This is a genomic window from Archangium sp. Cb G35 (assembly GCF_001896145.1).
Classification (GTDB): domain Bacteria; phylum Myxococcota; class Myxococcia; order Myxococcales; family Myxococcaceae; genus Archangium; species Archangium violaceum.
Window position 1 is genome coordinate 124053 of record NZ_MPOI01000017.1, and the last position, 115343, is coordinate 239395.

Consider the following 115343-nt stretch of genomic DNA (forward strand, 5'->3'; position numbering starts at 1 on the left):
TCTTCTTCATCCTTCGCGGCACCATCCTGCCGCGCGTCCTGCCGCAGGTGCTCGGCGTCGCGGCGCTCTCCTGCGTCGTGGTGTGGGCGTCGCGACGGAGCGAACTGCACCTGCCCTCCCCGTCCGCCGCGCCGCTGTCACTGCTCGCCATTGCCCTCTCCATCTTCCTCGGCTTCCGGAACAACGCCTGTTACGACCGCTGGTGGGAGGCGCGAAAAGTGTGGGGAGCGCTCATCATCGAGCTGCGCACGCTCGCGCGCGACGCCATCTCGCTGCTGGATGACGGTGGCTCGGACGAGCCGGGCGCCGGCCGGCAGGTGGCCCGGCGGCTGGTGCACCGGAACATCGCCTTCGCCTACGCGCTCGTGGGCCATCTGCGGGGGCAGGACCTCGGTGAAACCATCTCGCGCTTCGTCGAGGAGCCGGAACGGGGGCGCGTGCTGACCAGCCGCAACCGGCCCGACGCATTGCTGCGTGAGTCCGCCCGTGAGCTGGCTTCCTTCCGCCGCGACGGCAGGGTCACCGACATCCCCTGGCAGGCCCTCAGTGAGCGCCTGCATGCGATCTCGGGCGTACTCGCGGCGTGCGAGCGCATCCGCTTCACTCCCCTGCCCTTTTCCTACACCATCCTGCTCCACCGCACGGCCTACCTGTTCTGTCTGCTGCTGCCCTTCGGCCTCGTGGACGTCCTCGGATGGATGACTCCGGTCCTGGCGGCGGCCGTCGCCTACACCTTCTTCGGACTCGATGCGCTCGGGGACGAACTGGAGGACCCATTCGGCGAGGCGCCCAATGACCTGCCCCTCCTGGCGCTCGCGCGCACCGCCGAAATCAGCCTGATGGAGGCGCTCGGCGAGCCACTCCCGGAGCCGCTGCGCCCTCACGATTTCATCCTGCCGTGACCGCCGATTCATCCCCCGCGGCCATTGGACAGGCGAAGGGAGAGCACCCAGCGCACCAGGGGGCTCGTGTCCTCCCGGAGCGGAGCGAGAAGCTCCTCCGGCACCTCCGCGGCGAACAGGAGCGCCCAGCTCCGGATGACGGCGGAGCGCTCACGAAGGACTGGAGCAAGCTCCGCGACCGGGAGCTCTCTCACTCCGAGTGACCAGAGTGCTCGCGCGGCGGCCAGACGGGTCAGGACGCTCTCCCTCGTATCGAGGAAGACCTGTTGCAGCAGGACGCGGGCGGGAGCGGTGGGTCCACGGGCGATGCGGCCCAGGGCCTCCACCCAGACCATTCGCTCGAAGGGCCCCGTGTTCCGGTCGGCGAGGAGCCGCTGAATGGCAACGAGCAGTCCTTCGCACTCGGGCCCCGCCACGCGAAACATGAGGGAAGTGAGGTAATGACGCCCGCGTGCTCCCGCCGCGTAGGACATGAGCCATGAGCGCCAGCGGGGCAAGGCGAGGAGTTCCTTCAACCAGCGCTCCTCGACGTTGGCGGCGCAGGCGCCATCTGTCTCTTCCAGGAGGGCGGCGAGCAGCTCCGCGGGCGCTGGAAGCTCGGGGAAGAGCGTGCTCCGTTGTACTGGTTCCAGCTCGAACAAGAGCCGGATGAATCCCATGCGCTCCTCGGTCGTGTGGACCTCTTGGGCCAATCGCTGGCACCGAGCGCGGAGCGCTTCGGACCCGTGCATCCCCCGAGCCGCCCGGAACTCGATGAGAAAGCCGAGCGCGTCCAGCCGCCTCCCGGTGGGTCCTGTGTCCGTCCACCGCTCCAGTTGCGGAACGACCTCATGGCAAGCGCCTCCCATCCGTCCGAGCATCCCGAGCAGTGGCAGCGCCGTGTCGTGGGTCTCCGCTCGTGAGATGCGTTCGAGGAGCAGGGCACGCAGTTCCGCGGTCTCGGCCTGCTCACCCAGGGATGCGATGAAGCGCCACACCCGCTGTTGCTGGTGTGGACGGAGGGAAGAGAGGGCCTCGCGCAGCAGGGGCACGAACTCCCGGGTGAGCCCCAGCGCGACGATGGCCACGGCCGTCACATCCATCGGCCAGGGCTCGCTGGTGAAGAGCAGCCGCCTCACGAGGGCCTCGAGCTCCGCCTCGCCGCGCTCCGCGAACGCCGCGCCGAGCCGCTGCTCCACCGCGAGGAGCGTCTTCGGATCGGGCTCGGGCCCATTCCGGGTGCGGACAATGCGGAGGACCGCCAGTGCCGCCCGCACGTGCGACAGCTCGCCGCCGCGAAGGACCGGGATGCTCCAGGCGAGCACCTCCGGGAGTGGCGGCTGGAGGTGGTGCAGCACCTGGAGCGCATCCTCGGCCAGGTCCGCGTCGGGGTGCAGGGCCGCTTCGAGAAGGGCCGGAGCCGCGGATTGGGAAGCGGGGACCAGCTCGCCCCACCCGCGCAACAGCTCCCGCTGATGGAGCGCCTCCCGGGCGACGTCCCCCACCCGCCCACGGTAGTAGTCCGCCGCCACCGCGAGACGCCGCTCCCACTCGGGTGTCCAACGGAACTCCCGTATCGCGCTGCCCCACGACATGAAGGCGTCGGCGCATCCCAGCCTCCGCGAGAGGTCGTGCGTGAAGACCTCCCGCCGGAAGCGAGCGCGATTCCAGTCATCGAGCGCCGCGTCGATCTCCGGGAGGGTGTCCTCGGTGGCGCACGCGATCAACTCCACCCCGTTGGCGAAGCCGGGATACGCGTCGTCCTCCGAGGGGAGATACGAGCGCCAGTCGTCCAGGGGCTTCAGGTCTCGGGGAAAGATCTGGTCGGGCTCCAGCGTGGCCCCGCACTCACGGCACCGCCGCCCCGAGGCCCGCCCACAGTCACCGCACACGTTCCGCGCGCATCCCGGGCAGCCATACCAATGCCCCGAGACGAGATCCGGGACGAGCGTTTCCTTCCGCTGGAAGGAGAGGAAGACCCGGCACTCCGGGCAGGAATGAACCATGGGGCCACGAGTCTACCGAGGCAGAAGGACCACCGCCGCCAGCGCGCCCGCGAGCCCGATGCACAGCGGCATGTAGAGCCGGTCGTCCATCTGGGCGAACCGGGTCCCCCGATGGCGCTTGAACAAGCCGACGTAGCGAAAATCTCCCACCACGCGCAGGAAGAACGCGGCGGAGAGCAGCCCTGTTCCGGCACGTACCCACTCGAAAGGCAGCGGCAGGACGCGCACTCCCGCAGCGGTCAGCGCCACACCGGCCGCGCCGAGCAGAAGGACCCCCACCACACTCGTGGCCATCGGCGTGGGCATGAACGCCGCCTTGCCGTCGAGCTCGGGGATGACCACGGAGCCACCCCAGCGCCCTCCGGAGGCCCAGAAAAAGTGGAGCCCCGCCAGGGCTCCCAGCACGGCGGCGGCGGCGACACCCAGAATCATCGTCATGGCAGGGACCCTCCAGACTCCATACGGATGCGTATGGAGCATTCACCGTGGACCTGGACCCTGTCAATACGGTGGCGTATGGTGCCAGGGGTGAAGAAGGCTCGGGCCAGACGCAAGGTGGCGGACAAGCTGGGGCCAGAGCACTGGGTGCGCGCGGGGTTCGACGCTCTGGTCCGTGGTGGGGTGGAGGCGGTACGGGTGGAGCCCCTGGCGGCCGACCTTGGAGTCACCAAGGGAAGCTTCTACTGGCACTTCGTGGACCGTGGAGACCTGCTTCGGCGGATGCTCGCGCGCTGGGAGGCCGAAGGGACGCACCAGATCATCGAGCGGCTGCGAGGCAGTGGTGCGCCGGCACGCGAGCAACTCACCCTGCTCATGGCCATCTGCCAGGAGCACGGAAATGGAAGCATCGAAGGAGCGGTGCGCGCTTGGGGAGCCACCAGCTCCGAGGCTGGAGAAGTCGTGGCCCGGGTTGATCACACACGTGAGGGCTTCGTCGAGGGACTCCTGCGAGAGATGGGACTGTCCGCGGACTCCGCGCGGCACCGCACGCGCGCGCTCTACCTCGCGCTGCTGGGAGAATTCACCCGCACGGCCAGCGGCGCCGAGCCGACCTCCCCCGCGGTCTGGAAGGAATTGCTGACGCTCCTGACCTCGCGGTGAGACCGCTCACGGTAGGGCGGCCCCCATGAATCCCAGGTATGCTTGCACCCAGACCCGGGCAGCCACCCGGGTACGAGGAGAACGACATGGCAGACCTTCCCCCGGGCCGCAGACCCACCCAGCGCGTCACCCGCCCCCTGCTGCTCGCCACCGCGGGCATCGCGGTCGTGAAGATGGCCAGTGGGTGCCTCACCTCCGGCAACCTCGTCGCGCCACCCCCGTGCGATGACAACCCGGCCAATGACCCCTACTGCGAGCCGGTCGCTGACGCGGGCACGGATGGTGGAATCCCGGATGGCGGCACCGGGGATGGCGGCACCGCGGACGGCGGTCGATGACGAGCACGTTGGTCCTGCCCCACGTTCCCGGCGAGGAGCTGTTCGAGCTGGGGATGCTCGGAGGCAACGTCGAGCGCCGGTACCGCAAGCTCCGGCCCGAGGTGGAGGCACTCCCGTGGGGGACGCTCCGCCCGGAGGCGTTTCCCGAGCACCTCGTCCTCGCGGCGCGGAGGGCCTGGACCGAGGCCGCCTTCCAGGAGCACCGCACCGCCGCCGCGTGCACCGCGACGCTGCAGGGGCTCATCGCCGCGCGGGCGCCGTTGGATCTCATCGCCATGGCCTGCCGCTTCCCACTCGACGAGATGGTCCACGTCGAGCTGTGCGCGCGATTGGCGAGCGAGCTGGGCGGGGGCATCCCCCTCCTGCATGATCCGCTGGGGATGATTCCACCGCCCCGGCCGGGACGTGCGCTCGCGCAGGCCGCGGAGCTCGTCGTCCGCTACTTCTGCGTGGGCGAGGCCATCTCCATCCCCCTGCTCCGAGGTACGTGGCACGCCGCGACGCACCCACTGGTGAAGGCGGTGCTGGGGCGAATCGTGAAGGACGAGGCCGCGCACGGGCAGTTCGGGTGGATGTTCCTGGACTGGGCACTGCCCATGCTGGAGGAGGACGAGCGGGAGGTGCTCCGCGAGGCGGCGGGGAAGACGATCGCCGTGATCCGGGAGAACCAGGCACGCATCGCCGCCCAGGGAGAGGGAGAGCCCTCCGCGATCCACGCACTCGGGTGGATGAGGTCGCGGGCCTACCTGGAGCTCGCGCGCAAGTCGATGGAGACCGAGGTGCTCGCGCCATTGAGGGCACGCGGGCTCGAACCGCGCTGACGCGCCATGCGCGGGTACCTCACGGGCAGCGCGATCGATCTGGCGGTGTTCCGCATCACCGTCTTCAGCGTCGTGCTGCTCTCGCGTGACGTGTACGAGGCGCCCGTGTGGGCCGCGACCTCCTCGGCCATGCGAGCCGCCCCCGGGGGCCTCGCGTGGCTCGCGCCCCACCTCCCGATGTCTCCCGCCTGGGCCTGGGCGGCGCTCGGCATCCTCGTCCCCTCGGCCCTGCTCTCCGTGCTGGGGCTGTTCACGCGGGTGGCGACAGTGCTCGCGGCGAGCTCATTGGCCTATGTGCTGGCGGTCCCGCAGTTCTCCGGGACGGTCATCCACACCCACCACCTCTTGTGGTTCGCGCTGTTGCTCGCGGCGAGCCCCTGCGGAGACGCGCTCTCGGTGGACGCATGGCTTCGCGCGAGGAAGCACAGCCCCCAGGGCGCTCCGGACGAAGCCGTGGCATACGGGCTCCCCATCCGTGCCGCCTGGGTCCTCGTCGGGCTCATCTTCCTCTTCCCCGGGTTGTGGAAGTGGAGCGCGGGGCTCGACTGGGCGCTGAGCGGAACGCTGCGGGGCCAGCTCTACTGGAAGTGGGCCGAGCATGGGGGGTGGCGTCCCTGGCTCCGCATCGACGAGTGGCCAGGGGTGCTCGAGGCCGGTGGCGTCGCCGTGATGGTGTTCGAGCCGCTCGTGCTCGCCGGTGTCCTCGTGCCGCGCCTGCGGCCCTGGACGGTGGGCGCGGCGCTCCTCTTCCACGCGGCAACGGCCCTCGTGTTCCGGATCGACTTCTCCTCGCTGTGGGCCTGCTACACCGTCTTCGCGCCCTGGAGCCGGGTGTTCGCGCGCCACGGGCCCGGTGTGGCCAGCACGGGGACGGGGAGGGCCCGGGACGAGCGCGGGTGGATACCGGCCGCGGTGGCCAGCGGAGTGCTCGTGCTCGGTGCCACGGTGTCGGGTGCGATGGGCCTGCGGTACGGCTTCCCGTTCGCGTGCTACCCCACGTTCCACACGAAGGCTCCGGCGGAAATTCCCGCGCTGGAGCTCGAAACGGAGGTCGGCGGCCATCTCGTCCGATGGGATCTCGCCGAGGGGGCCTCGCAGCGGGAGTGGGGCACATTGTGGCATCTGGCGCTGCGCCCGGAACCGTCCCGGATAGCCCGATGGACGGAGGTGCTCCGCGCCCGTCATCCACGGCTCGCGACAGCCGGACGCATCCGCGTGTTTCGCACCTGGCGCGCGGCGGACCCTCACGCATCCGCCAGCGTCCTCCGCCGCGAGCTCATCTGGGAGTAACGTCCCGGCAGCACTTACGGAACGGGCCGGTAGCCCTGGGTGATGGCCGCGTCCACGGGCGTGAAGGCATCCGCGGGCGTTCCCGTCCAGGAGCTCGAAGGCGCGCGCAGCACCACCGGCGTGCCCGCCGCGCCGTCGCAGACCCGGCTGTTGACGAACTCCAGCGTGGTGCCGCCCTCCTTCGAGGCCGCCGCGCCACACGTTCCGGCATCCGAGACGATGGAGCCGGTGATCTTCACGCGCGCCGCGGGCGTGGCGTTGTTCTCCAGGATGATCTCACTGCCCGTGTTGCCGAAGAACGTGGAGTTGTAGACCTCCACGTAGCCCTGGGACCACAGGCCGGCGGTCGAGTAGTTGTCGTGCTTCTGGGCATATGCGCTCAGCACGTTGTTCAACGTGGTGGGCTGGGTGCTGTCGTTCCACAGCCGGAAGTTGCGCTTGTTTCGCAGCGCCACGCAGTTCTCGTAATAGGCCGCCTGCGACTTGTCGTCCCATCCGCCATCCGTGTTGTCCAACGCCGCCGAGTTCAGGAACGAGATGCGGTACGCCGAGCGCTCCAGGCTGAACCCATCTCCGTTCTGGTAATCCCCCGTGGACGCGCTCTGGTACGTGTTGTTCCTCGCCGTCACCCGGTTGAACACCACGTCGTGCGAGCCCTTCGCCGGATCCTCGGGGTTCTCCACCGAGACACCAAACGGGAAGGCCTCGGTGCTCCAGGCCGCGTCACCCTGGGTGGCGTCCGCCACGAAGTCCTCCACCCGCAGGTCCGACACGCCGCCGATCAACCGGATGCCGCGCTTGGTGTACCGGAGCACCTGTGACTGACTCAGCGTGGACGTCGCCACATCGCTGAGCGCCACGCCCTCGCGCACCCGGCGGAATTGCAGCCGGCTCAACTGGAGGTTGGACGAGCTGGCCGCCCGCACACCGTAGTAGTAGGCCTCGGCCTCGATGCCCTCCACCACCCAGTCATGCACGTTGGTGAAGCGCAAGAGCGCGTAGCTCTTGTTCGAGGAGCCGGGATCCGCGGGCGACCAGCGGCCCTTGAAGACAGGCAGACCCTGGCCCAGGTCCACGCCCACCACACGCTTCTTGAGCGCCTCCGTGCCGCTCGTCGTGGGGTAGAACGAGAACGGCGTCGAGCTATCATAGAGGCCACCCGCCACGAACAGTGTGTCGCCGGGCGTGAGGGATTGATCCAACACGTCCTGGAGCCGGGCCACCGGGAAGGCATTGCTCCAATCGGAGCCATCCTGCAGGCCCGCGCCCCAGCGGCTCAGGTAGAAGAACCGGCCAGGCAACCGGGCCGAGCTCAGGCGCCGCAGGTAGACGTCCCCCGCGTCGAAGGAGATACGCAGCACGTGGGTGCCCGCGGAGACCTCCAGGGGCGTGGCCGCGGTGACCGTCTGGAAGGTGCCGTGGCCCCCCGTGGCCGGCAGGGAGAAGGACAGCTCGTCCGCGCCGTCCCGTGACACGCGCATCCGGCCGGTGCCACTGGGAAGAGAGTAGTTGAGCGACAGTTGGTAGTTGCCGCCCTCGGGCACCTGGACGGTGTACTCGAGCCACTCGCCCGGCGAGCTCCGGACTTCGTAGGTCCCCGAGCCGCGCACGCCAATGTCCACGGCCTCGTCCAACCGGTAGAGCTGGTAGGAATTGACCGCGTCGGTGTCGTGGTAGGCGATGCCCTCGCCGCCCTGATCGAAGTCCTGCGCCTTGATGACGCCGGGAAACGCATTGGCCCCGAAGGGTACCTGCTCGGCGGCGCTCGCGGCCCCGGGAAGGCCCAGGCACAGCGACAGCAGGACGGCCGGATACCCACACCTCATGCGCTTCGACATGGAGACTCCCATCCAAGTTGGAGAATCTCCTGTATAACAGGTTAAACCGGCTTGTCCGTCTTATGCCGATTCACACTGTGAATGCCCTCGTCATGGAGGGCTTTTCTCACCGGCTCAGCATTTGTTGATGAGCTACCCTCACCCCAACCCTCTCCCATAGGGAGAGGGAGGGCGCTCAACACAAGGAGATGGAAGATGGATCCCCGTAGCTCCACGAAAATAGCGGTCATCGGTAGCGGCCTCATGGGAAGCGCACTGGCACGAGCCTTCGCGGCGGCGGGTCACGATGTCGCCGTCTGGAACAGGACGCCCAGCAAGGCCAGAGCCGTGGGCGGTGGCACCCTCGCGTTCGACAGCCTCGTCGAGGCCGTCTCGGGACGAGAGCTCGTCGTCGTCTCCGTGTCCAACTACGCCGCATGCGCCGAGCTGCTCTCCTCGGAGGGCGTTGCGCGGGCCCTCGCCGGAAAAACGCTCGTCCAGCTCACCAGCGGCTCACCCGCGGACGCTCGCTCGGGATTGGAGTGGGCGAACGCACACGGCGTGGACTACCTGGACGCCGCCATCCTCGCCTACCCGGGCTTCGTCGCCACCGATTACGCCACGGTCTTCTACGCCGGGTCGCGCGCCGTCTTCGACCGGCACCTCGCCACCCTCCAGGCCATCGCCAAGAACTCGGCCTACGTCGACGAGAAGATCGGTTCCGCCGCGACGCTCGACTGCGCGATTCTCGAGGCCTACTACGGCAGCTCCCTGGCGTTCCTGCACGCCGCGGCCATGTGCAAGGCGGAAGGACTCGATCCGAAGCTCTTCTTCTCCCACAAGAGCACCTTCCTCGGGCTGGTCTCCGTCACCGCCGACGCCGCGCAGGGCATGGTCGAGCGCAATGACTTCTCGGGCGACCAGTGCAGCCTCAATACCCACGTCGCCGCCATCGAGCACATCGTCCGGCTGAGCAAGGACGCCCGCATCAGCGCGCGCTTCCCACAGGAGTTGCTCGAGAACTACAAGCGCGCCCTCAGCGAGGGCCTGGGCCTCCAGGAATTGCCAGCCGTGTTCCGGACCCTGATGCGGGATTGAGCCTTGATTCGCTGGCTCGGGGCGCCTCCTCCCCCAAATAGGGGAGGACAGCGTCGCGAGGAGAAATTATACACCCGCGAGAAGAAAGAGAGGAACTCCATGATACGTCGTGCACTGCGCTCGCTCTCCGTGGTCGTCGGGTTGTCCTTCTCGTGGGCGCTCCCCGCGCTGGCGGCGGACCCAGCGGCCACCCTCGGGAGCCTCGAATGCGAAGGCATCCGTGAGCTGCAAGCATTGGTCAACAAGCAGCAGTCCATCCTGACACAGAACAATGCCTACGCGGCCAATCTGACGGAGTTGCTCGCAGCGGGATACATGCCCGCTGCGTGTCCGGATGGCTCGCGAGTGCGCGTGTCAGGGTCGAACCTCGTGGGAGGTTGTCACTTCACCTATGGACTGGTCTCCGTGGTGAACAATCCACGAACCGGTGACTTCGCTTTCGAAGCCGTGGCCCTGGGTGTCGCGGGGACGCCGTCCGCGGGACTCGAATTGTATATCACCCGGATCGTCAGCCGTTACCACGACTTCACCGAAGCCTATATGTATCGCAAGGGCGTATACAGCGATGTGGATTTGAATGCGTGCTCGCGGGCTGAGTAGTCCCGCGCCTGCCTCCACCCCACCCGCTCAGCGTATCGCCATACGGAGGGCCTTCCGTCATGAGTGTCCGGTCCACCAGGCCGCAGCCACCCCCCGCGGCGTTTCCACGACCGGGCACCACACCGGGAGGCCCTCCGCAGCAGTCCACCAAGAAGGAGTCCGCCAAGGCGGAATCCGGAAAGTCCTCCCCGCAGACAGGTGGCGCCTCGGGGAAGGCCGGGGCCAAGGGCAAGGGCGCGCCCACCGGCGGCACGCAAGGCCAGGAAGGGCTGGCCGCGGGTCGCTTCGATGGCCCGCGGGACAAGCATGAGCAGCAGGGCCGCCCCGGGCTCGAGCGCCTCCAAGGAGGCGGCACGCACGCCCCGCCTTACGGCCAGGAGCGTTCCGCCCAACAGGCACCGGCCCCCGTTGCGCCGGAGCTCCCCCAGCAGCGGAAGACGACGGAGCGCGAGAGCACGCCCTCGGAGCGTACGGCCGCGGGAGGCCGCGCGAAGCTCCGAGGTGTGGTGATGGAGCGGCTCCTGAACGAGATGAAGGACGCTCACGAGCGGCTGACCCACTTCGCGAAGAACCCAGGCCGGCTCGGGGTCGTCAACCTGAGCATGACGCTCGCGGAGAGCGCGGTCACCCACATCCTGTGGAAGGAGCCGAGCACCATTCCCGCGCGCCGGGTGAGCCTGCTCAACATCCTGGGCCTTCCTCCGTCCACGAGCGACGCGACGATGGTGCGCGAGCTGATGGGAGAGGTCCGCCAGGCATTCATGGACTTCCAGGCCAGCAAGCCGGGAATCGAGGCCTGGCATCGGTACGACGAGGTGCTTCAGCGCTACGAGTCCATGGGGGTGCAGCCGGTGGTGCCTGGGCACGACACCGGCCCCATGTTGGCCGAGCTCCAGCGGCTGAACCTCCCCCAGGAGCCGGACTTCACCCGCTCCATCCTGATGCACCCACTGCTGGTGGGAGTGGCGCTCTCTCCGGACGAGGGCGATGCCGATTTCGTCATGGTGGCCGGACTGAGCGTGGCGGACCTCGGCGCGCTCGTCGCCCACATGCGCCGGCTCAATCCCCGGCTCACCAACAAGCTCGTGCGCCAGCTGCTGTTCCTGGCGACCTCGGACAAGAAGCGAGGCGTCCGAAAGCAGCTGGGAGATCCCGACCTGAAGAATGTGCAGGAGCTGGCCAAACAGCTCCTGCGACTCCAGGTCACCCATCAGCTCTTCGTCTGAGCCTCAGTTGTTCGTATTGGCGAAGGCATTGAGCCAGGCTTCCTCCTCCGCCTGCTGCTGAGCCACCTGCTCGGGCGTGGGCGCCTGCGAGGGAGTGAAGCCCTCGTCATCGATCTTCAGCTCGCCGATCTGGTGCTGATCGTCGGTGGCCAGATCGATGATGCTCTTGATGACAAAGCCCCCGACGCCGATGGCCGCGCCGAGGACAGGCGCGCCCATGAGGGCCGCGCCGATGGCACCAGCACCCGCCACGATGTCCACGCCCCCCTTGGCGACCTGGCCCGTGAGGCCCATCTCGTTGCCCTGGCTGATGTTGGTGGCACCCTCCCAGATTCCGGCGAGTCCACCCACCACGGCACCGGCGGCGCCGAGCTGCTCGAACGCCTTCAACCCGTTCAGCGACTTCACCGCCGCGCTCCCCGCCGCGGTCATCTCCATGGCCGAGCCCACGAGCTGGGTGCTCGCCAGCGCCTGGGCGGCCTTGTCCTTGTCCTGGATGGCCTTGTTCAGCGAGATGCCCGCGCCCGCGATGCCCGCGGCGCCCACGAGCCCCTCGAACACCTTGGTGGCACCCTTGGCGGCATCGAGGGTGTTGGTGAGATTGTTCCCCAGCGCGGCCTGCGCGGTGGCGTACTTGTCGGCCAGCCCCGAAACGACCACGCCGCTCTCGGCCACGGCCTTCGAGGTCGCCGCGGCCGTCGACGCCAGCGTCTCCTCCTCCTCGCTCTGGAACTGAGAGGGGTCGGTGATGTCACGCGTCTCGCCTTGAGCGTTCTTGAAGGTGAGCCGGTCGCCGTTCTCGTTCACGTCGTGGATGGCGGTGCCCGCTGGACCCGTCACCTCGCTATGGATGCTGAGGTCCTTCGTCCCCTGCGCGGTCTGCAGGGAGACGTGATCCAGCTTCGAGGTGGTCTGGTTGTTGTCCTTGTCCCGGAACTGGCTGTTGGTGGACTCCGTGTACTTCGTGCCGTCCGCCGTGGTCTCGGCGGTGCGGGTGTAGTGGTGCTCCTGGCGCGAGCCGTCCCGGTCCACACGGCTGACATCCAGCTGGTCCAGCTTGCCATCCGTGCCGTACTTGCTGGTGGACTGGCCACTCACGTCGACCAGGTCCTTGCCATCAGGCGAGAAGGCCTTCCCGCCGTACGTCTCCGTCACCGTGTTGCCCTCGCGGTGGCGCAGGGTGCTGATCGAGGCGTTGGGCGCGCCCTCGACGAAGGTCTGCGAGGCGTAGGTGTTCTCGTCCTTCTTCATCTCCACCAGCCAGCGCTTGGGCGGCTGCTTGTTCTCGCCGACGTCGTTGTCGCCGTCGAACTGCTGCTCCCAGCCGCTGTCCTTGTGCGCCTGGCGCAAGGCGGCGAGGTCCGCGCGGTTGTGCGGCTGGTTGCCGATCGCCTTGTCGTACTCGGCGTACGTTCCCCCCGAGGTGAAGCCGGGCTCCACGTAGACGGGGGTGTCGGTGCTGCTCTCGTTGTGCATCTCCTTGTCCACGATGGACGTGGCCTGGGTGTCACCCTGGGAGAAGCGCTCGATCTTCTGGTACTGGGGGGTCGCCTGTTGGCCGTCCTTGGGCGCCTCGATGGAGTAGGTGCGCGTCGTGGCCCGGTCCACGGATTGGCCGCCCTTGAAGGCCCCCTGCAGTTGGCTGTCGATGTAATCCAGGCCCTGCTGCGAGGAGTAGGCCGTCTCGCTGCCCTTCACCGCGCCATTGGACTGCGCGTACTCCTCGACGGTGAGCTGGCCCTGCCCCGCGGCCACCCAGTTGCCGTTCGCATCCTTCTCGCCCACGCGGTTGTCGGTGAAGGCATACTTCGTGTCGCGAGACGCCTCGATGTCATCGAGGGACGGCTGGGTGTCCATCTCGCTCTGCTGGCTCTCCCACTGCGCGTTGCGCACGCGCGTGCCACCATCCGCGAGGACCTCGGTCCGGGTGCGGGTGTTGACCCCGTCCTTGTAGCCCTGGGACTCGAGGCTCACCGAGCCGTCCGCCCCGCGGGTGGCCCGGGTGCGCTCGAGGATGTTGCCCTGCGCATCCTTGCGCACCAGCTCCGCTTCGTTGTCGCTGATCCTGGTGACCGAGGCGCCGTCCCGCGGTTGCGCCGTGCCACTGATGAGATCGTTGGCCTGCTTGCTGGTCTCGTTCTTCAACGCCGTCTGCGTCTGCGCGACGTTGGCGCGATCCTCCGACACCGTCTGGACGTTCACGTCCGCCGCGGCGCGCTCCTCACCAGACATCGTCTGGGTGGCCTGGGTGGTGCTCGCGGCGCTGACCGGGGCCGCCGCGCTGGCCGTGCCGATGTCCACGAGGGACCCGGCCTTGGGGAGCGCATCCACCTCGGGGGTGCCGTTGGGCGTCGCCACGAGGCTCATCGGGCCGCGCTTCGCCGTGCCCTCGACTGAAAAGGTGTCCTTGAGCAGGTCCTTCTGGAGTTGAGTCTGCTGAGCAGGCGTCCCCGCCGTGACTCCGGTGGGAGGCGTCGCGGTCGTTGACGCCGTGGACGTGGGATTCCTGGCGTCTTCGGCTTGTTTCTGCCCGGTGCTCGATTGATTGACCTCCTTCTTCGGCGGGGGGGGGAGGCGGCGGAGGCGGACGAGGGGGCAGAGAGCGAATGGCCATGTGAGTCTTTGAGCTCCACGATGAAAGGGGGGGAGGCGTTGTGAAGACAACACTCTCGAACCCGGGAAGGCATCCCCTGAAAGAGGGAGCAATCGCTCACCACTAAGCGATTGCAAAGGCAGATGGCTTTTCCCTGCCTGTCGTTGGCATGAGTCCTCGCTGTTGCGAGGCCTCACCTCCGCACGATCTCGATGCCCGCGTGCGCGAGAGCCTGGAGGACCGCGTCCGGCGCGTCGCTGTCCGTCACCAGCCGGTCCACGATCGAAACCGGTCCGACGAGGTCTTGAATCGGCAGGATCGTGCCTGTTACTTCCGAATCATGCGCGAATCGGCACGAACAAGCACCTCGGATTCACGGTCCTACCCGTTCGCCGCCGTTCTGTTCGACCTGGACGGCGTCATCATCGACACGACCGCGCTGCACTACCGGGCCTGGGAGGAGTTCGGGCGTGCGCACGGCCATGTCCCCAGCCGGGACGAGCTGCTCGCCACCAACGGGCGCCGGGCCGGGGAGGTGCTGCGCGTCTGGTTCGGCGAGGGGCTGAGCGACGGAGAGGCCGCCGCCCTGGTGCTCGAGCGGGAGTCGCTGTTCAACCGTCTGCTCGCGACCGAGTCCGTGTCCGAGGTGCCCGGCGTACGGGAGTTCCTCGAGGCCCTGAGGCGGGCGGGGGTGCCCCGGGCGGTGGCGACGAGCGCGGTGCCCATGAACGCCGAGCTCTCCCTGTCGCGTCTGGGCCTGCGGGAGATGTTCGACGCGCGGCTGACGGCGGCGGATGTCGTCCGGGGCAAGCCGGACCCCGAGGTGTATCTCAAGGCGGCCTCGGCGCTGGGCGTGGCGTCCACCGCGTGCCTCGTGGTCGAAGACGCAGTGCTCGGAGTCCGTGCCGCCCTGGCCGCTGGCGCCCGGTGCCTCGCGTTGACTACCACGTTCCCGCGCGACGTCCTGCTCCAGGAAGCGCCGCATTGGCTGGCGGAGGACTTCCGCACGCTGCCCTCCCCCATCGCCCTCTAGCGCGAACCTTCACCCGCCTCGCGACGCGTCGAGCAGCGCCGCGCGGGCGGCATCCAGGGTGTCATGCAGGTGGGAGCGGGGAATGCCCGCGCCGAGCAGATGCCTGGTAGCGCTCTTGTTCACCCACCAGGCGGTGCGTCCCGGGCGGGTGTGGAAGCGCGCGAAGAGTGGGTATTGCGAGGTACCCATCCCCTCGAAGCTGGAGAGGTCCATGAGCAGGGGCTCGTCGGGGGACACGGATGCGAAGAGGGCCTCCAGCGCCTTCGCTTTCATGGACGAGAGGCTGCCGAAGAGGCGGATGCGCCGGGGAACCTCGTCGAAGTGCTTCACCGGCAGCCGCTCATCATTGTTGTTGAGGTACCCGAACATCTCCTCCAGGAAGCGACAGGTCGCGGGCTCCCGGGCGGCGTCCGCGGCGAGCTGGTAGACGGCCCAGACGAAGCCATGCTCCCGCGGGTAGTGCTTCGGATCGGGACTCCATGTGGAGAACTCGCGGCGGCCCTGACGCTCCTCCACCAGGCACGACAGGGAGATTCCATCCAGGCCAATCTGGTTCCCACCCGGGACTCCGAGCGGATCGATCGCCGCCAGTTCCTCGAGGAAGCGCAGGCCACGCTCGTCGGGAACGGGCACGGTCTCATGGTGCGCCCGGCTGGCGACGGACACGAGGCTCTCGCCGGGACCGAGAGTCACCAGGATGCAGCCCCCCTCATGGAAGGAGGGAAGGAAGGAGATCCAGTAACGAGCCGCCTCCGGGTGGGCTTCACTGTGCGCTTGCAGGAGTGAGCGGACATGCGCGACGGCGGGATCGTCCAGCCCGTCTTGCACGGCCTCCACCCGGAAGCCGCGTGCCTCCGCCTCTTGCTGGAGTCTTCGAGCATCCACGGCAAAGAGCATGCGCCACTCCTTCCAGGCGGTGCCAGCCAGCCATTCGCCGACCTCCGTGATGGACCTTCCCTTGAACTCGGGAATGAACTGCCGGAGGAGCGCGGCCTGCTTCGCCGTCGGGCCCTGGGTGCCCCAGAGCACCCGGAGGCGCCAGAGAAACTCCCATGACGACGCCTCCTCCAGACGCGAGGAGACCGTCAGCCACCAGGCCCAGCGCTTCGCTTTGAGCTCGTCGTCTTCAGTGTCTTCAGCCATGAGGTCCCTCCCCTCCCCCCTATACCAGCCGGCCCGCTTCAGCCCAGCGTATATGCCTTGACAGGCATATGCCTCCATCAGCATATAAGGCCCATGCTGAGCGCGTTCGAAGTCGTGGCGGAGCCGAACCGCCGCCGGATCCTGGACCTGTTGCGCGAGGGGCGCCGCCCCGTCGGGGAGCTGGTGGATCGGCTCGGGCTGACGCAGCCCACCGTGTCCAAGCACCTGCGCGTGCTCAAGGATGCTCGACTGGTCGACGTGGAGCAGGACGCCCAACGGCGGCTGTACCGCCTGCGTCCGGAGCCCCTCTTGGAGATGGACTCGTGGCTCGCGCCGTACCGCGAGCTGTGGTCCCGGCGGCTCGACGCGCTGGAGCGCCACCTGGACACCATGGCGGACGATGAGCCCGCCCCCACCCGCCGGAGCCCGGCCCCGAGGAGGAAGTCATGAAGCACGGTACCCTGACGACGAAAGGCAACAAGGTCGAGCTCCGGTTCGAGCGGCGCCTCGCCCACCCGCCCGAGAAGGTCTGGCGCGCACTGACGGACAGCAAGGAGCTGGCCCACTGGTTCCCCGCGCGCATCGAGGGAGCCCGGGAGGCTGGCGCCCAACTGCGCTTCTTCTTCGAGGAGGGCGATCCTGGCTCCGGGAAGATGCACGTGTTTGATCCGCCGCGCGTGCTCGAATACACGTGGGAGGGAGATCTGCTGCGCTGGGAATTGAAGCCCGAGGGCACGGGCTGCCTGCTGGTCTTCACCACCATCCCGGCGGACCGGGCGAACGTCTCGCGCGACGCCACGGGCTGGCACTTCTGCCTGGACAACCTGGAGGCGTCGGTGGACGGGAATCCCGCCGCCGGGTTCGACAAGGAGCGCTTCTCCGCGCTCAACGCGGACTATGCGGCGCGCTTCGGCCTGGGCAGCTTCCCGGCCTTCATGCTGGGCGCGGCCAACCGCGTCGCGGACGCCTCTCTGAGCATCCCTGGCGTCGAGGCCTACGTGTTCAACGGCGCCGATGGCACGCAGCTCACCCTCTGCCACGCGAAGAGCGACGCGGAGACCGGCGAGCAGTGGCGGGACGTGGACGAGTACGTCGTGGTCCTGGAAGGCAGCTACGTGGTGAGCATCAATGGCATGGACATGCACCTGGGTGCCGGACGGGAGTTCGTCATCCCCAGGAGCGCGCGCATCTCGGGACGGTACACCGCTGGCACCCGGACGATTCACGCCCGCGGAAGCAAGCCTCCCGAGGGGGCGAACACATAGGGAGAAGGAGCATTCGAGTCTCGGCTACGCGGCAGCTACAACGGGGGCAGCACGCCTGCCTCCTCTACGACGAGCAGGAGGATCCCCTCACGCTCGTGGAGCCCCTATGCCGCCCTCGCGTTCGAAGCCGGGGAGCGCTGTGTCTATGTCGTGGATTGGGCGTGCAGCAGACGTCAGGGGCGCTGCACGAACAGCCCTTCAGTGAAGATGTCCCATCCGATCGTGGCTCCATTGAAGCCATGCTGGCGCGCATCGAGGTAGGGGGGCGCGCCACTCGCTCCACCGAACAGAACGGATTTTCCCGGATTCATCGCGATGATGATGTCCGGAGAGTTGTACGCGGCAATGACCGAGTCGCACAGCTGCTCGAACCGCTCATTGTCCGTGACTCCCCGGAAGCTGTTCTGCTGAAAGCAGGCATGGGGGTGAGGCGCCACCGCGGGCGCCGGAGCATTGAAACCATGCTGCTGCTGCCATGCCCTCGTCTTGTGTTTCGCCATCAAGGTCAACAGCCTCGCGAGCTCCCGCGCGGCCGCCTCGATGCTCACCTGCATGATCTTCAAACGCATGGCCACATAGGCGCGCAAGAGCATCTTCCGGGGCGGCGGAGGTGCATACCCCTCCGACATGAAGTGGGGTCCTGGCTGGAGCCTCTTCGCTTCGTCATCGCGCTCGAGAACTTCTTGGGGAACATCGACGTGCCCGAACTCCGTGGCCGTCTGGACCTGCATCTGTGCGGGCCCCAGGGAGCCTTTTATGGCGCCCAGCCTTTCCTGCCACACATCCTGGAACTTGATATCCGCCAATTCATTCAGGATGCAGGCCGCGATGAGTTGGGCGGGGACGTTGTTCCGGCGCGAGCTCTCGAACAACTGTTCCTGATATGCGCAGAGCGTGGAGCAATACCACTTGACCCGCGCCGCCTTGGACCGCTTGAAGAATGCCTCCGCATCCATGGCCTCCACTGAAACCAGTGGAGCCTTCAGGATTGCCTTGCCCATCGCCTCTTGAGAGAGCGTGGGTTTCGCTTTGTGGCTCGCGCAGTGCCCCCCGGCGCCAGCCATTCGCATTTCATCCATGAGCTTTCCCCCCTCTTCTTGACGTCTGAAACGGACTCAATGGCAGCGGGGATCCCCATCTGGGTTCAGCCCCGCATCGAACACGTATACGACCCTGACTCGCGGCCCTTCCGCCTGAAATGCGTCCATCCATACGCGAGCCAGCAGGGCATCCTCGTACTCTGGCGCAGGTTGGAGTCCGCCAGCCCCTATCCGGATCTCGAGTGCGTATCCATCTGGCGAAGACACGGTCTGCTGGCGGTAGAACGCCTCCAGCACGGTCCGCTCCACATCTCCCCGGAGGGCCATCACCGAGAGGTAGTCACAATGATTACCGCCTCCCGAGAGCAGGCCAACGCGAGAGTACACCCCAAGCCGCTCCGTGCCTTCCGGAAGTGGGAGTCGCAGCAGTTCGTGCTCGATTCGAGCAAGCCGCTCGTCGTGCGCCCTCATGGACCGAAAGGGGGGCAGACCACAAACCATGAACAGGCCCACGCCCAGCGCGACCAGTCCAAGCACCACCAACGACTTCTTGGGTGCTCCACGAGGAGCATTGTTCGTAGTCAAGAGGCCAGGACGCTAGCACGAAAGCAAAAGGCCGCCCCCCGGTGCGAGGTGGCGGCCTTCATCCTTCCCGTGCCCGGGGCACGGCTAGCCCTTCAGCTTGATGTTCTTGAGCGCCGCCAACCGCGGGTCCACGAACGTCGTGTCGCAGCCGCACGCCTTGTCGTTGAGGTTCTGGCCGCACTTCATGCACAGACCCTTGCACTCCTCGCGGCACACCGTGTTCATCGGCAGCGCGAGCAGCACCTGCTCACGGACGATCGGCTCCAGGTCGATCACCTTCCCGTCGAACACCTCCGCATCCGCGTCATCCAGCGCGAACGAGCCACCGCTCTCTCCCGTGCCCTTGTCCTTCTCCTCCTCGTCCTCGTCCACCAGGCCCTCACCACGGGCGAGCGACTCGGGAACGAGGTTGAGGGTGAAGGACACCGGCAGCTCCAGCTTCGACTCCGTGAGGCAGCGCTTGCACTCGGCCACCACGCGCGAGGTGAACTTGCCCTCGAGCAGCACGCCCCCGCTCACCTTGCGCAGGCTCGCCGAGACGGCCAGGGGCTCGAGCGGCCGGAAACTGGACCCCTCGAGCGCGGCCTCGAGCGACTCCAGGCTCATCTCCTTCTTCACCTGGAGCCCTGTGTCGCGAATTTCTTCAATCTTTACGAGCATCTACCCAAGTACCTCCAAAAAGGGCGCGCATCATGGTGAGGCTCCCCCCCGCAGTCAACGCGTCCGAACCTCTATAGATGTCACGGGCCGTTCACCGTTGCGGGAGTCTCCTCGCGCTAGAGGGCTGTCTGGCCGTTTGCTAGGGTAGGTGCCAATGTCCGTCCGGCGGAATCGCGTGGTAGCCAGCATCGTGGTGGCGAGCCTGCTGTCCCCCGGTGCCTCGCTCGCCCGGCCCCTCTTCCCTCCCCCCCTGCTCTTCCAGGTGGCTCCCGCGCGCCCGGAGATCGCCCGCGCCCAGCAGCAGATCAGCGACGGCGACTTCGAGGAGGCCGTGAAGACGTTGGAGGCCGGCCTCGACGCCCCCGACGTCACCGATGATCAACTCGTGGAGCTCTACCGGCTGCTCGGGCTCACCTCCCTGTACCTCGGGGACGAGGCACGGGCCCGCGAGGCCTACGAGATGCTCCTCCAGGCCCGGCCGGACTACGAGCTTCCCCGTACCGCGCCGCCGAAGATCCGCACGCTCTACGCGCGCATCAAGGAGGACATCAAGAACCGCCGCGTCCGGCCCGTCACCCTCCAGGTGGACCCCATCCCGGATGCCGAGGGCGGCACGCCGGTGATGGCCGAGGCCACCATCCAGGAGATGGCGCTCGGAGCGCGGGCGCGGCTCTTCTACCGGCGGGCGGGCGCCCAGGCGTACAGCTCGGTGGACTTCACGCGCGACCGGGCCAACAAGGAGCGCTTCACCGCCACCATCCCCGCGTACGAACTGCCGGCCACGGCCTCGGCCTACGAGGTGGAGTACTACTTCGAGGTGGCGGACGCGGCACAGCGGCGGCTGGCGGGCCGGGGGGATGCCTTCAACCCGCTCGTCTTCCAGATAGCGCCCGAGCCCGGCACGGTGGCCACGTCCAGCGAGCGCCCCTGGTACAAGAGTCCGTGGCTCTGGGTGGCCGTAGGCGCGGTGGCCGTGGCGGGCACTGCCGGCGCCGTCGTCTACGCCACCTCCGAGGAGCGCGGCCTCGTCCCCATCACCATCCGGGTGAACCCATGAGCCCACGTCCCTTCCTCCTCCTGCTGGGCGCCACCCTCGCCGCTGGCTGTGGGGCGGAGTCACCCTCGTCCGGAAACAGCCTCGCCCTGGAGCTGAGCATCTCGCGCGCCGTCGCCGACGATCTGGGCGCCTTCCAGGTGGTGGTGCTCCCCGAGGGCAAGTCGCGCCGCTGTGCGGACATCCAACGCACCTGCCTCAACCAGCAGGTGCAACCGCAGGAAGCGCTCGTCCTCCAGGGGCCGGACGGCAAGAAGGGACGCGCCCTGCGCTTCCCCGCGGGGCTGCAGAGCGGGGCCCAGGAGCTGGCCGTGGACGTCCCCGTGGGCCGCGACTACGTCGTCGTCATCGAGGCGCTCTCGCGCACCAACCCGCCGCGCTTCCTGGGCAGCTCCTGCAACTACCTGGAGTCCGTGAGCGCCGCCCGCAACGAGCCGCTCATCGCCGCCGCCATCACCCTGACGGAAGTAGCGTGCGATCCCTCCTTCGCTCCCTGAGCGGAGGCCGGCGGGCGGACGCGCCGTGTCACACAGGCGTCACGTGCTCGTCATTCAACCGCCACCCCCAATCTGGTAGGCCACACGTGTTCAAGCGAGGGGCACGGAGGGACGATGGCGCGCATCCTGATCATCGAGGACGAGCAGGACCTGTCCGGACTGGTGGAGTACAACCTGCGGGCGGCGGGGTTCGAGGCGGAGGCGGCGGGCACGGGTGCGACCGGCCTGGCCCGGGCGCGCGCCAACGTGCCGGACCTGGTCCTGTTGGATCTGATGCTGCCGGACCTGGCGGGCAGCGAGGTGCTGCGCATGCTCAAGAGCGACCCCGAGCTGCGCAAGGTGCCCGTCATCATCGTCAGCGCCAAGGGCCAGGAGTCCGATCGCGTCCAGGGCCTGGAGCTGGGCGCGGATGACTACGTGGTGAAGCCCTTCTCCGTGCGCGAGCTGCTGCTGCGCGTGAGGGCGGTGCTGCGGCGCGCGGACGTGGACGAGGGCCCGGCCGCCCAGCTGTCCGCCGGGGAGATCCAGCTGGACACCTCGCGCCACCAGGTGCGCGTGAAGGGCCAGGAGGTGGTCCTCACCGCGCTGGAGTTCCGCCTGCTGCGCACCCTGCTGGAGCGCGCCGATCGCGTGCAGACGCGCGAGGTGCTCCTCTCCGACGTGTGGGGCATCCAGGCGGAGATCCACACCCGCACGGTGGACACGCACATCAAACGCCTGCGCGAGAAGCTCGGCCCCGCGGGCGACATCATCGAGACGGTGCGCGGCGTGGGCTACAAGCTCAGCCCTCCGCCGCGCTAGAAGCCCATGCCCCTGCGCCTCTTCCTGCTTCCCCTGCTCGCTCCCGCGATCGCGGCGCTCGTCCTCTTCCTGCTGCTGGGTTGGCGGCTGGATGCGCTCTTCGTGTCGCTCGCCACCCTCGCCGGCTCCCTGCTGACGCTGTGGGCGGCCCGGGACGCGCTCAAGCGGCAGCTCCTCTCCCTCGCCCGCCAGGTCCGCACCCGCGCCGAGGGCTCCCCCTCCACCGGCAGCAGCGAGGACGAGAGGGACCGGCTCGAGGAGGTGGCCAACCTCCAGGGCGCCATCGACTCGCTCCACCAGCAGTTGTCCGCGCGCAATGCCGGCCTCAACCAGGAGTCTCGCACCCTCACCGCCGTACTGGACGGCATGGCCGAGGGCATCTGGGTGACGGACGCCGAGGGCACGGTGGTGCGCCACAACGACGCCCTGCGCGACATGCTGCAAACCACGGGGAACATCAGCGGCCAGCGCCCCCTGGCGCTCCTGCGCAATGACGCGCTCAACGAGGCCGTCATCCGCGCCTGCCGCGAGGGCGCCTCCACCCGCCTCGAGCTGCCGCTCGAGGGCCTGTTCTCCCGCGTGCTCGCCATCCGGGTGACGCCCCTGGGCAAGGACCTGCCCGGCAGTGCCGCCGTCTTCCACGATGTCACCGAGCTGCGCCGGCTGGAGAAGGTGCGCAAGGACTTCGTCGCCAACGTCTCCCACGAGCTGCGCACCCCCATCACCGCCATCCGCGGCTACGCCGAGACGCTCCAGGGCGGCGCCCTCCAGGACGCCGTCATGGCCCCCAAGATGGTGGACATCATCCACCGCCAGTCCGAGCGCCTCTCGGAGCTGGTGGAGGATCTGCTCGAACTGTCCCGGTTGGAATCACGGGAAGTGAAGTTGCAGGTGACGGACGTGCCCCTGGCCGTCTCCGCCTCCCGGGCCGCCGAGGTGGTCCGGCACAAAGCCCAGGGCAAGAAGATTACGGTCGAGTTGAACGTCCCCCCGGGGCTGATCGGCCGGGGAGACGAGCGAGGGCTGGAGCAGGTGCTCCTCAACCTGCTGGACAACGCGGTGAAGTACACGCCCGAGGGAGGCCGGGTGCTGGTGACGGGCGCTCTAGAGGAGGGACGGTGCGTGGTGCACGTCCGGGACACCGGGGTGGGGATAGAGCCCAGGCACCTGGCCCGCATCTTCGAGCGCTTCTACCGGGTGGACAAGGGACGGAGCCGGGACATGGGGGGTACGGGCCTGGGCCTGTCCATCGTCAAGCACCTGATGAGCGCCATGGGGGGCGAGGTCCGGGTCGAGAGCCAACCAAACGAGGGCTCTACCTTCACGATTTTCCTTCCAGCGGCGGTGCCCTCGGCCACGGCGACGGGTTAGGATGGGGCCGACATGCGGGTCGCCATCCTCGCCGACATTCACGGGAACCTCCCCGCCTGCGAGGCCGTCCTCGAGGACATCGCCCGCGTTGCGCCCGATTACATCGTGGCCGCCGGGGACCTGGCCCTGCGGGGCGCGCACCCGCGCGAGACGGTGGAGTTGCTCTTCGATCGCTGCGATTCGATCCTCATGGGCAACACCGACTGCTACCTCGCCGGCCACTACCTGGGCGGGGCCTACCGCGAGCGCGACCACTGGAAGACGGAGCTGCTCCAGTGGACGAGGGATCAGCTCGGAGAGCCCTGGCTCAAGAAGCTGGGCGCCCTGCCCTTCTCCCAGCGCTACTCGCCGCGCAAGGGGCAGGACCTGTTCGTCTGCCACGCCAACCCGCGCAACCTCGAGGACTCGCTGGACCCCACGTTGGACGAGGCCACCGTCCGGCGCTACTTCCAGAACCTGGACGCGGCGGCGTGTGCCTTCGGCCACCTGCACTTCCCCTACCGGCGCCGCGTGGGCCGGCTGCTGATCGCCGACGTGGCCAGCGCCGGCATCCCGCGGGACGGCGACTTGCGCCCCGCCTACGGCGTCTTCACCTACACGCCCAAGGGCTGGCGCGTGCAGATCCGCCGCGTGCGCTACCCGGTGCGCAAGGCCACGCAGGCCCTCACCGCGAAGCGCGTGCCGGGTGGCCCGCTGCTCATCCACAAGCTCGTCGAGGCACGCTACCGCCACCACAAGGCGCTGATGGAGGCCGCGCGCCGCCACTCGGGACTGCCTCCGCCGGGCCCGGTGCTGCGCCCGCCTCCGGGGGCCAACATCCCCCACACGCCCACGCCGTTGGAGCTGCCGGTGGTGGCTCCGCCCATGCTGCTCAAGCAGGCCTCGGGCGACGAGGAGCGCCACCACGCCACCCCCGTCGAAGAAGAGCCGACGCAGATCTCCGGCGTGTTGGATCTGGACGGCTGACGCGGGAACGTTGCTTGCCTCGCTGTCCCCGGCGGCCTACGCACACGGCCCGCCATGTCCTCTCACCAGATGCCCCTGCTGCTCGTCCGCCATGCGGTGGCCGAGGACGTCCACCCCCTGGGTGACGAGGCCCGCGCCCTCACCGTCGAGGGCCGTGCCGCATTCCGCACCCACGCCCGCAAGCTGGCGCGCCTCACGCCCATGACGGGCATCGTCACCAGCCCCCTGGTGCGCGCGGTGCAGACCGCGGAGATCCTCGCCGAGGCCTTCGGACTGGGCCGCGTGGAGGTGCACCCCGCGCTGATTCCCCGCCACAGCGCCCCCAAGCGCATCCTCCACCTGGCGCGCGAGCTGGGCGCGGGGTGGATGCTGGTGGGCCACAACCCCTCCCTCACCCGCGCCGCCGCGCTCGCGCTCGACCTGGACGAGCTGCCTGGAAAATTGCGCAAGGGCACCGCGCTCGCGCTCCACCCCGAGGGGAAATATTTCACCCCCGCGTGGCTCGCGGCACCGGGCCGGTCCCTCGTGCGTTACAACGATTCCCACGCCAAGTAACAGATGTTACAGAGTTGTCGCAGGCACGACACCCCGGTGCAAACGCCAGGGTTCAGAGTGCGCCGCCGCCATGCCACACGTCCTCATCGTCGACGACGAGCGCGATCTCGCCGAGCTCATTGATTTCAATCTCCGCGCCGCCGGGTTCTCCACCCGCGTGGCGCCCACGGGCGAGTCGGCGCTGTCCGCCGCCCGGGAACAACGCACGGACGTCGTCCTCCTGGATGTGATGCTGCCGGACATGTCCGGCGTGGACGTCTGCCGCCAGCTGCGTGCCACCGCCAACACCCGTGACGTGCTCATCGTCATGCTCACCGCCAAGGGCGAGGAGTCCGACCGCGTGCGCGGCTTCGAGGTGGGCGCCGACGACTACGTCACCAAGCCCTTCAGCGTCCGCGAGCTCGTCCTGCGGCTCAAGGCCATCCTCCGCCGCAGCGCTCCCGCCCGGGACGAGTCCGCGCCCGTGAAGCTCGGTCCCCTCACGCTCGACACCTCCGCCCACCGCTTCTACGTGGACGGCAAGGAGGTGCCGCTCACCGCGCTCGAGTTCCGTCTGCTCGAGTACCTGATGACGCGCGTGGGCCGCGTGCAGTCGCGCGAGCAGTTGCTGGAAGAGGTGTGGGGCCTGTCGAGCAACCTGGAGACGCGCACCATCGACACGCACGTCATGCGCCTGCGCGACAAGCTGGGGCCCGCCCGCGCCTACCTGGAGACGGTGCGCGGCGTGGGCTACCGCATCGTCGAGCCCGGCATGGCGTGTTGAGTGTCGTTGCGCATTTGTCACGCTCCTTCCGTCAAACAGCCACAGACGGCGCATACAGGGTGCCTACCGTTGTTCCACAACGCGTGGAACAGACCGGGAGACATCCAAATGAAGACGTTCATCGCTTCGATCGCCGCCGTGCTGCTGCTGGCCCTCCCCGGCGCGGCGCGCGCGGGCACTGTCACCGTCAAGGGCTCGGACACCATGGTCCTCCTCGGCCAGCGCTGGGCCGAGGAGTTCATGAAGAAGAATTCCAACACCCGGCTGCAGGTGACGGGTGGCGGCTCGGGCACCGGCCTGGCGTCCCTCATCAACGGCACCACGGACATCGCCATGTCCAGCCGCCCCATGAAGAAGGCCGAGGACGACAAGCTGCGCTCCATCAAGGCCACCCCCGCGCAGATCTCCGTGGCCAAGGACGGCGTCACCTTCTACGTCCACGAGTCCAACCCGGTGGGCGCCCTCACCCAGGAGCAGCTCAAGGGCATCTACCTGGGAGACATCACCAACTGGAAGGAAGTGGGCGGCAAGGACGCTCCCATCGTCGTCTACTCGCGTGAGAACTCCTCGGGCACCTACGTGTTCGTGAAGGACAACGTGCTCGACGGCGAGGACTACGCCGCCAGCGCCCAGACGCTGCCCGGCACCGCCGCGGTGGTGAACGCCGTGGCCAAGGAGAAGAACGGCATCGGCTACGGCGGCGCCGCCTACGCCAAGGGCATCAAGGAGCTGAAGGTCAAGAAGGGCAACGAGGAGATCGAGCCCACCGAGGCCAACATCAAGAGCGGCAAGTACCCGCTCTCGCGCGACCTCTACTTCTACCTGCGCAACGCTCCGGCCGGCGAGGTGAAGGCCTTCATCGACTTCGCCCTGTCCCCCGAGGGCCAGGCCATCGTCACCAAGGTTGGCTACTTCCCGGTGAAGTAGTCCTCCAGGGTGAAGCGGCGTGCGCGTCACGAGATTGTCACACGGGGCTCGAGAACAATGATGGATAGACAGGTGACCATGCAGGGTCAGGGTCTCGTGGAAACGGTCACCGCGGCACCGCGGCTGTCCTCGGCCGCCCGGCGCCGGCAGATCCGCGAGAAGGTCATCGCCGGAATCATCACGGCGGCGGCCTTCACGGGAATCGCCGCGCTGGTGCTCATCCTCGTCTTCATCGCGAAGGAGGCCCTGGCGATCTTCCTGGACGCCCACGCCCGCGAGGAGGCGAGCCTGTCCAAGATGTTCCTGCCGCAGGTGGTGCGGGCCAACCGCCCGCCGGCCTTCGTGTGGCAGCCGGTATCCAACGTGCCGAAGGTGAGCATGATTCCGCTCTTCATCGGCACGCTGAAGACGACGCTGGTGTCCATGGTGGTGGCGGTGCCGGTGGGGGTGGCGGGCGCGCTGTACGCGGCCGAGTTCGCGCCCCGGCGGCTGCGCGAGGTGCTCAAGCCCACCATCGAGCTGCTGGCGGGCATTCCCTCGGTGGTGCTGGGCTTCTTCGCGCTGATGGTGCTCGCCACCTTCCTGCAGGACACCTTCGGGCTGCCCACGCGCCTCAACGCGGTGGTGGCGGGCCTGGGCCTGGCGCTGGCCATCGTCCCCGTCATCTTCACGGTGTCCGAGGACGCGCTCACCGCGGTGCCCCGCAGCTACCGCGAGGCCTCGCTCGCGCTGGGCGCCACGCCCTGGGAGACGGCCTGGAAGGTGGTGCTCCCAGCGGCGGCCCCCGGCATCCTCGCCGCGTGCGTGCTGGGCTTCGGCCGCGCCATCGGCGAGACGATGATCGTCCTGATGGCCTCGGGCAACGCGGCCATCGTGTCGTGGAACTTCACGGACTCGGTGCGCTCCATGTCCGCCACCATCGCCGCGGAGATGGGCGAGGTGGTGGTGGGCAGCCCGCACTACTCGCTCCTGTTCTTCATCGGCGTGGAGCTCTTCCTCTTCACCTTCGTCCTCAACATGGTCGCCTCCACCTGGACCCGGCGGGTCCTCAAGCGGCTGACGGGAGCGGGCGCGTGAAGCAGCACACCTTCCGCCGGGCCGTGGGCGGCGCGCTCACGTCCCTCACCGGCCTCGCCGCGCTGCTCATCGTGGCCATGCTGGCCATCATCCTCTTCGACGTGATCCGCGGCGGCATCGGCCACGTCTCCTGGACGTTCCTCAGCCAGCCGCCCTCCGACGGCATGATGGCGGGCGGCATCTTCCCCGCGCTCTACGGCACGGCGGCGCTCACCCTGCTGATGACGCTGGCGGTGATGCCGGTGGGCGTGCTGACGGCGGTGTACCTGCACGAGTACGCGCCCCCGGGCTCGCGGCTGGCGGCCGCGGTGCGCATCGCCGTGGTCAACCTCGCGGGCGTGCCCTCCATCGTCTTCGGCCTGTTCGGCCTGGGCTTCTTCATCCACTTCGTCGGCGGGAGCATGGACCGGCTGCTCGGCTACCAGGAGCTGAACTGGGGCCAGCCGGGCATCCTCTGGGCCTCGCTCACCCTGGCCGTGCTGACGCTGCCCGTGGTCATCGTCTCCACCGAGGAGGCGCTGCGCGCGGTCCCCATGGACCACCGCACCGCGAGCCTCGCGCTGGGCGCCACCCGCTCCCAGACGCTGGGCCGGGTGGTGCTGCCGGGCGCGCTGCCGGGCATCCTCACCGGCGCCGTGCTGGCTGTCTCCCGGGGCGCGGGCGAGGTGGCCCCCATCCTCTTCACCGGCGCCGCCTACTTCCTCCCGGACCTCCCCGACAAGCTGAACTCCCAGTTCATGCACCTGGGCTACCACACGTACGTGCTGGCCACGCAGTCCCCGGACGTGGAGGCCACCCGGCCCCTGCTGTACGCCACGGTGCTGGTCCTGCTCGCACTCACCTTCGTCCTCAACCTCGTCGCGGTGCTCATCCGCGCCCGCACCCGCCGGCGCACCTCCGCGTCCCACTGACACCGAGCCATGTCCCCCTCCCCCGTCCCCGCGCGCATCAAGATGGAGGCGCGCCAGCTCTCCCTCCTCTACGGCTCCAAGGTGGCCGTGAAGGAGGTGAGCCTCGCGCTGCCCGAGCACCGGGTCACCGCCCTCATCGGCCCCTCCGGCTGCGGCAAGTCCACCTTCCTGCGCTCGCTCAACCGGATGAATGATCTCATCCCGGGCGCCACCCACCAGGGCACCGTGCTGCTGGACGGCACCAGCATCCATGACCGCCACGTGGACGTGGTGGACCTGCGCCGCCGCGTGGGCATGGTCTTCCAGAAGTCCAACCCCTTCCCCAAAACCATCTTCGAGAACGTGGCCTATGGCCTGCGCGTGGGCGGGATGAAGGACAAGGCGGACATCGCCGCGCGCGTGGAGAAGTCCCTCAAGGGCGGCGCGCTCTGGGACGAGGTGAAGGACCGCCTCAACGACAGCGCCCTGAGCCTGTCCGGCGGCCAGCAGCAGCGCCTGTGCATCGCGCGCGCCCTGGCCGTGGAGCCCGAGGTGCTCCTCATGGACGAGCCCGCCAGCGCCCTGGATCCGATCGCCACGGCGAAGATCGAGGAGCTCATCCACGAGCTGAAGGAGCGCTACACCATCGCGATCGTCACCCACAACATGCAGCAGGCGGCGCGGGTGAGCGACCGCACCGCTTTCTTCTACATGGGCGAGCTGGTGGAATGCGGTCCCACCGAGCAGATCTTCACCAACCCGCGCGAGAAGCGCACCGAGGACTACGTCACCGGGAAGTTCGGGTAGGAGCGAGGGAGAGCGGGCACATGCCGTCGACACATACGGACAAGGCATTCGAGGCGGACCTCAGGGACCTGCGCGAGAAGCTGCTGGCCATGGGCGCCAAGGTGGAGGCACTCATCGCGGACAGCATGCGCGCGCTCACCGATCGCGACTCGCCCCTGGCCGAGCGCGTCATCCAGGCGGACAAGGAGGTCAACCGCCTGGAGGTGGAGATCGACGAGACGTGCCGCCGCATCCTCGCGCTGCGCCAGCCGGCCGCCAGCGATCTGCGCCTCATCACCACCGCGCTGAAGATCGTCACCGACCTGGAGCGCATTGGCGACCTGGCGGTGAACATCGCCGAGCGCGCCAAGGACCTCAACGAGGCCCCTCCCCTCAAGCCCTACGTGGACACGCCCCGGCTGGCCGAGCTGGCCCAGCAGCAGGTGAAGCGCGCCCTGGATGCCTTCGTCTCCTCGGACGTGGCCAAGGCCGAAGTCGTCCTCAAGGAGGACGAGCACCTGGATGTCCTCTACCTGAAGATCTTCAACGAGCTGCTCGGCTACATGATGGAGGACTCGAAGAACATCCGCCGCGCCACCGCGCTGATGTTCATCGCCAAGCACCTCGAGCGCATTGGCGACCACGCCACCAACGTGGCGGAGATGGTCGTCTACATGGTGCGCGGCACCGATATCCGCCACCCGCGCAGCCGCAACCTGACGACCGCTACCTGACACTCGCGTCTGACGCAGGAGGTCATGTCCCTGCGCTGTCACTGGAATTTCGCCCAGTTGGCGAGCAAGCGTCACACCGGGACTTTGGGCTTCGGGAACGCAGCGGGTAGGATGCGCGGCCGAAAGCGTCCCCCGCTTCAGGAGACAGCCCGCGCCCATGAACCATGCGCTCAGCCTCACCCTGCTCACCTTCGCCGGCATCGGAGCCTTCGCCCTCGCCGCCCAGCTCTTCTTCGTGCTGAGACGGCACTGGAGCCTGTCCCGGGCCCCCGCTCCGGTTTCCAGCGGCAGGCCTCCGGCGGGCATTTCCATCCTCAAGCCCCTGTGCGGCGTGGATGACGACCTGGAGGCCAACCTGGCGTGCTTCGCCACGCTCGGCTACCCGGCCTACGAGGTGATCCTCGGCGTGAAGGACACCCGGGATCCGGCCTATCAGGTAGCCCAGGCGGCCGTGGCGCGCTGGCCCAAGGTGATGCGCCTGGAGCTGCAGCACGGCGAGCCCGGCCTCAACCCCAAGGTGAATCAGCTCATCACCCTGGCGGGCGCGGCCCGGTACGACATCCTGCTCATCAGCGACTCCAACACGCGCGTGGAGCCGGACTACCTGCACGAGATCTCCCGCACCTTCGAGGACCCGGAGGTGGGCTGCATCTCCCACCCCGTGAGCGGCATTGGCGAGCAGTCGCTGGGCTCGCTGATGGACAACCTGTACCAGTGCACCACCACGGGCGCGGGGCAGATCGCCGCGAAGCAGGCCGCCAACCAGGACATCGTCGTGGGCAAGTCCATGGCGCTGCGCCGCGAGGTGCTGGAGGCGCTGGGCGGCTTCTACTCGGTGCGCAACGTGCTGGCCGAGGACTTCGTCATCGGCCGGTGGGTGACGCGCGGCCTGGGCAAGCGCGCCGTGGTGGCGCGGGCCCCCGTGTACAACGTGTCGCAGAAGAAGAGCGTCTCGGCCTTCTTCAAGCGCTACATCCGCTGGTGCATCATCCACCACTCCTGCATCCCCACGCCGGTGTACCTGTCGCAGTCGCTGCTCAACCCCATGCCGTGGGCCCTGCTGGGCGCCATCTTCGAGCCCTCGCTCCGGGCGCTCGCGGTGGTGACCGGGGTGACGGCGGCCAAGCTCATCCACGACGTGACCGTCTTCCGGGTGCTGCGGCCCGGGCAGCCCATGCCCGCCATGACGGTGCCGGCGGTGCTGCTCAAGGACGTGCTGCTCTTCGTGGCCTGGGTGAATGGGTTGTTCGCCCGCTCGGTGGATTGGCGCGGCAACAAGCTGCGCGTGATGGCCGGCTCCAAGCTGATTCCGCCCGCGGGCGCCCCGGTGCAGCCGCTGCCCACCCCCGAGGAGGTTGCCGGCGCCAAGCCCGAGGCCGACTCCGAGGCCGACTCCAAGGAACTGCTCGTCGGCTGACGGGTTCACCGCGAAGTCACCGGGCCCTCCCAGAAGGTTCACCGGAGGGCCATTCCGGTGTTTCAGCGCATGGGTACTTGAAGCGTACCCATGCTCATCCGGACACTGGCGCATCTGTCGGACCTGCATCTGGACCTCTCCCGCGAGAGCGACGCGACGGCCTCCGCGCTCGTGGAGACCCTCCTCGCCGAGCGCGTGGACCACGTGGTGGTGACGGGAGACCTGACCCACCAAGGCAGCCGGAGCGAGTACCGGCGCTTCCGGGAGCTCTTCGCTCCGCTGCTCGACGCCGGCCGGCTCACCTTCATCCCCGGTAACCATGACCGCACCGGCGAGGACGCCGGCGGCCAGTGGATGAACGGCCAGAAGGTGCGGGTGGAGCAGCACGAGGGCCTCTTCCTCGTCTGCGTGGACTCCACGGGCCCGCACAACCGAAACTACTTCGCCTGCCATGGCGAGCTGACCCGGGCCGTGCTGGACGAGGTAGACGCGGCCCTGAGCGCCGCTCCCACGGGTGCGCTCACCGCCGTGCTGCTGCACCACCACGTGCTGCCCCTGCCCGAGGAAAGCCTCCCAGAGCGCTTCGCCACGCGCATGGGCTGGCCCCACGCCTCGGAGCTGGCGCTGGGCGCCGAGCTCGTCCGCCGTGTCCAGGGCCGGTGCGATCTGATCCTCCACGGGCACCGGCACGTGCCCCGCGAGTTCGACCTGGGCCCCACCCGGGGCCGCGGGCTGCGCATCTACAACTCGGGCAGCTCCATCGAGCTCGGCCGCTTCCGTCTCTTCCAGCACGCGGCCGGCCGTCTGGTGGGCGAGCCCGTCTGGCAGGGCACGGCGCTGCCCCCGGTGCGCAAGCGCTCGGCCCCCAACGTCATGCCCGCCCTGCAATACCTGGCCAGCCAGCTGACGGTGTCCCTCCTCTGAACTACCTTTGAGACACCTTTGGAGCACCTTCGAGGCGCCGCTGCCTGGCCGCCTCCTCTCCTGCTCTCCGGCCGGCCTTCTTCCCTACGCGAATGCCACGTTGCCGCCGGCGGGTTGTCCTCACGTACCAGGAGGACGGAGGACACTTGGGCCGAAGGGCATCCGAAGACGACGGACGCAAGGTACTGGTCGTTGACGACGACGCGGACTGGCGGGAGTTCCTCCGGCTGTGTCTCGAGGATCTCGGCTACGAGGCCATCGAGGCCGCCAACGGACAGGAGGCACTCGACTCCCTGTCACAGCAGCGCTACGGCGTGATGCTCCTGGATCTGAACATGCCCGGCATGAACGGCTTCGAGGTGCTGGAGCGGATGCCTCGCAACGGCAGCCCGCCCCGGGTGGTGTTCCTCACCGCCGCGGCAGCCCATGAGGTGGGCGGCGCCCTCCGCACCGGGCCTCATTACTACCTTCCCAAGGGCGCCAGCCGGGATCAACTCTCCTTGCTGCTCCAATCTTTGGACGCCTGAGGCCGCCCCCTGCTGCTATAGCTCGATGCCCGGAGGTTGAACGGCCATCGCGCTCGAATTCGTCATCATCCTGGTGCTGATCCTCGCCAACGGCATCTTCGCCGGGGCGGAGCTCGCGTTGTTGTCGGTGCGCAAGACGCGCCTGAGCGAGCTGATCGAGGAGGGCAACCACGCCGCCCAGGCGGTGCAGGCCCTGCGGGACAACCCCGAGCGCTTCCTGGCCACGGTGCAGATCGGCATCACCGTGGTGGGCGCCACCGCGGCGGCCTTCGGTGGAGCCTCCATCGCCCAGCGGCTGGTGGAACCGCTCAAGCAACTGGGGTTGGCGGCGGAGACGGCCGAGAGCGTGGCCTTCGCGGGCGTGGTGGGGCTGGTGTCCTATCTGTCGCTCGTGCTGGGCGAGCTGGTGCCCAAATCGCTGGCCCTGCGCTTCGCGGAGGGTTACGCGCTGTTCATCGCCCGCCCCCTCCGGGGAATCTCCTGGCTGGTGCAGCCGCTGGTGTGGTTCCTCACCGCCAGCTCCAACCTCATCCTGCGCTTCTTCGGAGACAAGACCAACTTCACCGAGTCGCGCCTGTCTCCGGACGAGTTGCAGCAGCTGGTGGAGGAGGCGGCGAAGTCGGGCTCGTTGGATCCCCGGGCCGGGGAGATCGCCTCGCGGGCCTTCGATCTCGGCAACATCCCGCTGTCGGCGGTGATGGTGCCGCGCAGCCGCATGGTGGCACTGCGCCGGCACTCGAACGCGGAGGAGATCAAACAGGTGCTGCTGGAGCACGGGCACTCGCGGATGCCGGTGTACGAGGGCTCGCTCGACAACATCGTGGGCTACGTCATCGCGAAGGATCTGCTGGGGATCGCGTGGGAGGGCCCGCTCATCGTGCTCGAGGACGTGATGAGGCCGGCCTGGTTCGCCTTCGAGTCGATGCGGGCCATCGACGCGCTGAAGGAGCTGCAACAGCGGCGGATGCAGCTGGCCATCGTGGTGGACGAGCGCGGAGGGGTGGCGGGACTGGTGACGGTGGAGGACATGGTCGAGGAGCTGGTGGGAGAGATCGCCAGCGAGTTCGAGAAGCCCGAGGAGCTCATCAAGCGCGAGAGTCCCACCACGGTGGTGGTGCAGGGCACGGCGGCCATCCGGGACGTCAACCGGGCCCTGGGGCTCGAGCTGGAAGAGGGCCAGGGCTGGACCACGGTGGGAGGCCTGTGCTCGGCCGAGGCCGGAACCATCCCCGAGCCGGGAACGAAGCTGACGCTGGAGGACGGCACGGTGCTGGAGGTGCTGGACTCGAGCCCCCGCCGGGTGCGCTCGGTGCGCATCCACCTGCCACCCCCAGCGGCGTGAACCACCCCAGGCGAGTCCTCGGGCGAAGCCCCAGACCCCATTCGAGGAGCCATCCGGGCGCCATGCGACAGGAGGGCCCGGATGTTGTCCCACAGAGAGTCCTCCAAGGGGGGAGACCATTTCTGCTGGGAGCTGGCTGGAGATCGACGTCGAGCGGAATGGCGCTGAGCTGAGGGCCCGGGCCCTGGGCAGCCGCCAGGAGCAGCCCGGCCTGCACCCGCTCGGGCCCGAGCTCACGGCGGAGGCGCTGCATTCCCTCGCCGGGCGTGTGAAGGCGGCGGCGGCGAGAGGCAAGCGCCTCGATCCCCAGCTGGCACGGCAGGTCCAGGCGCTCCACCGGGCCCTCTTCCAGGGAGACATCCAGGGAGTGCTCGCGCGCCTGCGCGAGGCCAGCGGAGGGCCCGTCCTGCTCCGGCTCATGCTCCAGGAAACGGACCTCCAGAGCTTTCCGTGGGAGGCCCTCTGCGAGCCCGGAAAGGACTTCGAGTTCCTCGGGAACTCGGCGAGCCTCCTGCCGGTGCGCGGCGTGCGCTCGCCCGAGCCCTGGCAACCCCGTGAGGTGCCGGGCGCGGTGAAGCTCCTCGCCATCGCTCCGCAGCACCCGCAGGCCCTCTCGCGGTTGCAGGGGACGCTCCACGAGAGCCTCGCCTCGGGCGAAATCGAGTGGCTCGAGCCCCTCACCGGACCCCTGACCCGGAAGGCCCCCCTCTTCGAGCGCCTGCGGCGCCAGCCCGAGCCCCACATCATCCACATCATCAGCCATGCGGGCCTGCACGAGGGGTTGCCTGTCCTCCGGCTGGAGGACGAGGAGGACGAGGAGAGCTGGCTCCCGGTGGAGTTGCTGGCGCAGCAGCTCCACCGGGCCTGGGGCAAGGGACCGCTGCGTCTCATCGTCCTCGAGGCCTGTGAGGGGGCGAATCCGGGCCCCCTGGCGAGCGCGGCGGAGTTGCTGACGCGCACCGCGGCGGACGCCGTCGTCGCCTACCTCTGGCCGGTGAGGACAGACGTGGCCATGCAGTGCTCCCGGGCCTTCTACCGCGCGCTCACCCGGGCGGCCCAGCAGGAGGGAGACGTGGCGCTCAGCCTCAACGAGGCCCGGCGCAGCGTGCTGGCGGAGCTGGAGGGCAGTGCCGAGGCCTTCTCGCCCGTGCTGTACCTGCGCGGCCGGGACCCGGTCCTGTTCGACTTCAAGACGCGCAGGCTCCTCCCTCCGGCGCCCGCGGCCCCCCATCCGGGGACCACGCCCCCACCTCCAGCCCTGGAGCATCTCCTGACGCGGCCCTTCACGCTGCTCCTGGGAGACCGCTGGGAGGAGGAGGATTCCACCCTCCGCAACCTGCATGAACGGCTGCATGGCGAGCTCACCCAGAAGACGGGTACCGCGCCCCCCTCCCTTCCGTTGATCACCCTGGCGGAGCACTTCGCGCTGCGCATCGGGCACGAGGAATTGGACTACGAGTTCCAGGACGTGTTCGGCCAGACGGACTTCACGCCGCCGCTGTTGCGCCCACTGGCGCGTTGGCTCGGGGCCGGGGTTCACATCACGCTCCTGCGGTTGCCCTTGCTGGAGCATGCGCTCGCCGAGCAGCACCCGGATCTCACCCTCCATGTCATCCAACCCTCCTCCCGCGCGGACAGGCATGCCCTGGTGATGCAAAGACGGGCGGGCGGAAGCCGTTGGGAGCGGCTGCGCGAGATCCCCGCCTCCCTGGACACCGGGCGCGAGGTGGTGGTGCTCCGGCTCTGCTCCGGCTATCTGCCATCACGCCACTTCAGCCGGCCGCTGCTGACCGAGGATGATTACCTGCTGGGCATTCGCAGCCTGGCGAGTCTGCTGCCTTCCGAGCTCGCCGACCCCATCCAGAGCGTCCTGAGCCCGCGCCCGCTCCTGTTCATCGGGCTGTCCCAACTGAACTGGAGCCACCGGATGCTGCTCTACCAGCTCTTCGGCAGGCGCGCGTTGATGCGCGACAGCGTGGCGGTGCTCGATCCCAGGAGCCATGAGCGGGAGGTGTGGGAGGAAGGGAGGGGGCTGCCAGGACGTACGGGAGTGAGGGCGCTCGAAGCCACGGATGAAGAGCTGATGGCATGGCTCGAGGCGCTGGCGGACAGGAGGAAGCAATGACCGGCTCCGCCAATCCCTTCCTGGGACCCCAGCCCTACTGCGCGAGGGAACGAGACCGTTTCTTCGGCCGGGAGGAGTCCACGCGCAAGCTGGCGCAGAGCATCCTCGCCTGGCCGTGCGTCCTGCTCTTCGGCCCCTCGGGAGCCGGCAAGTCCTCGCTGATGCAGGCCGGGGTGATCCCCCTGTTGGAGGAGAAACACGGTTTCCGCGTGGTCCACGTGGGGGCCTGGCTGTCCAGCCACGCGCCCCTCGAGTCGCTCGTCCAGGCGATGTTCGAGGACCTGGAGCTTGGCCCGGTGCCCGAGGGAATGAATGCCCCCGAGGCGCTCGACGAAGCGGTGCGGCGGGCGGAGCGGCGTTCGGAGAGGCCGGTGCTGCTTCTATCTGGACCAGCTCGAGCAACTCCTCCTGCCAGGGCGTGCCCTGGCGCAAACGGGCGCGCTGCTCGAGGGACTGGTGCGGCTGGTGCGCAACCCCTTCCGGGGACTCCAGCTCGTGCTGCTGCTGCGTGAGGACTACCTGGGGCGGTTCCGGGCACGGTTGCACGGCTCGTTCGAGCTGCTGGAGCATGGCATCCGGCTCGGCCCGCTGACGGTGCGGGAAATGGAGGAAGTGGCACGCAGGCTGGCCGCCTCCGGCGTGCCCGCTCAAGACTGGCCCGAGCACGAGCTGAGAAAGCTGATGCTGCAGATGCGGATGCCGGGGCAGGACGCCACGGGCGAGGCGGAGGTACAAGCGGCCTTCGCGCAGATCGTCTGCCGTGCGCTCTGGGAAGAGCGCGCCACCGGGAGGGCGGTGGACGAGCGGGTGGAGGCCGAGCCCATCCTGCACCGCTACCTGGATGTCACCCTGGAGGAGCTGGGCCCCCTGGCGGCGGACGCCCGGCGGCTGCTGGAGGAGTACCTGGTGGCCAGCGATGGCAGCCGGACACTGCTGACGGAGCAGCAGGCCCGCGCCGCGCTCCCGCCGGGACAGGCGGACCGGGTGCTGACCACCCTGGAGGGCTCCGCGGTGCTGCGGGCTGGAGAGCACCAGGGCAGCCGTTACTTCGAGCTGGGCCACGACTGGCTGGCGAAGAAGGTCTTCGAGCTGAGGCGGGAGCGGTTGCGGCACGAGGAGGCACGGCGGCGGATTGAGTGGGAGCGCGCCCGCTGGCGCAGGTTGCGGCTCATCTCCGTGTTGGCCCTGACGGTGGCGGTGGCGATGGGGGGCCTGTTCTTGTGGGCGATGGCGCAGGCGGAGCGGGCCCGCGGCCAGTCCTTGATGTCGGGGGCGCGGGAGTTGCTGGAGCGCGGCCAATCCGCGATGGCGATGAAGCTGCTGCTCGAAATCCACCGGCCGGAGCGGATTCGAGGATGGAAGACACTCGCGTACGGAGCCATGGCCCGGAGCGCTCCGGAAGTGACGTTCCATGCCTCGGGAGCGGTCTACGCGGCCCGCTTCAGCCCGGATGGCCAGCACGTCGTCACCGCCAGCGAGGATGGGACGGCCCAGGTGTGGAGGACGGATGGGACGGGCCTCTCCGTGAGGTTGAAGGGGCACGAGGGGTTGCTCACCTCCGCGGCCTTCAGTCCGGACGGCCGGTTCATCGTCACCGCCTCCTGGGACGGGACAGCGCGGGTGTGGCGGGCCGATGGCACGGGCAGGTCCGTGGAGTTGAAGGGGCACACCGGGCCCGTCGTGTCCGCCACCTTCAGCCCGGATGGCCAGTCCGTCGTCACCGCCTCGTTCGATGGGACGGCGCGGGTGTGGCCGGTGGACGGGACGGGCTCCGCGGTGGTGCTCCGGGGGCACGCGGCCCGGGTGGAGTCCAGCGCCTTCAGCCCGGATGGCCAGTCCATCGTCACCGCCAGCTCCGACGGCACGGCACGCGTCTGGCGGACCGATGGAAAGGGCGCGCCCCGGGTGTTGAAGGGACACACGGGAGCGGTCATGTCCGCCGCCTTCAGCCCGGATGGACAGTCCATCGTCACCGCTTCGTGGGATGGCACGGCGCGCGTGTGGCGGGCCCATGGGCCGGGCGAGCCCCGGGTGTTGAAGGGACACACTGGACCCGTCGTGTCCGCCGCCTTCAGCCCGGATGGCCAGTCCATCGCCACTGCTTCCTGGGACGGCACGGCGCGCGTGTGGCGGGTAGATGGAAAGGGCGAGCCCCGGGTGCTGAAGGGGCACACGGCGCAGGTGCAGTCCGCCACCTTCAGCCCGGATGGCCAGTCCGTCGTCACCGCCTCGTGGGACGGCACGGCGCGCGTGTGGCGGGCCCATGGGCCGGGCCAGCCCGTGGAGCTGGAGGGTCACAAGGGGTTGCTCATGTCCGCCACCTTCAGCCCGGATGGCCAGCGCATCGTCACCGCCTCCTGGGACGGCACGGCGCGCGTGTGGCGGGCCGAGGGCTCGACGAAGCCCGTCGTGCTCCGGGGACACGCGGGGCCCGTCACGTCCGCCGCCTTCGGCCCGGACGGTCAGCGCATCGTCACCGCTTCGTGGGACGGCACGGCGCGCGTGTGGCGGGCCGATGGGACGGGCGAGCCCGTGGTGCTCCAGGGACACGCGGCGCAGGTGCAATCCGCCGCCCTCAGCCCGGATGGCCAGTCCGTCGTCACCGCCTCGTTCGACGGCACGGCGCGCGTGTGGCGGGCTGATGGAACAGGCCAACCCCTGGTGCTCCAGGGCCATGCGGGCGTGGTGACCTCCGCCGTCTTCAGCCCGGACGGTCAGCGCATCGTCACCGCCAGCTCCGATGGCACGGCGCGCGTGTGGCTGGCCGATGGGACGGGCGAGCCCGTGGTGCTCCGGGGACACGCGGCGCAGGTGCAATCCGCCGCCTTCAGCCCGGATGGCCAGTCCGTCGTCACCGCCTCCTGGGACGGCACGGCGCGCGTGTGGCGGGCCGATGGAACGGGCCAACCCCTGGTGCTCCAGGGTCATGCGGGCGTGGTGACCTCCGCCGTCTTCAGCCCGGATGGCCAGCGCATCGTCACCGCCAGCTCCGACGGTACGGCGCGCGTGTGGCGAGCCGATGGGACAGGCGAGCCCCTCGTGCTGCGGAGTCACACCGGTCCCGTCCGTTCCGCCGCCTTCAGCCCGGACGGCCAGCGCCTCGTCACCTCGGGAGATGACGAAACGGCCCAGGTGTGGCGGGCCGACGGGACAGGCGAGCCCCTCGTGCTGCAGGGGCACACCGGGCCGGTCCAATCCGCCGCCTTCAGTCCGGATGGCCAGCACCTCGTCACCGCCGGCAATGACGGGACGGCGAGGAGCTGGCCCCTGCTCTCCATCCCCGAGCTCCAGCGGCACCTGCGTGATGACAACAAGGACTGCCTGACACCGGACCTGCGCGAGACCTACCTCTACGAGAAGGAATCGCGAGCTCGCGGACATTACGCGGGCTGCGAGCGCACCCATGGCCGTTCCACTTGAACGCCCTCGGTGGATGCCGGACCGTCATCGCGTCCGGCCCGGCAGCGAATAGAAGAGATTCGCGGAGAAGGCCGTCTGCCCGGTGTAGTCGCCCGCGATGGACCAGTTCATGCCTCCGGCCACGGCCAGGCCCGTCCGCCCGATGGGAAGGCTGAGGCCCAGTTGGGCCTGCAGGTAGTTCCCGGGCCAGCTCGGAACGCTGAGGGGCCGCAACGGACTGGACTGACCGAGGTGGCCCCTCAGTCCGATGCTCGAATGCAGCCTCGGCATGCCATGGAGGAGCCTGGCCTTCACGCCCAGCGCGACAGCCAGCGTCCCGCCCAGGGCCCCCTCCCCGGACTGGAGCAGGTAGTCCGGGCCCAGCGAGGCCATGACCCCCACCCGCCATGGAGAACGGTTGTCCTTGATGAAGTCGTATGCCCCGGAGCCCAGGAGCGCCGCGTGAAAAGGCACGGAACTGGACCGGGTCGCCGGAACATCCAACTGCACCTGGAGCCCGCCATGTGACGAGTCGACCGCATCCTCGAAGCCGTCCAGGGCCTGTTGGAACCGGGAGCTCGCGGCCACCGCGGACTGGAGCCGGGCGGGAAGCTCCGGGGAGCAGGAGGCGGCGATCCCCTCGAGCGTGCTGTCGGGACCCAAGAGGGTGTCGAGACACCGCGTACGCTGCTCGGGGGTGAGCGTGTCGAGCGCACGCATCAAGTCCTCGCGAAAGCCGCCCCCCATGGAGAGTTGCTCGCGACTGGCCTGGAGGGCCGCGGCGGACAGGGTCTCGAACTCGCGGTGGGCCACCGCGGCGCCGACGAAGTCGATGTTGGACCTCAAGCCGAAGAACCCGTCCGGATGTTCACTCTGGAGGGGCGCGGGCAGCACGACGCTGACATCGAAGAGACGCGACAGCCGCGCATAGGCGCCCGGGCTCCTGCTCGAGATGGCGAGCGGGTTGGCCGAGAAGGTGAGGAGCGTGGAACGGCCGAAAGCGCTGGACACGACGCCCAGCGAAGCCCCCACGAGCCCCACCGGCTGGACCGACACCGTGGCATCGATCTGTCCGGGAGTACCGCCCACTCCCACCCCTACGACCGGCTGGACCGCATCGCGTTGGATGACCTCGACGGCCTCCTCCTCCCCGAGGAACTGCCCGAGGCGCGATTCATCCACCGCGAAGGTGCTGACCAGGAGCGAGCAGGCCTGCTGCTCGGTCGAAGGACAGCCCGTGCCCCCAGGACAGTGGGGATGAAGGGCCTGGTAGCGATCCAGACAGGGTCCTGGAGCCTGGGCCAGGACGAATACCAGGAAGGAAGCGAGCATGAAGAACCCCCCTCCGGAAGCTCTCCCCTGGAACAGGGAAAAGCCAGCTACCCGGAAGAACAGGTCCTTCGTCCGTTGGTGGCGGGACGTGGCACCCGCCGGGACACCTCGCCTATCGTGGGTCCCCGCCATGCTGCTCCAAGACGCCCTGCACCCCTCCCTGACGGATCCGATCCTGGACGTCATGAACTTCTTGAACGAGATCGCGCTCCGCTACCCGGAGGCCATCTCGTTCGCGCCCGGCAGGCCCCACGAGAAGTTCTATGACCCCCAGCAGCTCACGGCGTACCTCGACGCATACATCCGTCATCTCGGCCAGGAGCGGGGTTTCACCGAGGCGCAGATCCGCACCAACCTGTTCCAATACGGCCGGACCAACGGACACATCCACGGGCTGATCGCTCGGATGCTGGAGAAGGACGAGGGAATCCGCGTCGCCCCCGAGTCCATCGTCGTCACGGCCGGCTGCCAGGAGGGAATGTTCATCTCCTTGCGCGCGCTGTTCTCGAAGGACACCGATGTCCTGCTGGTGGGCATGCCTTGCTACATCGGCATCACCGGCGCGGCCAGACTCCTGGACATCGAGATCGTCCCGGTGGCCGAGCGCGAGGATGGGCTGGATCTGCACGAGCTAGAGCGGACGGTGGAAGCGCTCCAGGCGCAAGGGAAGCGGCCGCGGGCGCTCTACCTCGTGGCGGACTTCGCCAACCCGTCCGGACGAAGCCTCCCGGAGCCCTCGCGCAAGCGCCTGCTGGAGATCGCCGCGCGCGCCGGCATGCTCATCCTCGAGGACAACCCCTATGGGTTCTTCTACCGGGAGGGCCCCCGCAAACCCACCCTCAAGTCGATGGATGACCGGGGACAGGTCATCTACCTGGGCTCGTTCTCGAAATCCGCATTCCCGGGCCTGCGCGTGGGCTACGCCGTGGCGGATCAGCGGGTGCTCGGCAAGACGGGCGAGCACCACCTGCTGGCCGAGGAGTTCTCGAAGATCAAGAGCCTGCTGACCGTGAACACGTCGGCCATCTGCCAGGCCATCATCGGCGGCATGCTGGTGATGAACGGCTGCAGCCTCCTCGAGGCGAACCACGAGGCGATCCGCTTCTACAAGGAGAACATGGACGCGACGCTCCAGGCCCTGGAGCGCCACTTCCCGAGGAGCGAGGCCTGGGCACGCGACGTGACGTGGAACGTCCCGGACGGTGGCTTCTTCCTCGTGATGAAGCTCCCCATCGAGGCGGATGAGGCCCTGCTCGAGCAGTCCGCGAGGCACCACCAGGTCATCTGGACGCCGATGCGCTACTTCTACCTCGGCACCGGGGGCGAGCAGGAGCTCAGGCTCTCCGTCAGCTACCTCACGCCGGAGAGGATCGAGGAGGGCGTGTCCCGCCTGGCCAGGCTGATCAAGACGACGCTGGAGCAGCGCAGCGCGCGAGCGCTCCAGGCGGGCTGACCGGAACCGCCGGGCGGCGCGAGCTACCCGGCGTTCGCCTTCAGCTCCTTGCGCATCATCTCCTGCTCCACGGACTGGTAGAGCGCACGGATGTTGGCCGTGCCGAACCCCCGCGCCGACTTGCGCTGGATGACCTCGAAGAAGAGCGTGCGCCGGGGGTGGACCGAGCGGGTGAAGACCTGCAGCAGGTACCCCGCGTTGCCCTCGCGATCCACCAACACATGGTTCTCGCGCAGTTGCTCCAGATCCTCGGCCAGCGTGCCGACCCGCGCCGGGAGCGCCTCGTAGTAGCCGGAGGGGCTGTCCAGCAGGGGCATCTGGCGCTCGCGCAACACGCGGACGGCCTCGAGGATGTCCTCCGTGAGGAAGGCCATGTGCTGCACACCCGCCCCGCGGTGGCTGCTCAGGAAGTGGTCGATCTGCCCCGGGCGCTTGCCGAGCATCGGCTCCATCAGCGCGAAGCACACCCCGCCGCCGGAGGCATCCTGCACCACCTTGGAGTTCATGCCCCCGTACTGCGTTGCCACGTTCTCCTCGTGGCTCTGCTGCAGGCCGAACAGCCGCCCATAGGCGTCCACCGTTTCCTGGAGCGTGCCCGGGATCAGACAGAGGGCCAGATGGTCCAGCGAGGCCAGGAGATCGCGCTCCGAGGCGGGAGCCACCACCGGCTGGAAACGGCCCGGCCAGAAATCCCCCTCGGGCGACGCGCGCTCGATGAAGGAGTGCACCAGATCTCCCACCGGGGAGGCCACCGTCGCCCGCACCAGACGTCCGTGAGGACCCTCGTACACCCGCGGCTCGTGCACCGGAGTCGCGCCCCGCCGCACCGCCTCGTGGAAGGCCGCCGCCGCATCCTCCGTGCGGAACGCCACGTCCTTGACTCCGTCCCCGTGGACCGCGACGTAGTCAGCGGCCTCATCCGTGGCCACCAGGGGCTGGGTGAGAATCAGCCGGATGCGGCCCAGCTTGAGCAGGAGGCTGACGCGGCCCTGCTGCCCCGTCTCCGGCCCGGCCCTTCCCGTCACGCGGAAACCGAAGCCGGCGCAGTACACCTCCGCCGCCTCCTCCAGCTGGCCCACGTACAGCTCGAGATGATCGACCCCAGCGAAGTTCAAGTTCAGCTCTCTTCCTCGAGGCCGCCGCGACACGCGCCAACCCTCGACGCAACCGCACTGCGAGAGTAAAGGGGCTGCACTTTTTCACATCCAGGAAGAGAAGGGAATCCGATCAAGGACGGTAGACGAGGGACGCGTCGATGTCCTTCAAGGTGGGACGTCCCGCCAGGGCCATGGCCAGCTCCAGCTCCTCGCGCAGGAGGGAGAGGAGGTGGTGGACGCCCTGCTCACCCGCAGCCGCCAGGCCCCAGAAGACGGGACGGCCCACGAGCACGGCGCGAGCCCCCAGGGCCAAGGCCTTGAGCACATCCGTGCCCCGGCGGACGCCGCCGTCCATCAGCACCTCGCAGCGGCCTCCTACGGCTCGTACGACCTCGGGCAGTGCCTCCAGCGCGGAGATGGCGCCGTCCAGTTGCCGGCCCCCATGGTTGGAGACGATGACACCGTCCACGCCCAGCGAGGCGGCACGCGCAGCATCCTCCGCGGTGAGCACGCCCTTGAGCAGCAGGGGCAGGCGGGACACGGAGCGCACCCACTCCACCACCTCCCAGCTCATGGTGGTGTCGAAGGCCTCCTGCGCGTGGCGGGCGATGCCGGAGTGGCCCTGCTCCCGGGTGGAGAGGGTGGCGGTCAGCTCGTGGGCGAAGTTGGCGGCCTGCACGTGGGGAGGCAACCCGAAGCCATTGCGCAGATCGCGCTCGCGCCGGCCGATGCGGGGCGCATCCACGGTGAGCACCAGGGCCCGGTAGCCCGCGGCCTCGGCACGGCGCAGCAGCGAGGCGGTGACCTCGCGGCGGCGGAAGCAGTACACCTGCAACCAGAGCGGCCCCTGGGCGGCGGCGGCCACGTCCTCGAGGGTGCGGCTGGAGAAGGTGCTCACCACCAGGGGGACTCCCGCGGCCCCCGCTCCCCGCGCGGTCGCCACCTCGCCCTCCGGATCGGCCAGACGGTGGTAGGCCATGGGCGCCACCAGCAGGGGCAGGGCCATGGAGGTTCCCGCCACCTGGGTGGACAGCTCGCAGCGCGACACGTCCACCAGCACACGGGGCCGCAAGGCGAGCCGGGCGAACGCCTCGCGGTTGGCCCGCAGCGTCACCTCATCGTCACTGCCTCCCTGGAGGTAGTCCCACATGGAGGGATCCATGCGAGCACGCGCGAGGTCCTCGTAGTCCTGCACCCGCAGGGGCCTCGGCCCCGCCTCGTCCTGCGTCTCGACGGCTTGGGTTCTCATGTCTCGTGTGGCGCGAAGGGTGGACGAAACCTCAACGGTACCGGAATGCCCGAGGCGCGTACATCCGCGCTCCCCGGGGCATCTCCTGGCGTGCCCTACGCGATGCGGAGACCCTTCTAGCGGAAGTGGACACCCGCTCCTTCGCCCTGCGGCCCGCCTGGCGGCCGGGGATTCGACTTGCATCCGTCTGACAGGCGAAAAGGCGAAGGGCCTGGAATCATCGGGGATTTCCCCATGATTCCAGGCCCTTCAAGATGCGCGCGATGCAGGATTCGAACCTGCGGCCTTTGGCTCCGGAGGCCAACGCTCTATCCAGCTGAGCTAATCGCGCACGCGGCCACAGCGCGGCAGCGGGTGGGTAACTAACTGACTTCCCCCGTCGACGCAAGCACGCTTTCTTGGAACAGCGCCGGGCGGGAACATCGTCCCCGGAGAGCCCGGCTCCACTGTTGGATACCCACCTGACTGCCTGCCGTGGGAGCGGGAGCCCCACCCCGGTCACGAGAGACGGGCCTGGAGGGCCCGGGGCGGGGTATGCACCACCCGGAGCCTGGCGAGCGGAGTGCCAGCGCGGACGAAGAGCGAGCGATGCACGAGAACGAGGAGCTTCGAGGTTGGGGAGAGTCCACGGTGAGCCGCGGCCTCGTCCACCGGGTGGAGGGCACGGCGCAGCTGGCCGAGCTGATGGCGAGCGCGGGCGGACGCGGGGAGACGGTGGCCTTTCGCGGCGGCGGGCGGAGCTACGGTGACGCGGCCCTGAACACCGGGGGCTCCATCGTCGAGCTGGGCCGGCTCGATCGCATCCTGGAGTTCGACAGCACGGAGGGCATCGCGCGGGTGGAGCCCGGCGTGACGATCGCGGCGCTGTGGCGCATGAGCATCGCCCACGGCTTCTGGCCGTATGTGGTGCCCGGCACGATGCACGTCACCATCGGTGGCGCGCTGTCCATGAACATCCATGGGAAGAACCAGTACAAGGTCGGCTCGTTCGGCGAGTACGTCCGCTCCTTCCGACTGCTGACGCCCTCGGGTGAGGAGCTGCGCTGCAGCCGCACCGAGAACGCCGACCTGTTCCACGCCGCCATTGGAGGCATGGGACTGCTCGGGTGCATTCTCGAGGTCGAGCTCCAGCTCAAGCGCGTGTCCTCCGGGCGGCTGCTCGTCCACGCGCGCAGCACCCGGGATCTCGGCGAGGCGATGCAGGCGCTCGACACCTCCCAGGCCGACTCCGATTACATGGTGGGGTGGATCGACTGCTACGCACGTGGCGCCCGCCTCGGGCGCGGGCTCCTGCACCTGGCGCAGCATGTGCCCGCCCAGGAGAACCCGGATCCGTTCCTCTCCCCTGCCCGGCAGGATGTGCCCGGACGGGCGTTCGGCGTGGTTCCGTTGGCCTGGCTATGGCCGGGGCTGTGGCTGACGGTGCACGGCCGGGCGATGCGCTGGGTGAACATGGCGAAGTTCTACGCCGGCATCCGCGAGGCCAGCCGTCCGGCGTACCTGCAGACACATGGCGCGTTCCACTTCCTGCTCGACTACGTGCCGGGCTGGAAGAAGGCCCTGATGCCGGGTGGACTGCTGCAGTTCCAGCCGTTCGTGCCCAAGGAGCAGGCCCACGCCGTCTATACGCACATCATGGAGCGCTGCCAGCGCGAGGGGCTCATTCCGTACCTCGGGGTGCTCAAGCGCCACCGGCCTGCGCCGTTCCTGATGAGCTACTACGTGGATGGGTACTCGCTGGCGCTCGACTTCTCCGTGACGGGGTCCAACCGGGAGCGCCTGTGGAAGCTCTGCCGCGAAATGGCGGACCACGTGCTCGCCCATGGGGGGCGCTTCTATTACGCGAAGGATTCCGTCCTCACGCCGGAGCAGTTCCGCGCCAACCACGAGCCGGGAGCCATCGAACAGTTCCTGGCGCTCAAGGCGAGGGTGGATCCGAAGAACGTCCTCCAGACGGACCAGTGGCGGCGGCTGACGAGCCCCGTGCAGGGCTCGCCCCTGATCGCGCGGGCGGGTTGAGAGGAATGCACGAGCCGGGGATCGAACCCGGACGGCCCCTTCGGGCCAGCGGATTTTAAGTCCGCTGCGTCTGCCAGTTTCGCCACTCGTGCGTCAGCAAATTCAACAACTTACGGCCCCACGCCCCGCATTGCGCTTCCGCAGCGCCCGTGGCCCCCACCTGGTAGCTGGGCCGACGGCCGAACGTACCAGACCAAGGATGACCGCGCAGTATGGGTGATCCGGAAAATGGTGAAGGCGCACCTCATCAAGGACCGGACGCCCAAGTACCGGAAGGGCACCCGCTACTACCTTTCCGCATGGGCTGATGCGCTCCAGGGCCGCGACCTGCGCAAGGTCGAACCGCGCTATCTACTCGCCACACCTGCCGCCAACGCGCTTCCGTTGGAGCATCCGCCCCCGTCTCCGTTGCCCTTCTCTCGATTTCCTCTCTTGGGCGAGACCACCTCGAGCAACTCCTTGATGCTGGCAAGCGAGATCAGTGTCTCCCTTCCATGCTTCAGAAGCCGCCTGAGTGGCCCCTTCAACAGGAGCTCGTAAATCTTTGACTCTTTACACCTCAGCACCTCCGCAGCAGTTTTGATGGCAACACCGACAGCATCGCCAAGAATGGAGCGAACCCATATGCGCTCCACAACGTGCTCCACGACACGTGCGCGCACCGGACCATGTGGAATACCGATTCCGGGGCAAGTGGAACGCACCCTCTAGAGCACCTGGTGGCTGGCTTCTCTGTGCGTCTCTTGCTTTCGGGCGGAATGCACCCACGTACGGGTTTCACCGTAGGCCTGGTTGCGAGAGTGGGCGCGCTGGCTGCGGCATATCCGCCCGCCTCCTCCACCACCGCTCAAGGGGTCTGAGGGGTAGTGGAGCCACCCATCCAAGGAGGCTCTAGGACACCGTGAAGGGGCTTTCGGCCCCCCGGGTCCTGACTTCACCCAGAGTGCATGTCTGGGCATGACGGTTCGCTCCGTCGCCCCCTCGCCCATGCAATAAATTGTCTCCTTCTGAATACTTTGGTAGTAGTGGCGGCCGGGGGTTTGGGGGAGGGGGGAAACGCGCGTCATGACAATGGCTTTTTCTATCAACCGCTGGGTCGCGTGGGCTCCTGGCCTCACCGAGCAAGACGCCTGGACGAGGTGGTTCTCGGAGCCCCATTCCCTTCCGGCCGAGGGCACCCCTCCTCTGTCCGAGATGCCGGCGATGATGCGCCGCCGGGTGGAGCGCCTGGGCCGGTTCGCGCTGCAGGCAGCGTACGGATGCCAGGGGGATTCCCCGAGCGTCCCCGTCATCTTTGCCTCGCGCTTCGGAGACATCAGCCGCTCGGTGGACCTGTTGCGCCAGTTGGCGCACTCCGTCCCGCTCTCGCCCACGTCCTTCAGCCTGTCGGTGCACAACGCGATTGGCGCGCTCTACTCCATCGCCCGGGGGGACACCTCCGCCTATACCGCCATCGCGGCGGGCGAGGAGACGGTCGAGGCCGCCTTCACCGAAGCGAGCGCTCTGCTCGCGGATGGCGCCAGGGACGTACTGGTGGTGATCTACGACGAGCCACTCCCCGGCCCCCTGGGGCACGCCTCCGGACAGATGGACTTCCCGCGCGCCTGGGCCTGTTGGCTGCGCGCCGGGGACGAGGCTCCGGGCTACAGCCTGACCTGTCACCCCGCCAAGGACACGCGGGATGCCCCTTCCTCGGATGGGCTGCCGGAGGATCTCACCGTGCTGCGATTCCTGGTCTCCGGCGAGGCCCGGCTCGACCACAAGGTCGGCACTCGATGCTGGCGGTGGCAGCGCCATGCTTGAGGCGCTCGAGCGCGGGTGGCGCATCCTCGCGACCGGTATCTCCTTCACCACCTTCGGGCTGGGAGGGCTCGGGCTGCGGCTGCTCTACTTCCCGCTGTTGCAACTCCTCGTCCGGGACCAGGCGAGGCAGACCCGGCTGGCGCGCCTCGCGGTGCACCACTCCTTCAGGTTCTTCATCGAGTGGATGCGCGTCCTCGGGGTGCTGCGCTACCGCATCGAGGGCGTGGAGAAGCTGGCCCGGCCCGGCCTGCTCATCCTCGCCAACCACCCGACGCTGATCGACGTCGTCTTCCTCATCTCCCTGGTGCCCAACGCGGATTGCGTGGTGAAGGCGAGCCTGGCGCGCAACCCCTTCACCCGCGGGCCGGTCCGGGCGACCGGCTATCTGTGCAACGACTCCGGCCCCGCGCTCATCCAGGACTGCATCGCCTCCGTGAAGGCGGGCAATAACCTGATCATCTTCCCGGAGGGCACCCGCACCCGGGTCAATGGCCCGATGCAACTGCAGCGCGGCGCCGCCAACATCGCGGTGCGCGGCCCGTGCGACATCACCCCGGTCACCATCCGGTGTGAACCGCTCGGTCTCACCAAGGGGACGCCGTGGTGGAGGGTGCCGCCGAAACGGATGAACTTCACCATCCAGGTACACGACGACATCCCCGTTGCGCCACAGCTTGGAGAGGCCGGCGGCGAGGCGCGAGCGGCCCGGCAACTCACGGCGCAGCTGCACGACTATTTCTCCAGGGAAGGGCAGGGCCATGCTGCAGCTTGAACAGGAAATCAAGAAACTGGTCATCGAGACACTTCACCTCGAGGACATCACTCCGGACGACATCGATCCGGCTGCGCCGCTGTTCGTCGAGGGACTCGGGCTCGACTCGATCGACGCCCTCGAGCTGGGCCTGGCGCTGCAGAAATCCTATGGCGTGTCCCTCGCGAACGACTCGAAGGAAAACCGCCGCCATTTCGCCAGCGTGAGGGCACTCGCGGATTTCGTGAGCGCCCATCGCAAGGCCTGAACTCATCAGAAAAGGATTGGGAGTCACCATGACCAAGAATCAACTGTTCGAGCGGCTGAGCGCGATCCTGCAAGAGACCTTCGACATCGAGCCGGCGCGGATCACCCCCGAGGCCCGGCTCCATGACGACCTGGACATCGACAGCATCGATGCGATCGATCTGCTCGTGCAGCTCAAGCCGGTGGCCGGCAAGCGCGTGCCTCCGGAGGTCTTCAAGTCGGTGCGTACGCTGCAGGACGTGGTCGATGCCCTGCACGAGCTCCTCGACGAGTCCGCCGCGGCGTGAAGTTCCTTCGTCCGGCCCTGCTCGGCCTGCTGAGCCTCGCGTACCCGCCCCTGGTCTACCTGGGACTGGGCCACTTCGAGCCTCGCTGGATGGCCCTGCCGCTGGCGGGAATGGCCGTGGTGCGCGCGGTGGCGACGCGCGAGCGTGTCTGGCTGGCCGCGGCCGTGGGCGCCCTCGCGCTCGCGGCCTCCTGCATGCTTGGCAACCATGCCCTGCCGTTGAAGCTCTACCCGGTCCTGGTGAACACGGTCCTGCTCGCCGTCTTCGCCACCAGCCTCGCCTATCCCCCCAGCGTCATCGAGCGCCTGGCACGCCTGCGCGAGCCCGAGCTCCCCGCTTCGGGGGTGAGCTACACCCGCCGGGTGACGCAGGTGTGGTGCGGGTTCTTCGTGCTCAACGGAGGCATCGCGCTCTTCACGGCGATTGGGGCCAGTGATGAGACGTGGGCGCTGTACAACGGGCTCATCTCGTACGTGCTGATGGGCGTGCTCTTCGCCGTGGAGTGGGTGGTGAGGCAACGGGTGAGGGCAAGGCACGTCCATGGCTGAGCTCATCGGGCTCGAGCAGCTCATGAGCCGGGGGCGGCTCCCCGGGCATCCGGTCGCCCTCCGCGAGGGCGGGGCCGTGGGCTTCGCGTCCCTCGTGGTGCGGGCAGCGGGCTGGCGCGCGGCCTTCGAGCGCCACGGTGGCCGGCGCCAGGCGCTCTACTTCGACGACACCTTCGAGTTCTCCGCCGCCCTGCTCGGCGCGTGGCATGCGGGAGTGTGCGTCTACCTCCCCGCCGACGCCCAGCCCGCGACGCTGGCGAGGCTGCGCGACGAGGTGGATGGTTTCGCCGGGAAGATTCCAGCGGAGTACGCACCGCTGTCGCCCGGCGAGGGGCGCGAGGGGGGATGGACGCCGCTCTCCCCGGAGGCACGAGCCTTGGTGATCTACACCTCGGGCTCCAGCGGCGAGCCCACCGCCATTCCCAAGCGCCTCCGCCAGCTGACGCGCGAGGTGGCGACGCTGGCGGCCCTGTTCGAGGAGCGGCTCGGCGAGGCCCGCGTCGTCTCCACCGTCTCGCACCAGCACATCTACGGACTGCTCTTCCGGGTGCTCTGGCCGCTGACGGCGGGCCGGCCCTTCGCGGCCCACGGCCTCACCTACCCCGAGGACATCGTGGCCGCGCTGCGACAGGGCCCCGCCGGGCTGATCGCCAGTCCCGCCCACCTCAAGCGCCTGCCGGACATGCTGGACTGGGCCCAGGTCCGCGGAAACCTGCGCACGCTGTTCTCCTCGGGAGGCCCGCTGCCCCTCGAGGCGTTACAGGCCTGCCGCGCGCTTCTGGGCCAGGCGCCCGTCGAGGTCTACGGCAGCTCGGAGACTGGCGGCATCGCCTGGAGGCAGCGCACCGGGGACGACGCGCTCGCCTGGCGCGTGATGCCCGGCGTCGAGGTGGGCACCCGGGAGGAGATGCTGACCGTCCGCTCGCCGCACCTGGACCTGCCCGAGGGGGACTGGCTGCGGACCGAGGATCGCGTGCGGCTGTTGCCGGAGGGCTTCGAGCTGCTCGGGAGGGGCGATCGCCTCCTGAAGCTCGAGGAAAAGCGCGTGTCGCTGAGCGCCCTGGAGCGGACGCTGCTCGAGGGTGGGCTGCTGCGCGAGGCCCGGGTGCTGCCGCTCGAGGAAGGCCACCGGCTGACGCTGGCGGTGGTGGCGGTGCCCTCGGAGGCAGGCTGGAAGCTGCATGGGGAGGGAGGCAAGCGTGCCCTGAACCAGGCGCTCAGGCAGCAGCTCACTTCGCGCTTCGAGCCCAGTGCCTTCCCGCGCCGGTTCCGGTATCTGGAGGCCATGCCGGTCAACAGCCAGGGAAAGTCCACCGAAGCAGCACTGGCCGCCCTCTTCGATCCCCGCAGGCCCCGGGCGCGCGTGCTCGAGCAGTCCGCCGGCCGCGCCCTGCTGACCCTCGAGGCCTCGGCGGACTCGCCGTATTTCGAGGGCCACTTTCCCGGCACCCCCATCCTGCCCGGCGTCACCCAGGTGCACTGGGCCATCCACTTCGGCCGCGAGCTCTTCACGCTTCCCCCCGACTTCCTGCGGTTGGCGGCGTTGAAGTTCCAACGGGTCATCCAGCCCGGCACGAGCCTCACGCTGGAGCTCACCTGGAAGAAAGAGCGCGGAAGCCTCGATTTCAAGCTGACTTCCGACGCCGGTGTCCATGCCAGCGGTCGAATCGTCTTCGGCGGAGCCAATGTATGAAGGTCTGCGCGGTGATTCCGGTCTACAACCACGGCGAGGCGGTGGGCGCGGTGGTGGATGGTGTGCGGGCTCAGGGCCTGCCCTGCGTGCTGGTCGACGACGGGAGTGAGCCGGGCTGCGCGGCGGTGCTGGACGCGCTGGCCGAGGGAGATCGCTCCGGCATCGAGCTCGTCCGGCTACCCGAGAACCAGGGGAAGGGCGGCGCGATGATGGCCGGCCTGCGCGCGGCCAAGGAGCGGGGCTTCAGCCATGCGCTGCAGATCGACGCCGACGGCCAGCACGACACCTCCGACATCCCCCGCTTCCTGCACCTGGCGGAGCAGAGTCCCGAGAAGCTCATTTGCGGCACCCCGGTCTATGACGCCTCGGTGCCCAAGGGCCGCCTCTATGGCCGCTACGCCACCCACATCTGGGTGTGGATCAACACGCTGTCCTTCACCATCCGTGACTCCATGTGCGGCTTCCGCGTCTATCCGCTGGAGCCCACCGTCCAGCTCCTCGACACGGTGAAGCTGGGCAAGCGGATGGATTTCGACGTGGAGGTCCTGGTGCGGCTGTTCTGGCGAGGGATGGGCATCGTCAACAACCCCACCCCGGTCCGCTACCCGAGCGACGGCATCTCCCACTTCGATGTCCTCTGGGACAACGTGCGGATCTCCCGCATGCATGCCCGGCTCTTCTTCGGAATGCTGGTGCGCCTGCCGCTGCTCCTGTGGAGGAAGGTGACAGCGTGAGAACCCGGCATTGGGCCGAGATGGGCGAGAGCACCTTCGTCGCCGGAATCTGGCTGCTCTATTGGATTCACCGGCTGCTGGGGCGCTGGCCGTTCCGCCTCTGTCTCTATCCAGTGGTCACGGTGCACTGGCTGGCCCGGCCACTGGTGCGTCAGGCCTCCTTGCAGTACCTGGAGAGGATGGAGGCCTCCACCGGGGCACTCGGCAGGCGGCCCGGCTGGCGGGACAGCCTGCGCCACGTCGCGCTCTTCGCCGAGACGATGCTCGACAAGCTCCTGGCCGTCAGTGGCCGCTACCGCTTCGAGCAGGTGCGCACCGAGGGACGCGAGTCCTTCTACGAGGCGGCCAAGGCGGGCAAGGGTGGCGTCATCATCACCGCCCACCTGGGCTGTCTCGAGCTGTGCCGAGCCATGGCCGAACGGCGGGGTGAAGTGAAGCTCAACCTGCTGGTGCACACCCGGCACGCCGAGCAGTTCAACCGCCTGCTCAAGCGGCTCAACCCGGACAGCGACCTGCGCCTGATGGAGGTCAGCGAGCTGGGCCCGGCCACCGCCGTCGCGTTGAACGAGCGCGTGGCCGCGGGCGAGTTCGTGGTCATCGCGGGAGACCGGGTCCCGGTGAATTCCAACCAGACGGTGAGCGTCGGGTTCCTCGACCACCCCGCCCCCTTTCCCGTGGGCCCCTACGTGCTGGCGGCCCTGTTGAAGTGCCCGCTCTATCTGCTGGGCTGCATCCACGAGGGCCCCGGCTACACCATCCGCTTCGAGTGTCTGGCCGAGCGCGTCGAGCTTCCTCGCGGCAGGCGTGAGGCGGCGCTGAGCGGCTACGCCCAGCACTATGCCGAGCGGCTGACCGCGCTGCTGAAGCGCTCGCCCTTCGACTGGTTCAACTTCTTCCCCTTCTGGGACCAAGCCCATGTCTCTGTCTCTGCAAAGCCTCCAGCCTGAGCGCTCGGTGTACTTCGATGGAAGCCGGCTCACCCTCGAGGATGTGTGTGCGCTCTCGCGGCGTGAATGCAGTGCCGAGCTGAGTACCGCCCCTGAGTTCCTGCGCCGGATCACCCGGGGCGCGGAGTTCCTCGACCGGCTGCTGGCCGAGGACGGGGTCATCTACGGCGTGACCACCGGCTACGGCGACTCGTGCACCGTCACGATTCCGCCCAGCCTCGTGCCGGAGCTGCCGCATCATCTCTACACGTACCACGGCTGCGGGACGGGCCGGTTCCTCACGCCCGAGGAGACGCGCGCCGTGCTGGCGACGCGGCTGGCCTCGCTCGCCCAGGGCGTCTCCGGCGTGGGCATGGCACTCTTGAGGCAGCTCGAACTGCTGCTCAGACACGACATCCTGCCGCTGATTCCGGCCGAGGGCTCGGTGGGTGCCAGTGGGGACCTCACCCCGCTCTCCTACGTGGCGGCGGTGCTCTGCGGCGAGCGCGAGGTCTGGTACCGCGGGGCCCGGCGGCCGGCGGCGGAGGTCCTGGCCCAGCTCGGCATCAAGCCCCTGCGGCTGCGCCCCAAGGAGGGGCTGGCCATCATGAACGGCACGGCGGTGATGACCGCCCTGGCCTGTCTGGCGTGGGAGCGCGCAGAGTACCTGTGCCAACTGGCCACGCGCATCACTGCCTTCAACGTGCTGGCCAGCGCCGGCAACGCCCACCACTTCGACGAGGCGCTGTTCGCGGTGAAGCCTCACGCGGGCCCCCAGCGCGTGGCGGCCCGCCTGCGCGTGGATCTCACCGCGGACCGGCCCAGCCGCAACGAGAAGCGGCTGCAGGACCGCTACTCGCTGCGCTGCGCGCCACACGTGATTGGCGTCCTGGAGGACGCGCTGCCCTTCTTCCGCACGCAGATCGAGAACGAGCTGAACAGCGCGAACGACAACCCCATCATCGACCCGGATGGGGAGCGCGTGCTCCACGGTGGCCACTTCTACGGCGGGCACATCGCCTTCGCCATGGACAGCCTGAAGAACGCCGTGGCCAACGTGGCCGACCTGCTCGACCGCCAACTCGCGCTGCTGGTCGACTCCCGCTTCAACCACGGGCTGCCGCCCAATCTCTCCGGTGCCACCGGGGAGCGCGCGGCGATCAACCATGGCCTCAAGGCGGTGCAGATCAGCGTCTCCGCCTGGACCGCCGAGGCCCTCAAGCAGACCCTGCCGGCCTCCATCTTCTCCCGCTCCACCGAGTGCCACAACCAGGACAAGGTGAGCATGGGCACCATCGCCGCGCGAGACTGCCTGCGCGTGCTGGAGCTCTCCGAGCAGGTGGTGGCCGCCATGCTCATCGCCAGCAGACAGGGCGTGGCGCTGCGCCAGCGCGTGGACGGCGAGCTGCGCCTCGGCCCCACGCTCTCGGCCATGCAGGCGGACCTGGAGAAGCGTATCCCCCTGGTGGAGGAGGACCGTGCCCTGGACCGTGAGCTCCAGGGGCTCCTCACGGCGATCCGTGCCCGCGAGTGGAGGCTCTATGAAGCCTGATCTCAGCCATGAGCTCGAGCTGTCCCCCGCCTTCCATGACCTCGATCCGATGGACATCGTCTGGCACGGCAACTACGCGAAATACCTGGAGCTGGCCCGCTGCGCGCTGCTGTCGAAGTTCAACTATGACTACCCGCAGATGAAGGCGTCGGGCTTCATGTGGCCCATCGTGGACATGCGGCTGAAGTACGTGCGGCCCGTGATCTACGGGCAGAAGCTGCGGATCCGCGCCGAAATCACCGAATGGGAGAACCGCCTGAGGATCGACTACCTCATCCGTGACGCGGACACCGGCCACAAGGTGAACCAGGCCCACACCATCCAGGTCGCCGTCTCGATGGAAACCCGGGAGATGCAGTACCTCTGCCCCCGCGTGCTGTGGGAGCGGCTGGGGGTGATGCCCGGATGAAGCGCCTGCTCGCCCTCGCCTGCGTGCTGCTGTGCACCACCGCCAGCGCCTCCGAGCTGCTGACGGGCATCCGCTCGCGCCTGGCGGACCCTCCGCTCCTCCGGGGGCAGTTCGAACAGAAGAAGACGGTGGCCGGCTTCAAGAAGCCGCTGCTCTCCCGTGGCGAGTTCCTCCTGTCGAAGGGGAAGGGACTGCTCTGGGATACCCGCGCGCCCTTCGCCTCGACCCTGACGTTGACCCGCAAGTCGCTGAGCGCGGAGCAGAAGACGGGCGGCGGCGCCTACCACCTGGACGCGAGCCGCGAGCCGGCGCTGGCCGCCATGAACGAGTTCCTCTTCGCGCTCCTCTCCGGGGATGTGGGCTCGCTCTCCACTCGCTTCCGGATCGAGGGCGAGCTGGTGGGCGCGGACGGTTGGCGGCTGACGCTCACGCCGACGGACGCGGGACTCGCACGTGTCTTCCGCGTCATCCGCCTGGAAGGCGACCAGTTCGTGCGGCAGGTGCAACTGGAGGAGACCAGCGGGGACTCGAGCCTCATCCAGTTCACGCAGCTGGCGCAAACGCCCCCGCCCAGTGCCACGGAGACGGAGCGCCTTGGGAAATAGGCTGGCCATCGTCTGGGCATTGCTCGTACTCGCCGTGGGCGTACACCAGGTCCGGTTCTGGCGCTCGGCGCGGCTGGAGACCGACATCCTGGCGCTGCTACCCGAGGATGAGCAGGCACCCGAAGTGGGCGCCGCCACCCGGAAGCTCGCGGATGAGTCGGGCCGGCAGTTGGTGCTGCTGGTGGGCGCTCCGGATTGGGAATCCGCCCAGCGCGCGGCGGAGGCCGCCACGGAGGCACTCTCCAAAGCCGGCGCGCCGCTGGAGCCCGCCCGCGTGGACGCCACCGCCCTGGACGCCGCGGTGGAGTTCTACCGCCCGTACCGGGACCGGTTGCTGACACCGGCCCAGCGCGCGTGGCTGGCCCGCGCGACGCCGGAGGAGCTGGGCGGTACGGCGCTGATGAAGCTGTACCAGCCCGCGGGCCCCAGGTTGACCGGCTGGAGCGACGACCCGCTGGGCCTGTGGCCCGACTGGTGGGCGGCCCGCGCCGCCGAGAGCGAGGCGAGGCCGCGTGACGGACGGCTCTGGCTCTCCGGCGAGGGCCGCGAGTGGGTGCTGCTGACCTGGCAGAGCCAGGTGTCGGCGTTCGCCCTGGGTGACGGCGCGAAGGTCACGGCCGCCGTGGAGCGCGCCCGGGCCGCGGTGGCCGCCATTCCCGGGGGCCGGTTGGTGGCCGCGGGGGTGCCGCTGTACGCGGAGGCCGCCGCCTCGCAGGCCAGCAGGGAGATCTCCACCATCGGCCTCGGCTCCCTCGTGGCCGTGCTGCTGCTGGTCTGGCTCACCTTCCGCTCGCTGCGCCCCATCGTGCTGGTGGGGGTGTCCCTGGTGATCGGCTGCGGCGTGGCGCTGAGCGTCACCGCCCTGCTCTTCGACCAGGTCCACCTCCTCACCCTGGTGTTCGGCGCGAGCCTCGTCGGTGTCGCGGAGGACTACGGCTTCCACTACTTCGCCGCCCGCCAGGGCAAGCCCGCCGCCGAGCGCGGCCGGGTGATGCGCTTCCTCCTGCCCGGCATGCTCCTGGCGCTCCTCACCAGCGTGGTGGCCTACCTGGCGCTGGGACTGGCGCCCTTTCCAGGCCTTCGCCAGATGGCGGTGTTCGCCGCCGCGGGTCTGGTGGGCGCGTTCCTCACCGTGCTCTGCTGGTTCCCCACGTTCGATCTCGGCGACCTGCCGGAGACCGCGTTCGCCGAGCGTGTCTCCGTCTCCCTGTCGCGCTGGCCACGCATCACCTCCGAGAAACGGTGGTGGCTGGCGATGGCGGGGCTCCTGGTGGTGATCGCGGGAGGGCTGTGGCGGTTGGAGACGCGCGATGACATCCGCCAGTTGCAAGGGGCACCCGCGAACCTGCTCGAGGACCAGCGCGAGCTGGGAAGACTGCTGGGCCTGCCCAGCCCGGCCCAGCTCTTCCTCGTCGAGGGTGGGGACGAAGAGCAGGTCCTCCAACGTGAGGTGTCGCTGAAGCAGCGGCTGGACGCACTGGTGGCGGACGGGGTCCTGACAGGCTACCGCGCCGTCTCGGACTGGCTGCCGCCCGCCTCGCAGCAGCGTGCGGACGCGGAGCTGAGTGCCCGCGCGGAGCAGCAGGCCGTGGCCGCCGTCGCCGCCGCCACGGGAGAGGAGCCCTCGCGCGCACGGTTCGCCAACGACGTCCTCACCCCCTCGCGGTTCCTCTCCAGTCCCGCCGCACCGGCCATCCGGCAGCAGTGGCTGGGTCCACTGGGCGGCAAGCAGTACAGCGTGCTGATGCTGCGGGGCCTCGAGGGCCCGGCGGTCCTCTCCCGGCTGGCCGAGGCCGCTCACGGGTTGGAGGGCGTGCGCTGGGTGGACAAGACGGAGGAGATCTCCCGGCTGATGGGCCGCTACCGGCGGCTCATGGGCGGGCTCATCGTGGCGGGCTACCTCGCGGTGCTGGTGATGCTGCTCGCCCGCTTCAAGCGCGAGGCCTGGCGGGCCTGGGTCCCCTCGGCGCTGGGAACCCTCATCACGCTGGCCTTCTTCGGCTGGGTGGGAGAGCCGCTGCAGCTGTTCACCGTGCTGGGCCTGCTGCTCCTGCTGGGAATGGGCGTGGACTACGGCATCTTCCTGTTGGAGCACCCGGGAGACGGTTCCGCATGGGTGGCGGTGGCCCTGGCCGGCGTGAGCACCCTCCTCTCCTTCGGGCTCCTGGGGCTCTCGGCCACACCGGCCCTGCGCACCTTCGGCCTCGCCATGCTCCTGGGCGAGGTAGCCATCTGGATTCTAACCCCTTGTTTCAGAATGCCTTCGGGCAAGGACATCACATGAGAAGCGAGAAGACGGAGATCCTCATCATTGGCGCGGGCCCCGCGGGCTCGGTGGCGGCGGGGCTGCTGCGCAAGCAGGGCCGCGAGGTGCTGGTGCTGGAGCGCGAGCAGTTCCCTCGCTTCTCCATCGGAGAGAGCCTGCTGCCGCAGAGCATGGAGTACATCGAGGCGGCGGGGATGATGCGCGACGTCGTCGAGGCGGGCTTCCAGTACAAGAACGGCGCGGCCTTCGTGCGGGGCGACAAGTTCACGGACTTCGACTTCCGGGAGAAGTTCTCCCCGGGTTGGGGCACCACGTACCAGGTGCAGCGCGCCCAGTTCGATGAAGTGCTGGCGAAGGCCGCCGAGCGGATGGGTGCCACCGTGCGCTACCGCCACGAGGTCCTGTCGGTCGACGTCGACGGGGAGCAGCCCCAGGTGACCGCCCGCTCGCCCGAGGGCGAGACGTACCGTGTCCAGGCCCGCTTCCTCCTGGATGCCAGCGGCTTCGGCCGGGTCCTCCCGAAGCTCCTGAAGCTGGAGACGCCCTCCAACTTCCCGGTGCGTGGCGCCCTCTTCACCCACGTCGAGGACCGGGTCGCTCCGGGCGGCTTCGACCGGAACAAGATCCGGATCACCGTGCATCCCGAGCACGTGCACGTGTGGTACTGGACCATCCCCTTCTCCAACGGCCGCTGCTCCCTGGGCGTGGTGGCGAAGCGCGAGTTCCTCGAGCAGTACCAGGGAACGGAAATCGAGCGCCTCAAGGCGATCGTCGCGGAGGACCCCTCGCTCTCCGCCCTCTTGAAGGACGCGGTCTGGGACACGCCGGCGCGGTCGCTCACCGGCTACGCCGCCAACGTGAAGTCGCTGTGGGGCAGGAACTTCGCGCTGCTGGGGAACGCGGGCGAGTTCCTGGATCCGGTGTTCTCCTCGGGCGTGACCATCGCCTTCAAGTCGGCGAGCCTGGCCTCGGACTGCCTCGCGCGCACCTTCGCTGGGGAGCCGGTGGACTGGGAGCGCGACTACGCCGTACCGCTCAAGGCCGGCGTGGATACGTTCCGCACCTTCGTCGAGTCCTGGTATGCCGGAGGCTTCCAGCAGGTCCTCTTCCACCCGAACCCGTCCCAGGAGGTCCGCCGGATGCTCTCCGCGATCCTCGCGGGCTATGCCTGGGACAAGAACAACCCCTACGTGGCAGACAGCAAGCGCCGGCTCGGGGTGCTCGAGGCCCTGTGCGCCGCCTGATTCACACCGCCGCCCTGCTCCATCTCGCCGCGTGCGCCACGACGCCTACCCGGCCCGCGGCGCCCGCGGTGTCCCTGCCCGTGCTCGAGCTCTCTCCGGCCGCGTTCGGTGAAACCGTGAGCCTGGCACAGAACCTGAGCTTCGCTCACGACGCCGACCCGGAAGGCCCCCGCTCCCTCGAGGCCCTGCTGGAGATCGACACCTCGGCGCTGCGTCTGGCTGGATTCATGCTCGGCCGGCGCGTGTTCACGATGCAGTGGGATGGCACCGTGCTCGCGGAGCAGCGGGACCCGCACGTGCCCGCTCAGCTCCAGTCGCGCCAGGTCCTCCGGGACGTCCAGTTGGTCTACTGGCCAGCCGAGGCACTCCGCTCCGCCCTCCCGCCAGGCTGGACCCTGGAGGAGAGCCCTGGCCGTCGCGCCCTGCTCGAGACCGGCAGGGAATGGGTGACGGTGCGATACGATGGCGAGCCACGCCATGTGGGGCGCGCGGAGTTGCTCAACCACGCGGAGCACTACCGGCTGACCATCGAGTCCCGCCCGGCTGATGAATGACCCCATGAATCCGCCCGTCTTCCTCAATCAACTGGGCCTCGTCTGTGCCATGGGCCGCGGCAAGCAGGAGGTAACCACCGCCCTCTTCGGCGACGCGCCGGCGGGCGTGGCCCCCAGCGATGACTTCGCCGCGAAGACACTGCACGTAGGGCTCGTCACGTCACCGCTCGCGGAGACAGGGGTGCTCCCCGCGCCCCTGCGCAGCCGGAACAACGCGCTGCTGCTCACGGCGCTGGCGGAGATCCGTCCCGCCGTCGATGCGGCCATCGCCCGCTACGGGCGGGAGCGCGTGGCCATCGTCCTCGGCACCAGCACCTCGGGCATCGGCGAGAGCGAGACCGCCATCGCCAGGTACCTGGCCACGGGCCAGATGCCTCCGGAATTCCACGTGCGGCAGCAGGAGCTGGGCTCGCCGGCCCTGGCGCTGAACCACGTGCTGGGCGTGACCGGCCCGTCCTTCGTCATCTCCACGGCCTGCTCCTCCAGCGCCAAGGCCCTGGCCAGCGCCGCGCGCCTGCTACGGGCGGGAATGGCCGATGCGGTGGTGACGGGCGGCGCCGACGCCCTGTGCCGCTTCACCGTGGCCGGCTTCTCCGCGCTCGACTCGGTGAGCGAGGCGCGCTGCAATCCCATGAGCGTGAACCGCCGCGGCATCAACATCGGCGAGGGCGCGGCCCTGTTCGTGATGACGCGCGAGCCGGGGCCCGTGCGGCTCGCGGGCTGGGGCGAGTCCTCGGACGCCCACCATATCTCCGCGCCGGAGCCCGGGGGCCGGGGGGCGCTGGCCGCCATGCGGGCCGCGCTGGAGCGCGCGGGCCTCGCTCCCTCCGAGCTCGATTACGTCAACCTGCACGGAACCGCGACCCCCCAGAACGACGCCATGGAGAGCCACGCGGTGCATGCGCTGCTCGGCGGGGGCATTCCGGCCAGCTCGACCAAACCGCTCACCGGCCACACGCTGGGGGCCGCGGGCGCCATCGAGGCGGCGATCTGCTGGCTCACCCTGACCGGCAACCCCCAGGGCCGTCTGCCTGCCCACTGGTGGGATGGGGAGGCGGATCCCTCGCTCCCCGCCCTCTCCCTGGTGAGACGCGGCTACACGCTCGGACGCCCGCTCCGCTATGTTCTGAGCAACTCCTTCGCCTTTGGCGGAAGCAACGCCGTCCTCATCCTGGGAAGCGCCTGATGTCCACGGTCACCGACTACACCATCGCCGAGCTGCTCCCCCATACCGGCCGCATGAGCCTGCTCGACCGGGCTCTCGAGGGCGACGAGGAGAGCCTGGTGGCCGAGGTGACCATCCGCGAGGACTGTCTCTTCTTCGAGAATGGCGGCGTGGGAGGATGGGTGGGCGTCGAGTTCATGGCCCAGGCGATCGCCGCCTGGGCCGGCTGGCACGCGCGGCAACGCGGCGAGACGCCGAAGAATGGGTTCCTGCTCGGCACCCGCAGTTACGACTGCGGCCGGCCCGCCTTCAAGGCGGGTGAGAGGCTGCGCATCGAGGTCCGCCGGCAGTTCTGGGCGGAGAACGGACTGGGCCAGTTCGACTGTCGCATCGCGATGGATGGCGCGACGGTGGCCACGGCCGCGCTGACGGTGTTCGAACCACCGGATGGAAGCGAAGCATTGAGGCTGGAGACCGGGAGTGGTGACTGATGAGTGAGCAAACGGTGCTGGTGACGGGCTCGAGCCGGGGCATTGGCCGCGCCATCGCGCTGCGCCTGGCGCGCGACGGCTTCGACGTCGTACTGCACTGCCGCAGCCAGCTCGAGCAGGCGGAGGCCGTGGCCGGGCAGATTCGCGAGCTGGGGCGCAAGGTCCGCGTGCTCCAGTTCGACGTGTCCGACCGCGCCGCGACGCAGCAGGCGCTGCTCGCCGATGTGGAGGCGCACGGCTGCTACTACGGCGTGGTGTGCAACGCGGGGATCGCCCGGGACAACGCCTTCCCGTCCATGCCCGCGGAGGACTGGGACGCGGTCATCCACACCAACCTCGATGCCTTCTACAACGTGCTCAACCCGCTCACCATGCCCCTGGTGCGGCGGCGCAAGCCGGGGCGTATCGTCACCCTGTCCTCGGTCTCCGGCCTCATGGGCAACCGGGGGCAGGTGAACTACAGCGCGGCGAAGGCCGGCATCATCGGCGCGACCAAGGCCCTGGCGGTGGAGCTGGCCAAGCGCGACATCACGGTGAACTGCGTGGCCCCCGGGCTCATCGACACGGAGATGATGGACCCCCACGTGCTCGAGCACGCGCTCAAGCTCATCCCCGCCCAGCGCATGGGGACCCCCGAGGAGGTGGCGGCCGTGGTCAGCTTCCTCATGAGAGAGGAGGCCAGCTACATCACGCGGCAGGTCATCTCGGTGAACGGGGGGATGCTCGGATGAAGAGGGTCGTCGTTACCGGCATCGGCGCCATCAGCCCCCTGGGCCACGACTGGAAGTCGGTGGAGGCGAGGCTGAGGTCGCTCCGCAACGCCGTGCAGGTGATGGAGGAGTGGAAGCAGTACCAGGGCCTGAACACGTGGCTCGGCGCGCCCGCCGCTCCCTTCGAGCTGCCCGCGCAGCTCTACTCCCGCAAGAACACGCGCAGCATGGGACGGGTGGCGCTGATGGCCACGCGCGCCAGTGAGCTCGCGCTCGCGGACGCGGGACTCCTGGGAGAGCCGCTGGTGAAGAGCGGCCGGCTGGGCATCTCCTACGGCTCCTCCGCGGGGACGCCTTCCAGCCTGGGGGACTTCGGCCGGATGGTGACGGAGAAGACCACCGAGGGCATCACCGCCACGACGTACCTGCGGATGATGTCCCACACGGCCGCGGTGAACATCGGCGTCTTGTTTGGCATCACGGGGCGCATCATCACCACCTCCAGCGCGTGCACCTCGGGCAGCCAGGGCATCGGCTATGCCTACGAGGCCATCAAGCTGGGACGGCAGGTGGCCATGCTCGCGGGGGGCGCCGAGGAGCTCGACGCCACCGGAGCGGCCGTGTTCGACACCTTGTTCGCCACGAGCACGAAGCACAACGACACGCCGGAGCAGAGTCCCCGGCCCTTCCACTCACAGCGGGATGGCCTGGTGCTGGGAGAAGGCGCCTGCACCCTGGTGCTGGAGGAGTTGGAGCATGCCCGGGCGCGAGGCGCGAAGATCCACGCCGAGCTCATCGGCTATGGGACCAACAGCGACGGCCGGCACGTCACCCAGCCCAGCTCGGACACCATGGCCCAGGCCATGCGGCTGGCGCTGGAGGACGCGGCGATTCCCCCCTCGGAGATCGCCTACGTGAACGCCCACGGCACGGCCACGGATCATGGAGACCTCGCGGAGAGCGCGGCCACGCACTCTGTCTTCGGAGAGGGCATCGCCATCTCGTCGCTGAAGAGCTACATGGGCCACACGCTGGGGGCCTGCGGCGCGCTGGAGGCATGGATGACCCTCGAGATGATGCGCTCGGGCTGGTTCGCCCCGACACTGCACCTCGCCCCCGGGCAGGTGGATCCCCGCTGCGCTCCTCTGGACTACCTCATGGGAGAAGGCCGCGACATCCAGACCGGCACCGTGATGAGCAACAACTTCGCCTTTGGCGGCATCAACACCTCGTTGATCTTCCGCCGATGGAACTGATGGAGGAACACGATGAAGAAGACGCTGCACCTGTCGCTGCTCGCGCTCACCCTCTCCAGCCCCGCCCTGGCACGCGACACCGTGCTCCACCTGCCGCTCGCCGACGTGCTGGAGATGCCCGAGGCGAAGGAGAAGCTCGATGGCTCGGTGAAGTTCTACCTGGCGGGGCAGAAGAAGCCGAAGGTGCTCGACACCCTGAAGAGTGACGTCAGCAACAAGAAGACCAACAGCGTGGGGAAGACGGACGAGTTCGGCTGCAAGTGGGCCGCCCTCTCCGCGCTGATCGCCCTGCAGGATTCGGCGAAGAAGTCCGGCGCGAACGCCGTGATCGACATCGTCAGCTACTACAAGAAGAGCGAGTACAAGAGCGCCACCGAGTACGAGTGCCACGCGGGCACGTTCGTCGTTGGCGTCGCCCTCAAGGGGACATACGCGAAGGTCGCCCGGTAACTCCGGGCCCGAGGGCGGCTCCCAGCATCCCCAGGAGCCGCTCCCGCGCCGAGTCCGCCGAGGCCCTCATCCTCGGGCCCCCCGCCACCACGGCGCGCGGAAGGTTGGACCGCAATGCCGATGGAGCGCCATCTGGGTAGTAGGACACGCTGGAGTCACCGTGTCGCGCCTGGAGCGGTGGCCTGGCCCGGTGCGGACATGGTCCACTCGCTGCGTGCGCTCCTTCGAGACTCGTGTTCGTGAAAGGAGGGTGGCCATGAAGGTACCTCTGCTCTGTTCATGCCTGCTCGTCGCCGGCACCGCTGCCGCGCAGGGAGACCCATCCAGCGTCTCCGACGGCACTTCCCCGTCTCCCGCGAGCCACACCGCCCCCCCGTTCCGCTTTGGCGTTCAGCTCGGAGGAGGCGGTTTCTTCTTCCCGGAGGGGACGCTGGCGGGTGGGCTCGCCCTTCGCCCTGGTGTTCAGCTCGGCCGGCTGGGCCTGGTCGCGGAGATTGGCCAGCTCGGGGGCTTTCTCCGGGATATCGAAGACCCGGCCGCGTCACGTGTCTCGGCGCTCGGCATGAGTCACGTCACACTGATGGCCGAGCTCGACCTCACCGAACGCGCCTTCGTCGCCGGAGGCGTTGTCCTGGGGCTGGGCATCATGCTTCAGACGAAGCATGGAGTCACCGGGGCCGGGGCGGTGCGCTCGCAGAGCATGAACATGGCCGGCGAAGGGTTGGTGAACTTCGCTTCCGGAGCGAACGTTCGCGGAGGCTGGCGGTTCGGAGACGGTCCCCACCGGCTTGTGGCCGGGGTCGACCTGAAGCTCCTGGGGGCGGATGGACATGTGGCCACGACAACCATCTCGTCCACGCGAGAAATCCTCGACGCACACGATGTGCGGCAGGCCATCTGGACACTCGTCCCCACGGTCTTCATTGGCTGGGAGTTCAAGCAATGACGGCGCGAGTCGCGAAGGGTCAGGGGAAACCCATGCGTGAGCTCCATGAGCGAAACAGAACACTGGCGCTCATGGTCATGCTCGGCGTGCTCGTGACGGGAGGCTGCGCTCCGCCGGGGCCGCGCGAGACCACGGGCAAGACCGGGAGCCAACAACCCGCGCAGCCTCCGAGCGGGCCGGGTGGGAGCGACTACCCGCATGCGGACATGCGAGTGAGCTCGGGCGGCGAGGGCGTCTACGGCTGGTACGTGTTCGAGCCCATCCATCCGCAGCCGGCATCGGCGCCGCTCGCCATCATCCTGCACGGGTACGGGGAGTACGCGGGCTACGACATGATGTACGAGCTCATCCGGCACACGGTCCGAAAGGGCAACGTGGTCATCTATCCACGATGGCAGACCGGGTTGGCGTTTCCGTGCGCGGGCGCGTTCGACATCGAGCCTTGCATGACGTCCGCGCGCGTGGGAATCCAGAGCGGGCTCGAGTTCCTGAACGGGTCTGGGCGCGTACGGCCGCAGCTCGAGAGGACGAGCTACTTCGGCTTCTCATTCGGCGGAATCCTCACGGCGAATCTCGCCAACCGCCATGCGTCCATCGGATTGCCCACACCGCGGGCGATCTTCCTCGAGGATCCGCACGACGGAGGGACTGATGGCGAGGGCGGATTGGACGAGCCCCTGGACGGAATTCCCGCGTCGGTCAAACTGCAGTGCCACGCGAGCGAGGAAGGGATCATCTCCGAGAAGGGCAAGGCCCACTCGAGTTGCAACGCGGTGTTCCCGAAGCTCGGGCACATCCCCGACGAGAACAAGGACCTCGTGATGATCCGCACCGACCGCCATGGCACTCCTCTGCTGTCGAGCAGGCATGGCGTGTCCGCGGGGGGCCCCGGCTATGGCGGCCCGGCAGATGCCTACGACTGGAACTTCGTCTGGAAGGTCTGGGACGCGTTGAGGAGCTGCGCCTACGACGGGACTGACTGTCAGTACGCGCTCGGTGACACGCCGGAGCACAGGTCACTCGGGGTCTGGAGCGACGGTCAGCCCCTCATCCCCCTCGTCATCCAGGACGCCGCCCCCCTCCGTCCGTAGTCCTTCCGCTCGCAGTGCTCGCTACCCGCCGTAGCAGATACCGCCGCAGACAGCCTCGACCTTCCCTCCTGGCGTCAGGAAGCGGTTCACCTGCTCACGGCTCTCGGCGTCACGCCGCACGCCCTCGTGGACCGCGTTGTTCTCCGGTGGCAGGTCGGCCACCGTGCCCGGCAGCGGATCCGGCAGCTTGAAGTCGAACTGCACCAACGCCGAGCCGTCCACCTCGCCCTCTCGCAACAGGAGCCCCGGCACCCGCTTCGTGGCGGGCAGTTGCTGCACCAGTCCCAGCGCTCGGGCATGCATCTCGGTGGCCACGTTGGGCACCGAGGGATCTCCCAGGCCGTACTGCATCAGCACCCGGCGCGACGCGGGCCCTCCAGCGTACGTGTCCGCCAACACGTGCGGCGCGTAGGTGATGGGATCGATCCGATCGAACCCCGTCTGCGTCAGCGCCGCGAACTTCTGCTGATCGAGCGCGTCCGGCAGCACCTGCGAGATGGAGGAGAGGAACGGGCTGAACGGCCTGGCCCGGAACATCATCAGAGAGAAGTCCACCCCTCCCACGCTCAGCACTCCCCGCTCGATGTGCGGCGAGAGCGCCAGATACGTGCCCCCAAGAATGTGGCCCTGGCTGATGCCGTAGAAGTACGTACTCGCCGGGTCGTACACGAGCACGCCGTTGTCCTTCAGCTCCTCCAACTCCCCGAGCGTGGTGCGCGCCGCGTAGGTCACGGCGATCTGGTTGGCCATCGCCTGGTGCACGCGATCCGTGAACCCCAGCGTCCGGCCGGGGTTCTTCGCGATGTCATTCAGCACCCCCGGCGCATCCGCGGAGGACATGCCCCACCAGTCCACCGTGAGCACCACCATCTTCGCCCCGTTGATGAAGGGCCTCGCGAAGGAGGAGTCCGCCTCGGCCCGGCTCCCGAAGAAGCCATGGCCGTACTGGAGGAGCCGCACCGGCGCCACGCCCTGCCCCCAGACACTCCGGGGTATCTGCAGCGTGAAGGGCACCTCCGCCTCCCCATTGCGCCGCACCTGGCCCCGCTCGTCCCTCGCGAGCAGCGCTCCCGGTTGGGCACTCTCCAGGAAGAGCGGCACGCGCAGCGTTCCGGTGATGCGCCGGGCGATGTTCGCGTCCACATCGTCCTTCACCTCCGTCACCGTGACGGCGGGTGGCGTGGCCTCCATCGCCTCCATCGCGAGGCGCCGCACTTCCAGCATGTCCCGGGTGACGTTCTCCTCCGACCCCGTGGTGAAGTCCCACGCCAGTTGGAGCTCCGCGCGCGGAATGCCCGCGGCCTCGAGCACCGGGAAGATCCGCTCCTCATAGTGCCGGGCGAGTGGCTCCAGGAGCGGATCTCCTTCCGTCTGGCCATCACGGATGCGGCGGAACCCCTCGGGGACGGGCACCCGGCCCCCGGCCTTCGCCCGCAGCCCGCGCAGGGCCACGATGTAGCGCGTCTGGTTGCGCAGCCGCACCAGGGGCCTCAAGAGGAGCGCGCGGCGCTCGTCACTCGGAGCGCGCGGGTCCAGCTCGGCGAAGTGGAGCACTCCCTTTCCCTGCTCGGCGTCCAGCAGCATCGTGGTCCCGCTGACCGCCGCGGGGCTCTCGAGAGACGGGAGGTTGGCGACGTCCACGCCTCCGGGAAACAGGGCGAGGATCTGCGTGCCGTGCGACCAGCCGTCCGCCGGGTGCAGGTCCGTGAAGTCGAACCCCGTCCCCTCCTTCGTCTTCAGCTTCGCGGCCTCGGAGAGCCGCACGCGATGGCCCGAGGGCAGCGTCCCGTCCTCCGCGAGGAAGTAGTCCGAGGGGAATGGCAGGAGGCAGTCGTGCTCCGCCGCCAGCGGATTGCAACCCTCGGGCACCTCCAGCGGCCGCTCGGGGTCCGGGCAGGCAGTCAGCAGCGCCACCGCCCACAGCAAGGCCGTCGTCCTGTGTCTCCGCATCCGCTCCCACATACGTCGCGCTCCTGGCCGGCTCCGGCATGAGGTCGAGACAGGGTTTCAACCACACGCGGCGCGGGCAGGAAAGCCCGGGCGGACAGACGTCCGTGATGGAGTCGCTCGAAAGTGACGTATCTTGATGCCCCCCCGGCGCGGCAGCCTTCCGGCTCCAGTCCCACACCCTCGACCATGCCCCAGCCACGTTCCCTCATCGACCTCCTCGAAGAGCGAAGTGCCACCCGTTCGGAGCAGCGCCTCTACACCTTCCTGGAGGAAGGGGACGCGGAAGGGGTTCCGCTCACGCGAGGGGAGCTGTACACGCGCGCTCGGCGGATTGGCGCCGTCCTCCAGGAACTGGCGCCCGCGGGCGAGCGCGCCGTGCTCCTCTATCCCCCCGGAGCCGAGTACCTCACCGGCTTCTTCGGGTGTCTCTTCTCCGGCCTGGTGGCGGTCCCGGCCTACCCGCCGGATCCCTCCCGCCTCGAGCGCACGCTGCCCCGGCTGAGGGCCATCATCCAGGACTCGCGCGCCACGGTGGTGCTCACCACCTCCTTCGTCCTCTCCATGGCGGAGCTCATCTTCGAGGCCGCCCCGGACCTCAGGGCCCTGCGTTGGGTGGCCACCGATGAGCTCGCCACAGGAGCCGAGACGGGCTGGAAGCGGCCGGACGTGACGAGCGACTCGCTCGCCTTCCTCCAGTACACCTCCGGCTCCACCGGCACCCCCAAGGGCGTGATGCTCAGTCACGCCAACCTGCTGCACAACCTGGAGCTGATCCGCGGCGCCTTCCAGACGCGCGAGGACAGTGCCGGCGTCATCTGGCTGCCGCCCTACCACGACATGGGGCTCATCGGCGGCATCCTCGTGCCGCTGTACCAGGGCTTCCACACCGCGCTGATGTCGCCGCTGTCCTTCCTCAAGCGCCCGCGCTCCTGGCTGGAGGCCCTCACCCGCTTCGGAGGCACCATCAGCGGCGGACCCAACTTCGCCTTCGAGCTGTGCGTCCGCCGCATCGCTCCCGAGGAGCGCGAGGGGCTCGACCTGAGCCGCTGGGAGGTGGCGTTCTGCGGCGCCGAGCCGATCCGCTCCGGCATGCTGGACCGGTTCACCCAGGCCTTCGCCCCCCACGGGTTCCGCCGCGAGGCGTTCTATCCCTGCTACGGACTGGCCGAGGCCACCCTCATCGTCTCGGGCGGCGCGAAGTCCGAGCCGCCCCTCCTGCGCGAGGTGGAGACCGTCGCGCTCGAGAGGGGTCATGCGGTGGCGCCCCGTCCGGGGAGCGAGGCCAGCGCGCTGGTGAGCTGCGGCGGAACGTTGGGGGAGCAACGTGTCGCCGTGGTGGATCCCTCGTCCCTCCAGCAGCTCCCTCCCGGCGAGGTCGGTGAAATCTGGGTGAGCGGCCCCAGTGTGGCTCACGGCTACTGGCAGCAGCCGGAGGAGTCGGCGGCCACCTTCCACGCGCGCACCGCCAGCGGAGAGGGACCGTTCCTCCGCACCGGGGACCTGGGGTTCCTCGACGGGGGCGAGCTGTACGTGACCGGACGGCGCAAGGACCTCATCATCCTGCGCGGCCGCAACCTCTACCCCCAGGATCTGGAGCTCACGGTGGAGCAGAGCCACCCCGCGCTGCGGCCCGGGTGTGGTGCCGCCTTCGGCGTCGAGGCCGACGGCGAGGAGCGGCTGGTGGTGGTGCAGGAAGTGGATCCGCGCAAGCTGGACGGCACCACGGAGGACCTCGTGGGCGCCATCCGGCAGCGGCTCGCGGAGGGGCACGAGGTGCGGCCCCACGCGCTGGTGCTCATCGAGCCGGGCAGCCTGCCGAAGACCTCCAGCGGCAAGGTGCAACGCCGGGCCTGCCGGAGTGCGTTCCTCGCGGGCGAACTCCGCGTAGTCCATGACTGGCGCGCCACGGAGGAGTCCACCCCTCGGGCTCCATCCGCGCCCTCCCCTGCTCCTCGCGCCGCCTCCAGTGAGATGGAGGCCCTGGTGCTGGCGCGGATCGCCGCTCGGCTGGGCGCGCCCTCGGAGTCGTTGGATCCGGATATGCCGCTCACCCGCCTCGGCCTGGACTCGCTCGCCGCGGTGGAGCTGGCGCACGGGCTGGAGAAGGCCCTGGGTGTGACGCTCCCCATGGAGACGCTGTTGAGCGGAGTGAGCGCCTCGGAGCTGGCCCGCGAGCTCTCCGCTCGAAAGGCGGCGGCTGGTGCGCGCCCGGCGATTCCGCGCACGCCTCGCACCGCGTTCCCCCCGCTCTCCTTCGCGCAGCAGCGGCTGTGGTTCCTCGACCGGCTGGAGCCGGGCAGTGCCTTCTACAACCTGCCCGTGGTCTCCCGGTTGACCGGAGCCCTGGATGTGCCAGCGCTGGAGCGGAGCCTCCAGGCCCTGGTCCGGCGGCACGAATCCCTCCGGACGGTGTTCGTCGAGAAGGACGGCGAGCCGTACCAGCACATCCTGGACGAGCTGTCCCTGCCGCTCGCCTTCGTGGACCTGAGCGGACTGCCGGAGGACGCTCGCGAACAGGAGGCCCAGCGGCTCTCGCGTGAGGAGGCCCAACGGCCCTTCGAGCTGTCGCGGGGACCCCTGCTCCGAGCCACCCTGCTGCGACTCGGTGCCGAGCGGCACCTGCTGCTGCTCACGCTGCACCACATCATCGCGGATGGTTGGTCCATGCGCGTCCTCGTGCGCGAGCTGGAGGAGCTCCACCGGGCCTTCTCCGCCGGGCACACGCCCACGCTCGATGCGCTCCCCATCCAGTTCGCGGATTACGCGGTCTGGCAGCGTGAGTGGCTGCGGGGCGAACGGCTCGAGGACCTCGCCGGCTGGTGGAAGACGCACCTCGCCGGGGCTCCTTCCGTCCTGGAGCTGCCTGGTGACCGTCCCCGGCCCCGGGCCCAGTCATACCGGGGCGCGCAGGTGGTCCGGCGGCTCGAACCGGCGGCATGGGAGCGCGTGAAGGCGCTCGCCCGCCGCGAGGGCACCACCCCCTTCGTCACCCTGCTGGCCGGCTTCCAACTGCTGCTGCACCGCTATACCGGCCAGGAGGACCTCGTCGTGGGCGTGGACACCGCCCACCGCGCCCGCCCCGAGACGGCTGGGCTCATCGGCCTGTTCGTCAACCAGCTCCCCGTGCGCGGCAACCTCTCCGGCGCCCCCACCTTCCGTGAGCTGCTCGCCCGGCTCCACCAGGAGACACTGGACGTCTGGGCCCACCAGGACCTGCCCTTCGACGAGCTGGTGCGTGGCCTCAACCCGGAGCGCAGCCTCGCGCATGCGCCCGTCTTCCAGGTGAAGCTGGTGCTCCAGGATGCCGCGCCCGCGTCCCTGGGGCTCTCGGGCCTGTCCCTGGAGAGCACCCTGGGCGATACCGGCGCCACCAAGCTCGACCTCACCCTCTCCGTCACCGATACCGCCCACGGGCTCGAGCTGCTCTGCGAGTACGCCACCGACCTCTTCGACGCGAGCACCGTCTCCCGCATGCTGGGACACCTGTGTCTCCTGCTCGAGGGCGCCGCCGCGGCCCCCGGACGCCGGGTCTCCGAGCTGCCCCTGCTCTCCCACGAGGAGCGGCACCTCGCGCTGGTGGAGTGGAGCCGCACCGCTCCCTCGGTCCCCGAGGATTGTGCGCACCGCCTCTTCGAGGAGCAGGCGCGGCTCACCCCCGATGCCACCGCCGTCTCCCTGGGAGAATCCGCCCTCACCTACCGGGAGCTGGACGCACGCGCCAACCAGCTCGCCTGGCACCTGCGCTCCCTCGGCGTCGGACCCGATGTGCTCGTGGGCATCCACCTGGAGCGCACGCCGGAGCTCGTGGTGGCGATGCTCGGCGTGCTCAAGGCCGGTGGCGCCTTCCTGCCGCTCGATACCAGCTACCCGTCCGCACGGCTGGAGCTGATGCTCCGCGAAGCCCGCGTGCCCGTGCTCATCAGCCGCGAGGCGCTCGCGGATTCCCTCGGCTCCCAGGGCGAGTTGCTGGTGCTCCTGGACACGGAACGCTCCACGCTCGCGCTCCAGCCGGAGACGGCGCTCTCGTCCGCGCCGGCCGTCACACCCTCGAATCTCGCCTACGTCATCTTCACCTCCGGCTCCACCGGCACGCCCAAGGGCACCCTGCTGGTGCACCGCGGCCTGAGCAACACCGCCCGCGCCACCCACGAGGCCCTCGGCCTGCATCCTGGCGGCCGCTTCCTGCAACTGGCGGCCATCGGCTTCGATGCCTCCGTCAGTGAGATCTTCTCCACGCTGCTCTGTGGCGCGGAGCTGGTGCTCGCCCCGCCCGAGTCGCTGCTGCCCGGCCCCCCGCTGCAGCAGGTGCTCGCGGAGAAGGCCATCACCACCATCACCGCCACGCCCACCTCGCTCGCTCCGCTGGAGCCGGAGGCCCTGCCCGCCCTGACCGTGGTGGCCTCCGTCGGCGAGGCGTGCACGCCGGAGCTGGCCAGGCGGTGGAAGAACGGCCGCCGCTTCCTCAACTTCTACGGCCCCACCGAAGCGACCGTCTGCGCGACCATGGAGCGGGACGTGGATCCCCGCCAGCCGTCCATCGGCCGCGCCATCCCGGGCGCCCAGACGTACGTGCTGGACGCGCGGATGGAACCCGTCCCCGTGGGCATCCCCGGCGAGCTGTACGTGGGCGGCACGGGCGTGGCCCGCGGCTACCTCAACCGCCCCGCGCTCACCGCCGAGCGCTTCGTACCCAACCCCTTCTCCGCTTCTCCGGGAGAGCGGCTGTACCGCACCGGGGACCTGGTGCGCCTGCTGCCGGATGGACGCCTGGAGTTCCTCGGGCGGCGCGATGCGCAGGTGAAGGTGCGTGGCGTGCGGGTGGAGCTCGGCGAGGTGGAAGCGGCGCTGGGCCTGTACCCCGGCGTGCGCCAGGTGGCCGTCGTCCCGCGCGAGAGCGCTGGTGAGTCGAGGCTGGTGGCATACGTCGTGGCCGGTGAGGAGATGGAGCCGGCCGCCCTGCGGCGCTTCCTCAAGGAGCGGCTCCCGGAGGTGATGGTGCCCTCCGCCTTCGTGCGGCTGGACGCGCTCCCCATCACCCCGGGCGGCAAGGTGGATCGCCAGGCGCTGCCCTCGCCCGAGTCGGTGGGCCCCGCACCGGATGCCCCCTTCGCCGAGCCTCGCTCCGAGCTGGAGCGGCGCATCGCCACCATCTGGGCCCGCGTGCTCGAGGTGCCTCGAGTGGGGCTGCACGACCACTTCTTCGAGGACCTGGGCGGCAGCTCGCTGCTGGTGGTGAAGGCGAGCACGCAGCTGCGCGACGAGCTGGGTCAGACCGTCCCGGTCACCCACCTCTTCGAGCACCCCACCGTGAGCAAGCTGGCCGCACGGCTGGAGCGGGAGCTCCCGGCCCGTGCCCCCGAACCCGTGCCGCGTCCCGCATCCTCTGGGGATGAAAGCTCCCACGACATCGCCCTCATCGGCATGGCCGGACGCTTCCCCGGTGCCAACGATGTCCACGCCTTCTGGGAGAACCTGCGCCAGGGCGTGGAGTCCATCTCGCGCTTCGCTCCAGAGGAGCTGGAGCCCTCGCCGCTGTTCCCCGACTCGCTGCGCGACCATCCGGACTTCGTCCCCTCGGGCGGAGTCCTCGAGGGCGCGGACGGATTCGATGCCCGCTTCTTCGAACTGTCGCCCCGCGAGGCGCAGTGGATGGATCCGCAACAGCGGCTCTTCCTCCAGTGCGCGTGGCATGCGCTGGAAGACGCCGGCTACGACCCGGAGCGCTTCCAGGGGCCCATCTCGCTCCACGCCGGAGCGGGGAGCTCGAGCGTGCACCTGCTCTCCCTGCTCGGCCAGACGCGCAAGGACCCGGCCTCGCTGTTCGAGGCGCTCGGCACCACCAGTGGCGAGAACGTGGCCACCAAGACGGCCTACAAGCTCGGGCTCTCGGGTGAGTGCCTCAACGTCTATACCGCCTGCTCCACCGGTCTGGTCGCCGTCCACCTCGCCTGCCAGAGCCTGCGCACCCGCCAGTCGGACCTGGCGCTCGCGGGCGCGGTGAAGGTCTCCCTGCCGCAGCGCACCGGCTACCGCTTCCAGGAGGGGATGATCCTCTCTCCCGACGGGCACTGCCGCGCGTTCGACGCGAGCGCCCGCGGCACCGTCCTCGGCAACGGCCTGGGCGTGGTGGTGCTCAAGCGGCTCTCGGACGCCCTGCGTGATGGGGACCACGTCTACGCCGTCATCAAGGGCTCGGCCCTCAACAACGACGCGTCCGCCAAGGTCAGCTACACCGCGCCCAGCGTCCAGGGACAGAGCGAGGTCATCGCCCGCGCCCTTGCCTCGGCGGGCGTGGACGCCTCCAGCATCGGCTACCTGGAAGCCCACGGCACCGGTACCTCGCTGGGTGACCCGATCGAGATCGCCGCGCTCACCCGCGCCTTCCGCGGCCAGACGGACCGCACCGGCTACTGCGCCATCGGCTCGGTGAAGACCAACATCGGGCACCTGGACACCGCCGCCGGCATCGCCGGCCTCATCAAGGCCGCCCTCGCGCTGCACCATGGCGAGCTGCCCCCGAGCCTCCACTTCGAGCGGCCCAACCCGGAGATCGACTTCGAGCACAGCCCCTTCTTCGTGAACACCGCCCCTCGCACGTGGGAGCGCGGAGAGAGCCCGAGAAGGGCCGGTGTCAGCTCGTTCGGCATCGGCGGCACCAACGCCCACGTGGTGCTGGAGGAGGCCCCCCGCCACGGCGGCGGTCAGGGCGGCCACCGCACCCGGCAACTCATCACGCTGTCGGCCCGGAGTGCCTCCGCGCTGGAGGCGATGACGCACTCGCTGGCCGGCTTCATCGCGACCCACCCGGAGGTAGACCTCGCGGACCTGGCCTTCACGCGCAACGTGGGGCGCAAGTCCTTCGAGTACCGCCGTGCGCTGGTCGCGGAGGATGCCGCGGGCCTGCTGCGTGCACTGCGCCACCCGGGCACTCCGTCCGAGGTACGTGACCTGGAAGCCGCTCGCTCGCGCCGGGTGGCCTTCCTGTTCCCCGGCCAGGGCGCGCAATCCGTCCGGATGGCCCAGGAGCTCTACGCGACCGAGCCGATCTTCCGGCGAGAGCTGGACGCGTGCCTAGCGCTGCTGCCCAAGGCGGGCCTGTCCGAGGACCTGCGCCCGGTGCTCTTCCCCGAGCCGGGCTGCGAGGCCCAGGCGGAAGCGCGTCTCGCCGAGCCCCGCTTCGCGCTGCCCGCGCTCCTGTCGGTGGAGTACGCGCTCGCAAAGCTGTGGATGGGCTTCGGCTTCAAGCCTTCCGCGCTGCTCGGCCACAGCTTCGGCGAGTACACGGCGGCGTGCTTGTCCGGCGTGCTCTCCCTGGAGGACGCGCTCCGGCTGGCCGTCGTTCGCGGCGAGCTCATGTCCCGGCTCCCGCCCGGCGGCATGCTCGGGGTGGGGCTCTCCGCCTCGGAGGTGGCGCCCCTGCTCTCTGGTGAGCTGGAGATCGCCGCCCTCAACGGCCCGGATCGCTGCACCGTGTCCGGCCCCGTCGAGGCGCTGGAGTCCCTGGAGCGCCAGCTGTCCGCGCGCCGCGTGGGCATGGTGCGGCTCGCCGCGGCGCACGCGTTCCACTCGCGCGCGGTGGAGCCCGTCATGGCCGAGCTGGAGCGGGCCGTGGCCGGTCTCACGTTGAACGCGCCCGCCATTCCCTTCGTGTCCAGCCTCACCGGCACGTGGATCCGCCCCGAGGAAGCCACCTCCCCGCGCTACTGGGCCCGGCAGATGCGCGAGCCCGTGCGCTTCGCCTCTGGGCTGGACGCGCTGGTGGACGCCGGCTGCGGCTGGTTCATCGAGGCCGGCCCGGATCAGGCGCTCACCGCGCTCGCCCGGCTGCGCCTGAAGACCGCACGTGAAGCACTGGTGGTGCCTTCGCTCCGCCGGAGCGGCACCTCCACGTCCGATGCCCAGACCCTGCTGGAGTCCCTCGGCACGCTCTGGCGCGCGGGCGCCGCCGTGGACTGGAAGGGTTTCCACGCCCACGAGCACCGCCGCCGCATCCCGCTGCCGGGCTACCCCTTCGAGGAGAAGCGGATCACCCTCGAGGAGCGGCCCGCCCTCCCCCTGCCGCTCCCGGCCGCGGCTCCCGTTGCCGCGCCCGCTGCCATCGCCACCGTGCCGCCGCCCGCGGTGCCCGTGACGCCCGAGGCGCGTGCGCCCCAGGGTGACATCCAGCAGCGCCTGACGGAGCTGTGGCGCGAGCGGCTGGGCGTGGAGGACATCGGTCCGGACGACAGCTTCCTCGACCTCGGCGGCAACTCACTGATGGCGGCGCAGCTCCTCACCCGGCTGCGCGAGACGTTCCGGGTGCAGATCCCCCTCAGCGACCTCTTCGAGGCGCCCACCATCGCCGGTCTGGCCGCGCGCATCGAGGCCCGGCTCCAGGTGGAGCTGCCGGCCGGCGAGGCCCCGGCGGCGGCGATGCTCCCCGTTCCCCGTACTGGGGAGATCCCCCTGTCCTACGTGCAGGATCGCGTCTGGGAGATGGAGCTGCGCGAGCCGGGAAGCTCCATCTTCAACGAGCCGCTCGCGATCCGGATCTCCGGCGCGCTGCAGCCCAGCTTGCTGGAGCGCGGCCTCAACGAGGTCATCCGCCGGCACGAGTCCCTGCGCACCGTCTTCACCCAGGTGGACGGCAGGGCCGTGCCTCGCATCTTCTCCGAGGTGCGCATCTCCCTCCCCGTGGTGGACCTGCGCGGCTTCACCGGGGACCGCGAGGCCGAGGCCATGCGGCTGGCCCGTCTCGCGCCCGCCGAGCCGTTCCCTCTCGATCGGGGACCACTGGTCCGCGTGCAACTGCTCCGGATGGCCGAGGCCGAGTACATCCTGCTCGTCACCATCCACCACATCGTGGCGGACACGCTGTCCCTGGTGAACTTCATCCGGGAAGCGGTGGCCTTCTACACCGGCTTCGTCCACGGGCGGCCCGTTCCCCTGCCCGAGCTGCCCATCCAGTACATCGACTTCACCGTCTGGCAGCGCCGCGCCCTCTCCGATGGCACGCTCACGGCGCAACAGGCGTACTGGCGCAAGCAGCTCGCGCGGCGGCCAGGTCCCCTGCCCCTCCCGCTGGATCGTCCCCGCGCCGAGGGTGCGCGCCGCCGTGGTGCGCGGCACTCGTTCGCCTTCCCCAAGGCGCTCGGCACCGCCCTCCAGGCCTTCAGCCAGCGCGAGGGCCTCACGCCGTACATGACGCTGCTCGCCGGCTTCAAGGCGCTCCTGGCCCGCTGCTCGGGTCAGGAGGACATCCTCGTGGGCACCTCCATCGGCAACCGGACCCGCCCCGAGCTGGAGCCGCAGATCGGCTACGTGGCCCACGCCCTGGCCCTGCGCACCTCCCTGGAGGGTGACCCGAGCTTCCGCTCGCTGGCGCTCCGCGTCCGCGACACCACGCTCACCGCCTTCGCCCACCCGGACGTGCCCTACGAGCAGCTCCTCGGAGAGCTCGAGCCCGGTGAGGAGGCCCGGCTGTCGCGTCTGTTCGACGCCATCTTCCTGCTGCACACGCAGGACGTGTCCGCGCCCATCCTGGAGTTCCCGGGCCTGCGGTTGAGCTACTTCGACGTCACCGGACTGCCCGCGCAGTACGGCACATCGCTCGCGGACCTCACGCTGCTGATGCGCGAGGACGCACAGGGCTTCTCCGGCACGCTGGAGTACGCCGTCGACCTGTTCGACGCCGCCACCGTCGTCCGGCTGCTCTCGCAGTTGGAGGCGTTGCTCACCGATGCGGTGGCCTCGCCGGACAAACCCCTGTCCCAGTTGTCCCTGGAGGCAGCCCCGGAGCGGACGGCAGGCCCGGTGGCCGGAGCCTCCGAGGCCGCGTCTCTCGCGACCCTGCTCTCCGCCCAGGCCGAGCGCACGCCGGATGCGGTGGCGCTCCGTCGCGGAGACCAGCACCTGACGTGGCGGGCCCTGCGTGCCCATGCGCTCGCGCTCGCGTCCGGACTGCGTGCCCGCGGTGTGGGCCCTGGCATCCCAGTGGCCGTGAGCCTGGAGCCCTCTCCCGAGCGCGCGGTGGCCCTGTGGGGCGTGCTGGCCTCCGGCGGCGCCTATGCGCTCGTCTCACGGGAACAGTCCGAGGAGGTGTCCAGGCTCGGGCTGGACGGATTCCCGCCCCTGCTCATCACCACCGCTTCGCTGCCGCTGCCTCCAGGAGTGGACGAGAGCCGGGTCATCCGCCTCTCGCTCTCCGGTGAGCCGCCGGCCGGGCCGCTGCCGCCAGCCGTGGACGCGGGCGGCCTGGCCTGCCTCGTGCGGGAGACGGAAGACGGTGGACGCCCGCGCCTGATGTGGAGCCACCGAAATCTGCTCCACCGCTTCGCCGCGCTGGATGCACGCGTGGACTCCCGCCCGGGCGAGACGTGGCTGAGCGCCTCGGACGCCTCCGCGGATCCGGCGGGCGTGGAGCTGCTCTGGGCGCTCGCACGCGGGCTCCAGGTGGTGTTCCCGGCCCAGCCGGCGGCACGGCTCGTGTCGCTCCGCCCGGAGCGGACCACGGCCCGGCCGCTGGACTTCAGCCTCTTCTACTTCGCCAACGACGCGGAGGCCTCGGGCCGGAAGAAGTACCAACTCCTCATCGACGGAGCGAAGTTCGCCGACACGCACGGCTTCAGCGCGGTGTGGACGCCCGAGCGGCACTTCCATGCCTTCGGCGGCCCCTACCCCAGCCCCACCGCCACCAGCGCGGCACTGGCCATGGTCACCGAGCGCGTCTCCCTGCGCGCCGGCAGCGTGGTGCTCCCGCTGCATGACCCCATTCGCGTGGCCGAGGAGTGGTCCGTCATCGACAACCTCTCGGATGGCCGCGCGGGTGTCTCCTTCGCCACGGGCTGGAACGCCAACGACTTCGTCTTCGCCCCCCAGAATTTCCACCAGCGCCCCGAGGCCATCCGGCGCGGCGTGGAAGAGGTGCGCACCCTGTGGCGCGGCGGCTCCGTGCGCCGCACCAACGGCACGGGGACCGAGGTGGAGATCTCCATCCGTCCCCGGCCGGTGCAGGAGGAGCTGCCCATCTGGATCACCGCCGCCTTCAACCCGGAGACCTTCCGGCTGGCGGGCGAGCTGGGCACGGGCCTGCTCACCAACGTGCTGGGGCTGGGACAGGATTTCGAGGAGCTGGCGAAGAAGATCGCCCTCTACCGCGAGGCGCGGCGCAAGGCGGGGCACGGCCGGGGCCATGTGGTGCTGATGCTCCACACCTTCGTGGCGGCGAGCCAGGAGGAAGTGAAGCGCCAGGCGCGCGAGCCGCTCACCCGCTACTTCCGCAGCTCGGTGGAGCTGTTCAACGGGCTGGTGGCGAACCAGGGCCTGGGCTTCGACGTGCGCGACCTCACGCCCCAGGACATGGAGGTGCTGCTGAAGCAGGGCGTCTCCCGGTACCTGGAGGCGGGCGGCATGTTCGGAACGCCCGAGACGCTCGCGGCCCGCGTGGAGCAACTGCGCCAGGCGGATGTCGACGAGGTGGCCTGCCTCATCGACTTCGGCCTGGGGCATGAAGCAGCCATGGAGGGCCTGCGGCACCTGGACGTGCTGCGCCGCCGGAGCCAGGAAGGGCAGGCCCCCGCGCCTTCTGCCCCGGTGCTCGTGGAGGCGGATGGCATCAGCGCGCTGGTGGACTCGCTGCGCGCCAGTCCTCCGGCACACCTGCGCTGCACCGCCGCACTCGCGCAATCGCTCGCGAGGATGCCGGATGCGGCCCAGGTCCTCGGTCCGGTGCGCACGCTTGTGCTCGATGAAGCCGACGGGCTCCCGGCGGACGTGGCCGAGACGCTGAAACGGGTGGCCTCCGCACGCGTGGTGGCCCCCGTGTCTCCGCTGCCCGATACGAAGGACGCGGCTCCCCGGACCTCCCGGTTCGTATTGGACGCCGCGGGACGCCGCGCCCCGGTGGGCGTGGTGGGCGAGCTGTTCCTCGGTGGTGACGCGGCGCCCCTGGGCTTCTGGAAGGCGCCCGAGCTGACGCGGACCCGGCTCCGTGCCTCGCCCGATGGTACGGAGGCCCGCCTGTATGGCACCGGCACTCCCGCCCGCTACCGCGCGGACGGCGAGGTGGAGGCCCTCACGCCCACGGCCCGGCGCCGCCAGGCCCCCGTGGAGCCCACCCCGAGCACCTCCGTCCCGGTGCGCCCCGAGGCACCCGCGGTCCGGGAAGGAGTCATTCCCCGCGCGCCCCGGACCGGCCTGTTGCCGCTCTCGTACGCACAGCAGCGGCTGTGGTTCCTGGACCAGTACCAGCCGGGAAGCGCGCTCTACAACATGCCGGCCGCGATGCGGCTGAAGGGCACGCTCGACGTGGCGGCGCTGGGGCGGGCCTTCGCCGATGTGATGAGCCGCCATGAGGCCCTGCACACGACCTTCCAGGCCCACGAGGGCGATCCGGTCCAGATCATCTCGCCCGGCATGCCCTGGACACTGGAAGTGGAGGGCCTGGGGCATCTGCCGGAGCTGGAGCGGGAAGCGGAGGGAATGCGCCTGGCGCTCGAGGAGTCCTCCCGGCCCTTCGACCTCTCCCGTGGACCCCTGCTGCGCGCGAGGCTGCTGCGGCTGACGGCGGAGGAGCACCTGCTGCTGGTGACGATGCACCACATCGTCTCGGACTCCTGGTCCGTCGGCGTGCTGATCCGCGAGGTCGTCACGCTCTACGCGGCGTTCGTCGCGGGAAAGCCCTCACCGCTGCCCGAGCTGCCCATCCAGTACGCGGACTACGCGGTGTGGCAGCGCGAGTGGATGCGGGGACAGGTCCTCACGCGGCAGGTGGAGTACTGGAGGAAGCAGCTCGAGGGAGTCCCTCCCGCGCTGGAGCTGTCCACGGACTGGCCGCGCACCGCGAACACGCGCAACCCCGGCGCCTCGCTGAGGGTGGAGCTGCCGCTGGAGCTGACGCAGGGCCTGAGGGCGCTGTGCCGGCGTGAGAAGGGCACGCTGTTCATGGGCCTGCTGGCGGGCCTGCAGGTGCTGCTGGCGCGCTACACGGGGCAGGACGACATCTGCGTGGGCGCGCCCATCGCCGGGCGCAACCAGCCCCAGACCGAGGCGCTCATCGGCTTCTTCGTCAACACGCTGGTGCTGCGGGGCCAGCTGCACGGCGACCCGACCTTCCTCGAGCTGTTGAGGCAGGCGAGGGAGGTGACGCTCGGGGCGTACGCGAACCAGGACGTGCCCTTCGAGAAGCTCGTCGAGGTGTTGCAGCCCCCGCGGCTGCCGGAGCACACGCCCTTCTTCCAGGTGGCGCTGGTGCTGCTCAACACGCCCTCGTCGGAACTGAGGGGGCCCGGGCTCACCTTCCAGCCGGTGGAGGTGGACTCGGGCACCGCCAAGTTCGACTTCACGCTGGTCATCACCGAGACGCCGCGTGGCCTGAGCACCACGTTGGAGTACCGGAGCGACCTGTTCGAGGCCTCCACGGCCGCGCGGATGATGGAGCACCTGCGCCAACTGCTGGAGGACGCGGTCGCCCATCCCGAGCGGCGCATCTCCCAGCTGTCGCTCATGTCCGAGGCGGAGCGTCGCCAGGTGATGGTGGAGTGGAACACCACCACGCCGGAACCCGTCCGCCCCTTCTGCATGCACGAGCTGTTCGAGGCCCAGGTCCCGCGCACGCCGGACGCGGTGGCCGTCGTGTTCGAGGACAGCCAGCTCACCTACGCCCAGTTGGAGCAGCGCGCCAACCAGCTCGCCCATGTCCTGCGCGAGCGGGGCGTCCGCCCGGGTGTCTGGGTGGCCATCTGCCTGGAGCGCTCGCTCGAGATGATCGTGGCGGTGCTCGCCGTCCTCAAGGCCGGCGCCTCCTACGTGCCGCTCGATCCCGCCTACCCCGCGGAGCGGCTGTCCTTCATGCTCGAGGACACCGGCGCGACCGTGCTCCTCACCCAGGAGCACCTGCGCGCCACCCTGCCCCCCTTCTCGGGCCACGTGCTGGAGCTCGAGCCCTCCTGGCGGGCCTTCTCCCAGGTGTCTTCCGAGCCCCTGGCCTCCGGCGTCACCCCGGGGCACCCCGCGTACATCATCTACACCTCGGGGAGCACGGGCACACCCAAGGGCATCGTCATGCCCCACCGGGCGTTGAGCAACATGCTGGCGTGGCAGATACGCCAGTCCAACCTCCCGGGAGCCACCACCCTCCAGTTCTCCTCCCTCAGCTTCGACGTCTCCATCCAGGAGTTCTTCACCACCTGGGACACCGGCGGCACCCTCATCGTCCCCACCGCCGCCGTTCGCCGGGACATGCCCGCGCTGCTCGCGTTGCTGGTGCGCCATCGCGTGCAGCGGCTCTTCGTGCCCTTCGTCGTCCTGCAAGCCCTCGCCGACGCCGTGGCCCACGGAGGGCCCCTGCCCACCAGCCTGCGCGAGCTGGTGACCGCCGGTGAGCAACTCCAGGTAACGCCCGCCCTCGTCTCCCTCTTCGAGCGGCTGCCCGCGTGCGTGCTGGAGAACCAGTACGGCCCCTCGGAAGCCCACGTGGTGACGGCCCACCGGCTGCGCGGCCCTCCCGCCTCCTGGCCGCGTCTCCCTCCCGTCGGCTCGCCCCTGCCCAACACGCCGCTCTACGTGCTGGATGAGCACGGCCAGCTCTGCCCCATTGGCGTGCGCGGGGACGTGTTCGTGGGCGGCCCGCAGCTGGCGCTCGGCTACCACGACCGCCCCCATCTCACCGCCGACAGGTTCGTCCCCAACCCCTTCTCCAGCGAGCCCGGAGCCCGCCTCTACCGCACCGGCGATCACGTCCGCTGGAGGGCCGACGGCACCCTGGAGTACCTGGGCCGTCTGGACGGACAGGTGAAGGTGCGTGGCTTCCGCATCGAAATGGGCGAGGTGGATGCCGCCCTGCGCGAAGCCCCGGGTGTCCGCGACGCCACGGCCCTGGTGCGCGAGGACTCGCCGGGTGACAAGCGGCTGGTGGGCTACGTGGTGCTCCACCCCGGCATCGACTGGGAGCCCGAAGCGCTGCGCCAGTCCCTGGCCAGCCGGCTGCCCGAGTACATGGTGCCCTCGGCCCTGGTGCGCCTGGACGCCCTGCCACTCAACCCCAGTGGCAAACTGAACCGCGGCCAGTTGCCCGCTCCCGACGCGGACAGTCTGCGCGGTGCGGCGCCCTTCGTCGCGCCTCGCAACCCGGTGGAGCAGACGCTCGCGGACACCTTCTCCAGTGTCCTGGGCCTGCCGCGCCTGAGCGTCACCGACAACTTCTTCAGCATGGGTGGCCACTCGCTGCTGGCCACGCAGATCGTCTCCCGTCTGCGCTCCTCCCTGGGCGTGGACCTGCCCCTGCGCGCCCTCTTCGAGGCCCCCTCCGTGGAGGCGCTCGCCCGTCGCATCGAGGCCCAGACACAGACCGGCGAGAACAAGGCTCGCACGGCGGTGGTCGTGCCACGCACGGGGCTGACCGAGGGAGAGCTGTCCTTCGCGCAGCAGCGGCTGTGGTTCCTGGACCAGTACCAGCCGGGCACCGCGCTCTACAACATGCCGGCCGGCCTGCGGCTGGAGGGGACGCTCGATGTGAGCGCCCTGGAGCGTGCCTTCACCCAGCTGGTCCACCGCCACGAAGTCCTCCGCACCACCTTCCAGGTTCGCGAGGGCAAGCCGGTCCAGGTCATCGCTCCCGCCTCGCACCGGACGCTGGAAGTGACCGATCTGGGGCACCTGCCTCGGCCAGAGCGGGAAGCCGAGGCCATGCGACTGGCGCAAGAGGAGGCACGCCAGCCGTTCGACCTCGCCCGGGGTCCCCTGCTGCGCACGAAGCTGCTGCGCCTGGCGGAGCAGGATCACCTGTTGATCCTCGTCCTGCACCACACCGTCTCGGACGGCTGGTCCATCGCCGTGCTGATCCGCGACATGGTGGCGCTGTACGACGCTTGCGTCACTGGAAGGCCCTCGCCACTGCCCGAGCTGTCCATCCAGTACGTGGACTACTCCATGTGGCAGCGCGAGTGGCTCCAGGGTGAAGTGCTGGAGCAGCAGATTGGCTACTGGAGGAAGCAGCTCGAAGGGGCTCCGCCCTCGCTGGAGCTGCCCACCGACAGACCTCGCACCGCGGACGAGCGAAACCCGGGCGCCACGCTGAACGTGGAGCTGCCACCGGAGCTGATCCAGAAGCTCGGCGCGCTGTGCCAGCACGAGGGAGCCACGCTGTTCATGGGCCTGCTCGCGGGTTTGCAGGCGGTGCTCGCGCGCTACTCGGGACAGGACGACATCTGCGTGGGCGCACCCATCGCCGGACGCACCCAGACCCAGACAGAGGAGCTCGTCGGCTTCTTCGTCAACACGCTGGTGATGCGCACCCGGATGGACGGGAACCCCACCTTCCGCGAGCTGCTCGGCCGGGTGAAGGACGTGACGCTCGGGGCGTACGCGAACCAGGACGTGCCCTTCGAGAAGCTCGTCGAGGTGTTGCAGCCTCCGCGGATGCCGGAGCACACGCCCTTCTTCCAGGTGGCGCTGGTGCTGCTCAACACGCCCTCGGCGGAGCTGAGCGTGCCCGGGCTCGACCTCCGGCTGGTGGATCTGGACACGCGCACCGCCAAGTTCGACTTCACGCTGACGCTGCGCCAGTCGGCCCAGGGGGTAGAGGGAGCACTGGAGTACCGGAGCGATCTGTTCGATGCCTCCACGGCCGCGCGAATGATGGAGCACCTGCGCCTGCTGCTGGAGGACGCCGTGGCCCACCCCGAGCGGCGTCTCTCCCAGCTGTCGCTCATGTCCGAGGCGGAGCAGCGCCAGGTGCTGGTGGAGTGGAACACCCCCACGGAGGCCCCCTCTCGCCCCGCCTGCGTGCACGAGCTGTTCGAGGCCCAGGCCTCGCGCACCCCGGACGCCGTGGCGGTGATGTTCGAGGGCAGCCAGCTCACCTACGCGCAGTTGGAGCGCCGGGCCAATCAGCTCGCTCATGCCCTATACGCGCGGGGCGTGCGCCCGGGTGACAGGGTGGCCCTGTGCCTGGAGCGCTCGCTGGAGATGGCCGTGGCCGTGCTGGCCGTCCTCAAGGCCGGCGCCGCCTATGTGCCGCTCGACCCCGCCTACCCCTCCGAGCGTCTGGCCTTCATGCTCGAGGACGCGGGTGTTCCCCTGGTGCTCACGCAGTCCTCCCTGGCCTCCTCGCTCTCCACGGGCACGCGGGCCCGATGGATGTGCGTGGACACGGAAGCCGAGGCGCTCTCCCGTCAACCGGCGCATGCTCCGGCCCACGCGCTGTCACCCGAGTCCTCCTGCTACGTCATCTACACCTCGGGGAGCACGGGCAAGCCCAAGGGCGTGGCCCTGCCTCACCGCGCGTTGAGCAACCTGCTGGAGTGGCAGCTGCGCCAGTCCGTCAACCCGGCGGCCACCACCCTCCAGTTCGCCTCCCTCAGCTTCGACGTCTCCTTCCAGGAGCTCTTCTCCACCTGGTGCGGCGGTGGCACCCTCGTCATCCCCACCGCCCCGGTTCGCCAGGACATGCCCGCGCTGCTCGCGTTGCTGGTGCGCCATGGCGTGCAGCGGCTCTTCCTGCCCTTCGTCGCCCTCCAGGCCCTCGCCGACGCGGTGGCCCATGGGGCGCCCCTGCCCACCAGCCTGCGTGAGGTGGTGACGGCCGGTGAGCAACTCCAGGTGACACCCGCCCTCGTGGCCCTCTTCGAGCGGCTGCCCGGGTGCGTCCTGGAGAACCAGTACGGCCCCTCGGAAACCCACGTGGTGAGCGCCCACCGGCTACAAGGGCCGCCCGCCTCGTGGCCTCGCCTGCCTCCCATCGGCTCGCCCCTGCCCCACACGCCGCTCTACGTGCTGGATGCGCAGGGCTACCCCTGCCCCGTGGGCGTGCGCGGAGAGCTGTTCATCGGCGGCGTGCAACTGGCGCTCGGCTACCACGAGCGTGCCCAACTCACGGCCGACAAGTTCATCCCCAACCCGTTCTCCCGTGAGCCCGGAGCCCGCCTCTACCGCACCGGCGACCATGCCCGCTGGAGGGCCGACGGCACCGTGGAATACCTGGGCCGCTCGGACGGCCAGGTGAAGGTGCGTGGCTTCCGCATCGAGCAGGGTGAAGTGGAAGCAGCCCTGCGCGAAGCTCCGGGCGTCCGTGACGCGGCGGCCCTGGTGCGCGAGGACTCGCCGGGTGACAAGCGGCTGGTGGGTTACGTGGTGCTCCACCCGGGCACAGCCTGGGAGCCCGAGGCGCTGCGTCAGTCCCTGGCCCGCCGGTTGCCCGAGTACATGGTGCCCTCGGCCCTGGTTCGCCTGGAGGCCCTGCCTCTCACGCCCAGCGGCAAGCTGGCCCGTCGCATGCTGCCCGCCCCCGACGCGGACAGCCTGCGCGGTGCAGCGCCCTTCGTCGCGCCTCGCACCGCGGTGGAGCAGACGCTCGCGGACACCTTCTCCAGCGTCCTGGGCCTGCCTCGGCTGAGCGTCACCGACAACTTCTTCAACCTGGGCGGCCACTCGCTGCTGGCCACGCAGATCGTCTCCCGTCTGCGCTCCTCCCTGGGCGTGGACCTGCCCCTGCGAGCGCTGTTCGAGTCTCCCACCGTGGAAGCTCTCGCCCGTCGCGTCGAGGCCCAGGCCCAGGCCAATACCCGCCGGGTGTCCGCCCCGATGATCGTCCCGCGCTCGGTCGAGGCGGAGCTGTCCTTCGCACAGCAGCGGCTGTGGTTCCTGGACCAGTACCAGCCGGGAAGCGCCGTCTACAACATGCCGGCCGCCCTGCGGCTGGAGGGCGAGCTCAACGCCGCCGCGCTGGAGCGCGCCTTCACCGAGCTGGTCCGCCGTCACCAGTCGCTCCGCACCAGCTTCCGGGTCCGCGAGGACAGGCCCTTCCAGGTCATCGCGCCCGCCTCGCACTGGGCACTGGAGGTGAAGGACTTGGGGCACCAGCCGCCCGCGGAGCGAGAGGCGGAGGCCCTGCGTCTGGCCCAGGAGGACGCGCGCCAGCCGTTCGACCTCGCCCGAGGGCCGCTGCTGCGCACGAAGCTGCTGCGGCTCACCGCCCGGGAGCACCTGCTGCTGGTGACGATGCACCACATCGTCTCGGATGGCTGGTCCCTCGCCGTGCTGATCCGCGAGGTCGTTACCCTCTACGCGGCGTTCTCCGCTGGGAAGCCCTCACCGCTGCCCGAGCTGCCCATCCAGTACATGGATTACGCGGCGTGGCAGCGCGACTGGCTCCAGGGTGAGGTGCTGGAGCAACAGCTCGGCTATTGGAAGCAGCAGCTCGAGGGGGCTCCGCCCACGCTGGAGCTGCCCACGGACCGGCCGCGCACCGCGGACGCGCGCAACCCCGGCGCCTCGCTGAAGGTGGAGCTGCCCCCGGGCTTGATGCACGGCCTGAAGGCGCTGTGCCAACGCGAGGGAGCCACGCTGTTCATGGGTCTGCTGGCGGGCCTGCAGGTGGTGCTGGCGCGCTACTCGGGACAAGACGACATCTGCGTGGGCGCGCCCATCGCCGGACGCACCCAGGCCCAGACGGAGGAGCTCATCGGCTTCTTCGTCAACACGTTGGTGCTGCGTACCCGGCTGGAAGGGAACCCCTCCTTCCGCGAGCTGCTCGGCCGGGTGAAGGACGTGACGCTCGGGGCGTACGCGCACCAGGACGTGCCCTTCGAGAAGCTCGTCGAGGTGTTGCAGCCTCCGCGGCAGCAGCTCGGACGCACGCCGTTCTTCCAGGTGGCACTGGGTCTGCTCAACACGCCCACGGCGGAGCTGAGCATGCCCGGCATGGGTATCAAGCCCCTGCCGCTGGACAGCGGCACCGCCCGGTTCGAGCTCTCCCTTTCCTTCACCGAATCGCCCCAGGGGCTGAACGGCGAGCTCGAGTACCGGAGCGATCTGTTCGAGGCCGCCACGGCCGAGCGGATGATGGAGCACCTGCGCCTGCTGCTGGAGGACGCGGTCGCCCATCCCGAGCGGCGCATCTCCCAGCTGTCGCTCATGTCCGAGGCGGAGCGGCGCCGGGTGCTGGTGGAGTGGAACGCCACCGCTGCGGACTACCCACGCGAAGCCCGCGTGCACGAGCTGTTCGAGGCTCAGGCCGCGCGCACGCCGGACGCGATGGCGGTGGTGTTCGAGGACCAGCGGCTCACCTACGCGGAACTGGAGCGCCGGGCGCGCCAGCTCTCGCACCACCTGCGAGCCCTCGGCGTGAAGCCGGGTGACCGGGTGGCGGTGTGCATGGAGCGCTCACTGGAGTTGATGGTGGGCCTGCTGGGCATCCTCGAAGCGGGAGCGGCCTACGTCCCGCTGGACCCCTCCGCGCCGCGCGAGCGCCTGGCCTTCATGTTGGAAGACACCGCCGCGCCCGTGCTCCTCACCCGGGAGCACCTGCGAGCCACGGTGCCGTCCTTCCCGGGCCACCTCGTGGCCGTCGATGCGGGCTGGGAGACCATCTCCCAGGCGACTCCCCTGCCGCCCGTCGGCGTCACCGCCGAGCACCCGGCCTACGTCCTCTACACCTCCGGAAGCACGGGCCAGCCCAAGGGAGCGCTCATCTCCCATGGGGCCCTGGCGAACCACATGGCGTGGCTGCTCTCCACCTTCGGCCTGGGCGCCGGGGAGCGGGTCCTCCAGAAGACGCCGCTGAGCTTCGACGCCTCCGTCTGGGAGTGCTGGGCGCCGCTGCTGGTGGGCGCGCCGCTGGTGCTCGCCCCGCCCGAGGCCCACCGCGACCCGGCGGCCCTGGTGGAGTGCGTGGTGCGCCAGCGCATCCACGTCCTCCAGGTGGTGCCCTCGCTGCTGCGCTTCATGCTGGACGAGCCCGCGCTGGCCCAGGCCACGGAGCTGCGCTGGCTCTTCTGCGGTGGTGAAGCGCTGCCCTCGGAACTGGCCGTGCGCCTGCGCGCGGTGCTGCCCGAGGTCCGTCTGGTCAACCTCTACGGACCCACCGAGACCACCATCGACGCCACGTGGGCGGCCATCTCGGGCCAGGAGCCCGGCGGCACGCTGCCCATCGGCAAGCCGGTGGCGAACACCCAGGTGTACGTGCTGGACGCCGCGCTGAGGCCGGTGCCCGTCGGCGTGCCTGGAGAGCTGTACATCGGTGGCGTGCAACTGGCGCTCGGCTATCTGGGCCGGCCCGCGCTCACCGCCGAGCGCTTCGTGCCGAACCCCTTCGGTACCGAGCCTGGTGCGCGCCTGTACCGCACCGGAGACAAGGTCCGCTGGTCGCGGGACGGCCAGCTCCAGTTCCTCGGGCGCATCGACTTCCAGGTGAAGGTGCGCGGCCTGCGCATCGAGCCCGGAGAGGTGGAGGGCGTGCTCGTCCGGCACCCAGCGGTGCGCGAGGCGGTGGTGGTGGCACGCGAGGACCTCGCGGGTGGCACGGGACTGGTGGCCTACGTCACCGCGCGCCCGGGCGAAACCGTGGAGACGGCGGCACTGCGCACCTTCCTCCGCGACAGCCTGCCCGAGTACATGGTGCCCGCGGCGTTCGTCGTGCTGGACGCCCTGCCCCTCACGCGCAACGGCAAGCTGGACCGCAGGGCACTGCCCGCGCCCGAGGCGCCTCGCGCGGACGAGTCCCACATCGCCCCGCGCACGGAGACCGAGAGCAAGCTCGCGGGACTCTGGAGTGAGCTGCTCGGCCTGGAGCAGGTGGGCGTGAGGGACGACTTCTTCGTGTTGGGAGGCCACTCGCTGCTGGCCACGCGGCTGCTGTCCCGCATCCGTGGCGCCTTCCAGGTGGAGCTGCCCCTGCAGGCGCTCTTCGAGGCGCGGACGCTGGAGGACCAGGCCGGGCGCGTGGACGCGGCCATGGGTGTGGGCCAGAAACTCCAGGCCCCGGCCCTGCGCCCCGTGACACGCCGCGAGCACATGCCGCTGTCGTTCGCGCAGCAACGGCTGTGGTTCCTGGAGCAGCTCGAGCCCGGGCTCGCCACCTTCAACATCCCCATCTTCCTGCGGTTCGAGGGCAACCTGGACATGCGGGCGATGGAGCATGCCTTCCAGGAGTTGGTGCGCCGGCACGAGTCGCTGCGGACCGTCATCGAGGAGGGGCCGGAGGGCGCCGCGCAGAGGGTCATTCCCTCGGTGGAGATGACCCTGGCCCGGGTGGACCTGCGGGAGTTGCCGCCCGGCACACGCGAGCAGGAGACACGGCGGCTGAAGGAGATGGAGGCACAGCGGCCCTTCGACCTGAGCAAGGGGCCCCTGATGCGCGCCACGCTGCTGTGGCTCGAGGACGAGGTGCACCTGCTGCTGTTGACGATGCACCACATCGTCTCGGACGGCTGGTCGCTGGGCGTGTTGGTGCGCGAGGTGGTGGAGCAGTACACGGCGCACCAGGAGAAACGGCCCGCACGGCTGCCGGCCCTGCCGGTGCAGTACGCGGACTACGCGGCGTGGCAACGGCAGTGGCTCCAGGGCGAGGCGCTGGAAGCGCAGCTGAGCTACTGGCGGAAGCAGCTGGAGGGAGCGCCGGCGGTGCTGGAACTCCCGGCGGACCGGCCGAGGCCCGCGGTGCGCACGTACCGGGGCGGCACGCTGCTGTCGACGCTGAGCGCGGAGCTGAGCCGGAAGCTGGAGGCGCTGGCACTGCGCGAGCGGTCCACGCTCTTCATGGTGTTGATGGCGGGGTTCCAGTCGCTGCTGCACCGCTACAGCGGGCAGACGGACGTGGTGGTGGGCACGGACGTGGCCAACCGCAACCACGTGGAGACGGAGCCGCTCATCGGCTTCTTCATCAACCAGCTGGTGCTGCGGCTGAGGATGGAGGGCAACCCCACGTTCCGCGAGCTGCTGGCGCAGGCCAGGCAGGTGTCGATGGAGGCGAACTCGCACCAGGACGTGCCCTTCGAGGAGGTGGTGCGCGCGCTCAATCCGGAGCGCAGCACGGCGCACGCGCCGCTCTTCCAGGTGAAGCTGGTGCTGCAGAACATGCCGTTGTCGGCGCCGGAGCTGCCGGGGCTGAAGCTGAGCCACGAGGATCAGGTGCCGGTCGCGTCCAAGCTGGACATGACGGTGCTGGTGAATCCGACGGCGGAGGGGCTGGTGTGCTCGTGGATGTACAGCACGGACCTCTTCGAGGTCTCCACGGTGGAGCGCATGGCGAGGCACTTCCAGCGGTTGCTGGAAGGCGTGGTGGCGCACGAGGGCCGGCAGCGGCTGTCCGATCTCCCACTGCTGACGGAGGAGGAGCGGCGGAAGGTGCTGGTGGAGTGGAACGACACCGCGGCGCCGTACGAGCGGCGGTGCATCCACGAGCTCATCTCCGAGCAGGCGGCGAGAACACCGGATGCGGTGGCGGTGGTGGCCGCGGACGGGCAGCTCACCTACGCGGAGCTGGAGCGGCGGGCGAACCAGGTGGCGCACTGGCTGAAGGCGTTGGGAGTGGAGCCGGAGCGGCGGGTGGGCCTGTTCGTGGAGAGGAAGGCGCACGCGCTGGTGGGCCTGCTGGGCATCCTCAAGGCGGGCGGGGCATACGTCCCGGTGGATCCGTCCACGGCGCGCTTCCCGGAGCGGGTGCTGCACGTGCTCAAGGACGCGAAGGTGCAGGTCATCGTCACCGAGGAGGCGCTGGCGGAGGAGTTGCCCTCGCAGGGTGGGTTCGTGGTGAGCCTGGACGCGGAGGACGGGCTGCTGGAGTCACAGCCGGAGGAGGCGCCGGAGAGCGAGGTATCGCCAGGCAACGCGGCGTACATCATCTACACGTCGGGGAGCACGGGGAGGCCGAAGGGCGTGTGCATCGAGCACGGGCAACTGGCCTGCTACGTGGCGGGAGTCAGCCGGAGGCTGGAGCTGCCGCGAGGGATGAGCTTCGCGTCGGTGTCGACGCTGGCGGCGGACCTGGGGCACACGGCGCTCTTCCCCACGCTGTGCGCGGGAGGAACGGTGCACCTGGTGGAGAAGGAGGCGGCCTCGGACGCGGGGCTGATGGCGGCCTACGGGCGCGAACACGGGGTGGAGGGATTGAAGGTGGTCCCGACGCACCTGGAGGCGCTGCTGGCGGCGGAGGACGCCCAGGCACTGCTGCCGCGCCGGAGACTGGTGCTGGGCGGTGACAAGTCGGAGTGGGCGCTGGTGGAGAAGGTGCACGCGCTCGCGCCGGAGTGCGAGGTGTACAACCACTACGGCCCGACGGAGACGACGGTGGGAGTGCTCGCCCAGAAGGTGGAGCGAGGGGTTCGAGTGCCTGGGGCGCAGTCGGTGCCACTGGGCCGTCCGCTGGGCAACGTGCGGGTGTACGTGCTGGACGGGTACGAGCAGCCGGTGGCGCCGGGAGTCCCGGGCGAGCTGTACATCGGCGGCGAGAGCGTGGGCCGGGGCTACCTGGGCCGGCCGGAGCTGACGGCGGAGCGCTTCGTCCCGGACCGATTCAGTGGGGTGCCCGGGGCGAGGCTGTACCGGACGGGAGATCGGGTGCGGTGGGTGGAAGAAGGCCGCATCGAGTTCCTGGGCCGTGTGGACCACCAGCTGAAGATCCGTGGCTACCGGGTGGAGCTGGGCGAAGTGGAAGCGGCGCTGGGGCAGCATCCCAGCGTGAGCGAGTGCGTGGTGGTGGCGCGCGAGGAGGCCGGGGGAAACAAGCACCTGGTGGCGTACGCGGTGGGCAGGCCGGGGAGCACGCTGGAAGAGCGGGGCCTGCTCGCGTACCTGGAGGAGCGGCTGCCGGACTACATGGTGCCCGCGGCCTTCGTGGTGCTGGAGGCGCTGCCGCTGACGTCCAACGGAAAGGTGGACCGGAAGGCGCTGCCGGCGCCGTCGCGGAGCAAGGCGCAGGAGAAGTACGTGGCGCCGCGCACCGGGACGGAGCAGCGGCTGGCGGAGCTCTGGAAGGGGCTGCTCGGAGTCCCGCGCGTGGGCGTGCACGACGACTTCTTCGAGCTGGGCGGCCACTCGTTGTTGGCGACACAGGTGGTGGCGCGGGTGGGAACGCTGTTCGGAGCGCAGCTCGCGGTCATCGACCTGTTCGAGGCGCCGACGTTGGAGAAGCTGGCGGCGCGCATCGAGGCGGGGAGCACCTCGGACTCGCCGCTGGTGACGCTGAGGAAGGGCGGAAGCGGGAGACCGTTCTTCTGCGTGCACCCGGTGGGAGGCAGCGTGCTGGGGTACCTGGAGCTGGCGAGGAGGCTGGACGCAGAGCAGCCCTTCTACGGCTTGCAGGTGCCCAGGAACGGGTCGGGAGAGACGGTAGAGGAGATGGCGGCGCGCTACCTGGAAGCGGTGCGCGAGGTGCAGCCCGAGGGCCCGTACCTGTTGGGAGGCTGGTCCATGGGCGGGCGCGTGGCGTACGAGATGGCGAGACAGTTGGAAGCGCGAGGCGAGAAGGTGGCGCTGCTGGCCGTCATCGACGCGAGGGGCCAGGAAGAAACACCCAAGGCGGAGACAACCCCGGAGACGGTGGTGGAGCAGACGGTGTTCGAGTTCGCCGAGCACCTGTCGAGGTTGTCGGGGCTGCACCCGAGGGCGGCGGAAGTGCTCGAGCAGGTGGACGCGGTGGAGCTGAAGTGGGTGCTGGAGGGTCGAGCCCATCCGCCGTTGGAGGAAGCGGCGGCCGAGGAGGTGCGGGCACTGTGGAGGATGTACGCGCGCAACCGGAGCGCCTCGCGCACGTATGAGCCGAAGCCATACGGGGGCTCACTGGTGTTGCTGAGGGCGGCCGAGGGGCCCGAGGGCCAGGAGGATGATCTGGGCTGGGGTGTGCTGGTACGGGGAGGAGTGGAGGTGCACGAGGTACCGGGCGATCACTTCAGCCTCATCGCCATGCCGCACGTGGAGCAACTGGCCGCACGGCTGAGGGAGTTGCTGAAGCGGGCCGGGACAGGGGCAGGTCTCCAGCAAGCGAGCTGATCCCCTCGAGGGAAATCCCCTTGAGGAAAGTGATCAGAAACTCCCTCGCCCCTCGGGAGAGGGTCGGGGTGAGGGTGCCAGTGCCCGTTCTCCAACCCGTGGCCCACAGTGTGGACAGGGGATTCAACCCGGGAGCCGTGGAACCCTCACCCCGTCCCTCTCCCGGAGGGCGAGGGGAAATAGTCACCGTCAGGCAGCCACGAACTGGCGTTCCACCAGCCTGCGGTAGAGGCCTTCCTGGCCCATGAGGGTGGAGTGGTCACCGTTCTGCACCACCCTGCCCCCCTCGAGCACCACCACGCGGTCCGCGCCAATCACTGTTGAGAGGCGATGAGCGATGATGAGCGTGGTACGGCCCTGCATCAGCCGCACCAGGGCTTCCTGCACCAGGTGCTCACTCTCCGCGTCGAGCGCACTGGTGGCTTCATCCAGCACCAACAAGCGCGGGTCCTTCAGCACGGCGCGAGCAATAGCGATGCGCTGCTTCTGACCACCGGACAGCTGCACACCGCGCTCGCCCACCAGGGTGCGATAACCCTCGGGGAAGCGGGAGATGAACTCGTGGGCATTGGCGGCGCGAGCGGCGGCCTCGATCTCCGCGTCCGTGGCATCCATGCGGCCGTAGCGGATGTTGTCGGCGATGGACGAGGCGAACAGCAGCGGCTCCTGGGCGACGGTGCCAATCCGTTGCCGCAGCCACTCGGGGTCCAGCGAGCGCAACTCCATGCCATCCAGCAGCACGCGCCCGCCTTGGGGGTCATACATGCGCGTCAGCAGTCCGGCGATGGTGGACTTACCGGCGCCCGAGGGGCCGACGATGGCCACCACCTCGCCTGGCTGGAGCCCCAGGTCGATGTCATGGAGCACGGGCAGGTCCGGGCGAGCGGGATAGGCGAAGCGCACGGCCTGGAACCGGACCTGCCCCTGAAGCTCCCGGAGCCTCTCTCCGCCGGAGGAAGGCATGGCGGGCTGGCGGTCGAGCATCTCGAAGACGCGCTCGGCGCAGCCCGAGGCGCGCATGAGGTCCGCCCACAGGTCGGTCAGGCCGCTCAGGGCCATGGAGACGAGCGTGGAGTAGACGAGGAAGGAGGTAAGACCGCCCATGGAGAGCTCGCCCCGGAGCATCAACCGGCTGCCGTACCAAAGCACGACGGCGGCGGCGGCGAGGCCCGCGAAGGAGGTACTGGCGACGTAGGCTGTGGACAGGCGGGCGCGCTCGCGGGCCACCTCGAAGGCGCGCTCCAGACCGAGGCGGTAGCGCCCTATTTCATGGCGCTCGGCGGCGAAGGCGCGCACGGTGCGGATGCCGGAGAGGACTTCATCGGCCACCCCATTGGCCTCGGCGAGCGCGGCCTGAACCCTCCGCGAGGTCTGCCGGATGCGCCGGCCGAAGAGCACGGTCGCGACGACCACGGGGGGCACGATGGCCAGCATCAACAGGGTGAGGAGCGGCGAGGTGTAGAGCAACAGCGCCAGGCCACCAGCCGCCTGAGCCCCACAGCGCAAGGCCGTGGCGATGTTGTTGCTCACCGCGTGTTGGAGCACCTGGGTGTCGGCGGTCAGCCGGCTCGTGAGCTCGCCGGTCTTGTGCTCGTCGAAGAAGGCCACCTCCTGGGCCACGAGGCTGGCGAACAGTTCGTGCCGTAGCCGCGTCACGATGCGCTCGCCGGCGTGGGTGAAGAAGGAGTAGCGCAGCGCATCGGCCCCGGCCTGCACGGCGAAGACGGCGATGAGCCCGAGCGCGGCCCGATCGATGAAGGCCTGGTTCCTGGCCCCGAGTGCCTCGTCGATGATGAACCGGAGGGCCTGGGGGAAGACGAGGGCCATGCCGCTGCTGAGCAGCAGGAAGAAGACGCCGGCGGACAGGGCCCGCCACTCGGCCCGGGCCAGTCCCAGGATGCGGCGCACGGTGGAGGAGGAAGAGTCCTGGGACATGCGGTGGGGGGGCGGAGGCCGTCAGCGGAGGAAGAGCTCGGCCTGACCGTAGGGCATGTCCGCGGTGATGCCATGCTGGCGGCAGTACTCGAGCAGCTTGCGGGACTCCACGAGCTGCGGCGAGTTCTCGTGGTAGCCCATCACCATCACATGCCCCAGCCAGGGCTCGCGGCCCATGGCGTAGATGAAGACCTGCCCGGGCTTGAGCCGCTGGACGATCTCGATGGCGCGCACGGCGTTGGAGCCGTTGAGCCGCCGGGACTGATCCATCTTCCTGGGCATGGGCGCGGGCAGCAGGGGGCCGTACATCCAGCTCAGGGGTCCGCCCTCGGACTCCATGCCCAGCCACATCATGTCGATGTTCCCCACCTCGCGGTGGACGTGCTCGTAGAGGCGCGGCTCGAGCGCGTTGGAGTCAGCGGCCATCAACAGGTTCTTGCCCTCGAGCCGGACGAGGTGGGCGATCTTGGCCTGGATGTCGAGGTCGCCATGCTCGCCGATGAAGGGCAGGCCGATGAGCTCGCCACCGGGGAGCGGCAGGGACTCCAGGTCCGAGAGTGCCACCACGTTGTGGAAGCCGGCGTGCTTGAGCATCAGCTTGAGCGAGGGGTCCGCGATCCGTCCGCCGTTGTTGGCGGGCACCACGATGGTGCCGATGCGGTGGCGCAGCTGGAGAAGCGGCTCGAACATCAGATGGTCCGCGTGCCCGTGGGTGATGAGCACGTAGTCGATCTTCTCCGGCAGGTCCGCGAAGGTGTAACGCGGCATGTCCGTGGGGAAGTCGTAGCTGACGACCGGATCCGTGAGGATGCTGACGTGGCGCGACTCGATGAGCACGCACGCGTGGCCGAAGTAGCGCACGCGCACACCATCGCCGTCGTACCGAGGAGCGGGGCGCGGCGGCTGGTCCGTGAAAAAGGAGGAGAAGGTCTCGGAGTCCCGGGGCTCGATCCCCAGCGCCTCGCGAACGGGCTCCACGGGGCCGGGGGTGCGCCGCATGGCATAGAGCTGGTCGAGGGCCTGATGCCGGTAGGGCACCTTCACCTGGAGGCTGCCGTCGAGCGTATCCAACCGCGGGGTGCTGAAGACGTAGGGCCGGGCGTCTCCGTGGATGAGCCGCATGCAGAGGCTCTGCGAGGACTCGCGGTGGAAGGGGCTGCGGTAGAGGAGCGACTCGAAGAAGCGGGGCGAGGCCCGGTTCTTCATGTCATACGTGAGCTCCACATAGCCGCGCAGCAGGTCCGGCACGCGCGGGTACAGCTCCTCCATGGAGAAACCCTCGGCCGAGTCCAGCAGCTTCTCCAGCTCCAGGACGGCCTCCGCGTATCGCAGGGACAGGGCCTCTTCCTTCAGGGTGCGCTCGAGCAGGGCCTTGACCGCGTCCACCTGCTGCACGCCGTAGTTGATGTAGGGCCCGCCCCGCAGCACCGGGCTCTTCAGCGCGGCCACGTGGATGGCCGGGTTGTCCACGAAGGACTCCATGATCTTCACATGGAGGTTGGCCACGAAGAGTGGCGCCGTCATGGGCGAAGCCAGGAACCACCACGCGTACCACTGATTGTAGAGCGGCTCGGTGACGACGTTCTGCTTCAGGTAAAGCGCGGGCGGGGACATCCACACTCCTCGGAGGAAGGCTCGAAGACTCAGGCCGCTGGAGAGTCGCGGTGGGCGGAGTACCGCTCGATGAGTCGAAGCGACTCCCGGGCGGCCTCGCGCAGCTCGGGTTCCGGCGCTTCCTGGAGCTGAGTCAGGGCGGCGGGCACCTCGGAGCCGGGATAGAGGATCTCCCCCAGGCGCCGGGCTGCCAGCACCCGGTCGCGAACCTCTCCGCGCTGGAGCTCGGCGAGCAGGTAGTCCTTGTAGAGGCCCAGGAAATGGTTCTCCGCGTCCAGGATGCGGGCGCAGAGGGAGCGCAGGTGCGCCTGGTCCTCGGGGGCCTCCGGCACCCGGTAGCCCCAGCGCTTGCGGCACTCGTGGATCTGCTCGAACAGGAGCGTCCGATCGTTGTTGACGTGCAGGCGGTGCGCCTCGATGGCGTCGCGCTTGGAGAACACGTGTTTTCCGGCCAGAGCAACCTCGGCCGCAGCGAGCCGGCTGGCCAGGGTGACCAGTTCCTTGAAGCCCCGGTGTGGCATGCCCTGGGCATCCAGCACGGCGGAGTGATCGTAGCCGTAGAGTTCGCCCCGCGGGTCCGGATGGGCGAGCGGGTAGCGCAGGGGTTCGCCCTCGGCGCGAGCGCGGGCGCGCTCCATGAACATGTAGGGCCGGTGCATGCAGAAGCGCAGCCACTGTTCGAGGGGCATCAAGGGGATGCGCTCGCGGATGTCTTCCCCCGCCAGCAACAGGGAGGCCCGCTTGAGGTTGACGGTGCCTTCGGCCATCAGCCGGGCCTCGTCCATGGCGCTCACATCCAGGGGGAAGCGGGCCATCATGCCCACGGAGCGGCGGAAGTGCTCATGGCGCTCCCCCTCCCCTTCCTGGAACCGGTCCTTGAAGACGAGCAGCAGGTCGAGGTCGCTGTCGGCGACCCCATCCCCCGTCGCATGGCTGCCCAGCAGGTAACAGGCCCGGAGGCGCTTGGGGAAGGCCATCTGGCACAAGCCGATGAAGCCGAAGAGGACGGAGTTGATCCCCATGTCCTCCGTCATGCCGACGAGTGAGAACTCTTCCTCCATCCGTGTGACTCCCTCAGAGCGGCCAAAGGCGAGGCCGGCATCCTAGTGTGAATCCCCCGTGCCTGCAGCATGCCTGCTCGGAGCCCGGGCGGGCGGCGCCGAAGCCCCTGTTGGGCCAACGGACTTGATGCGCGTGTCGGCATCCTTGGGGGTATCGGCCTCGGCGTAGCCCGGACCGGAGGCGGGCCAGGTGGCGGCGAGGTAGTCCGCGAAGGCCTTGTGCTCGCGGCCCTCGTCGTTGAAGCCCTGGTTGTTGGGAGTGGTATCCAGCGGGACGAGGTTGTAGCGGGCCGCGTCCTGGTGCTCGAAGAGGGGGAAGGGGAAGTAGTCGCCTCCAAGGGCGACGACGAAGTCGAGCGTCACCATGCGGAAGGTGCGGTCGGGCTCGCCGGCGAGGGCGCCATTGGACACCAGGGTATCCACCACGTTGCCGGAGCCATCCACGATGACGGCCTGGCGGATGCGCTCGCCCTCGGTGAGGAGGTTGCCGTCGAGGTCGAACAACTGGGCGGGCTTGCTGGCGTCGTACTCGAAGCGGAGGCCGCTCACCTGGGGGAACTGGCCCGCGGTGACGTCGGGGGCCACGGCCGCCACGCCGTGCTCCAGCACCTGTTCGAGCTGTGCGGCGGTGACGGTGACGAGCACCAGCGCGTTGTTGAAGGCCAGGCTCTTCTCGATGTCGAGCTGCCTGATCTCGCCGGCCTCGATGGATTCACGGATGCCGCCACTGTTCCGGAGGGAGATGACGGTGGAGGGATCCTTCTTCCGGGCGAACCAGAGGTAGGCATCGACGGTGAGATTGCCGAGGTTCGTCTCCTCGGTGCGAACGGCAGCCCTCGAGCCGTTGAGGTCCACCTGCGTCTTGCCGAAGATGACGGCGTCCGGAGGAGGCGCCGGGGTATCGCAGCCGGCGAAGAGGGCCAGCGCCACGAGGGCGGCAGCCGGCGAGACGGGTCGTTTCTTCGAAGGGGGCATGGAGCCGGAGGGTACCCCACCCCGGCCGGGACATTCCCGGATCCCGAAAGCCGATGGGGGAGCCCCCCCCTTGCTCCCGGCTTCCGGGTCTTTCATCATCTCGCCACCCCTCTTCACATCGGGCTCCTGGGGGCCCGAGGAGCACTGCGTGTCCCAGCCCGAGCTGTACCTGAAGCAGAACGTTGCCGTCGAGCCGCTGTACAACCAGTGGTACGCGTGGTGGTACCTGATCGCGCCCGCGACCGCGCCGCTGTACGTGGCCAACCACCATGTGAAGATCATGGAGTCGTTCGTGGCCAACCCGGCCATCCACGTGGCGGCGCTGAAGAATCCGGCGCTGGCCGGTGGCCCCTACCTCAACTACGGCGTCGAGCGGGCGGGCGAGGTCAAGGAATTGCTGGAGCGGACGCGCAAGGAGCAGGCGGCATCGCTCCAGTTCGCCCAGGCGGTGGCGGAGCTGGACAAGCTGCTGGTCCCGGCCAACGGCGCGTCGTTGGAGGAGCTGTACAAGAAGGTGCCGGACATCCTCCAGGGTTACGTTGAGCTGCTGTACGACCTGAACAACCGGGCGTCGGCGCGTTTCTTCGAGCCGCTGCTCTACCGCAGCCCGCACTACAAGGAGTCCTCGCAGAGCCTGTCGTTCCGCCTGCTGAAGGGGGATGCCCGGCCGTACGTCTTCAGCACGCCGCGGCTGGACTCGGACAAGGACACGCTCCAGGTGAACCTGCCCTTCCGCCACGAGGCCATCGACCAGCTGTACGCCATGCGGCGCACCCCGGGCTCGGTGGACGCCATCCGCGAGGCCATGGGCATTGGCGCCAGGGACGCCGAGCTCTTCTCCACCTTCTTCACGGACCAGGCTCCGCGCCCGGCCCCGCGCTATGACGGCGACGGCGTGCGCGTGCGCTACATCGGCCACGCTTGCGTGCTCATCGAGTCGCGCGACGTGAGCATCCTGACGGATCCCGTCATCTCCTACGACTTCCCCACGGACGTGCCGCGCTACACGCACGCGGATCTGCCGGAGAAGATCGACTACGTGCTCATCACCCACGGGCACGCGGACCACCTGATGTTCGAGCCGCTGCTGCAGCTGCGTCAGCGGATCGGCACCATCGTGGTTCCGGCCAGCAACGGTGGCGGCCTGGCGGACCCCTCGCTCAAGCTGATGCTGAAGGCGGTCGGCTTCAAGAACGTGGTGACGCTGTCCGAGCTGGAGTCCATCGAGGTGCCGGGCGGCTCCATCACGGGAGTGCCCTTCATCGGCGAGCACGCGGACCTCAACATCCAGGCGAAGCTGGCGCACCTGGTGCAGCTCAAGGGCCGCTCGATGCTGATGGCGGCGGACTCCAACGCGCTCGAGCCGCGCATGTACGACCACGTCCACGCGGCCGTGGGGGACATCGACGTGCTGTTCCTCGGCATGGAGTCCGAGGGTGGGCCGCTGAGCTGGATGTACGGCCCGCTGCTGCCCGCGCCGCTGCCGCGCAAGATGGACCAGTCGCGGCGCCTCAACGGCTCCAACGCCGATCGGGCCATCGAGATCGCCCGGCGGATCAACCCCAAGCAGGTCCACATCTACGCCATGGGCCGCGAGCCCTGGATGGGGCATGTCATGGCCATGGGGTACCATGAGAACTCGCCGCAGCTCATCGAGGCGCGCAAGATGCTCGCGTGGTGCCAGGAGAAGGGAATCACCGCTTCGCTGCCCTACATCCAGGCGGAGCTCTTCTTCTGACGTCCCGCGAATCCCCGTTCACCTGTAGGAGCACTCAACCATGAGCGAGCAAGAGGATACGACCGTCTACAAGGTCGTGATGAACCACGAGGAGCAGTACTCCATCTGGCCGGCGGACCGTGAGAACGCGCCGGGCTGGAAGGACGCGGGCAAGCAGGGCCCCAAGGCCGAGTGCCTGGAGCACATCAAGCAGGTGTGGACGGACATGCGTCCGCTGAGCCTGCGCAAGAAGATGGAGGCGCAGTCGCGCCCCAACTGAGGTGGTAGGCAGGACCTGCCGTCCGGCCCGGGCGGCAGGCACCTTCCAGGGGCCCGGCCGGCCGGGCTGCCTGGGTCTCAGCCGGCCGGGCAATGGGGTAGGCCCGGGGTGAAGGGCCCCTATTTCTCGACTGGTGGACGGCTCGACGCACTTGGGCATCCCGTCCTGGCCTGCGCTGTTATATAGCGACCGCCATGCTTGAGACCGTCGCCAAGGGCTTCCGAGCCGCCAAGAACCGCCTTGCGGGCAAGAAAGAGATCACCCCGGAGATGGTGGACGAGTCGCTTCGCGACATCCGCGTCTCCCTGCTCGAAGCGGACGTCGCCTTCGATGTGGTGAAGAAGTTCGTCGCGCGGGTGCGCGAGAAGGCCGTTGGGGAGGTCGTGCAGACGACCGTGACCGACAAGGCCGGCCAGAAGCACCGCGTCACGGCGGGCGACCACTTCGTCAAGATCTGCCACGACGAGCTCGAGGCCCTGATGGGTCCGGTGGACACGAGCATCCAGCTCAAGCCCAAGGACCAGGTCAGCGGCATCATGATGGTGGGCCTGCAGGGCTCGGGTAAGACGACGACCACGGGCAAGCTCGCCAGCAAGCTCCTCAAGGAGGGGCGCAAGCCGCTGTTGGTGGCGGCGGACATCTACCGTCCGGCGGCCGTGGATCAGCTCAAGGTGCTGGGCGAGCGGCTGAAGGTGCCGGTGTACTTCGAGCCGAACGTGCCGCCGCCGGAGCTGGCGAAGCGCGGGTATGCCGCGGCGCGCGAGCAGAAGTGCGACGTGGTGCTGATCGACACCGCGGGCCGGTTGGCGATCGACGAGGCCCTGATGACCGAGCTGGAGGCCATCAAGGCGAACGTCCGGCCGGACAACATCCTGCTGGTGTGCGACGCGATGATTGGCCAGGACGCGGTGCGCACGGCGGCCGAGTTCGACCGGCGGTTGAGCCTGGACGGCTTCATCCTCACGAAGCTGGACGGTGATGCGCGCGGTGGCGCGGCGTTGTCCATCAAGGAGGTGACGGGCAAGCCCATCAAGTTCCTGGGTATGGGCGAGTCGATGGACAAGCTCGAGGAGTTCCGCCCGGATGGACTGGCGAGCCGGATTCTGGGCTTCGGCGACATCGTCGGCCTGATGAAGGACTTCGAGGGCGTCGTCGACGAGAAGAAGGCGGCGGAGGACGCGCAGAAGCTGCTGTCGGGCAACTTCTCGATGAAGGACTTCGTCGAGCAGATCCGCATGGTGCGGAAGATGGGCCCGCTGAAGGATCTGCTGGAGAAGTTCCCGCTCTTCGGGGAGATGACGGAGCACCTGAACCCGGACGAGAAGGAGCTGACGAAGATCGAGGCGATGTACGACTCGATGACGGAGCAGGAGCGGCTGCGACCGAACCTGATCAACGACAGCCGGGTGAAGCGCATCGCGAAGGGAAGCGGGCGCAAGACGGAAGAGGTGCGCGAGCTGCTGCAGAAGTTCGGGATGATGCAGCAGGTGATGGGGACGATTGGGCAGAACCCGGGCCTGTTGGGGCGCATCCCTGGCTTCAAGCAGATGGGCCAGCTGGCGCAGATGAAGAACATGGACATGTCGAGCATCTTCGGGAAGGACCCGAAGATGATGGAGAAGGCGATGGCGGGGATGGGGATGGGGGGCATGCCGATGCAGATGCCGCAGATCGCCCCGGGCTACACGGCGCCGATGGGACAGGCGGCGATGGCCAAGGCGCGGATGATGGGCTACGCGCCGCCGTCGGCCGCGGGCAAGCCCGAGAACAAGGACGCCATCAAGGAGCGCCGCAAGCGCGAGAAGGAAAACAAGAAGAAGAACCGGAAGAAGAAGTAGCCGCAGTCGCGGACCCGGTGTCACCGACGCGCCGCTCGGGAAGCCCCAAGGAGGGCCTCCTGGAGCGGCGCGGCTGTTTCTGGGACCCGGAGTCCAATACTGCGGACGGCACGTCCTGGGAGCGAGACGGGGCCCAGGAGTGGATTCACGGGCCGAGCGTAACTGAGGCATTCTCCGCGAGTCGTTTCGGGGGCTTACGAGCGTAAGAGCCCGAGACTCAGCCACAGGCACCTGGAATGGAGCCTGCACAGCGGAGTGGCATGCCAACCCTCAAACGTTACATCCCCCTGTTCCTCGCCGGATTGATGTCCGCCTGCCTCCAGCTGCCGGAGATCGATACCAGTCCTCCTAGGCAACCCGACGCGGGAGTGGACCCGGCTGACTCAGGAACACCCTCCACGGAGCTGTCTGTCACGATTACTGCTCCGACGGGCACGTTCTACACGAGCGGGTCCGTTGAACTCGCAGTCGACGTGCGCGGAGGAACACCTGACCTGGTGCGGCTCTACAAGAATGAGGAGGAGTTCGCGATCATTGCCTCGCCCTACCGCTACACCTGGAACACCGCGACCGAGCCCGAGGGCAGTTACACGGTGATAGCACGTGCCACCAAGGAGGGCCGGACCTTCTCGAGTGCGCCCGTCACCGTCATCGCCGACCGCACCAACCTGCAGGTCGCTTCGCGTTCACCGGCGCCTGGCTCGACGAATGTGGCGTACAGCACGCCCATCCAGGTGCTCTTCTCGAAGCCGGTGAAAGCCACGACGGTCAACGACACCACTGTGAGCTTCACCGTCGCAGGAGTGCTGGCAGAGAAGACGCTCTCGCTTTCGAGCGACGGTAGAACACTGACCCTCGCCCCCAAGGTGAAGCCTCCCCTGCCAGCGACAGTCTCGATTGGCCTGAGCAGTGGCATCACCGACTCGGCAGGCAACGCCCTCGTCGTTCCGAGCACTCCGTGGAGCTTTCAGCTCCCACACTGGTACTCGTTCGGAGGCCCACTGCATGCAGTGGGCGGCAATACACTCCTGAAAGACACCGCCATGGCCCTTGATGGCCAGGACAACCCAGTGGTTGCCTGGAGTGAAGAGGTCACTGCGGGAGGCAGAACATCCATCTTCGTCTATCGCTGGGACGGCAATGCGTTCACCCCGATCGGTACCGCGATGAACGGCACCTCAAGCGGCTCTGCCTACAAACCCACTCTGGTGCTTGATGGCAGCGGGAACCCCATCGTTGCATGGCAGGAGTCGGACGGGTTCAACGAGAACATCTACATCAGACGCTGGACTGGAACCGCTTGGCAGTCTGTGGGACCAGGAGCCATTTCCGCAGTGAATGACACGAGTTCCAGCCCGGTTGCGACACCGGCTCGCAACCCTTCGCTCGCAATACGCGGAAACGACGTCTACGTTGCCTGGGATGAGATGAACGTCGAGGGATTCTCGTCTATTTACGTCCGGAAGTCAGCTAATGGCGGACCCCTCACCAAAGTAGGAACCAATGAAGACTGGGTCCATGCCGTGTCCGGATTTACCAGCGCGACAAGACCCTCTCTCGTGTTGGACAATAATGGTCAACCCATTGTCGCCTTCCAAGAAGAGACTCTTGATGAGGGCTATCCTACGAATATCTACGTCATGCGCCTCCAGCCAAACGGCTCCTGGGCCTATGCAGTTCCGCCGCATAGCTATGGTGAGCCCGACGGATATGTCTCTGGTGGGCTCAGCGCAACCCCAGGAAGAACGCCAGCGCACGACTGCTCGTTGACCATTGATTCCCAGAATAAATTGTATCTGGCCTGGACTGAAAACTCCTACATTGATGGCCCTAAGGACATCCAAATCTTCCGTTCTGTTGGTCTACAATCTTGGGAGCGGATTGGAAGCCCCCTGAGTGCATATGGCGGTTACACCTATGCAGGGCAGGCTCGGCTCCAAGCCACACCGGCAGGGAAGCTTTTTGTCACTTGGAAAGAGTTCGATGGGATCGCCGAAACAGGGTACATCCACCTGTTTACCAGTTACTGGGAGAACAGTTCCTGGAATAGCCTGACCACTAGTGACGGCGTCAACCAAGACTCGATGAGTAGTCTGCGACCTATGTTGGCGATCGATTCAGCTGGCAGACCCGTTGTTGCTTGGTACGAAGGCAGCAGCGGAGCCGAAGACTCGACTGGGGACTACGTCTACGTGCGCCGATACAACGAATAAACTCCGCATCACCTTAACATTGCCAATGCACCGACTATAATAGGAGCAAGACTTGCTCAAAGTGGCAGAGCGGAACATCAACTCTGCCGCTTTGGGACAACAAGCCCGCGTGACAGTCGGCGCAAGACACGCCGCTTCTGTCTTCGCTTGTAGAGCTTGTGGGCGTTCTCCCCTTCCTCATTCTGGCGAGCAGTCTCTTCGTCCATAATCTGGAACTCCACGAGCGTGAAGACCGTCCTGTTCTTGCGCTCGCGCGTGTCCTCTGCCGGTGGCGGTAGGTATGCGTCCATCCGGACCGGCACATCCACGACAAAGTTCAACGCCCGGTAAGTATTGCCAGAGAACAGGTTGCGCGTGCGCTCCTCGCGATCCTCGTAATCGAGGTCCAGGTGGAGATGCTGGGCGAATTGCTGTAGGTGAGGGTTTTCTTCGAGCACTGACTTGAACGAGACGAGCGTGTTCTCGGTCTGGCCAGGGACGACGAAGTTGAAGGGAAAGAGGTGCTGCGTCAGGAAATAGAGTACCGGGACGATGTCCGCTGGCTTCTGGGTTATGATGCGGAAGCGCGTCCGGTCATAAATTTGAGCTGCGACCGTTTCCTTCTTGGCCAGCAGCTTTGTAATGAGGGACTCGCGTGATTTGATGGAGTGCCCGAACTCCGCAACAGGCAGCCCCTTGTCCCGGAGCAGCTGTGCCACACCTAACACCTTGGAGGTCACCAATTCGGAGAGATCCGCCTCGGAGACCGCCAAGCGATGCATCAGGTCCCGGCCCTCGATGTGCTGGAGGACGTGCATTACCTTGAGCACGATGCAGGCGATGCGGCGATGTCTCGGGAGCCCCTTCACACCGGAGGCATAGAGGAATAGATCGTGGATCTCCTCCGGGTCCGCCACGGCGTCCGCGACCCGGTAGTCAAAGGTCTGACGGAGGTACTCGACGGCATCGGCAAGGACCGTGCGAGCCCAGGCCTCGTCCTCTGGCCGAGAGGTGTCGATCTGACAGAGCCGGAGGAAACGGTCGACCTCGTCCCGGCTCTGGAAGTGCATCCGCCGCCAGTCGATGACCGAGCCACCCCGAAGGATGAGCCGGATGCGCTCAAGTTCGCGGAGGCCCATGTCCGCCACGGTGCAAACGGGGATATCGGGCAACTGTGGGATATTGGGCGGGAACTTCACGACTGGGCTTCTAGCCGAGCCCGCTCACCGATGGAAGCGCTTCCGGAAAAGCAGAAGACCCTCGCCTGCTCGGAGAGGGCCTTCTGGAAGTCACCGCGAGGCAACCGCGCTACTTCTCGGCGACCTGCTGATCATCGCGGTACTGGGCTTGGCGAACGAGCTTGCCGTCCTCGGAGAACTCCTGGGAAAGGCCATTGCGCTTGCCGTTCGCAAAACCCTCGACCAAGCGCTGCTTTCCGTTGGGGAAGTACTCCACGTGCTTGCCGTGGTAGTTGCCCCCCTGGAACTCCGTCTTGCCCCTGACCTGACCGTCCTCGCTGTAGAAGGTCCACAGACCGGAGCGGAAGCCGTCGACGTACTGCCCCTCGGCGCTCTTCTTGCCGTTGGGGAAGTAGGAGGCGTACGGCCCATGCGCGTCACTCCTGCCGGCCTTCGCATCCACCTTCCGGCAGTAGAGACCGTCATTCAGATTGCCGGTTTGCTTCGTCCCGGCTGGGCACGCCAGCTTGGGGGTGGAACCATTGCTGGTCGCAGTCCCCTCAGCAAACGCCATAGAGGTGGCAAGCGTCAGACCAACAACGAGCGTGCGAGTCAGCTTCGAATGCAGCATGTGCTCTCCTTATGAGTACGCCGGAATCCCGTGTGCTCACTTCAAATGACGTTCCTGTTCAGGAGAAATTCAGTACCGATTTCCGATGCGGAATCGTCAGTCGCCGAGTTCGCAGCCTATCATTTTCAAAAAGCAGAACCCCACCCAGTAACACACTGGATGGGGTTCCAAGGAAATGACTGCGACTGTCAGGCAGCTAGCAAACGCTCATGTACGGAGCGTCAGTAGTTGGCCTGGTAGCAGAAGAAGTTGCCGTTGGTGAAGTAAGTACCAATAGACAGGGTGTCGCTGGCCTCCGCAACGCAGAAGTTCATGATGAAGTCCGCGCGCTCACGGTTGGTCCCCGTCACCGTGTAATTGCCCGCTGAGCTGCTGATGGTGTCGGAGCCATCCACCTTGACACCCGCGACCCGAACGTAGAACAGACCGTTCAACTCATCCTTGGTCGCCGGGAACTGAGTGCTGGAATAGGCAGACACTGTGACCTTCACCCGCTTGGGAGTCGACCCAGTGCCGCACCAAACGTTGTCCACCGCAGCGCTCGTGGTCACGGCCTTGAAGATGATAGGGCCGGTCGTGCCCAGCTCGCTGCGCTGGGTGAAGTTCTGGTAGTTCTCGCACGTGGGAGCGGGAACCGCCGCGCACGTGTTGCTGTTGCAGTACTGGCCGTAGGCGCAGGTAGCCTTGCCCTCACCCGAGCAGGTGGTGGACGCAGCGGAGCACGTACCAGTGGTCGTGTTGCAGACCTGGCCCGAGGCGCAGTCCGTGTCCTTGGTGCAACCCGACGTAGTGCCGCCCGTGCAGACCTTGTCGGCCGAGCACTTCAGACCCGAGGCGTCGCTGATGCGCTCGTCACGCTGGCACAGCGCGTCCGTGCTGCACTTGCAGATCTTCGTGCTGTTGCTGGCGCTGATTGCCTCGCAGGTCTTCGACGACTCGGGGCAATCATCTCCAATGGAACAAGTCTGCACGCACACCTTGGCGGTCGGGTGACAGATCTCATCCGCGACGCAGTCCGTGTCCGCCGTACAATTGAGGTCCTCACGGCCACCGTCCGGGCAACCCGTCAGCACCATGCTCATCGATCCCAGCACGGCGAGCATCAACGTCATCTTGCGAAGCTGCATTCTCGACTTCCTCCTGAATGGATACGTCGAGGCGGGCCTCCGGCCACTCACTCAGGCCCCCCTCCGTCCTACAGCGCGCGGCTTTAGTCCCGGCGCTCCAGACGTGTCAACGAATGTCGACAATCCCTTCGACGCATCCCCCACGAGGCAATTCAACTTCCATTGAAGCGGACAGTCGTACGAGACAAGTGCCACAAAAGTGACTGTCCGCCTCTCGGATGTTTAGAACGTAAACGGGAAGTCGATCGGATCGCCCTGCACCTTGTGCTTCGGGAAGCTCCAGCCCTTGATGAGCCCGGAGATGCAGGTGGCCATATAGGTCGTGCGGAACTCCGACGTCTGGCAGGACACGTTCTTCGTCTTGCCGTTGGTCTGGATCGTCCAGCGCATCACCAGCTTGCCGCTCAGGCCCGGATCCTTCTTCTTCTGCTCGTTCACGCACTTGATGATCGCCGGCTTGTTGGCCAGCACCACCTGCATGATGTCCGACTGCCCAAGCTTGTCCTGCGCCGCACCACCACCGCCAGGCTCCGGCGGGATGTAGGCCGTACGGCCGTTCGCCGATACCGTCTCGCTCTTGGCGCTGGGCTTCTTCGTGCCGAAGAGCTCATCGAACTCGTCATCCGCGCTCCCACCACCCCTGGAGGGCTGCGGCTTGCTCCGCACCGGCTCCTCGTCGTCGTTGCTCGCCGTGCGCGTCGGAGGAGGACGGCTGGACGAGGTGGCCGGCGTCCGCTTGCCCGGCACCTCGGCGCGAGCCACCTGCTGCGGCTCCGTCTTCGCCGGCTCGGTCGCAGGCGGAGGCGTCGGCGGCGTCGCCGCGGGCGTGGTTCCAGGCGTCCCCGCCGCGGCGACCGCGGGAGCAGTCGTGGGCGCGGTCGCCGGCGCCGTGGCCGGCTGCGTCGCTGCCGCCGGCTGGGTCGTGCCCGCCGCGGGCGTGGCTGTGTTCTGCGCCACCGCCGCCGGAGGAGGCTGCGTGGGCGTCGGGTCCGCCGGCTTGGACGGCGCCTGGGCCATCTGCTGCGTCGTCGCGGGCGGCGTCACAGGGGCCGGCTGCTCGGAGGGACGGGTCGCGAAGAAGGCACCCCCTCCGACGAGCAACACCCCTACGGCCACCGCGCCGATGATCATCCCCATCTTCCCGCCCTGCTTCGGCGCGGGCGCCGCCTGCGGCGGATAGCCAGGGTAGCCCGGAGGCGGATACTGCTGGGCCTGGGGCGGATACGGCTGGGCCATCGGCTGCGCGTACGCCTGCGGGGGCGGCTGCGCGTAGGCCGGCGCCGGAGCGGGTTGCATGTACGGCGCGGGCGCGGGAGGCTCGGCCATCAGCGGGCTCTGCACCGCCACGGGAGCAGCCTCCGGCGGAGGCACATCCAGCAGCCCCGAGGCCGCCGGCTTTCCCTTCTTCTCCTCCGCCGGCGCCTTGGACGCGGGCTTCGACAGCGCCTCGTTCTCCTCCTTCACCAGCGAGGCGAGCACGCTCGCGGCCGAGGGCTTCCACCCCGACTCCTGCGCGGACGGACCCACAGGCGCCGGTGTATCGGCCTTCGCCGGCTTCGCCAGACCACTGGCGAAAGCGGACTCGACCGGACCGGACGCCACCGGTGTGGACGACGCCACCGGAGAGGGCTCCACGATGACCGGCTTCGTGGGGCGCGGCGCCAGCACCGACGCCAGCTCCGAGGTCTCGGACAGCGGAATCCAGTCGCTGAAGCCCGAGCGCCAGCACAGGCTGTCAGGACCGACCTCGCCCCGATCCCAGTAGTCCTTCACCTTGTCCATCGACAGAGGACCCACCTGCTTCTCGTCGATGGCCACGAACCACTCGTGCGAGGCCGCGGACTTCGCGTTCCCCTCGGCCTCCGCGAGCTTGCGCACCGTCTCGCCAGCGTCCGACAGGGCCGACGAGTCCAGCTGTGCCGGACCCGACGCCTCGCCCGCCGGAATCTTGTGCGACCCGGAGTTGAGCACCTGGTCGAACACGGCTCCGAGCTCGTCATCTTCGACACCGCTGAAGATGCCGCCCTCGGGAGGCGTGCCCAGCGTCGGGGGCAACCCGAAGCCGTCGTTGGTGGCCTGGTTCTGGGACGCGGCCGCACCGCCAGCGGCCTCACCACTCGTCCCCTCCTCCTTGACCGGCTCGGAGCCGGCTGGGCGGACCACGATGTTGTAGCCGCACTTCTTGCAACGGACCTTGACGCCCTTCGCGCCAACCTTGTCGTCGCTAATCATGTACTGCGCGCGGCAGCTATCGCAGACGAAACGCATCGTTCCCCGCAACTCTCAGAAAATACGGCAGAAAATCCGCCGGAATCGTAGAGGTGGCACCCGGGGGGGTCAAGGATGGCGCTTTCGCCCGCCCGGTTGCTGGTTCAACGCGTGAGACCCCCTTTTGGATCTCACGCTCCTTCGAGCCGCTCATCTACTTCCTCACCTGTACCTCCACGTCCGTACCTACCGCTACACGCAGCTCGCGGAGCTCGTCGGACGTGGCGAACAGCAGCAGCTCCTTCAACTTCGCCTTCGGAGAGACCCGGAAGGCCGAGCCGGTCTCCCCCATCACCATGCGCTTGACGGGCTCGCACTCGCCCGCCGCGAAGAGGCCGGCACGCGAGGCCGTCAGCTCCGCGCCCTCGAGGTACTGACGCACATCCGCCGGCGTGGCTGTGGGCAGGTAGACACGCGCCACCTTGGCCAGGGCCGCGCGGCCCGGCTCGCTGAAGGCCTTCTCCAGCACCCGGCGCTCGGCGTCCACCATCCGCGGATCCACCGTGAAGCGCAGATTGGGCACCACCAGACTCAGCGCGGCCTGCACCACGGCCTCGAGCCGCTCCGGGACCAGCCGCTGGCTCATGGCCAGCTCCGGACGCACCAGGGCGAGCGTCCGCCCCAGCAGGTAGTAGGCCTCGCGCTGCCCCTGCTCCGCGAAGAAGCGCCCACCCGCGCGCACGCAGGCCGGGTGCGTCTGCAGCACCTCCACGTTGACGAGCGGATCCGGCGCCGGATCGTTGGAGCGCTTCGCCATGTTCTCGCGGCGGACCACCAGGTGCGGCGAGTACAGCTCCACCGCGTCCAGGCCGAACAGGCGCGCCACGTACCGGTAGTGCTGCACGTGGTACTCCTGCGCGCTCGCCAGGTCGATCCGGTGCTTCTTCGGGACGATCTGGTAGTTCTGGTGGGGCACCGCGTACAGGTGGCCCAGCTGCACGAAGAGCAGCCCCATCAGCTCGGTGAGCGGCCCCCGCAGCTTCGGGTGCAGCAGGTGCGTCAGCCACATCTGGTCGGACAGCGGCCGCTGGGCCACTTCCTTGCGCTTCGCGTAGGGCCCCAGCTTGGTGAGGATCTCCTTCTCGTCATCCCCCGCCTCGCCGAGCAACCCCGCCGCCGCCTGAGCCGCCATCCAGGCGCCATCGTAGTCCTTGCGCACCGCGGACAGACGCACCAGCTGCGCGACGACCTTGCGCGGGTCGGCCGTGTTGGGCAGGGCGCGGCGGAGCGCGGCGACGGCCTCGTCCTCCTTACCCGGAGAGGCCGCGGCCAGTTCGGCGTAGATCTCCTGCGCCTGCGAGTCCTCCGGCAGGCCCTTGGCGACGACGCCGTAGGCCGCCACCGCGCCCTCCTGGTTCCTCAACACCTGGCGGTAGAGGTCTCCCAGCGCTCGCCACAGCCCCATGCGCGCGCCGTGCGTGTCGGGCGTCTTCGGCATGCGCCCGAGCATCTTCGCGTAGTTCTCTTCCAGGGCCTTCCACTTGCCCGCACCGCCCAGCATCGCCTCGAGGGCGCTGAAGGCCTCGATGAAGCGGTGGTCCAGGTCCAGTGCCGTGTTGAAGGCCACGGCCGCGCCGTCCACGTCGCGCAGCTCGTCCCGGCGCAACTCGCCGAGCGCAAACCACACCCGCTTGGCCTTGTTGGGCTCGGCGTTGAGCGCGGGCAGCCGCAGCATCCGATCCAGCATGTCCGCGGCCTTCTGGCCCTGGCGCGTCTCACGCAGCAACACGTAGAGCGCGTCCAGCACCTCGAGCGACTCCGGCATGATCTTGAGCGCGCCGGTGTACGCGTCGATGGCCTGGTACGGATCCTTCAGCTTCTCGCGCGCGAGCTGGCCCAGCTCCAGGAAGACCCGGACCTTCGCCTCCCCTTCCAGCACCTGGGCGAGCTGCTGGCGGAGCTCGGCGGCCCGCTCCCAGCGGCCACCCTGGTCCATCAGGGCCACCAGCGCACGCAGGGACGCCTCGTGGCTGGGATCCACGGCCAACGCCTTCTCGAAGTGGTTCTGCGCGCGATCGGACTGGTTCAGCTTCGCGTGGATGTCGCCGAGCTGCCAGTAGACCTCCACCACCTCCATGTCGGTGAGCTCTTCCCGGTGGTGGATGAGGATGGTCTGGAAGATGCGCAGCGCGTCCTCGTAGCGCTTCGCGTGCTGCACGAGCAGGTGGCCGTAGCCCTCGAGCACCGGCAGGAAGGTGGCATCGAGGTCGTACGCCTTCTTGTAGGAGGCGAGCGCCTTGTCGCGGTTGCCCAGCTTGTCCGCCACGTAGCCCAGCCGGTACAGCTGCCGGCACAGCTCCGCGGCGACCGCCTGGTCCTTCTCCGCGATGGCCTTCTCCGCCATCTTGCGCACGACGATGTCGAGCATCTGCTCGGCGGACACCCAGTCCTCGCGCGCGCTGTAGACGTCCGAGAGCGGACGCGCTGCCTCCAAGCTATCCGGGGCGTACTTGAGGGTCTCCTCGTAGTAGGCCGTGGCCGTATCCGGATCACCCTTCGTCTCGGCGTTGTAGCGCGCCACCTCGAGCAGCGAGCGCGCCTTGGCCTCCGCGTCCTCGGTCTGCTGCGCCTCCTGGAGCAGCGTCTGCTCGTAGCCGCCCCAGTCCTTCTCCTGTTCCTGGATGCCCTTGAGGGCGCGGATGCTGGGCAGGTGGCCCGGGTCGATGGAGAGGGCGTTCTGATAGGCCGTACGGGCGCTGCCCGTGTCCATCAGCATGTCCTCGTTCATCTTGCCCATGCGGAAGTACAGCTCCACCGCGTCGGGCGCGGCGCCCGCCAGCTGCGCTTCCTGCTGCAGCATCTCCAGGGCGTAGGGCCAGTTGCCGCTGCGCTCGTACAGCTTGCCGAGCGCGTGCAGCGCGGGCCGGCACCCGGGGTCCATCCCCAACGCGTGATGGTACGTGTTCACCGCCCGGTCCACCTGCTTGAGCTGCTGGTGGTAGACGTTGCCGATCTCCACGTACAGCTCGGCCTGCTCCTGCGTGGACGTGGCCAGCTGCAGCTGCCGCTCGTAGGCGACAACCAGATCCTCCCACCGCGCCTGCGTGCGCCGCAGACGGATGAGCGTCTTGATGGCCTGCAGGTTCTGCGGATCGATCGCCAGCACGCCCTCGATGAAGGCGTCCGCGTTGGCCGGGTTCTGGTACTTGTCCTCCCAGATGCTCGCGCAGCGGAACATCACCCGCACGCGCTCGCGGTAGTCGCTGACCACCTCGAGCATGCGCTCGTAGATGGCGAGCAGCTCCGCCGGCTGATCCAGCTTCGTGTGCAGCCGCTCCAGCGACTCCAGCGCCTGGAGGTTGTACGGCTCGAACTCGAGCGCCTGGCGGAAGGCGACCACCGCCGCCTCGTCGTCGCCGATGTCGCGCTCGTAGACGTTCGCCACCTCCACCTGGATGCGCGCCCGCTCCTCCACCGTCGCCGCCAGGTCACGCGCCCGGAGCAGCGTGGAGGCCACCTCGCGCCACGCCTTCTGGCGGCGGTACAGCTCGGTGAGCACCGCGAGCGTCTCCGCGTCCGGCTCCAGGTCCAACGAGCGCAGCAGCGCGCTCGCGGCCTCGTCGGGGTCTCCCTGCTCCTCGAAGACGCGGGCGATCTCCCGGAGGATTCCCTTGCGCGCCTCGATGGAACCGGCGGCCTCGAGCTTCTGCTCCAGCGCGACCACGTACTCGCGCTCACGGCCCCGGCGCTGGAACATCCCCGCGAGCCCATCGAGCGCCGTGGCGTTCGTCGGGTCGAACTCGAGGATCTTCCGCAGCGCCGCCTCTGCCGCCTGCGGATCGTTCAGCTTCAGGTCATGGACGCGCGACAGCGTGGCGTACATGCGCTCGGCGAGCGGGCCCCGCGGCAGGGCATCCGCCACCTCCTCGTAGACGGCGGCGAGCTCCTCGTGAGAGCCCGTCTCGTCGGCGAGCCGCTCCACTTCCTCGCGCAGCGTGTCGTCCGACGCGTCGATCTGCAGCGCGCGGCAGAGCGCCAGGAAGGCCACGTCCTTCTGGCCGAGCCGCTGCTCCTGCACCCTCGCCAACTCCCTGAGGGTGGCCAGCTTCTCCTCTTCCGTGACGAGGTGCGGCAGGTAGCGATCCACCACCTGCGCGTAGGCACGCCAATCGTTGAGCGTCCGGTACAGCTCGCAGACGCGCGCGTACGCGGTGGGGTTGGCCGGATCCAGCTCCAACACCTTCTCCAGCGCGCCGCCGGCCAGCTCGGGCTTGTTGCCCGCGCCCGTCCACAGGTCCGCCACCGCGAACCACGCGGCCACCGCCTGCTCACGCTCCTCGGCCT

The 115343-nt window shown here is 68.9% G+C and carries 79 protein-coding genes and 2 tRNA genes (2 of these 81 cut by a window edge); 58 read left to right on the forward strand and 23 right to left on the reverse strand.

Annotated elements, in window-relative coordinates; genetic code table 11:
- Positions 1-902, forward strand: the 3' portion of a protein-coding gene (locus BO221_RS42750) for a bestrophin family protein (protein ID WP_073566686.1). The gene continues 34 nt to the left of window position 1, outside the view; 902 of the gene's 936 nt are visible here — the last part of the coding sequence; its start codon lies off the left edge, out of view; the stop codon is at positions 900-902.
- A gap of 8 nt (positions 903-910) precedes the next feature.
- Here BO221_RS42750 and BO221_RS42755 read toward each other — a convergent pair whose 3' ends face one another.
- Complete coding sequence (locus tag BO221_RS42755; RefSeq protein WP_073566687.1) at positions 911-2887, reverse strand: hypothetical protein; 1977 nt, start codon at positions 2885-2887, stop codon at positions 911-913.
- 12 nt (positions 2888-2899) lie between these two features.
- A complete protein-coding gene (locus tag BO221_RS42760) occupies positions 2900-3325 on the reverse strand; it encodes a DUF3995 domain-containing protein (RefSeq protein WP_073566688.1) in 426 nt (141 codons plus the stop codon).
- A gap of 90 nt (positions 3326-3415) precedes the next feature.
- Between BO221_RS42760 and BO221_RS42765 the strand changes: the two genes are divergently transcribed.
- The 4 genes from BO221_RS42765 to BO221_RS42780 all read left to right on the forward strand — a co-directional run bounded on the left by BO221_RS42765 (position 3416) and on the right by BO221_RS42780 (position 6437).
- Positions 3416-3988 carry a TetR/AcrR family transcriptional regulator gene (locus BO221_RS42765; protein WP_158080013.1) on the forward strand — a complete coding sequence of 191 codons (573 nt, stop codon included), beginning with the start codon at positions 3416-3418 and terminating at the stop codon, positions 3986-3988.
- Between the two features lie 86 nt (positions 3989-4074).
- Positions 4075-4326, forward strand: a complete 252-nt coding sequence (locus BO221_RS42770; RefSeq protein WP_073566690.1) for a hypothetical protein — start codon at positions 4075-4077, stop codon at positions 4324-4326.
- A complete protein-coding gene (locus tag BO221_RS42775) occupies positions 4323-5147 on the forward strand; it encodes a hypothetical protein (RefSeq protein ID WP_073566691.1) in 825 nt (274 codons plus the stop codon). The genes BO221_RS42770 and BO221_RS42775 overlap by 4 nt, the downstream gene beginning before the upstream one ends.
- 6 nt (positions 5148-5153) lie before the next feature.
- Entirely contained in the window at positions 5154-6437 is a 1284-nt protein-coding gene (locus BO221_RS42780) for an HTTM domain-containing protein (protein WP_073566692.1), read from the forward strand.
- 14 nt (positions 6438-6451) lie between these two features.
- On the opposite strand, the gene BO221_RS42785 is transcribed toward BO221_RS42780, so the two are convergent.
- A complete protein-coding gene (locus BO221_RS42785) occupies positions 6452-8275 on the reverse strand; it encodes a carbohydrate-binding domain-containing protein (RefSeq protein WP_158080014.1) in 1824 nt (607 codons plus the stop codon).
- 195 nt (positions 8276-8470) lie between these two features.
- Between BO221_RS42785 and BO221_RS42790 the strand changes: the two genes are divergently transcribed.
- From BO221_RS42790 to BO221_RS42800, 3 genes are all read left to right on the forward strand, one after another.
- Positions 8471-9352: an NAD(P)-dependent oxidoreductase gene (locus BO221_RS42790; RefSeq protein ID WP_073566694.1), complete on the forward strand. Its 882-nt coding sequence runs from the start codon at positions 8471-8473 to the stop codon at positions 9350-9352.
- A 99-nt stretch (positions 9353-9451) separates the two neighbouring features.
- On the forward strand, positions 9452-9952 hold the full coding sequence (locus tag BO221_RS42795; protein ID WP_073566695.1) for a hypothetical protein: 501 nt from the start codon (positions 9452-9454) through the stop codon (positions 9950-9952).
- Between the two features lie 59 nt (positions 9953-10011).
- Complete coding sequence (locus BO221_RS42800) at positions 10012-11178, forward strand: hypothetical protein (RefSeq protein WP_073566696.1); 1167 nt, start codon at positions 10012-10014, stop codon at positions 11176-11178.
- A gap of 3 nt (positions 11179-11181) precedes the next feature.
- On the opposite strand, the gene BO221_RS42805 is transcribed toward BO221_RS42800, so the two are convergent.
- Positions 11182-13545, reverse strand: coding sequence for a hypothetical protein (locus BO221_RS42805; RefSeq protein WP_073566697.1), 2364 nt, complete (start codon positions 13543-13545; stop codon positions 11182-11184).
- A 530-nt stretch (positions 13546-14075) separates the two neighbouring features.
- On the opposite strand from BO221_RS42805, the gene BO221_RS42810 reads away from it, so the two are divergent.
- Positions 14076-14804, forward strand: coding sequence for an HAD family phosphatase (locus BO221_RS42810; RefSeq protein WP_233166511.1), 729 nt, complete (start codon positions 14076-14078; stop codon positions 14802-14804).
- A gap of 9 nt (positions 14805-14813) precedes the next feature.
- Here the strand turns inward: BO221_RS42810 and BO221_RS42815 are convergent, their stop codons facing one another.
- Positions 14814-15947 carry a hypothetical protein gene (locus tag BO221_RS42815; RefSeq protein WP_073566699.1) on the reverse strand — a complete coding sequence of 378 codons (1134 nt, stop codon included), beginning with the start codon at positions 15945-15947 and terminating at the stop codon, positions 14814-14816.
- A gap of 93 nt (positions 15948-16040) precedes the next feature.
- On the opposite strand from BO221_RS42815, the gene BO221_RS42820 reads away from it, so the two are divergent.
- Both BO221_RS42820 and BO221_RS42825 read left to right on the forward strand, forming a co-directional pair.
- Entirely contained in the window at positions 16041-16397 is a 357-nt protein-coding gene (locus BO221_RS42820) for a helix-turn-helix transcriptional regulator (RefSeq protein WP_073566700.1), read from the forward strand.
- Positions 16394-17212, forward strand: coding sequence for an SRPBCC family protein (locus BO221_RS42825; protein ID WP_073566701.1), 819 nt, complete (start codon positions 16394-16396; stop codon positions 17210-17212). Before BO221_RS42820 ends, BO221_RS42825 begins: the two co-directional genes overlap by 4 nt.
- Before the next feature lie 173 nt (positions 17213-17385).
- Here BO221_RS42825 and BO221_RS42830 read toward each other — a convergent pair whose 3' ends face one another.
- A complete protein-coding gene (locus BO221_RS42830; RefSeq protein WP_143196014.1) occupies positions 17386-18291 on the reverse strand; it encodes a hypothetical protein in 906 nt (301 codons plus the stop codon).
- Positions 18292-18921: 630 nt separating this feature from the next.
- Positions 18922-19497, reverse strand: coding sequence for a DUF177 domain-containing protein (locus tag BO221_RS42840; protein WP_073566704.1), 576 nt, complete (start codon positions 19495-19497; stop codon positions 18922-18924).
- A 154-nt stretch (positions 19498-19651) separates the two neighbouring features.
- On the opposite strand from BO221_RS42840, the gene BO221_RS42845 reads away from it, so the two are divergent.
- The 19 genes from BO221_RS42845 (at position 19652) to BO221_RS54385 (ending at position 39673) form a co-directional block, all read left to right on the forward strand.
- Positions 19652-20554 (forward strand): hypothetical protein, encoded by a 903-nt coding sequence (locus BO221_RS42845; RefSeq protein ID WP_073566705.1) that lies wholly within the window; start codon positions 19652-19654, stop codon positions 20552-20554.
- On the forward strand, positions 20551-21048 hold the full coding sequence (locus tag BO221_RS42850) for a hypothetical protein (protein ID WP_073566706.1): 498 nt from the start codon (positions 20551-20553) through the stop codon (positions 21046-21048). The genes BO221_RS42845 and BO221_RS42850 overlap by 4 nt, the downstream gene beginning before the upstream one ends.
- A gap of 114 nt (positions 21049-21162) precedes the next feature.
- Positions 21163-21849 (forward strand): response regulator, encoded by a 687-nt coding sequence (locus BO221_RS42855; RefSeq protein WP_073566707.1) that lies wholly within the window; start codon positions 21163-21165, stop codon positions 21847-21849.
- A gap of 6 nt (positions 21850-21855) precedes the next feature.
- Entirely contained in the window at positions 21856-23220 is a 1365-nt protein-coding gene (locus BO221_RS42860; RefSeq protein WP_073566708.1) for a cell wall metabolism sensor histidine kinase WalK, read from the forward strand.
- A 12-nt stretch (positions 23221-23232) separates the two neighbouring features.
- Positions 23233-24186 carry a metallophosphoesterase gene (locus BO221_RS42865; RefSeq protein ID WP_073566709.1) on the forward strand — a complete coding sequence of 318 codons (954 nt, stop codon included), beginning with the start codon at positions 23233-23235 and terminating at the stop codon, positions 24184-24186.
- A 54-nt stretch (positions 24187-24240) separates the two neighbouring features.
- Complete coding sequence (locus BO221_RS42870) at positions 24241-24741, forward strand: histidine phosphatase family protein (RefSeq protein WP_073566710.1); 501 nt, start codon at positions 24241-24243, stop codon at positions 24739-24741.
- A 70-nt stretch (positions 24742-24811) separates the two neighbouring features.
- Positions 24812-25504, forward strand: a complete 693-nt coding sequence (locus BO221_RS42875) for a response regulator (RefSeq protein WP_073566711.1) — start codon at positions 24812-24814, stop codon at positions 25502-25504.
- Positions 25505-25612: 108 nt separating this feature from the next.
- Positions 25613-26431 carry a phosphate ABC transporter substrate-binding protein gene (locus BO221_RS42880; protein WP_073566712.1) on the forward strand — a complete coding sequence of 273 codons (819 nt, stop codon included), beginning with the start codon at positions 25613-25615 and terminating at the stop codon, positions 26429-26431.
- A gap of 78 nt (positions 26432-26509) precedes the next feature.
- Positions 26510-27508 carry a phosphate ABC transporter permease subunit PstC gene (gene pstC, locus BO221_RS42885; RefSeq protein ID WP_073566834.1) on the forward strand — a complete coding sequence of 333 codons (999 nt, stop codon included), beginning with the start codon at positions 26510-26512 and terminating at the stop codon, positions 27506-27508.
- Entirely contained in the window at positions 27505-28419 is a 915-nt protein-coding gene (gene pstA / locus BO221_RS42890; RefSeq protein ID WP_073566713.1) for a phosphate ABC transporter permease PstA, read from the forward strand. Before pstC ends, pstA begins: the two co-directional genes overlap by 4 nt.
- Positions 28420-28461: 42 nt before the next feature.
- Positions 28462-29205 (forward strand): phosphate ABC transporter ATP-binding protein PstB, encoded by a 744-nt coding sequence (pstB, locus tag BO221_RS42895; protein WP_198956306.1) that lies wholly within the window; start codon positions 28462-28464, stop codon positions 29203-29205.
- 20 nt (positions 29206-29225) lie between these two features.
- Positions 29226-29918 (forward strand): phosphate signaling complex protein PhoU, encoded by a 693-nt coding sequence (gene phoU, locus BO221_RS42900; protein ID WP_073566715.1) that lies wholly within the window; start codon positions 29226-29228, stop codon positions 29916-29918.
- 157 nt (positions 29919-30075) lie between these two features.
- Positions 30076-31335, forward strand: a complete 1260-nt coding sequence (locus BO221_RS42905; RefSeq protein ID WP_073566716.1) for a ceramide glucosyltransferase — start codon at positions 30076-30078, stop codon at positions 31333-31335.
- A 90-nt stretch (positions 31336-31425) separates the two neighbouring features.
- Positions 31426-32259: a metallophosphoesterase gene (locus tag BO221_RS42910; protein WP_073566717.1), complete on the forward strand. Its 834-nt coding sequence runs from the start codon at positions 31426-31428 to the stop codon at positions 32257-32259.
- 146 nt (positions 32260-32405) lie between these two features.
- A complete protein-coding gene (locus tag BO221_RS42915) occupies positions 32406-32786 on the forward strand; it encodes a response regulator (protein ID WP_043409887.1) in 381 nt (126 codons plus the stop codon).
- A 73-nt stretch (positions 32787-32859) separates the two neighbouring features.
- Entirely contained in the window at positions 32860-34128 is a 1269-nt protein-coding gene (locus BO221_RS42920; protein ID WP_143196015.1) for a hemolysin family protein, read from the forward strand.
- A 268-nt stretch (positions 34129-34396) separates the two neighbouring features.
- Positions 34397-36253, forward strand: a complete 1857-nt coding sequence (locus BO221_RS54380) for a CHAT domain-containing protein (RefSeq protein ID WP_143196016.1) — start codon at positions 34397-34399, stop codon at positions 36251-36253.
- Positions 36250-36765: an ATP-binding protein gene (locus BO221_RS57735; protein ID WP_073566719.1), complete on the forward strand. Its 516-nt coding sequence runs from the start codon at positions 36250-36252 to the stop codon at positions 36763-36765. The genes BO221_RS54380 and BO221_RS57735 overlap by 4 nt, the downstream gene beginning before the upstream one ends.
- 868 nt (positions 36766-37633) lie before the next feature.
- Positions 37634-39673 (forward strand): hypothetical protein, encoded by a 2040-nt coding sequence (locus tag BO221_RS54385; protein WP_369866049.1) that lies wholly within the window; start codon positions 37634-37636, stop codon positions 39671-39673.
- Positions 39674-39697: 24 nt separating this feature from the next.
- On the opposite strand, the gene BO221_RS42940 is transcribed toward BO221_RS54385, so the two are convergent.
- On the reverse strand, positions 39698-40984 hold the full coding sequence (locus BO221_RS42940; RefSeq protein WP_073566721.1) for a hypothetical protein: 1287 nt from the start codon (positions 40982-40984) through the stop codon (positions 39698-39700).
- Between the two features lie 130 nt (positions 40985-41114).
- Between BO221_RS42940 and BO221_RS42945 the strand changes: the two genes are divergently transcribed.
- Positions 41115-42437, forward strand: a complete 1323-nt coding sequence (locus BO221_RS42945) for a PLP-dependent aminotransferase family protein (RefSeq protein WP_073566722.1) — start codon at positions 41115-41117, stop codon at positions 42435-42437.
- A 23-nt stretch (positions 42438-42460) separates the two neighbouring features.
- On the opposite strand, the gene hppD is transcribed toward BO221_RS42945, so the two are convergent.
- The 3 genes from hppD to BO221_RS42960 all read right to left on the reverse strand — a co-directional run bounded on the left by hppD (position 42461) and on the right by BO221_RS42960 (position 45114).
- Positions 42461-43552 (reverse strand): 4-hydroxyphenylpyruvate dioxygenase, encoded by a 1092-nt coding sequence (hppD, locus tag BO221_RS42950; RefSeq protein ID WP_073566723.1) that lies wholly within the window; start codon positions 43550-43552, stop codon positions 42461-42463.
- A 112-nt stretch (positions 43553-43664) separates the two neighbouring features.
- Positions 43665-44783: an alpha-hydroxy acid oxidase gene (locus BO221_RS42955; RefSeq protein WP_073566724.1), complete on the reverse strand. Its 1119-nt coding sequence runs from the start codon at positions 44781-44783 to the stop codon at positions 43665-43667.
- 257 nt (positions 44784-45040) lie between these two features.
- Positions 45041-45114, reverse strand: a tRNA-Arg gene (locus BO221_RS42960).
- A gap of 257 nt (positions 45115-45371) precedes the next feature.
- On the opposite strand from BO221_RS42960, the gene BO221_RS42965 reads away from it, so the two are divergent.
- On the forward strand, positions 45372-46802 hold the full coding sequence (locus BO221_RS42965; RefSeq protein ID WP_158080015.1) for an FAD-binding oxidoreductase: 1431 nt from the start codon (positions 45372-45374) through the stop codon (positions 46800-46802).
- Between the two features lie 6 nt (positions 46803-46808).
- On the opposite strand, the gene BO221_RS42970 is transcribed toward BO221_RS42965, so the two are convergent.
- Together BO221_RS42970 and BO221_RS54390 are read right to left on the reverse strand one after the other, a co-directional pair.
- Positions 46809-46894, reverse strand: a tRNA-Leu gene (locus BO221_RS42970).
- A 255-nt stretch (positions 46895-47149) separates the two neighbouring features.
- Positions 47150-47449 (reverse strand): helix-turn-helix domain-containing protein, encoded by a 300-nt coding sequence (locus BO221_RS54390; RefSeq protein WP_143196018.1) that lies wholly within the window; start codon positions 47447-47449, stop codon positions 47150-47152.
- A gap of 418 nt (positions 47450-47867) precedes the next feature.
- On the opposite strand from BO221_RS54390, the gene BO221_RS42980 reads away from it, so the two are divergent.
- From BO221_RS42980 to BO221_RS43080, 21 genes are all read left to right on the forward strand, one after another.
- A complete protein-coding gene (locus BO221_RS42980; protein WP_233166512.1) occupies positions 47868-48605 on the forward strand; it encodes a beta-ketoacyl synthase chain length factor in 738 nt (245 codons plus the stop codon).
- The gene (locus tag BO221_RS42985; RefSeq protein ID WP_073566727.1) at positions 48598-49377 is read left to right on the forward strand and encodes a 1-acyl-sn-glycerol-3-phosphate acyltransferase; all 780 of its coding nucleotides are present in this window, start codon (positions 48598-48600) and stop codon (positions 49375-49377) included. Before BO221_RS42980 ends, BO221_RS42985 begins: the two co-directional genes overlap by 8 nt.
- Positions 49364-49624 (forward strand): phosphopantetheine-binding protein, encoded by a 261-nt coding sequence (locus BO221_RS42990; RefSeq protein WP_043398510.1) that lies wholly within the window; start codon positions 49364-49366, stop codon positions 49622-49624. Before BO221_RS42985 ends, BO221_RS42990 begins: the two co-directional genes overlap by 14 nt.
- A 28-nt stretch (positions 49625-49652) precedes the next feature.
- The gene (locus tag BO221_RS42995) at positions 49653-49910 is read left to right on the forward strand and encodes an acyl carrier protein (RefSeq protein ID WP_073566728.1); all 258 of its coding nucleotides are present in this window, start codon (positions 49653-49655) and stop codon (positions 49908-49910) included.
- Positions 49907-50458 (forward strand): hypothetical protein, encoded by a 552-nt coding sequence (locus BO221_RS43000; RefSeq protein ID WP_073566729.1) that lies wholly within the window; start codon positions 49907-49909, stop codon positions 50456-50458. Before BO221_RS42995 ends, BO221_RS43000 begins: the two co-directional genes overlap by 4 nt.
- Positions 50451-52151 (forward strand): AMP-binding protein, encoded by a 1701-nt coding sequence (locus tag BO221_RS43005; protein ID WP_073566730.1) that lies wholly within the window; start codon positions 50451-50453, stop codon positions 52149-52151. Before BO221_RS43000 ends, BO221_RS43005 begins: the two co-directional genes overlap by 8 nt.
- Complete coding sequence (locus BO221_RS43010; RefSeq protein WP_073566731.1) at positions 52148-52885, forward strand: glycosyltransferase family 2 protein; 738 nt, start codon at positions 52148-52150, stop codon at positions 52883-52885. The genes BO221_RS43005 and BO221_RS43010 overlap by 4 nt, the downstream gene beginning before the upstream one ends.
- Complete coding sequence (locus BO221_RS43015) at positions 52882-53832, forward strand: acyltransferase (RefSeq protein ID WP_198956300.1); 951 nt, start codon at positions 52882-52884, stop codon at positions 53830-53832. Before BO221_RS43010 ends, BO221_RS43015 begins: the two co-directional genes overlap by 4 nt.
- The gene (hutH, locus tag BO221_RS43020; protein WP_073566733.1) at positions 53801-55363 is read left to right on the forward strand and encodes a histidine ammonia-lyase; all 1563 of its coding nucleotides are present in this window, start codon (positions 53801-53803) and stop codon (positions 55361-55363) included. Before BO221_RS43015 ends, hutH begins: the two co-directional genes overlap by 32 nt.
- Positions 55353-55772 (forward strand): thioesterase family protein, encoded by a 420-nt coding sequence (locus BO221_RS43025; protein WP_073566734.1) that lies wholly within the window; start codon positions 55353-55355, stop codon positions 55770-55772. The genes hutH and BO221_RS43025 overlap by 11 nt, the downstream gene beginning before the upstream one ends.
- Entirely contained in the window at positions 55769-56377 is a 609-nt protein-coding gene (locus tag BO221_RS43030) for an outer membrane lipoprotein carrier protein LolA (protein WP_073566735.1), read from the forward strand. Before BO221_RS43025 ends, BO221_RS43030 begins: the two co-directional genes overlap by 4 nt.
- Positions 56367-58661: an MMPL family transporter gene (locus tag BO221_RS43035; protein WP_073566736.1), complete on the forward strand. Its 2295-nt coding sequence runs from the start codon at positions 56367-56369 to the stop codon at positions 58659-58661. Before BO221_RS43030 ends, BO221_RS43035 begins: the two co-directional genes overlap by 11 nt.
- Positions 58658-59887, forward strand: coding sequence for an NAD(P)/FAD-dependent oxidoreductase (locus BO221_RS43040; protein ID WP_073566737.1), 1230 nt, complete (start codon positions 58658-58660; stop codon positions 59885-59887). Before BO221_RS43035 ends, BO221_RS43040 begins: the two co-directional genes overlap by 4 nt.
- Entirely contained in the window at positions 59875-60441 is a 567-nt protein-coding gene (locus BO221_RS43045; protein WP_073566738.1) for a DUF3261 domain-containing protein, read from the forward strand. Before BO221_RS43040 ends, BO221_RS43045 begins: the two co-directional genes overlap by 13 nt.
- Positions 60442-60445: 4 nt before the next feature.
- Positions 60446-61627: a beta-ketoacyl-ACP synthase gene (locus BO221_RS43050; protein WP_073566739.1), complete on the forward strand. Its 1182-nt coding sequence runs from the start codon at positions 60446-60448 to the stop codon at positions 61625-61627.
- On the forward strand, positions 61627-62097 hold the full coding sequence (locus BO221_RS43055; protein WP_073566740.1) for a hotdog family protein: 471 nt from the start codon (positions 61627-61629) through the stop codon (positions 62095-62097). Before BO221_RS43050 ends, BO221_RS43055 begins: the two co-directional genes overlap by 1 nt.
- On the forward strand, positions 62097-62828 hold the full coding sequence (fabG, locus tag BO221_RS43060; protein ID WP_073566741.1) for a 3-oxoacyl-ACP reductase FabG: 732 nt from the start codon (positions 62097-62099) through the stop codon (positions 62826-62828). Before BO221_RS43055 ends, fabG begins: the two co-directional genes overlap by 1 nt.
- The gene (locus tag BO221_RS43065) at positions 62825-64063 is read left to right on the forward strand and encodes a beta-ketoacyl-ACP synthase (RefSeq protein WP_073566742.1); all 1239 of its coding nucleotides are present in this window, start codon (positions 62825-62827) and stop codon (positions 64061-64063) included. The genes fabG and BO221_RS43065 overlap by 4 nt, the downstream gene beginning before the upstream one ends.
- Positions 64064-64075: 12 nt before the next feature.
- Complete coding sequence (locus BO221_RS43070) at positions 64076-64513, forward strand: excinuclease ATPase subunit (protein ID WP_073566743.1); 438 nt, start codon at positions 64076-64078, stop codon at positions 64511-64513.
- A gap of 256 nt (positions 64514-64769) precedes the next feature.
- Positions 64770-65459: a hypothetical protein gene (locus BO221_RS43075; RefSeq protein ID WP_073566744.1), complete on the forward strand. Its 690-nt coding sequence runs from the start codon at positions 64770-64772 to the stop codon at positions 65457-65459.
- 32 nt (positions 65460-65491) lie between these two features.
- Entirely contained in the window at positions 65492-66550 is a 1059-nt protein-coding gene (locus BO221_RS43080; protein WP_073566745.1) for a hypothetical protein, read from the forward strand.
- Between the two features lie 21 nt (positions 66551-66571).
- Here the strand turns inward: BO221_RS43080 and BO221_RS43085 are convergent, their stop codons facing one another.
- A complete protein-coding gene (locus BO221_RS43085; RefSeq protein ID WP_233166513.1) occupies positions 66572-68500 on the reverse strand; it encodes a hypothetical protein in 1929 nt (642 codons plus the stop codon).
- Positions 68501-68686: 186 nt separating this feature from the next.
- Between BO221_RS43085 and BO221_RS43090 the strand changes: the two genes are divergently transcribed.
- Positions 68687-94243 carry a hybrid non-ribosomal peptide synthetase/type I polyketide synthase gene (locus BO221_RS43090; RefSeq protein WP_083682330.1) on the forward strand — a complete coding sequence of 8519 codons (25557 nt, stop codon included), beginning with the start codon at positions 68687-68689 and terminating at the stop codon, positions 94241-94243.
- A 189-nt stretch (positions 94244-94432) separates the two neighbouring features.
- Here BO221_RS43090 and BO221_RS43095 read toward each other — a convergent pair whose 3' ends face one another.
- The 4 genes from BO221_RS43095 to BO221_RS43110 are packed head-to-tail and all read right to left on the reverse strand — an operon-like array spanning position 94433 to position 99828.
- Positions 94433-96178: an ABC transporter ATP-binding protein gene (locus BO221_RS43095; RefSeq protein WP_073566748.1), complete on the reverse strand. Its 1746-nt coding sequence runs from the start codon at positions 96176-96178 to the stop codon at positions 94433-94435.
- A 21-nt stretch (positions 96179-96199) separates the two neighbouring features.
- On the reverse strand, positions 96200-97792 hold the full coding sequence (locus BO221_RS43100) for an MBL fold metallo-hydrolase (protein WP_073566749.1): 1593 nt from the start codon (positions 97790-97792) through the stop codon (positions 96200-96202).
- A 29-nt stretch (positions 97793-97821) separates the two neighbouring features.
- Positions 97822-98853, reverse strand: coding sequence for a nucleotidyltransferase domain-containing protein (locus BO221_RS43105; RefSeq protein WP_073566750.1), 1032 nt, complete (start codon positions 98851-98853; stop codon positions 97822-97824).
- Between the two features lie 42 nt (positions 98854-98895).
- On the reverse strand, positions 98896-99828 hold the full coding sequence (locus BO221_RS43110; protein ID WP_158080016.1) for a 5'-nucleotidase C-terminal domain-containing protein: 933 nt from the start codon (positions 99826-99828) through the stop codon (positions 98896-98898).
- Between the two features lie 148 nt (positions 99829-99976).
- Here BO221_RS43110 and BO221_RS43115 point away from each other — a divergent pair, with 148 nt between their 5' ends.
- From BO221_RS43115 to BO221_RS43130, 4 genes are all read left to right on the forward strand, one after another.
- The gene (locus BO221_RS43115) at positions 99977-101566 is read left to right on the forward strand and encodes an MBL fold metallo-hydrolase (protein ID WP_073566837.1); all 1590 of its coding nucleotides are present in this window, start codon (positions 99977-99979) and stop codon (positions 101564-101566) included.
- 40 nt (positions 101567-101606) lie between these two features.
- Positions 101607-101825, forward strand: coding sequence for an MbtH family protein (locus BO221_RS43120; RefSeq protein WP_043389803.1), 219 nt, complete (start codon positions 101607-101609; stop codon positions 101823-101825).
- A 194-nt stretch (positions 101826-102019) separates the two neighbouring features.
- Positions 102020-103663 carry a signal recognition particle protein gene (gene ffh, locus BO221_RS43125; RefSeq protein WP_073566752.1) on the forward strand — a complete coding sequence of 548 codons (1644 nt, stop codon included), beginning with the start codon at positions 102020-102022 and terminating at the stop codon, positions 103661-103663.
- A 260-nt stretch (positions 103664-103923) separates the two neighbouring features.
- Positions 103924-105876 (forward strand): Ig-like domain-containing protein, encoded by a 1953-nt coding sequence (locus BO221_RS43130; RefSeq protein WP_073566753.1) that lies wholly within the window; start codon positions 103924-103926, stop codon positions 105874-105876.
- 77 nt (positions 105877-105953) lie between these two features.
- Here BO221_RS43130 and BO221_RS43135 read toward each other — a convergent pair whose 3' ends face one another.
- The 5 genes from BO221_RS43135 to BO221_RS43155 all read right to left on the reverse strand — a co-directional run.
- Positions 105954-106994: a TIGR04552 family protein gene (locus BO221_RS43135; RefSeq protein ID WP_083682371.1), complete on the reverse strand. Its 1041-nt coding sequence runs from the start codon at positions 106992-106994 to the stop codon at positions 105954-105956.
- Positions 106995-107163: 169 nt separating this feature from the next.
- A complete protein-coding gene (locus BO221_RS43140; RefSeq protein ID WP_073566755.1) occupies positions 107164-107664 on the reverse strand; it encodes a toxin-antitoxin system YwqK family antitoxin in 501 nt (166 codons plus the stop codon).
- Positions 107665-107885: 221 nt separating this feature from the next.
- The gene (locus BO221_RS43145; RefSeq protein ID WP_233166524.1) at positions 107886-108767 is read right to left on the reverse strand and encodes a hypothetical protein; all 882 of its coding nucleotides are present in this window, start codon (positions 108765-108767) and stop codon (positions 107886-107888) included.
- A gap of 246 nt (positions 108768-109013) precedes the next feature.
- Complete coding sequence (gene gltJ, locus BO221_RS43150) at positions 109014-111059, reverse strand: adventurous gliding motility protein GltJ (protein ID WP_073566756.1); 2046 nt, start codon at positions 111057-111059, stop codon at positions 109014-109016.
- A gap of 154 nt (positions 111060-111213) precedes the next feature.
- Positions 111214-115343, reverse strand: the 3' portion of a protein-coding gene (locus BO221_RS43155) for a tetratricopeptide repeat protein (protein WP_073566757.1). 8137 nt of this gene lie beyond the right edge of the window; only the last 4130 of its 12267 coding nucleotides appear in the window; its start codon lies off the right edge, out of view; its stop codon occupies positions 111214-111216.

Bases quoted from the DNA above. Each gene is read 5' to 3' on its own strand.
- BO221_RS42755 (WP_073566687.1), bottom strand. From the start codon at position 2,887: ATGGTTCATTCCTGCCCGGAGTGCCGGGTCTTCCTCTCCTTCCAGCGG.
- BO221_RS42760 (WP_073566688.1), bottom strand. From the start codon at position 3,325: ATGACGATGATTCTGGGTGTCGCCGCCGCCGCCGTGCTGGGAGCCCTG.
- BO221_RS42770 (WP_073566690.1), top strand. From the start codon at position 4,075: ATGGCAGACCTTCCCCCGGGCCGCAGACCCACCCAGCGCGTCACCCGC.
- BO221_RS42775 (WP_073566691.1), top strand. From the start codon at position 4,323: ATGACGAGCACGTTGGTCCTGCCCCACGTTCCCGGCGAGGAGCTGTTC.
- BO221_RS42780 (WP_073566692.1), top strand. From the start codon at position 5,154: ATGCGCGGGTACCTCACGGGCAGCGCGATCGATCTGGCGGTGTTCCGC.
- BO221_RS42785 (WP_158080014.1), bottom strand. From the start codon at position 8,275: ATGTCGAAGCGCATGAGGTGTGGGTATCCGGCCGTCCTGCTGTCGCTG.
- BO221_RS42790 (WP_073566694.1), top strand. From the start codon at position 8,471: ATGGATCCCCGTAGCTCCACGAAAATAGCGGTCATCGGTAGCGGCCTC.
- BO221_RS42795 (WP_073566695.1), top strand. From the start codon at position 9,452: ATGATACGTCGTGCACTGCGCTCGCTCTCCGTGGTCGTCGGGTTGTCC.
- BO221_RS42800 (WP_073566696.1), top strand. From the start codon at position 10,012: ATGAGTGTCCGGTCCACCAGGCCGCAGCCACCCCCCGCGGCGTTTCCA.
- BO221_RS42805 (WP_073566697.1), bottom strand. From the start codon at position 13,545: ATGAGCCTCGTGGCGACGCCCAACGGCACCCCCGAGGTGGATGCGCTC.
- BO221_RS42815 (WP_073566699.1), bottom strand. From the start codon at position 15,947: ATGGCTGAAGACACTGAAGACGACGAGCTCAAAGCGAAGCGCTGGGCC.
- BO221_RS42820 (WP_073566700.1), top strand. From the start codon at position 16,041: ATGCTGAGCGCGTTCGAAGTCGTGGCGGAGCCGAACCGCCGCCGGATC.
- BO221_RS42825 (WP_073566701.1), top strand. From the start codon at position 16,394: ATGAAGCACGGTACCCTGACGACGAAAGGCAACAAGGTCGAGCTCCGG.
- BO221_RS42830 (WP_143196014.1), bottom strand. From the start codon at position 18,291: ATGGATGAAATGCGAATGGCTGGCGCCGGGGGGCACTGCGCGAGCCAC.
- BO221_RS42840 (WP_073566704.1), bottom strand. From the start codon at position 19,497: ATGCTCGTAAAGATTGAAGAAATTCGCGACACAGGGCTCCAGGTGAAG.
- BO221_RS42845 (WP_073566705.1), top strand. From the start codon at position 19,652: ATGTCCGTCCGGCGGAATCGCGTGGTAGCCAGCATCGTGGTGGCGAGC.
- BO221_RS42850 (WP_073566706.1), top strand. From the start codon at position 20,551: ATGAGCCCACGTCCCTTCCTCCTCCTGCTGGGCGCCACCCTCGCCGCT.
- BO221_RS42855 (WP_073566707.1), top strand. From the start codon at position 21,163: ATGGCGCGCATCCTGATCATCGAGGACGAGCAGGACCTGTCCGGACTG.
- BO221_RS42860 (WP_073566708.1), top strand. From the start codon at position 21,856: ATGCCCCTGCGCCTCTTCCTGCTTCCCCTGCTCGCTCCCGCGATCGCG.
- BO221_RS42865 (WP_073566709.1), top strand. From the start codon at position 23,233: ATGCGGGTCGCCATCCTCGCCGACATTCACGGGAACCTCCCCGCCTGC.
- BO221_RS42870 (WP_073566710.1), top strand. From the start codon at position 24,241: ATGTCCTCTCACCAGATGCCCCTGCTGCTCGTCCGCCATGCGGTGGCC.
- BO221_RS42875 (WP_073566711.1), top strand. From the start codon at position 24,812: ATGCCACACGTCCTCATCGTCGACGACGAGCGCGATCTCGCCGAGCTC.
- BO221_RS42880 (WP_073566712.1), top strand. From the start codon at position 25,613: ATGAAGACGTTCATCGCTTCGATCGCCGCCGTGCTGCTGCTGGCCCTC.
- pstC (WP_073566834.1), top strand. From the start codon at position 26,510: ATGCAGGGTCAGGGTCTCGTGGAAACGGTCACCGCGGCACCGCGGCTG.
- pstB (WP_198956306.1), top strand. From the start codon at position 28,462: ATGGAGGCGCGCCAGCTCTCCCTCCTCTACGGCTCCAAGGTGGCCGTG.
- phoU (WP_073566715.1), top strand. From the start codon at position 29,226: ATGCCGTCGACACATACGGACAAGGCATTCGAGGCGGACCTCAGGGAC.
- BO221_RS42905 (WP_073566716.1), top strand. From the start codon at position 30,076: ATGAACCATGCGCTCAGCCTCACCCTGCTCACCTTCGCCGGCATCGGA.
- BO221_RS42910 (WP_073566717.1), top strand. From the start codon at position 31,426: ATGCTCATCCGGACACTGGCGCATCTGTCGGACCTGCATCTGGACCTC.
- BO221_RS57735 (WP_073566719.1), top strand. From the start codon at position 36,250: ATGACCGGCTCCGCCAATCCCTTCCTGGGACCCCAGCCCTACTGCGCG.
- BO221_RS54385 (WP_369866049.1), top strand. From the start codon at position 37,634: ATGGCCCGGAGCGCTCCGGAAGTGACGTTCCATGCCTCGGGAGCGGTC.
- BO221_RS42940 (WP_073566721.1), bottom strand. From the start codon at position 40,984: ATGCTCGCTTCCTTCCTGGTATTCGTCCTGGCCCAGGCTCCAGGACCC.
- BO221_RS42945 (WP_073566722.1), top strand. From the start codon at position 41,115: ATGCTGCTCCAAGACGCCCTGCACCCCTCCCTGACGGATCCGATCCTG.
- BO221_RS42955 (WP_073566724.1), bottom strand. From the start codon at position 44,783: ATGAGAACCCAAGCCGTCGAGACGCAGGACGAGGCGGGGCCGAGGCCC.
- BO221_RS42965 (WP_158080015.1), top strand. From the start codon at position 45,372: ATGCACGAGAACGAGGAGCTTCGAGGTTGGGGAGAGTCCACGGTGAGC.
- BO221_RS42980 (WP_233166512.1), top strand. From the start codon at position 47,868: ATGACAATGGCTTTTTCTATCAACCGCTGGGTCGCGTGGGCTCCTGGC.
- BO221_RS42985 (WP_073566727.1), top strand. From the start codon at position 48,598: ATGCTTGAGGCGCTCGAGCGCGGGTGGCGCATCCTCGCGACCGGTATC.
- BO221_RS42990 (WP_043398510.1), top strand. From the start codon at position 49,364: ATGCTGCAGCTTGAACAGGAAATCAAGAAACTGGTCATCGAGACACTT.
- BO221_RS42995 (WP_073566728.1), top strand. From the start codon at position 49,653: ATGACCAAGAATCAACTGTTCGAGCGGCTGAGCGCGATCCTGCAAGAG.
- BO221_RS43005 (WP_073566730.1), top strand. From the start codon at position 50,451: ATGGCTGAGCTCATCGGGCTCGAGCAGCTCATGAGCCGGGGGCGGCTC.
- BO221_RS43010 (WP_073566731.1), top strand. From the start codon at position 52,148: ATGAAGGTCTGCGCGGTGATTCCGGTCTACAACCACGGCGAGGCGGTG.
- hutH (WP_073566733.1), top strand. From the start codon at position 53,801: ATGTCTCTGTCTCTGCAAAGCCTCCAGCCTGAGCGCTCGGTGTACTTC.
- BO221_RS43025 (WP_073566734.1), top strand. From the start codon at position 55,353: ATGAAGCCTGATCTCAGCCATGAGCTCGAGCTGTCCCCCGCCTTCCAT.
- BO221_RS43030 (WP_073566735.1), top strand. From the start codon at position 55,769: ATGAAGCGCCTGCTCGCCCTCGCCTGCGTGCTGCTGTGCACCACCGCC.
- BO221_RS43040 (WP_073566737.1), top strand. From the start codon at position 58,658: ATGAGAAGCGAGAAGACGGAGATCCTCATCATTGGCGCGGGCCCCGCG.
- BO221_RS43050 (WP_073566739.1), top strand. From the start codon at position 60,446: ATGAATCCGCCCGTCTTCCTCAATCAACTGGGCCTCGTCTGTGCCATG.
- BO221_RS43055 (WP_073566740.1), top strand. From the start codon at position 61,627: ATGTCCACGGTCACCGACTACACCATCGCCGAGCTGCTCCCCCATACC.
- fabG (WP_073566741.1), top strand. From the start codon at position 62,097: ATGAGTGAGCAAACGGTGCTGGTGACGGGCTCGAGCCGGGGCATTGGC.
- BO221_RS43065 (WP_073566742.1), top strand. From the start codon at position 62,825: ATGAAGAGGGTCGTCGTTACCGGCATCGGCGCCATCAGCCCCCTGGGC.
- BO221_RS43070 (WP_073566743.1), top strand. From the start codon at position 64,076: ATGAAGAAGACGCTGCACCTGTCGCTGCTCGCGCTCACCCTCTCCAGC.
- BO221_RS43075 (WP_073566744.1), top strand. From the start codon at position 64,770: ATGAAGGTACCTCTGCTCTGTTCATGCCTGCTCGTCGCCGGCACCGCT.
- BO221_RS43080 (WP_073566745.1), top strand. From the start codon at position 65,492: ATGCGTGAGCTCCATGAGCGAAACAGAACACTGGCGCTCATGGTCATG.
- BO221_RS43085 (WP_233166513.1), bottom strand. From the start codon at position 68,500: ATGCGGAGACACAGGACGACGGCCTTGCTGTGGGCGGTGGCGCTGCTG.
- BO221_RS43090 (WP_083682330.1), top strand. From the start codon at position 68,687: ATGCCCCAGCCACGTTCCCTCATCGACCTCCTCGAAGAGCGAAGTGCC.
- BO221_RS43095 (WP_073566748.1), bottom strand. From the start codon at position 96,178: ATGTCCCAGGACTCTTCCTCCTCCACCGTGCGCCGCATCCTGGGACTG.
- BO221_RS43100 (WP_073566749.1), bottom strand. From the start codon at position 97,792: ATGTCCCCGCCCGCGCTTTACCTGAAGCAGAACGTCGTCACCGAGCCG.
- BO221_RS43105 (WP_073566750.1), bottom strand. From the start codon at position 98,853: ATGGAGGAAGAGTTCTCACTCGTCGGCATGACGGAGGACATGGGGATC.
- BO221_RS43110 (WP_158080016.1), bottom strand. From the start codon at position 99,828: ATGCCCCCTTCGAAGAAACGACCCGTCTCGCCGGCTGCCGCCCTCGTG.
- BO221_RS43120 (WP_043389803.1), top strand. From the start codon at position 101,607: ATGAGCGAGCAAGAGGATACGACCGTCTACAAGGTCGTGATGAACCAC.
- ffh (WP_073566752.1), top strand. From the start codon at position 102,020: ATGCTTGAGACCGTCGCCAAGGGCTTCCGAGCCGCCAAGAACCGCCTT.
- BO221_RS43130 (WP_073566753.1), top strand. From the start codon at position 103,924: ATGCCAACCCTCAAACGTTACATCCCCCTGTTCCTCGCCGGATTGATG.
- BO221_RS43135 (WP_083682371.1), bottom strand. From the start codon at position 106,994: ATGGGCCTCCGCGAACTTGAGCGCATCCGGCTCATCCTTCGGGGTGGC.
- BO221_RS43140 (WP_073566755.1), bottom strand. From the start codon at position 107,664: ATGCTGCATTCGAAGCTGACTCGCACGCTCGTTGTTGGTCTGACGCTT.
- BO221_RS43145 (WP_233166524.1), bottom strand. From the start codon at position 108,767: ATGCTCGCCGTGCTGGGATCGATGAGCATGGTGCTGACGGGTTGCCCG.
- gltJ (WP_073566756.1), bottom strand. From the start codon at position 111,059: ATGCGTTTCGTCTGCGATAGCTGCCGCGCGCAGTACATGATTAGCGAC.